Source organism: Halomonas sp. ABH4_019, from assembly GCF_056159885.1.
Genome location: NZ_JBSWWC010000001.1, coordinates 1,461,812 through 1,568,633, shown reverse-complemented (window position 1 = coordinate 1,568,633; position 106,822 = coordinate 1,461,812). Strand labels below are relative to the sequence as shown.

General features: G+C 69.1%; 101 protein-coding genes, 2 tRNA genes, 1 other RNA gene and 1 pseudogene (1 of these 105 only partly in view). 50 read left to right on the top strand and 55 right to left on the bottom strand.

Annotated elements, in window-relative coordinates; genetic code table 11:
* The 3 genes from ACXAFN_RS07175 to ACXAFN_RS07165 form a co-directional block, all read right to left on the bottom strand.
* On the bottom strand, positions 1-305 hold a 305-nt coding region (locus ACXAFN_RS07175; protein WP_474987426.1), incomplete at its 3' end, for a P-II family nitrogen regulator.
* 141 nt (positions 306-446) lie between these two features.
* Positions 447-1,769: an ammonium transporter gene (locus ACXAFN_RS07170; protein WP_474987424.1), complete on the bottom strand. Its 1,323-nt coding sequence runs from the start codon at positions 1,767-1,769 to the stop codon at positions 447-449.
* Positions 1,770-1,806: 37 nt separating this feature from the next.
* The gene (locus ACXAFN_RS07165; RefSeq protein WP_016855902.1) at positions 1,807-2,145 is read right to left on the bottom strand and encodes a P-II family nitrogen regulator; all 339 of its coding nucleotides are present in this window, start codon (positions 2,143-2,145) and stop codon (positions 1,807-1,809) included.
* Between the two features lie 311 nt (positions 2,146-2,456).
* Between ACXAFN_RS07165 and ACXAFN_RS07160 the strand changes: the two genes are divergently transcribed.
* From ACXAFN_RS07160 to ACXAFN_RS07150, 3 genes are all read left to right on the top strand, one after another.
* Positions 2,457-2,816 (top strand): accessory factor UbiK family protein, encoded by a 360-nt coding sequence (locus ACXAFN_RS07160; RefSeq protein ID WP_474987422.1) that lies wholly within the window; start codon positions 2,457-2,459, stop codon positions 2,814-2,816.
* 62 nt (positions 2,817-2,878) lie between these two features.
* Complete coding sequence (locus tag ACXAFN_RS07155) at positions 2,879-4,381, top strand: YifB family Mg chelatase-like AAA ATPase (RefSeq protein WP_474987420.1); 1,503 nt, start codon at positions 2,879-2,881, stop codon at positions 4,379-4,381.
* A gap of 277 nt (positions 4,382-4,658) precedes the next feature.
* Positions 4,659-6,035, top strand: coding sequence for an aldehyde dehydrogenase family protein (locus ACXAFN_RS07150; RefSeq protein ID WP_474987418.1), 1,377 nt, complete (start codon positions 4,659-4,661; stop codon positions 6,033-6,035).
* A 67-nt stretch (positions 6,036-6,102) separates the two neighbouring features.
* Here the strand turns inward: ACXAFN_RS07150 and ACXAFN_RS07145 are convergent, their stop codons facing one another.
* Positions 6,103-6,591: a hypothetical protein gene (locus tag ACXAFN_RS07145; RefSeq protein WP_474987416.1), complete on the bottom strand. Its 489-nt coding sequence runs from the start codon at positions 6,589-6,591 to the stop codon at positions 6,103-6,105.
* On the bottom strand, positions 6,588-7,568 hold the full coding sequence (locus ACXAFN_RS07140; RefSeq protein ID WP_474987414.1) for an alpha/beta hydrolase: 981 nt from the start codon (positions 7,566-7,568) through the stop codon (positions 6,588-6,590). Before ACXAFN_RS07140 ends, ACXAFN_RS07145 begins: the two co-directional genes overlap by 4 nt.
* A gap of 240 nt (positions 7,569-7,808) precedes the next feature.
* Here ACXAFN_RS07140 and ACXAFN_RS07135 point away from each other — a divergent pair, with 240 nt between their 5' ends.
* Both ACXAFN_RS07135 and ACXAFN_RS07130 read left to right on the top strand, forming a co-directional pair.
* Complete coding sequence (locus ACXAFN_RS07135; protein ID WP_474987412.1) at positions 7,809-9,995, top strand: malate synthase G; 2,187 nt, start codon at positions 7,809-7,811, stop codon at positions 9,993-9,995.
* A 256-nt stretch (positions 9,996-10,251) separates the two neighbouring features.
* Positions 10,252-10,665, top strand: a complete 414-nt coding sequence (locus ACXAFN_RS07130; protein ID WP_474987410.1) for a PaaI family thioesterase — start codon at positions 10,252-10,254, stop codon at positions 10,663-10,665.
* On the opposite strand, the gene ACXAFN_RS07125 is transcribed toward ACXAFN_RS07130, so the two are convergent.
* Positions 10,641-11,033 carry a DUF423 domain-containing protein gene (locus ACXAFN_RS07125; protein ID WP_474987490.1) on the bottom strand — a complete coding sequence of 131 codons (393 nt, stop codon included), beginning with the start codon at positions 11,031-11,033 and terminating at the stop codon, positions 10,641-10,643. The genes ACXAFN_RS07130 and ACXAFN_RS07125 overlap by 25 nt on opposite strands.
* A 169-nt stretch (positions 11,034-11,202) precedes the next feature.
* Between ACXAFN_RS07125 and thiS the strand changes: the two genes are divergently transcribed.
* The 3 genes from thiS to trmB all read left to right on the top strand — a co-directional run bounded on the left by thiS (position 11,203) and on the right by trmB (position 13,056).
* Complete coding sequence (gene thiS / locus ACXAFN_RS07120) at positions 11,203-11,403, top strand: sulfur carrier protein ThiS (protein WP_474987408.1); 201 nt, start codon at positions 11,203-11,205, stop codon at positions 11,401-11,403.
* Positions 11,404-11,476: 73 nt separating this feature from the next.
* Positions 11,477-12,274 carry a thiazole synthase gene (locus ACXAFN_RS07115; RefSeq protein WP_474987406.1) on the top strand — a complete coding sequence of 266 codons (798 nt, stop codon included), beginning with the start codon at positions 11,477-11,479 and terminating at the stop codon, positions 12,272-12,274.
* A 35-nt stretch (positions 12,275-12,309) separates the two neighbouring features.
* Positions 12,310-13,056, top strand: a complete 747-nt coding sequence (trmB, locus tag ACXAFN_RS07110; protein ID WP_474987404.1) for a tRNA (guanosine(46)-N7)-methyltransferase TrmB — start codon at positions 12,310-12,312, stop codon at positions 13,054-13,056.
* Positions 13,057-13,072: 16 nt separating this feature from the next.
* On the opposite strand, the gene ACXAFN_RS07105 is transcribed toward trmB, so the two are convergent.
* Positions 13,073-14,107, bottom strand: a complete 1,035-nt coding sequence (locus ACXAFN_RS07105) for a DMT family transporter (RefSeq protein WP_474987402.1) — start codon at positions 14,105-14,107, stop codon at positions 13,073-13,075.
* A gap of 91 nt (positions 14,108-14,198) precedes the next feature.
* On the opposite strand from ACXAFN_RS07105, the gene ACXAFN_RS07100 reads away from it, so the two are divergent.
* Positions 14,199-15,083, top strand: a complete 885-nt coding sequence (locus tag ACXAFN_RS07100) for a LysR substrate-binding domain-containing protein (protein ID WP_474987400.1) — start codon at positions 14,199-14,201, stop codon at positions 15,081-15,083.
* A gap of 492 nt (positions 15,084-15,575) precedes the next feature.
* Here ACXAFN_RS07100 and ACXAFN_RS07095 read toward each other — a convergent pair whose 3' ends face one another.
* The 7 genes from ACXAFN_RS07095 to ACXAFN_RS07065 form a co-directional block, all read right to left on the bottom strand.
* Positions 15,576-16,493, bottom strand: a complete 918-nt coding sequence (locus ACXAFN_RS07095; RefSeq protein WP_474987398.1) for an AEC family transporter — start codon at positions 16,491-16,493, stop codon at positions 15,576-15,578.
* 175 nt (positions 16,494-16,668) lie between these two features.
* Entirely contained in the window at positions 16,669-17,385 is a 717-nt protein-coding gene (locus ACXAFN_RS07090) for an FKBP-type peptidyl-prolyl cis-trans isomerase (RefSeq protein ID WP_474987396.1), read from the bottom strand.
* A 133-nt stretch (positions 17,386-17,518) separates the two neighbouring features.
* Positions 17,519-17,962, bottom strand: a complete 444-nt coding sequence (locus tag ACXAFN_RS07085) for a universal stress protein (protein ID WP_474987489.1) — start codon at positions 17,960-17,962, stop codon at positions 17,519-17,521.
* 27 nt (positions 17,963-17,989) lie between these two features.
* The gene (locus ACXAFN_RS07080) at positions 17,990-19,276 is read right to left on the bottom strand and encodes a TRAP transporter large permease (protein WP_474987395.1); all 1,287 of its coding nucleotides are present in this window, start codon (positions 19,274-19,276) and stop codon (positions 17,990-17,992) included.
* A 28-nt stretch (positions 19,277-19,304) separates the two neighbouring features.
* Positions 19,305-19,883: a TRAP transporter small permease gene (locus tag ACXAFN_RS07075; protein ID WP_474987393.1), complete on the bottom strand. Its 579-nt coding sequence runs from the start codon at positions 19,881-19,883 to the stop codon at positions 19,305-19,307.
* Positions 19,884-20,065: 182 nt separating this feature from the next.
* Positions 20,066-21,088: a TRAP transporter substrate-binding protein gene (locus ACXAFN_RS07070; protein WP_474987392.1), complete on the bottom strand. Its 1,023-nt coding sequence runs from the start codon at positions 21,086-21,088 to the stop codon at positions 20,066-20,068.
* A gap of 100 nt (positions 21,089-21,188) precedes the next feature.
* The gene (locus tag ACXAFN_RS07065) at positions 21,189-21,704 is read right to left on the bottom strand and encodes a TIGR02444 family protein (RefSeq protein WP_474987391.1); all 516 of its coding nucleotides are present in this window, start codon (positions 21,702-21,704) and stop codon (positions 21,189-21,191) included.
* Between the two features lie 50 nt (positions 21,705-21,754).
* Between ACXAFN_RS07065 and ACXAFN_RS07060 the strand changes: the two genes are divergently transcribed.
* Positions 21,755-23,695, top strand: coding sequence for an ABC-F family ATP-binding cassette domain-containing protein (locus ACXAFN_RS07060; RefSeq protein WP_474987390.1), 1,941 nt, complete (start codon positions 21,755-21,757; stop codon positions 23,693-23,695).
* A 6-nt stretch (positions 23,696-23,701) separates the two neighbouring features.
* Here ACXAFN_RS07060 and ACXAFN_RS07055 read toward each other — a convergent pair whose 3' ends face one another.
* The 5 genes from ACXAFN_RS07055 to thiD all read right to left on the bottom strand — a co-directional run bounded on the left by ACXAFN_RS07055 (position 23,702) and on the right by thiD (position 28,143).
* A complete protein-coding gene (locus tag ACXAFN_RS07055; protein WP_474987388.1) occupies positions 23,702-25,096 on the bottom strand; it encodes a uracil-xanthine permease family protein in 1,395 nt (464 codons plus the stop codon).
* 159 nt (positions 25,097-25,255) lie between these two features.
* Positions 25,256-25,696, bottom strand: a complete 441-nt coding sequence (gene dtd / locus ACXAFN_RS07050) for a D-aminoacyl-tRNA deacylase (RefSeq protein ID WP_474987386.1) — start codon at positions 25,694-25,696, stop codon at positions 25,256-25,258.
* A gap of 62 nt (positions 25,697-25,758) precedes the next feature.
* Complete coding sequence (locus ACXAFN_RS07045) at positions 25,759-26,325, bottom strand: chalcone isomerase family protein (RefSeq protein ID WP_474987384.1); 567 nt, start codon at positions 26,323-26,325, stop codon at positions 25,759-25,761.
* Positions 26,326-26,400: 75 nt separating this feature from the next.
* Positions 26,401-27,246, bottom strand: a complete 846-nt coding sequence (locus tag ACXAFN_RS07040) for a universal stress protein (RefSeq protein ID WP_474987382.1) — start codon at positions 27,244-27,246, stop codon at positions 26,401-26,403.
* A 75-nt stretch (positions 27,247-27,321) separates the two neighbouring features.
* On the bottom strand, positions 27,322-28,143 hold the full coding sequence (gene thiD, locus ACXAFN_RS07035; protein ID WP_474987380.1) for a bifunctional hydroxymethylpyrimidine kinase/phosphomethylpyrimidine kinase: 822 nt from the start codon (positions 28,141-28,143) through the stop codon (positions 27,322-27,324).
* Positions 28,144-28,206: 63 nt separating this feature from the next.
* Between thiD and ACXAFN_RS07030 the strand changes: the two genes are divergently transcribed.
* Positions 28,207-28,638, top strand: coding sequence for a YqaA family protein (locus tag ACXAFN_RS07030; RefSeq protein ID WP_474987378.1), 432 nt, complete (start codon positions 28,207-28,209; stop codon positions 28,636-28,638).
* Between the two features lie 71 nt (positions 28,639-28,709).
* Here ACXAFN_RS07030 and ACXAFN_RS07025 read toward each other — a convergent pair whose 3' ends face one another.
* The 6 genes from ACXAFN_RS07025 to ACXAFN_RS07000 all read right to left on the bottom strand — a co-directional run bounded on the left by ACXAFN_RS07025 (position 28,710) and on the right by ACXAFN_RS07000 (position 34,260).
* On the bottom strand, positions 28,710-29,807 hold the full coding sequence (locus ACXAFN_RS07025; RefSeq protein WP_474987376.1) for a TRAP transporter substrate-binding protein: 1,098 nt from the start codon (positions 29,805-29,807) through the stop codon (positions 28,710-28,712).
* A gap of 148 nt (positions 29,808-29,955) precedes the next feature.
* Entirely contained in the window at positions 29,956-31,359 is a 1,404-nt protein-coding gene (locus ACXAFN_RS07020; RefSeq protein WP_474987374.1) for a TRAP transporter large permease, read from the bottom strand.
* A complete protein-coding gene (locus ACXAFN_RS07015; protein WP_474987372.1) occupies positions 31,359-31,919 on the bottom strand; it encodes a TRAP transporter small permease subunit in 561 nt (186 codons plus the stop codon). Before ACXAFN_RS07015 ends, ACXAFN_RS07020 begins: the two co-directional genes overlap by 1 nt.
* A 124-nt stretch (positions 31,920-32,043) precedes the next feature.
* On the bottom strand, positions 32,044-32,862 hold the full coding sequence (locus ACXAFN_RS07010; protein ID WP_474987370.1) for an endonuclease/exonuclease/phosphatase family protein: 819 nt from the start codon (positions 32,860-32,862) through the stop codon (positions 32,044-32,046).
* 1 nt (position 32,863) lies between these two features.
* A complete protein-coding gene (locus ACXAFN_RS07005) occupies positions 32,864-33,496 on the bottom strand; it encodes a thiol:disulfide interchange protein DsbA/DsbL (RefSeq protein WP_474987368.1) in 633 nt (210 codons plus the stop codon).
* A gap of 143 nt (positions 33,497-33,639) precedes the next feature.
* Positions 33,640-34,260 (bottom strand): c-type cytochrome, encoded by a 621-nt coding sequence (locus tag ACXAFN_RS07000; RefSeq protein WP_474987366.1) that lies wholly within the window; start codon positions 34,258-34,260, stop codon positions 33,640-33,642.
* Between the two features lie 188 nt (positions 34,261-34,448).
* On the opposite strand from ACXAFN_RS07000, the gene yihA reads away from it, so the two are divergent.
* Complete coding sequence (gene yihA, locus ACXAFN_RS06995) at positions 34,449-35,063, top strand: ribosome biogenesis GTP-binding protein YihA/YsxC (protein ID WP_474987364.1); 615 nt, start codon at positions 34,449-34,451, stop codon at positions 35,061-35,063.
* A 195-nt stretch (positions 35,064-35,258) separates the two neighbouring features.
* On the opposite strand, the gene ACXAFN_RS06990 is transcribed toward yihA, so the two are convergent.
* From ACXAFN_RS06990 to argH, 7 genes and pseudogenes are all read right to left on the bottom strand, one after another.
* Positions 35,259-36,008, bottom strand: coding sequence for an HAD family hydrolase (locus ACXAFN_RS06990; RefSeq protein ID WP_474987362.1), 750 nt, complete (start codon positions 36,006-36,008; stop codon positions 35,259-35,261).
* Complete coding sequence (locus ACXAFN_RS06985) at positions 36,005-36,925, bottom strand: tyrosine recombinase XerC (protein WP_474987360.1); 921 nt, start codon at positions 36,923-36,925, stop codon at positions 36,005-36,007. Before ACXAFN_RS06985 ends, ACXAFN_RS06990 begins: the two co-directional genes overlap by 4 nt.
* The gene (locus ACXAFN_RS06980; RefSeq protein WP_474987358.1) at positions 36,918-37,637 is read right to left on the bottom strand and encodes a DUF484 family protein; all 720 of its coding nucleotides are present in this window, start codon (positions 37,635-37,637) and stop codon (positions 36,918-36,920) included. Before ACXAFN_RS06980 ends, ACXAFN_RS06985 begins: the two co-directional genes overlap by 8 nt.
* A gap of 31 nt (positions 37,638-37,668) precedes the next feature.
* Positions 37,669-38,502 (bottom strand): diaminopimelate epimerase, encoded by an 834-nt coding sequence (gene dapF, locus ACXAFN_RS06975; RefSeq protein WP_474987357.1) that lies wholly within the window; start codon positions 38,500-38,502, stop codon positions 37,669-37,671.
* A complete protein-coding gene (gene lysA, locus ACXAFN_RS06970) occupies positions 38,502-39,782 on the bottom strand; it encodes a diaminopimelate decarboxylase (RefSeq protein WP_474987356.1) in 1,281 nt (426 codons plus the stop codon). The genes dapF and lysA overlap by 1 nt, the downstream gene beginning before the upstream one ends.
* Positions 39,783-39,864: 82 nt before the next feature.
* Positions 39,865-39,975 (bottom strand): annotated as a pseudogene (gene lptM / locus ACXAFN_RS06965) (LPS translocon maturation chaperone LptM); the annotation flags it as partial.
* Complete coding sequence (gene argH / locus ACXAFN_RS06960; RefSeq protein WP_474987354.1) at positions 39,975-41,411, bottom strand: argininosuccinate lyase; 1,437 nt, start codon at positions 41,409-41,411, stop codon at positions 39,975-39,977. The pseudogene lptM and the gene argH, both read right to left, overlap by 1 nt.
* Before the next feature lie 282 nt (positions 41,412-41,693).
* Between argH and hemC the strand changes: the two genes are divergently transcribed.
* From hemC to ACXAFN_RS06940, 4 genes are read left to right on the top strand one after another with little or no spacing between them, the layout of a single operon-like run.
* Entirely contained in the window at positions 41,694-42,626 is a 933-nt protein-coding gene (gene hemC, locus ACXAFN_RS06955) for a hydroxymethylbilane synthase (RefSeq protein ID WP_474987487.1), read from the top strand.
* Entirely contained in the window at positions 42,626-43,414 is a 789-nt protein-coding gene (locus tag ACXAFN_RS06950) for a uroporphyrinogen-III synthase (protein ID WP_474987352.1), read from the top strand. The genes hemC and ACXAFN_RS06950 overlap by 1 nt, the downstream gene beginning before the upstream one ends.
* 6 nt (positions 43,415-43,420) lie before the next feature.
* A complete protein-coding gene (locus tag ACXAFN_RS06945) occupies positions 43,421-44,932 on the top strand; it encodes a uroporphyrinogen-III C-methyltransferase (RefSeq protein WP_474987351.1) in 1,512 nt (503 codons plus the stop codon).
* Entirely contained in the window at positions 44,929-46,188 is a 1,260-nt protein-coding gene (locus ACXAFN_RS06940) for a heme biosynthesis HemY N-terminal domain-containing protein (protein WP_474987349.1), read from the top strand. The genes ACXAFN_RS06945 and ACXAFN_RS06940 overlap by 4 nt, the downstream gene beginning before the upstream one ends.
* Positions 46,189-46,361: 173 nt before the next feature.
* On the opposite strand, the gene ybiO is transcribed toward ACXAFN_RS06940, so the two are convergent.
* On the bottom strand, positions 46,362-48,650 hold the full coding sequence (gene ybiO, locus ACXAFN_RS06935; protein WP_474987347.1) for a mechanosensitive channel protein: 2,289 nt from the start codon (positions 48,648-48,650) through the stop codon (positions 46,362-46,364).
* Positions 48,651-48,915: 265 nt separating this feature from the next.
* Between ybiO and crcB the strand changes: the two genes are divergently transcribed.
* Both crcB and ACXAFN_RS06925 read left to right on the top strand, forming a co-directional pair.
* Positions 48,916-49,302, top strand: a complete 387-nt coding sequence (gene crcB, locus ACXAFN_RS06930; protein WP_474987346.1) for a fluoride efflux transporter CrcB — start codon at positions 48,916-48,918, stop codon at positions 49,300-49,302.
* Positions 49,299-49,688: a fluoride efflux transporter FluC gene (locus ACXAFN_RS06925; protein ID WP_474987344.1), complete on the top strand. Its 390-nt coding sequence runs from the start codon at positions 49,299-49,301 to the stop codon at positions 49,686-49,688. Before crcB ends, ACXAFN_RS06925 begins: the two co-directional genes overlap by 4 nt.
* Before the next feature lie 77 nt (positions 49,689-49,765).
* Here ACXAFN_RS06925 and pgi read toward each other — a convergent pair whose 3' ends face one another.
* From pgi to pyk, 3 genes are read right to left on the bottom strand one after another with little or no spacing between them, the layout of a single operon-like run.
* Complete coding sequence (gene pgi / locus ACXAFN_RS06920) at positions 49,766-51,427, bottom strand: glucose-6-phosphate isomerase (protein ID WP_474987342.1); 1,662 nt, start codon at positions 51,425-51,427, stop codon at positions 49,766-49,768.
* 35 nt (positions 51,428-51,462) lie between these two features.
* Positions 51,463-51,939: a methylglyoxal synthase gene (locus ACXAFN_RS06915; RefSeq protein WP_474987341.1), complete on the bottom strand. Its 477-nt coding sequence runs from the start codon at positions 51,937-51,939 to the stop codon at positions 51,463-51,465.
* Positions 51,932-53,398: a pyruvate kinase gene (pyk, locus tag ACXAFN_RS06910; RefSeq protein WP_474987340.1), complete on the bottom strand. Its 1,467-nt coding sequence runs from the start codon at positions 53,396-53,398 to the stop codon at positions 51,932-51,934. Before pyk ends, ACXAFN_RS06915 begins: the two co-directional genes overlap by 8 nt.
* Before the next feature lie 368 nt (positions 53,399-53,766).
* Between pyk and gap the strand changes: the two genes are divergently transcribed.
* On the top strand, positions 53,767-54,768 hold the full coding sequence (gene gap, locus ACXAFN_RS06905) for a type I glyceraldehyde-3-phosphate dehydrogenase (RefSeq protein WP_474987339.1): 1,002 nt from the start codon (positions 53,767-53,769) through the stop codon (positions 54,766-54,768).
* Positions 54,769-54,849: 81 nt separating this feature from the next.
* Here the strand turns inward: gap and ACXAFN_RS06900 are convergent, their stop codons facing one another.
* The gene (locus tag ACXAFN_RS06900) at positions 54,850-55,593 is read right to left on the bottom strand and encodes a M15 family metallopeptidase (protein ID WP_474987337.1); all 744 of its coding nucleotides are present in this window, start codon (positions 55,591-55,593) and stop codon (positions 54,850-54,852) included.
* Between ACXAFN_RS06900 and ACXAFN_RS06895 the strand changes: the two genes are divergently transcribed.
* On the top strand, positions 55,582-56,412 hold the full coding sequence (locus ACXAFN_RS06895) for a hypothetical protein (RefSeq protein ID WP_474987336.1): 831 nt from the start codon (positions 55,582-55,584) through the stop codon (positions 56,410-56,412). The genes ACXAFN_RS06900 and ACXAFN_RS06895 overlap by 12 nt on opposite strands.
* Positions 56,413-56,542: 130 nt before the next feature.
* Here the strand turns inward: ACXAFN_RS06895 and ssrA are convergent.
* Together ssrA and smpB are read right to left on the bottom strand one after the other, a co-directional pair.
* Positions 56,543-56,921: a transfer-messenger RNA gene (ssrA, locus tag ACXAFN_RS06890) on the bottom strand.
* 42 nt (positions 56,922-56,963) lie between these two features.
* On the bottom strand, positions 56,964-57,455 hold the full coding sequence (gene smpB, locus ACXAFN_RS06885) for an SsrA-binding protein SmpB (RefSeq protein ID WP_474987334.1): 492 nt from the start codon (positions 57,453-57,455) through the stop codon (positions 56,964-56,966).
* A gap of 128 nt (positions 57,456-57,583) precedes the next feature.
* Here smpB and ACXAFN_RS06880 point away from each other — a divergent pair, with 128 nt between their 5' ends.
* Positions 57,584-58,027 carry a type II toxin-antitoxin system RatA family toxin gene (locus ACXAFN_RS06880; protein ID WP_474987333.1) on the top strand — a complete coding sequence of 148 codons (444 nt, stop codon included), beginning with the start codon at positions 57,584-57,586 and terminating at the stop codon, positions 58,025-58,027.
* The gene (locus ACXAFN_RS06875) at positions 58,014-58,337 is read left to right on the top strand and encodes an RnfH family protein (RefSeq protein WP_474987332.1); all 324 of its coding nucleotides are present in this window, start codon (positions 58,014-58,016) and stop codon (positions 58,335-58,337) included. Before ACXAFN_RS06880 ends, ACXAFN_RS06875 begins: the two co-directional genes overlap by 14 nt.
* Before the next feature lie 10 nt (positions 58,338-58,347).
* On the opposite strand, the gene ACXAFN_RS06870 is transcribed toward ACXAFN_RS06875, so the two are convergent.
* A complete protein-coding gene (locus ACXAFN_RS06870) occupies positions 58,348-58,770 on the bottom strand; it encodes an outer membrane protein assembly factor BamE (RefSeq protein ID WP_474987330.1) in 423 nt (140 codons plus the stop codon).
* Between the two features lie 72 nt (positions 58,771-58,842).
* Between ACXAFN_RS06870 and fur the strand changes: the two genes are divergently transcribed.
* The gene (gene fur, locus ACXAFN_RS06865; protein WP_474987328.1) at positions 58,843-59,289 is read left to right on the top strand and encodes a ferric iron uptake transcriptional regulator; all 447 of its coding nucleotides are present in this window, start codon (positions 58,843-58,845) and stop codon (positions 59,287-59,289) included.
* A 103-nt stretch (positions 59,290-59,392) separates the two neighbouring features.
* Here the strand turns inward: fur and recN are convergent, their stop codons facing one another.
* Positions 59,393-61,066, bottom strand: a complete 1,674-nt coding sequence (gene recN / locus ACXAFN_RS06860; RefSeq protein ID WP_474987327.1) for a DNA repair protein RecN — start codon at positions 61,064-61,066, stop codon at positions 59,393-59,395.
* Positions 61,067-61,300: 234 nt separating this feature from the next.
* Here recN and grpE point away from each other — a divergent pair, with 234 nt between their 5' ends.
* From grpE to dnaJ, 3 genes are all read left to right on the top strand, one after another.
* Positions 61,301-61,924: a nucleotide exchange factor GrpE gene (gene grpE, locus ACXAFN_RS06855; protein ID WP_474987325.1), complete on the top strand. Its 624-nt coding sequence runs from the start codon at positions 61,301-61,303 to the stop codon at positions 61,922-61,924.
* A 120-nt stretch (positions 61,925-62,044) separates the two neighbouring features.
* Complete coding sequence (dnaK, locus tag ACXAFN_RS06850) at positions 62,045-63,973, top strand: molecular chaperone DnaK (protein WP_474987324.1); 1,929 nt, start codon at positions 62,045-62,047, stop codon at positions 63,971-63,973.
* Between the two features lie 95 nt (positions 63,974-64,068).
* The gene (gene dnaJ / locus ACXAFN_RS06845) at positions 64,069-65,211 is read left to right on the top strand and encodes a molecular chaperone DnaJ (RefSeq protein WP_474987322.1); all 1,143 of its coding nucleotides are present in this window, start codon (positions 64,069-64,071) and stop codon (positions 65,209-65,211) included.
* 68 nt (positions 65,212-65,279) lie between these two features.
* Here dnaJ and corA read toward each other — a convergent pair whose 3' ends face one another.
* The gene (corA, locus tag ACXAFN_RS06840; protein ID WP_474987320.1) at positions 65,280-66,245 is read right to left on the bottom strand and encodes a magnesium/cobalt transporter CorA; all 966 of its coding nucleotides are present in this window, start codon (positions 66,243-66,245) and stop codon (positions 65,280-65,282) included.
* Positions 66,246-66,390: 145 nt separating this feature from the next.
* Between corA and ACXAFN_RS06835 the strand changes: the two genes are divergently transcribed.
* From ACXAFN_RS06835 to dapB, 3 genes are all read left to right on the top strand, one after another.
* On the top strand, positions 66,391-66,672 hold the full coding sequence (locus ACXAFN_RS06835; RefSeq protein WP_474987318.1) for a DUF2218 domain-containing protein: 282 nt from the start codon (positions 66,391-66,393) through the stop codon (positions 66,670-66,672).
* Positions 66,672-67,607, top strand: a complete 936-nt coding sequence (locus ACXAFN_RS06830) for a DMT family transporter (RefSeq protein ID WP_474987317.1) — start codon at positions 66,672-66,674, stop codon at positions 67,605-67,607. Before ACXAFN_RS06835 ends, ACXAFN_RS06830 begins: the two co-directional genes overlap by 1 nt.
* A 110-nt stretch (positions 67,608-67,717) precedes the next feature.
* Entirely contained in the window at positions 67,718-68,521 is an 804-nt protein-coding gene (gene dapB, locus ACXAFN_RS06825; RefSeq protein ID WP_474987315.1) for a 4-hydroxy-tetrahydrodipicolinate reductase, read from the top strand.
* A 73-nt stretch (positions 68,522-68,594) separates the two neighbouring features.
* On the opposite strand, the gene ACXAFN_RS06820 is transcribed toward dapB, so the two are convergent.
* Positions 68,595-69,266, bottom strand: coding sequence for a hypothetical protein (locus tag ACXAFN_RS06820; RefSeq protein ID WP_474987314.1), 672 nt, complete (start codon positions 69,264-69,266; stop codon positions 68,595-68,597).
* Between the two features lie 435 nt (positions 69,267-69,701).
* On the opposite strand from ACXAFN_RS06820, the gene carA reads away from it, so the two are divergent.
* Genes carA through greA form a run of 3 tightly spaced genes read left to right on the top strand, consistent with a single transcriptional unit; the run spans position 69,702 to position 74,599 of the window.
* Positions 69,702-70,847, top strand: coding sequence for a glutamine-hydrolyzing carbamoyl-phosphate synthase small subunit (gene carA / locus ACXAFN_RS06815; protein WP_474987312.1), 1,146 nt, complete (start codon positions 69,702-69,704; stop codon positions 70,845-70,847).
* A gap of 48 nt (positions 70,848-70,895) precedes the next feature.
* A complete protein-coding gene (carB, locus tag ACXAFN_RS06810) occupies positions 70,896-74,126 on the top strand; it encodes a carbamoyl-phosphate synthase large subunit (protein WP_474987311.1) in 3,231 nt (1,076 codons plus the stop codon).
* Positions 74,123-74,599 carry a transcription elongation factor GreA gene (greA, locus tag ACXAFN_RS06805; protein ID WP_474987309.1) on the top strand — a complete coding sequence of 159 codons (477 nt, stop codon included), beginning with the start codon at positions 74,123-74,125 and terminating at the stop codon, positions 74,597-74,599. Before carB ends, greA begins: the two co-directional genes overlap by 4 nt.
* Before the next feature lie 149 nt (positions 74,600-74,748).
* On the opposite strand, the gene yhbY is transcribed toward greA, so the two are convergent.
* Positions 74,749-75,075, bottom strand: coding sequence for a ribosome assembly RNA-binding protein YhbY (gene yhbY / locus ACXAFN_RS06800; protein ID WP_474987307.1), 327 nt, complete (start codon positions 75,073-75,075; stop codon positions 74,749-74,751).
* Positions 75,076-75,250: 175 nt separating this feature from the next.
* Here yhbY and rlmE point away from each other — a divergent pair, with 175 nt between their 5' ends.
* The 16 genes from rlmE (at position 75,251) to ACXAFN_RS06720 (ending at position 92,240) form a co-directional block, all read left to right on the top strand.
* Complete coding sequence (gene rlmE / locus ACXAFN_RS06795) at positions 75,251-75,916, top strand: 23S rRNA (uridine(2552)-2'-O)-methyltransferase RlmE (RefSeq protein WP_474987305.1); 666 nt, start codon at positions 75,251-75,253, stop codon at positions 75,914-75,916.
* Between the two features lie 197 nt (positions 75,917-76,113).
* Positions 76,114-78,090, top strand: coding sequence for an ATP-dependent zinc metalloprotease FtsH (gene ftsH / locus ACXAFN_RS06790; RefSeq protein ID WP_474987303.1), 1,977 nt, complete (start codon positions 76,114-76,116; stop codon positions 78,088-78,090).
* Between the two features lie 102 nt (positions 78,091-78,192).
* On the top strand, positions 78,193-79,056 hold the full coding sequence (folP, locus tag ACXAFN_RS06785; RefSeq protein ID WP_474987302.1) for a dihydropteroate synthase: 864 nt from the start codon (positions 78,193-78,195) through the stop codon (positions 79,054-79,056).
* Positions 79,049-80,398, top strand: coding sequence for a phosphoglucosamine mutase (gene glmM, locus ACXAFN_RS06780; protein WP_474987300.1), 1,350 nt, complete (start codon positions 79,049-79,051; stop codon positions 80,396-80,398). Before folP ends, glmM begins: the two co-directional genes overlap by 8 nt.
* A 69-nt stretch (positions 80,399-80,467) precedes the next feature.
* Positions 80,468-81,217, top strand: coding sequence for a triose-phosphate isomerase (tpiA, locus tag ACXAFN_RS06775; RefSeq protein WP_474987298.1), 750 nt, complete (start codon positions 80,468-80,470; stop codon positions 81,215-81,217).
* A gap of 4 nt (positions 81,218-81,221) precedes the next feature.
* Complete coding sequence (gene secG / locus ACXAFN_RS06770; protein ID WP_474987296.1) at positions 81,222-81,590, top strand: preprotein translocase subunit SecG; 369 nt, start codon at positions 81,222-81,224, stop codon at positions 81,588-81,590.
* A 26-nt stretch (positions 81,591-81,616) separates the two neighbouring features.
* Positions 81,617-81,703, top strand: a tRNA-Leu gene (locus tag ACXAFN_RS06765).
* Positions 81,704-81,826: 123 nt separating this feature from the next.
* Positions 81,827-81,903, top strand: a tRNA-Met gene (locus ACXAFN_RS06760).
* 222 nt (positions 81,904-82,125) lie between these two features.
* Positions 82,126-82,587, top strand: a complete 462-nt coding sequence (rimP, locus tag ACXAFN_RS06755; RefSeq protein WP_474987294.1) for a ribosome maturation factor RimP — start codon at positions 82,126-82,128, stop codon at positions 82,585-82,587.
* Positions 82,588-82,627: 40 nt separating this feature from the next.
* The gene (gene nusA / locus ACXAFN_RS06750) at positions 82,628-84,121 is read left to right on the top strand and encodes a transcription termination factor NusA (protein ID WP_474987293.1); all 1,494 of its coding nucleotides are present in this window, start codon (positions 82,628-82,630) and stop codon (positions 84,119-84,121) included.
* A 27-nt stretch (positions 84,122-84,148) separates the two neighbouring features.
* A complete protein-coding gene (infB, locus tag ACXAFN_RS06745) occupies positions 84,149-86,647 on the top strand; it encodes a translation initiation factor IF-2 (RefSeq protein WP_474987292.1) in 2,499 nt (832 codons plus the stop codon).
* Between the two features lie 16 nt (positions 86,648-86,663).
* Positions 86,664-87,083 (top strand): 30S ribosome-binding factor RbfA, encoded by a 420-nt coding sequence (rbfA, locus tag ACXAFN_RS06740; RefSeq protein ID WP_474987290.1) that lies wholly within the window; start codon positions 86,664-86,666, stop codon positions 87,081-87,083.
* Positions 87,083-88,009 carry a tRNA pseudouridine(55) synthase TruB gene (truB, locus tag ACXAFN_RS06735; protein ID WP_474987288.1) on the top strand — a complete coding sequence of 309 codons (927 nt, stop codon included), beginning with the start codon at positions 87,083-87,085 and terminating at the stop codon, positions 88,007-88,009. Before rbfA ends, truB begins: the two co-directional genes overlap by 1 nt.
* Positions 88,010-88,099: 90 nt before the next feature.
* Positions 88,100-88,369: a 30S ribosomal protein S15 gene (gene rpsO / locus ACXAFN_RS06730; protein ID WP_474987286.1), complete on the top strand. Its 270-nt coding sequence runs from the start codon at positions 88,100-88,102 to the stop codon at positions 88,367-88,369.
* Positions 88,370-88,800: 431 nt separating this feature from the next.
* Positions 88,801-90,933, top strand: a complete 2,133-nt coding sequence (gene pnp / locus ACXAFN_RS06725; protein ID WP_474987285.1) for a polyribonucleotide nucleotidyltransferase — start codon at positions 88,801-88,803, stop codon at positions 90,931-90,933.
* 98 nt (positions 90,934-91,031) lie between these two features.
* On the top strand, positions 91,032-92,240 hold the full coding sequence (locus tag ACXAFN_RS06720; RefSeq protein ID WP_474987283.1) for an MFS transporter: 1,209 nt from the start codon (positions 91,032-91,034) through the stop codon (positions 92,238-92,240).
* Between the two features lie 116 nt (positions 92,241-92,356).
* Here the strand turns inward: ACXAFN_RS06720 and ACXAFN_RS06715 are convergent, their stop codons facing one another.
* From ACXAFN_RS06715 to dksA, 11 genes are all read right to left on the bottom strand, one after another.
* Positions 92,357-93,532, bottom strand: a complete 1,176-nt coding sequence (locus tag ACXAFN_RS06715) for an acetyl-CoA C-acetyltransferase (protein WP_474987281.1) — start codon at positions 93,530-93,532, stop codon at positions 92,357-92,359.
* 143 nt (positions 93,533-93,675) lie between these two features.
* On the bottom strand, positions 93,676-94,056 hold the full coding sequence (gene panD, locus ACXAFN_RS06710; protein WP_474987280.1) for an aspartate 1-decarboxylase: 381 nt from the start codon (positions 94,054-94,056) through the stop codon (positions 93,676-93,678).
* Positions 94,057-94,092: 36 nt separating this feature from the next.
* Positions 94,093-94,941, bottom strand: a complete 849-nt coding sequence (gene panC / locus ACXAFN_RS06705; protein WP_474987279.1) for a pantoate--beta-alanine ligase — start codon at positions 94,939-94,941, stop codon at positions 94,093-94,095.
* Positions 94,941-95,732 carry a 3-methyl-2-oxobutanoate hydroxymethyltransferase gene (panB, locus tag ACXAFN_RS06700; RefSeq protein ID WP_474987278.1) on the bottom strand — a complete coding sequence of 264 codons (792 nt, stop codon included), beginning with the start codon at positions 95,730-95,732 and terminating at the stop codon, positions 94,941-94,943. Before panB ends, panC begins: the two co-directional genes overlap by 1 nt.
* A 108-nt stretch (positions 95,733-95,840) precedes the next feature.
* Entirely contained in the window at positions 95,841-96,344 is a 504-nt protein-coding gene (gene folK, locus ACXAFN_RS06695; protein ID WP_474987277.1) for a 2-amino-4-hydroxy-6-hydroxymethyldihydropteridine diphosphokinase, read from the bottom strand.
* Complete coding sequence (pcnB, locus tag ACXAFN_RS06690) at positions 96,341-97,738, bottom strand: polynucleotide adenylyltransferase PcnB (protein ID WP_474987276.1); 1,398 nt, start codon at positions 97,736-97,738, stop codon at positions 96,341-96,343. Before pcnB ends, folK begins: the two co-directional genes overlap by 4 nt.
* 831 nt (positions 97,739-98,569) lie before the next feature.
* Positions 98,570-99,985, bottom strand: a complete 1,416-nt coding sequence (locus tag ACXAFN_RS06685; protein WP_474987274.1) for a sigma-54-dependent transcriptional regulator — start codon at positions 99,983-99,985, stop codon at positions 98,570-98,572.
* Positions 99,963-102,917, bottom strand: a complete 2,955-nt coding sequence (locus ACXAFN_RS06680; protein WP_474987273.1) for an ATP-binding protein — start codon at positions 102,915-102,917, stop codon at positions 99,963-99,965. Before ACXAFN_RS06680 ends, ACXAFN_RS06685 begins: the two co-directional genes overlap by 23 nt.
* Before the next feature lie 12 nt (positions 102,918-102,929).
* A complete protein-coding gene (locus ACXAFN_RS06675; RefSeq protein ID WP_183388860.1) occupies positions 102,930-103,109 on the bottom strand; it encodes a hypothetical protein in 180 nt (59 codons plus the stop codon).
* A gap of 9 nt (positions 103,110-103,118) precedes the next feature.
* Complete coding sequence (gene gluQRS, locus ACXAFN_RS06670) at positions 103,119-104,015, bottom strand: tRNA glutamyl-Q(34) synthetase GluQRS (RefSeq protein WP_474987271.1); 897 nt, start codon at positions 104,013-104,015, stop codon at positions 103,119-103,121.
* Positions 104,016-104,093: 78 nt separating this feature from the next.
* The gene (gene dksA, locus ACXAFN_RS06665; protein WP_183388858.1) at positions 104,094-104,531 is read right to left on the bottom strand and encodes an RNA polymerase-binding protein DksA; all 438 of its coding nucleotides are present in this window, start codon (positions 104,529-104,531) and stop codon (positions 104,094-104,096) included.
* Between the two features lie 219 nt (positions 104,532-104,750).
* On the opposite strand from dksA, the gene ACXAFN_RS06660 reads away from it, so the two are divergent.
* Positions 104,751-105,920 carry an aminotransferase class I/II-fold pyridoxal phosphate-dependent enzyme gene (locus ACXAFN_RS06660; protein ID WP_474987269.1) on the top strand — a complete coding sequence of 390 codons (1,170 nt, stop codon included), beginning with the start codon at positions 104,751-104,753 and terminating at the stop codon, positions 105,918-105,920.
* 171 nt (positions 105,921-106,091) lie between these two features.
* On the top strand, positions 106,092-106,822 hold the 5' portion of the coding sequence (gene sfsA, locus ACXAFN_RS06655) for a DNA/RNA nuclease SfsA (protein ID WP_474987267.1). Its footprint extends 31 nt past the window's final position; the window shows 731 of its 762 coding nt (coding positions 1-731); its start codon is at positions 106,092-106,094; its stop codon lies beyond the right edge, outside the window.

The window sequence follows — 106,822 nt, the reverse complement described above, 5'->3', positions numbered from 1 at the left end:
ATGCGGATCACCTGCTCCAGGGCGGTGACGAAGATCTTGCCGTCGCCGATCTTGCCGGTGTTGGCGACCTGGGTGATAGCATCGATCACCTGCTCGGCCATGGACTCGTCCACGGCCACCTCGAGCTTCACCTTGGGCAGGAAATCGACCACGTACTCGGCGCCGCGATACAGCTCGGTGTGGCCCTTCTGGCGACCGAAGCCCTTGACCTCGGTGACGGTGATGCCCTGGACGCCGATCTCCGAGAGCGATTCGCGTACGTCGTCGAGCTTGAACGGCTTGATGATGGCGGTCACCAGTTTCATGGTCATGTCCTCGCGTTGTCCGTATCCGATGGCGACGCTCGCCATCCGTCTGGGGTCATTGTGCCAGAGCATACACCCGCTGCGGGCGGAAAAAAAAATGGCCCCGCGCGGGGGCCATCGTGCTGCGTGGTGGTGAGCGGGTCACTGGGGACGCGGTGTCATGGGCTGAGGTTGGCCCAGGCCCTCGGAGCGGCTGCGGCCGCTGCCGCCGCCGTGCACCTTGGAGACGGTGAACTCGGGGTAGGCCTCGAGCCCGCATTCGGCCAGGTCCACGCCCTCGTATTCCTCTTCCTCGCTGACGCGCACGCCCATGATCGCCTTGATGATCAGCCACACGACCAGGCTGGCGGCGAAGACCCAGGCGAAGATGCCGAGGATGCCGATGATCTGGGGGCCGAAGGAGGCGCCGTCGTTGGTCAGCGGCACCGCGAGCACGCCCCAGATGCCGGCCACGCCGTGGGCGGAGATGGCACCGACCGGGTCGTCGAGCTTGAGCTTGTCGAGGCCGACGATGGCGACCACCACCAGTAGGCCGCCCACGCCGCCGATCAGGGTGGCGCCCAGGGCGCTGGGCGACAGCGGGTCGGCGGTGATGGACACCAGGCCGGCGATGGCGCCGTTGAGGGCCATGGTCAGGTCGGCCTTGCGGAACCAGGCCTTGGCCAAAATCAGCGCCGCGATGACCCCGCCGGCGGCGGCGGCATTGGTGTTCACCAGCACCTGGGCCATGTTGTTGGCGGAGCTCACGTCGGACACCTTCAGCTCGGAGCCGCCGTTGAAGCCGAACCAGCCCATCCACAGGATGAAGGTACCCAGGGTGGCCAGCGGCAGGTTGGCCCCGGGGATGGCGAAGATGCTGCCGTCCTTGCCGTACTTGCCCTTGCGCGGGCCGAGCACCAGCACGCCGGCCAGCGCCGCGGCCGCACCGGCCAGGTGCACGATGCCGGAACCGGCGTAGTCGGAGAAGCCGAGCTCGGCCAGCCAGCCGCCGCCCCAGGTCCAGTAGCCGGAGACCGGATAGATGACGCCGGTCATCACCACGGCGAAGGCCAGGAAGGCCCACAGCTTCATGCGCTCGGCCACGGCCCCGGAGACGATGGACATGGCGGTGGCCACGAACACCACCTGGAAGAAGAAGTCGGCGCGCATGGAGTAGTAGGGGGCGTCATCGCCGCCGGCGGTCACCGCCTCCACGGTATTCTCGCCGCCGAGCAGGAAGCCCAGGTTGGGCAGGATGCCGCCGGCGGCGCTGGAGTACATCAGGTAGTAGCCCAGCAGCAGGTACATGGTGCAGGCGATGGCGAACAGGGCGATGTTCTTGGTCAGGATCTCGGCGGTGTTCTTGGAACGCACCAGCCCGGCCTCGAGCATCGAGAAGCCGGCGGCCATCCACATCACCAGGACGCCGCAGATCAGGAAGTAGAAGGTGTCGAGCGCGTAGCTCAGCTCGGTCAACTCAGTCATGACGGTCACTCCTCATGAAAGGGGAAGGGCGGTCGGCTCAGACGGCGTCGGCGCCGCGCTCGCCGGTGCGGATGCGAATGACGTCCTCGAGCGGCGTCACGAACACCTTGCCGTCGCCGATCTTGCCGCTGTTGGCGGCGCTGCAGATGGCGTCCAGCACGGTGTCGAGGCGGCCGTCGTCCACGGCGATCTCGACCTTGACCTTGGGCAGGAAGTCGACCACGTACTCGGCGCCCCGGTAGAGCTCGGTATGGCCTTTCTGGCGACCGAAGCCCTTGACCTCGGTGACGGTGATGCCCTGGACGCCGTTGTCGGCGAGTGCCTCGCGCACGTCGTCGAGCTTGAAGGGCTTGATGATGGCGGTGATCAGCTTCATCCCGGATCTCCCCTGTGTGGACTTGTTGTATGAGCGCGGGTCGCGCCGCGCGGTGGATGTGCAGCTCTAGCCGGTAACTGCTTAAACCGTGCCACTTTTCTTGATAATGCTTTTATTTCATTGCCTTGTGAGGCTGATGCGCGGCCGGGGCGCCGTGGTGGTGCAGGGCGGTCAGGGGGAGTTGCACCGTTGTGGTGCCGGCGCGCCAGGGTGTTGCGCCATCCGGGGGCGTCCGCCGCGTGCGTCGGGAATGCGTCCGCCGGACGCCTTGCGTATCCTTGTCGTCAGTCCCCACCGTTAGGAGAGAGAGCATGGTCAGCCAAGACCGCATCGGCCGCCTGGCCCAGCAGATCGGCGAGCGCCTGCAGGGCGCCTCCCAGGCGCCGGAGGAGGTGCAGAAGGGCATCCAGCAGGTCGTGCGCGGCGCCTTCGATCGCCTGGAGCTGGTATCGCGGGAAGACTTCGACATCCTGATGGACGTGCTGCAGCGCACCCGCGGCCGGGTCGAGGCCCTGGAGCAGCAGGTCGCCGCCCTGGAAGAGGCGCTGGAGGCCTCGCGCCCGGGCGCGGCGGGCACGCCGCCGGCGGTCGGCGAGGAGGCGGCCATACCCGCGGACGGTTCCTCGTCGACGCCCGAGGAAGACGCCGGCGGCGGCGAGACCGACCGCTGATCCCGCGCGGTCCCGCCGCCGCTGGACTAGCCTGAAGGCAGGCTCACAGCGAGGGACCGCCGATGACCCTGTCGATCGTGCGCACCCGGGCCGGCCTCGGCCTCGAGGCCCCCGAGGTGCTGGTGGAAGTCCACCTGGCCAACGGCCTGCCCGGCATCACCCTGGTCGGGCTGCCCGAGGCGGCGGTCAAGGAGAGCCGTGAACGGGTGCGCAGCGCCCTGGTCAATGCCGGCTTCGATTTCCCGCTGCGCCGCATCACGCTCAACCTGGCGCCCGCCGACCTGCCCAAGGACGGCGGGCGCTTCGACCTGCCCATCGCCCTGGGGCTGCTGGTGGCCTCGGGGCAGATTCCCCCCGAGGCCCTGGCCGAGACCGAGTGCGTGGGGGAGCTGGCCCTGGACGGCGCGTTGCGCCCGGTGACCGGCGTGCTGCCGCTGGCCATGGCCACCCGCCGCGCCGGACGACGGCTGATCGTGCCTCGGGCCAACGCCGAGGAGGCGGTGCTGGCCGGCGAGCTCGAGGTGCTGCCCGCCGAGCATCTGCTGGAGGTGGTGGCGCACCTGCTGGGTCAGGCGCCGATCGCGCCCCACCGGGCCTTGCGGCCGCCCGCGAGCCCGCCGGCGGCCGCCGACCTCGCCGAGGTGCGTGGCCAGCACCAGGCGCGCCGCGCCCTGGAGGTGGCCGCGGCCGGCGGCCACAACCTGCTGCTGGCCGGCCCGCCGGGAACCGGCAAGACCATGCTGGCCAGCCGCCTGCCCGGTATCCTGCCGCCGCTGACCGATGACGAGGCCCTGGAGGTGGCGGCGGTGCGCTCCGTGTGCGGCCTGCCGCTCGACGAGCACTGGGGGCAACGGCCCTTCCGGGCGCCCCATCACACCGCCAGCGCGGTGGCCCTGGTGGGCGGCGGCTCGCGGCCGCGCCCCGGCGAGATCTCGCTGGCCCACCGGGGGGTACTGTTCCTCGACGAGCTGCCCGAGTTCCCGCGCCAGGTCCTCGAGGTGATGCGCGAGCCCATGGAGTCGGGACGCATCCATATCGCCCGCGCCAACCACGAGCGTCGCTATCCGGCGCGCTTCCAGCTGGTGGCGGCCATGAATCCCTGCCCCTGCGGCCATCTCGGCGATCCGCGCCGGGCCTGCCACTGCACCGCCGCCCAGATCCAGCGCTACCAGGCACGCCTCTCCGGCCCGCTGTTGGACCGCATCGACCTGCAGGTGGAAGTGCCGGCGCTGCCGCCGGCGCAGTTGACGTCCCGGGAGGCCGGCGAGTCGTCGGCGGCGGTGCGCGAGCGGGTGCTGGTGGCGCGACGGCGCCAGTGGGCCCGCGGGGCGCTCAATGCCCATCTGGGCGGTCGCGAGCTGGAGGCCGCGTGCGCCCTGGGCGGCGACGACCGGGCCTGGCTGGCCGGGGTGCTGGAGCGGCTTCAGCTCTCGGCGCGGGCCTTTCACCGGGTGCTGCGGGTGGCGCTGACCCTGGCCGACCTGGCCGGCGAGCCAAGGCCTGGCCGCGAGCAGTTGATCGAGGCCATCGGCTATCGCCAGCTCGACCGCCTGCTCAAGGGCTGAGAGGGCCCGGACGGGCCGCGTCCTGCATCGAGCCCCGGATGATGGCGGTGTGCGGGCCGCGGCCCGCGAGACAGCCCTGTCGAATTGTTCCGGAGTGCTGGCAGGTCTTGTCAGGGCGACACCTTTATCTTTTGGGCTTGTTCCCCAAAGCTTCAGTCGAGTCAGCCTGCCGCCACCTCTCTGCTCATCACCTTTCCCGTGGGATGCCCGGTCGGTATATCGGCTGGGGTGGCGACCCAGGGGCCATGGCAGAGGGCGAAGAAATGGAGGTCCCACAATGAGCAACCCCTTCCGTGCCATCTTCGACCGCCAGAGAGACGCCTTCCTGACGGACCGTTCCAAGTCACGCGAGTGGCGACTGGATCAACTGGCCAGGATGGAGCGCATGCTGCTGGATCACCAGGAGCGCTGGTGTGAAGCTCTCTACGACGATTTCCGTAAACCGGCCTTCGAGCAGCGCTTCGAGATCACGGTGCCGATGGGCAATATTGCCTACTATCGCGACAACCTCCATCGGCTGATGGCGCCGGAAGAGGTGGAGATTCCCGAAGGCCTGGCGAAGCTGGGGCAACGCGGTGTGATTCGGCGGGAGCCCTATGGCGTCACCCTGGTGATCGGGCCCTTCAATGCCCCCATCCTGCTGCTGCTGGACCCGGCCATTGCCGCTCTGGCGGCGGGCAATCCGGTGATCCTGAAGCCCGCGAACACCACGCCGGCCACGGCGGCGCTGTTCGCCGAACTGATACCGCAATACTTCGCGCCCGAAGATGTGTCGGTGGTCACCGGCGGCCGCGAGCAGATATCGGCGCTGCTGGAATTGCCCTTCGACTTCATCTTCTTCACGGGCAGCGCGACGGTGGGCAAGATCGTCATGCGAGCCGCCGCCGAGCACCTGACCCCCGTGCTGCTGGAGCTGGGAGGGCAGAATCCGACCGTCGTGGACTCGACCGCCGATCTCGAGCGCGCCGCTGATGCCATCGCCTGGGGCCACAATGCCATCTCCGGGCAATGGTGCATTGCGCCGGGCTTCGTCTGCGTGCATGACAGTGTCGCGGAGGCCTTCGTGGAGAAGCTGAAGGCTTCGGTGACACGGATGTACGGTGAAGATCCCGCGAAAAGCCCCGATCTTGCACGAATGATCAGCGAGAAGGATGCGGCTCGGGTTCGATCCTATATCCTGCCGGAAAAGGCCGTGCTCGGCGGTCGCTCCGATGTGGCGGGACGCTATGTCGAGCCCACGCTGCTCTATCCGTCCGACTGGTCCGAGCCTGCGATGCAGCAGGAGATATTCGGCCCGGTACTACCGATCCTGCGCTTTGATGATCTGGAGGCGTTGATCGCCCGCCTGAAGACTCGGGAGAAGCCCCTGGCCGCCTATCTCTTCAGCCGCGACGAGGCGACGATCGAGCGCTTCCTCCACTCATTCTCGTTCGGTGGAGGCTGCGTGAACCTGACCAATCTGCACTGCTGGATCGGCTCGCTGCCCTTCGGTGGCGTCGGGATGTCCGGCATGGGCAAATACTACGGCAAGGCGGGGTTCGAGGCGCTGAGCAATGCCAAGTCCCTGCTGGTCTCGCCGGCTGACACCACGCTCGACGTCTACCCTCCCTACGCGGGCAAGGATATCGACGCCATGCTGGCGCCATTCTCCTGACGACCTGCAGTAGCCCTTACCCCTGGGCCGCGCTCGGGCAGCGGGCCCGATAGCAGGTGCGCGAGGCCTACAGGGCCGTGGCGTCCAGGGCACCGTCCAGCTGCGATTGCCACAGCGGCGTCTGGCTGCCGGGGCGCCGCAGGGTCAGTTGCAGGCGGTAGGGCAGCAGGGTGCGGTCGCTGAGCGTCAGTCGCGGCCCCGCGGCGACCAGCCGGCTATCCAGCCGCCACTGGTTGGCGGCGGCCCCGTTGGATAGCGCCGGCTGCCAGTCGAGCACCTGGGGGCCCTGGTCACGGCCCAGCAGGGCGCGGGTCAGGCTCTCGAGCAGGCGCGCCTCCTCCACGCCGAGTCGGGCGTCGACCTCCGGCGTCGCCAGCAGCAGCACCTGGTCGGTGACGGGGCGCGGCAGCTCGGGGGCCGCGGTCACCGCCTCAGCGGCGCGCTCGCCGAGGCCGAACAGGGCCTGGCGGATCGTCTGGGGGCGTTCCGGAGCGCCGGCGGCACAGCCGGCGAGCAGCAGGATCAGCAGCAGGGCGGCGAGCGAACGAGGGGTCATCGCGTATCGTGGCTCCGGGGTGGCGTCGTGTCGTCGGTCGTCTCGAGGCCGCTGAGGAAACGCTCGAGCTCCTCGAACAGCACCCGGCGGATCGGCTCGGCCTCGTTGACCAGGTGGTGCCTGGCCTCGGGATGGCGGTGGATCTCGGCCCGGGGGAACTTGCGTGCCAGGACCTCCAGGTTCCACTCCCAGTCCACCGTCAGGTCCTGCTCGCCCTGCAGGATCAACGTCGGCAGCTGGCTGGTCGGCATGGCCAGCAACTGCGGCATCCAGCGTCGCATGGCGTCCACCCACTCCATGGCCAGGCGGTCCGGCTGCAGCGGGTCGCCTTCGCGCAGGAAGGCGGCGAAGTCGCTGTCGGTGGAGTTCTCGCGGAAGCGGCGGGGAACCGAGCGCACGAAGGGGCCCAGCAGGCGGTGCAGCCAGCTCGACTGGGTCCAGCCCCAGGGGCGCACCAGCGGCGCCAGCAGGGCCAGGCCGTTCCAGTGGCCGTCGTCGCCGCGGCGCAGGGCATCGGTGGCCAGGATCGCCGCGCCGGTGCTCTGGCCGATGCCCAGCCAGGGGCGTGGGGCCAGGTCGCGGTCCAGGAGTTGGGACTGCAGGCTGCGCAGGCAGGCGCCGTAATCGTCGAAGTCGGCGATGGTGGCCCGGGCGCCGCTGGACAGGCCGTGGCCCGGCAGGTCCCAGAGCACTACCTGCCAGCCATGCTCGAGCAGGCATTCCAGGAGGTGACGATACAGGCCCAGATGGTCATAGTAGCCATGCACCACGAAGATCGTGCCGCGAGGCTCCTTGGGGCGCCACACCTGAGTCCACAGGCGAAACCCCTGGGCGTCGACATACCCCACGTGCAGGCCGACCCGACCGGCGAGCAGGGGCGCCAGGCCATAGTGGCCCAGGTAGCCCTGAAGCGGGCTGCCGGACGGGTCGGCCGGGGCAATGGGCCCCAGGGCCTGTAGGGGGGTGAAGTCGCTCATCGGATCCTCCGCAATGCCTGCCCATGCTAGCGTCCCGTCAGGGTGGTCGCCAGCGTGGTGGCGGGTCGGCCGTCCAACGCCGGGATCTCGTCTATTGGTCTAGTCTGCGGGGTGGTTCGCAGGCTTCGGGTTTACATGTGGAAGTATTTTCCACAAAATTGTCATGACGCAGTCACCTTTCCCTGTCCGGCCGCTCGGTGCCAGGGGAGCGCCGAAACGCCCTGCATAGGAGAACGACCCATGACCCAACGCATCACCCGCCACCGCCTGCAGGTGGCCGCCGAGCTGGACCGCTTCATCCATGACCAGGCCCTGCCGGGCTCCGGCATCGATCCCGAGGCCTTCTGGGCCGGCGTCGACGCCCTCTTCCATGATCTGACACCGAAGAACCGCGAACTGCTCGCCGAGCGCGATCGCCTGCAGGCCGAGCTCGACGGCTGGCACCGCGAGCAGCCGGGCCCGGTACGCGACATGGCCGCCTATCGCGGCTTCCTCGAGCGCATCGGCTACCTGCAGCCGGCGCCCGCCGAGGTGGCCGTGACCACCGGCAACGTCGACCGCGAGATCGCCGCTCAGGCCGGGCCGCAGCTGGTGGTGCCGGTGAACAACGCCCGCTATGCGCTCAACGCCGCCAACGCCCGCTGGGGCAGCCTCTACGACGCCCTCTACGGCACCGATGCCATCGCCGAGGAAGGCGGCGCCGAGAAGGGCGACAGCTTCAATCCCAAGCGCGCCGAGAAGGTCATCGCCTACGCCCGGGGCGTGCTCGATCGTGCCGCGCCGCTGGCCACCGGCTCCCACCGCGAGGCGGTCGGCTATGCGCTGCGCGACGGCCACCTGGTGGTGACCCTGGAAGGCGGTCGCGAGACCGGCCTCAAGGAACCGGGCAAGCTGGTCGGCTACCAGGGCGAGGCGAACGCGCCGTCCTCGGTGCTGCTGGTCAATCACGACCTGCACCTGGAGATCCAGGTCGACGCCGGCCACCCGATCGGCAAGACCGACCCGGCCGGGGTCAAGGACGTGATCGTCGAGTCCGCGCTGACCGCGATCATGGACTGCGAGGATTCGGTGGCGGCGGTGGATGCCGAGGACAAGGTCGGCGTCTACGCCAACTGGCTGGGCCTGATGAAGGGCGACCTCGAGGAGCAGATCGAGAAGGGCGGCAAGAGCTTCACCCGCCGGCTGGCGGCGGATCGCACCTGGACCACGCCGGATGGCGGCGAGGTGACCCTGCCTGGCCGCTCGCTGCTGTTCGTGCGCAACGTCGGCCACCTGATGACCACCCCGGCGGTACTGGATGCCGAGGGCAACGAGCTGCCGGAAGGCATTCTCGACGGCATCGTCACCAGCCTGATCGCCCTGCGCGACCTGCAGAAGGGCGCCGGTGAGGCACGCAACTCCCGCGAGGGCTCGGTATACATCGTCAAGCCCAAGATGCACGGCCCGGCGGAAGTGGCCTTCGCCAACGAGCTGTTCGGGCGCATCGAGGACCTGCTGGGCATGGCCCGCGATACCCTCAAGATGGGTATCATGGACGAGGAGCGCCGCACCTCCGTCAACCTCAAGGCCTGCATCAACGAGGCCACCTCGCGGGTGGTGTTCATCAACACCGGCTTCCTCGATCGCACCGGCGACGAGATGCACACCGCCATGCAGGCCGGGCCGATGGTGCGCAAGGGCGACATGAAGCACGCCGCCTGGATCGGTGCCTACGAGCGCAACAACGTCCAGACCGGCCTGGCCTGCGGGCTGCGCGGCCGCGCCCAGATCGGCAAGGGCATGTGGGCCATGCCGGACCTGATGGCCGCCATGCTCGAGCAGAAGATCGGCCACCCCAAGGCCGGGGCCAACACCGCCTGGGTGCCGTCGCCCACCGCCGCCACCCTGCATGCCCTACACTATCACCAGGTCAGCGTGACCGAGGTGCAGCGCGAGCTGGAAGCCCAGGGCGAGCCGGCCTTCATGGATAAGCTGCTGGACGACTTGCTCAGTGTGCCGGTGGCCGAGTCCCCGACCTGGAGCGACGAGGAGATCCAGCAGGAGCTGGACAACAACTGCCAGGGCATCCTCGGCTACGTGGTGCGCTGGGTCGAGCATGGCGTGGGCTGCTCCAAGGTGCCGGACATCCATGACGTGGGCCTGATGGAAGACCGCGCCACCCTGCGCATCTCCAGCCAGCACGTGGCCAACTGGCTGCATCACGGCGTGGTCGATGCCGATCGCGTGCGGGCGACCCTGGAACGCATGGCCAAGGTGGTCGACGACCAGAACGCCGGCGACCCGACCTATCGGCCGATGAGCGCCGACTTCGCGGCCTCCCATGCCTTCCAGGCCGCCGCGGACCTGGTGTTCAAGGGCCTCGAGCAGCCCGCCGGCTATACCGAGCCGCTGCTGCATCACTGGCGGGCCGTGCACAAGGCGGGATAATCGGCTGCGGGCTGCGGGCTGCGGGCTGCGGGCTGCGGGCTGCGGGCTGCGGGCTGCGGGCTGCGGGCTGCGGGCTGCGGGCTGCGGGCTGCGGGCTGCGGGCTGCGGGCTCGGGTTGTGAACCCGGGGTAGGAGCTTAGAGTGGTGCTCGTGGCTCGTGGCTCGTGGCTCGTGGCTCGTGGCTCGTGGCCACTGTGCGCGACCGTCGGGCTGGGCTATCTTGGGGCCATCTCCATTCGCCGCAGGGAGCGCGCCCATGACCGTGATGACCGCCGCCGCCATCGAGGAGTTTCTCGACGAGGTGTTTCCCCAGCGCGCCGGCACCATCGAGGGCGTCGGCGACCATCGGGCCACCATGAGCCTGGCCATCGAGGACGAGCACCTGCGCCCCGGCGCCAGCGTCTCCGGGCCGACCCTGATGGGGCTCGCGGACGTTTGCCTCTACGTGGCGATCCTCGCCCAGATCGGACCCGAGCCGATGGCGGTCACCAGCGACCTGCACTGCCGCTTCCTGCGTCGCCCCCGGGGCGATCGCGACCTCATCGCCAATGCCCGGCTGCTCAAGCTGGGGCGGCGGCTGGCGGTGGGCGAGGTGCAACTGTTCTCCGACGGCGAGGAGGAGCCGGTAGCGCTGGTCACGGCGACCTATGTATTGCCGGACGCTGATTGACTGCGCCAGGCCGCGACGGCCAGCGCCAGCCAGCCGGCGATCAGCAGCCCGCCGCCGAGCGGGGTGATCGCGCCCAGGGGGCCCAGGCCGGTGAGCGCGAGGGCATATAGCGAGCCCGAGAAGAGCCCGGTGCCGGCCAGCCACAGGCCGAGGGTCAGGCGCTGGCCGGCCAGCGGCGTGCTGGCCCGCCAGGCCAGCACGCCGAGCATCGCCAGGGTGTGCCAGGCCTGGTAGCGCACTCCGGTTTCGTAGACCGCCATCAGCCGCGCGGACAGCGTTTCGTTCAAGGCATGGGCGCCGAAGGCGCCGGCCATCACCGTCAGGGCGCCGCACAGCGCCACTACCAACCACCAGCCTCGATCCCGCATCTCGTCCTGTGCTCCCTGGGGGTCATCGTCGCAACCTTGGAGCAGGGTACCGACGCCGGGGTCGCCCCGCGGCGTGATGACCCCGCGTCCTCTCACGCGCTTACCGTACCCGGGCGGGCCTCGAGGCGCTACAATATGGGCCCGCGAAATCGCAGCCCCGGAGGATGCCATGCAGATCCAGCTCAATGGCGAGGAGCGTCGCCTGGAGGCCGAAGCCTCCGTGGCCCAACTGGTCGAGTCCCTCGGCCTGACCGGACGCCGCATCGCCGTGGAGGTCAACGAGGAGATCGTCCCCAGGAGCGCCCATGGCGAGACGCGCCTGGCCGACGGCGACCGGGTGGAGATCGTCCATGCCATCGGCGGCGGCTAAGGAAAACACTGATTGATCGCTGCGCTCGCCCTTCGAATCAGCGCTTTCCCCGAGCCATAGGAGAACTACACCCATGACCGACTTCTTCCAGGACACGCCGCTGCGCGTCGCCGGCCGCGAGTTCGCCTCGCGCCTGCTGGTGGGCACCGGCAAGTACCGCGACTTCGACGAGGCCGGTGAGGCCATCGCCGCCAGCGGTGCCGAGATGGTGACCTTCGCCGTGCGTCGCACCAACCTGGGGCAGGACGCCTCGGCGCCCAACCTGCTCGACGTGGTCTCACCGGACCGCTATACCCTGCTGCCCAACACCGCCGGCTGCTATACGGCCAAGGATGCGGTGCGCACCTGCCGGCTGGCCCGCGAGCTGCTCGATGGCCACAACCTGGTCAAGCTCGAGGTACTGGGCGACGACACCACGCTCTACCCCAACGTGGTGGAGACCCTGGCCGCCGCCGAGACGCTGGTCGAGGACGGCTTCGACGTCATGGTCTACACCAGCGACGACCCCATCGTCGCCCGGGAGCTGGAGCGCATCGGCTGTTGCGCGGTGATGCCGCTGGGCTCGCTGATCGGCTCCGGCCACGGCATCCAGAACCCGCACAACATTCGCCTGATCATCGAGCAGGCCGGGGTGCCGGTGCTGGTGGACGCCGGCATCGGCACCGCCTCCGAGGCCGCCCTGGCCATGGAACTCGGCTGCGACGGGGTGCTGATGAACTCCGCCATCGCCCATGCCCGCCAGCCGGTGCGCATGGCCGGGGCCATGAAGCAGGCCGTCCAGGCCGGCCGCGAGGCCTTCCTCGCCGGGCGCATGCCGCGCCGCCAGGGCGCCGATCCGTCCTCGCCGCTGGCCGGGCGCATCAACGCCTGATCTTTCACTTCCCATCTCGAGTTTCGACGCCGCGCATGAACGATCCGCAACGCCCCGACCAGGGCCCGACCACCGGTCCCGAGAGTCCCGACGCCCCGCTGCACCGCCGCGGCATCAAGAGCTACGTGCTGCGCGCCGGGCGCATGACCGCCGCCCAGACCCGTGGCCTCGAGGAGGTCTGGCCGCGGCTGGGGCTGACGCTGGCCGACGGCCGCCAGGACCTCGAGAGGCTGTTCGGTCGTCGGGCCCCGGTGGTGGTGGAGATCGGCTTCGGCATGGGTGCCTCGCTGATCGAGCAGGCCGAGACCCACCCCGACACCGACTTCATCGGCATCGAGGTCCACGCCCCCGGCGTCGGCAAGCTGCTCGACGAGGCCGACAAGCGGGGCCTGACCAACCTGCGGGTCTATCGCGAGGATGCCCTGGCGGTGCTCGAGCAGTGCCTGCCCGAGGCCAGCCTCTCGACCCTGCAGCTGTTCTTCCCCGATCCCTGGCCGAAGAAGAAACACCACAAGCGGCGCATCGTCCAGCCGGCCTTCGTCGCGCTGGTGCGCACCCGCCTCGCGCCCGGCGGGACCCTGCACATGGCCACCGACTGGGCGGCCTACGCCGAGTGGATGGCCGAGGTGATGGCCGAGGCGCCGGGCTACGCAAACACCGCCACCGAGGCGACGGCCCCCTATGTGCCGCGGCCCGAGTTCCGCCCGCTGACCAAGTTCGAGCGGCGCGGCGAGAAGCTCGGCCACGGCGTGTGGGACCTGATCTTCCGCCGCGCCGACTGACCCTCCCGACCGGCGTTCAGCCCCGGCGTGACGTCGGGGCACTCGGCCTGACCACGCGCCGCGGCTTGCGCCGCACCGTCGGGCTGGCGGTGGCGACATGACCGCCGGCTCCGCGGCCGCGACGTCCCCCGCTCGCCAAGGCCGCCGCGGCCCCGGCCAGGGCCAGGGCCATGCCGGCGACGCCCAACGGCCCCGGCCATTCGCCGAACAGCAGCGCCGTGGCGGCCAGGGTCGCGGCCGGGGTCAGGGCGACCAGGGCCGCGCTCTGGCTCACCCCGAAACGCTGCAGGCTGGCGTTGAAGAAGCCGTAGCCGCCGAAGGTGGCGAGCACGATCAGCCAGGCCAGGACGCTGAGCGTCTGGGCCGTCGGCGCCGGCGCGGGCAGCCCCTCGCCCCGGGCCAGGGCGGCGAGCCCGAAGACCGCCGTGGCCGCCGCCAGTTGGGCGGTCAGCCGCACCGCCATGGGCAGGGTCGCCGGCCGCCCGGCGCTCAGCACGCTGCCCAGGCTCACCGCGCCCACCGCCAGTAGCGGTAGCCCGTAGGCCCAGAGCGGCGCGCCGCCCAGCCCCTGCAGGTCGCCCAACACGCTCAACCCCGCCCCCAGGGTCGCCACCACCAGCCCCAGCCACTGCGCCAGGCGCGGCCGCTCGCCGAGCAGCCCGCCGGCCAGCAACGTGGCCGCCAGCGGCTGCAGGGCGCCGAGCAGCGCCGCCACGCCGGCACCGACGCCGTTCTCCACCGCCAACAGCATGGCCAGCAGGTAGCCGCCCACCGTCAGGCTGCCTACCAGTGCCTCGAGGCCCAAGGCGCGGAGGTCGCGAACGGCGGCGCACCACCGGGGGGTGAGCAGGACCCATAGGGCCGCCAGCAGGGTGGCCAGGGCGAAGCGCCAGGCGTACAGCGACAGCAGCGGGGTGTCGACGGCCACGGCCAGTCGGCTGCCCACGAAGCCGCTGCTCCAGCACAGCACGAAACCCAGCGCGATAAGTAGGCCCGCCAGCCGCAGCGGACGCCGGAAGCGCGGGAGTCGAATCTGTCGTATCGCCAGCATGGGTCTGCCTCCTTCCCTCGAGCTTGCGCAAGCGAGTCTGGACCGGCTAACGTCTTCAGGGAATCGAAACTTTTTTGATCGAGACTTCAATATGCCTGAAGCCTTGTCACAGACCCTGGACCTGGAGGCCCTGCGCAGCTTCGTGGCGGTGGCGCGCCTGGGCACTTTGGCGGCGGCGGCGGAGGAACGGCACCGCACCGTCAGCGCCCTCAGCATGCAGATCAAGCGTCTCGAGGCGCGCCTGGACAGCCGGCTGCTGGTGCGTGGCGCTCGCGGCATGACCCTCACGGCGAGCGGCGAGGCGCTGCTCGGCGAGGCCCGCGAGCTGCTGCGCCACCACGATGGCCTGGTGGCGCGCATCAGCGGTCGCGGGCTCACCGGGCGGGTGCGTTTCGGCATGCCGGAGGACTACGCCAGCCGCCTGGTGGGGCGGTTGCTGCCGGACTTCCTGGCCCGCCATCCCGACGTGGTGCTGGAGGCGGTGACCGCCACCAGCGGCGAGCTGGCCAGGCGCCTGGAGCGCGGCGAACTGTCGCTGATCGTGGCCCTGGACCGTCCCCACCGGCTGGTCGGCGGTGAGCCGCTGTGGCGGACCATGCCGGTCTGGGCCGGTGCCCGCGAGCTGGCGCTGACGCCGGAGGCCCCCTTGCCGCTGGCGCTGCATCCGGTGGACTGCCCCTACCGGCAGCTCGGGGTCGAGGTGCTGGAGGCCGGCGGCCGACCCTGGCACGCGGTCTTCACCAGTACCAGCATCCATGCCCTGGAGACCGCGGTGGAGGCCGGCCTGGCGGTGAGCATCCTCGAGCGTGACCGGCTGACGCCGGCCATGCGCGAGCTGGGCGAGGCCGAGGGCCTGCCGCCCTTGCCGGGGTGTCGGGCCGAGCTGCACTACGGGCGCCGGGTGTCCGCCGCTTCCTGGCCGGCCGTGGAGGCCCTGGGGGCGTTGATCCAGGCGCGGCTGGGCCAGCGCGAATAAAAAAGGCCGCCATGACGGCGGCCGAGGCACTCCCCTGAGGGTATCGCAAAAGAAAGCCGCCCTGGGCGGGGCGGCAAAGACCGTGACTAGCAATGAGGAGGAGAATCCGGAGCGGGACACTGGCTGAACCCCGTCCGGGATGGCGCCTCATCAACGCCATGCATGTAGAGTAAATCATTCTCGTTTGTGTCGTCAATGAAAACGAGAACATTTTTTATTTGCGGTGCGGAAAGTGTGTCACGAACGGATTGGCAGCGCACGGGGCCTGACGCCTACGAGCCCTGAGACGCCCGAGCCCCGGGGAAGCGCAACGCGTACCAACGAAAAAGCCGCCCCGGGTGGGGCGGCAAGAGACCGTGACTAGCAATGAGGAGGAGAAACCCCACGGCAGACTGGCAAGGCTCCCGTGGGCCATGGCGCCTCATCCGCGCCATGGCCTCAAGGTAAGACAGGTCGCGGCGAACTGTCAATGAAAACGAGAATGTTTTTTATTCACCCTGCGGCCAGGCGCAACCACAGCGGCAGGCTGAGCATGGCGAGCAGCGTCTGGCCGGTGATCAGGGCCGCCATCAGTTCGGCGTCGCCGCCCAGCTGACGGGCCAGGATATAGGCCGAGGTGGCGGTGGGCAGGGCGGCGAAGAGCAGCGCCACGTCGCGGCTGACCGGGCCCAGGCCGACCAGCAGCGCGATGCCCAGCACCAGGGCCGGCAGCACCAGCAGCTTGATCAGGTTGGCCGCCCAGACGCCTGCATCGCCACGCAGCAGCGCCCGGGGACGCAGCGCGACGCCCACCGCCACCAGGCCCAGCGGCAGGGCCGCCCGGCCGAGCAGGCCGACCGCCTCGCGGCTCCAGCCGGGCAGGCCGAGGCCCGACACGTTGAGGGCGATCCCGGCCAGGCAGGCCAGGATCAGCGGATTGCGGGCCAGTGCCGCGAGGCTGGTGCGCAGGCCCCCCGCGCCGAGGGTGCCGGCGGCGAGAAAGGTGAGCACGCACAGCACGTTGACCACCGGCACCATCAGGGCCACGGCCACCGCCGCCACGGTGGCGCCGGCGGGGCCGTGAAGGGCGGCGGCCCCGGCCACCCCGACGTAGGTGTTGAAGCGCAGGGCCCCCTGGAACACCGAGGTGAAGGCCGGGGTGTCCAGCCCGAGGCGATGGCGCAGCGCCCAGAGCCCGCTGCCCAGCAGCAGCATGGCGCCGAGCAGCGTCAGGGCCAGCCGGGCGACCGGCACGCGGCCGATATCGGCTTCGGCCAGGGTGGCCAGGAGCATGGCGGGGAACAGCAGGTAGTAGATCAGCCCCTCGAGGCGCGGCCAGAAGTCGCCGCCCGGCCAGGGTCCACGGCCCAGGGCCGCCCCCAGCAGGATCAGCAGGAACAGGGGGCCGAGGGCCCCGGCGACGCCTTCCATGACGTGTCCTCCTCACGTGTCGGTTTGTGTCACCCGAGCGAGAACGTCATGGTCGCGGATCGGCGGATGTCTCTCGCCGGCCCATTCGGACTCCGCCGGGGCCTGAAGCGCGGCGGCCGGCCCCAGGCAGAGGCCGGCCGCCAGCAGTGCGGTCCTGGGCGTCATGCGCGGCGCATCAGCCTTCGCCGTTGTCGCCCTGCGCCTCGTCGGCGGGCGTGACGTCGAGCAGCTCGACCTTGAACACCAGGGTCTCGTTGGGACCGATCGGGCCCTGGCCGCGGGTGCCGTAGGCGAGGTCGGCGGGAATCACGACTTCCCAGGTGTCGCCGACGCTCATCAGCTGCAGGGCCTCCTGCCAGCCCTCGATGACCTGGCCGACCCGGAAGCTCACCGGCTCGCCGCGCTCGTAGGAGCTGTCGAAGACGGTGCCGTCGATCAGCTTGCCCTCGTAGTTGACCTCGACGGTGTCCTCGGCACCCGGAGTGGCACCGTCGCCGGACTCGAGCTCGCGATACTGCAGGCCGGAGTCGGTGACGGTCACGCCGTCCTGCTCGGCGTTCTCGGCCTGGTAGGCCTCGCCCTCGGCCTGGTTGGCCTCGGCGCGCTTCTCGGCCTCGGCGGCTCGCTCTTCCATGGCCTGCTGCTGGAAGGCCTGCATGGTCGAGGCCATCTCCTCGTCGCTCATCTCCAGCCCCTCGCCGGCGAAGACGTCGCGGACGGCCTGGGTGAAGGCGTCGATATCGAGGTCCTCGACGTCCTGCTGGATGCTCTTGCCCAGGGTCGCGCCGAGGCTGTAGCCGAGCTTTTCCTCGTCGCTTTCCGGCGCGGCGAGGGCCAGCGGGGCGGCGGTCAGCAGGGCCGTCAGGGAAGCGGTGGTCAGCAGTCTCTTCATGAAAATGCCTTGTGTTCTGGCGCCTTGGCGCCGTGGTGGATGGAATCCTTGGGACTCTAACAGGGCCGGGCCGGTTCCGCACCCGTCGCAACGAGGCGGAGCCGGCCCGGCCAGGGCGGGGGAGAAAGGCGGCCTAGACGACCAGGGTCGGGCAGTGCGCGGAGCCGGCCACCCGCTGCGAGACGCTGCCCAGCAGCAAACCCTTGTCGCCGTTGGTGCCCTGGGCGCCGATCACGATCAGGTCGCAGTCGCGCTTGCGGGCGAAGCGCACGATGGTCCGCGATGGGCGCCCGCCCTTGACGAAGGCCCGTACCTTGTCGGCAGGCACGCCGAGCTCGGCGGCGTGGGCCTTGGCCTGCACGGCGATCTCGGTGGCGTATTCCTTGAGGGCATCGTCGGGAATGTCGAGCCTCTCGGGCCGGACCATGGACAGCGAGGCCTCGAGCAGGCTGTGATGCTTGAACACGCACAGGACGTAGAGCTCCGCGTCGGTGAGCCGCTGGAGCGCCACCGCCTTGTCCAACGCCTTGATTGCCCCCTTGGAGCCATCCACCGGCACCATGATTCGCTTGAACATCATGACCTCTCCTCTAGGTGTCCCGGATCAGCCGTTGAAGGCCAGGTCGCGCAGGAACAGGGCGATCTGCGGGAACATGATCAGCAGGGCGGCGGCGAGGATCAGCAGGCACACGAACGGCGGCGTGCCCTTGATCACGTCCAGGTAGGGGCGCTTGAAGATGGCGATGGCGGTGAAGATATCGCAGCCGAAGGGCGGCGTCGCCGAGCCGATGGCCACCTGCAGGGTGATCAGGATGCCGACCAGCACCGGGTCCAGGCCGGTGGCCTCCACGGCCGGAGCGAAGATCGGCGTCAGCACCAGGATGACCACGATGGGGTCGACGAACATGCAGGCCACGAAGAAGGCGATGCAGATCGCGATCAGCACCCCGGTGGGGCCGGCCTCGTTGATGCCCACGGCCTCGAGGATCGTCTGGGGAATCTGGGCGAAGGAGATGATCCAGGAGAAACCGTTACCCACCGCAACCAGGATGAACACCACCGCGGTGATCAGGCCGGTGGACTTGGCGATGGCGTAGATGTCGTTGATCTTCAGCGAGCGGAAGACCACGAACTCGAGCAGGACGGCGTACAGCACGCAGGCCGCGGCGGCCTCGGTGGGGCTGAAGATGCCGCCGTAGATGCCGCCGACGATGATCACCGGGAAGCCCAGCGGCCACAGCGCCATGCGCACCGCGCTGAAGCGTTCGCCCCAGTTGGTCTTGGGCTCGGTGGGCACCTTGCGGATCACGGCATAGGCCACGCAATAGAGGGAGAACATGAAGAGGATCAGCAGCCCGGGGCCGATGCCGGCGATGAACAGCTCGCCGATGGAGGTGCCGGAGATGACCCCGTAGATGATCATGCCGATGCTGGGCGGGATCAGGAAGGCGATGTCGCTGGAGTTGATGATCAGCGCCAGGGTGAAGGAGTCCGAGTAGCCGGCCTTGAGCATGCGCGGGCGCAGCGGCGAGCCCACCGCCACCACCGTGGCCTGGGTGGAGCCGGAGACGGCGCCGAAGAGGGTACAGGACGCGGCCGTGCTGACCGCCAGGCCTCCCTTCACGTGGCCGATGAAGGACATCACCATGTTGATCAGGCGCTCCGCCGACTGGCCCCGCGTCATGATGTCGGCGGCGAGGATGAACATCGGCACCGCGATCAGCGAGGCCGGCCGGATGCCCGCCATCATCTGCTGGATCAGGGTCTCCATCTGACCCAGGCCGTTGAACATCATGAAAAAGCCGATGACCGCCGCGGTGATCAGCGGGATCATCATCGGAAAGCCCAGCAAAAGCAGGGCTATCATGGTTACCACCATTACTGTCGTCATCTTGCGTTCCCCCGGGCAATGCCCTGCGTCAGACTTCCGTTTCCGTATCCTTGTAGCCGTCGAGCACCGAGGTCGACAGGTAGACGTCCCGCGACGTCATGTTCTTGATGGCGGTGAGCAGGTACTGGATGCCGGTGATCAAGAAGCCCAGCGGGACCCAGATATAGATGATGAAGATGGGAAAGCCCAGTGCCGGCAGGATGCGTCCCTTGTCGTAGAGATCGAGGATATAGAGCACGGAGTAGTAGAGCAGGAAGAACATCACCAGAGAGGTGAACAGCGAGATCGTGATCATCAGCGCGCGGCGACCGCCGACCGGCAGGGCATCGTAGATCGCCGACATGCGGATGTGGCGACCGTGACGCGCCGCATAGCCGATGCCGGCGAAGGTGATCATGATGATCAGGATGCGGTTGACCTCGCCGGTGAAGAAGATGCTCTCGCCGAGGGCAAAGCGACCGATGACGTTGGCGATGGTGTTGAACGCCATCAGCAATACGCCGACGGCCAGGATCACCGCCTCGACCTTGCTGATGAAGGTGTCGATGATGCCGAGAAAGCCCGGCAGCCCCGAGCGGTAGTGCTTTTCGGAATCTTCTTCGGTCATGGGCGTACTCCCTTGTCAGCGGAGATGGCGACGAAGCGGCGTCCCTGTCGAGCAGCGTAATGGTTCGGCGCCATGTCGAGCGCCCGACGGGTCAACGTTGGATGAACGTTGCCGCCGGGGCCGGAAACAAATCGGGGGCAGCCAGGCTGCCCCCGTCGCGACGATCTGTGGTGGGATCGCGCTTATCCTTCTTCTTGCTGCACGGCCTCGAGGTCGGCCTTGAACTGCTCGAGCAGTGCCGCGCCGTCTTCGCCGGTCATGTCGAGGAATTCTTCCTCGACCTGCGGGGCGCGCTCCTTGAAGGCAGCGATCTGCTCGTCGGTCAGGCGGGTCACGGTGACCTCGTCGGAGGCTTCCTGGATCTTGGCCAGGGAATCCTCGGCCAGGCCCTGGATGTGCTCGATGGTGTGGTCATAGGCCGCGTCGGTGGCGTCCTGCACCAGCTGCTGGTCCTCGTCGGACAGCCCTTCGTAGAAGTCCATGTTGGCCATCATGGCGGTGGTGAACCAGCCATGACCGGTGAAGGTCAGGTTCGGGGAGACCTCGTAGAGGCCGCCGGACTCGATCCAGAAGATCGGGTTTTCCTGGCCATCGATGATGCCGGTCTGAAGGCCGCCGTAGACCTCGCCCCAGGGCAGCGGGGTCGGGGTGGCGCCGAAGGCGTTGTAGGTCTCGGCGAGCAGCGGGTTGGTCATCACGCGGATCTTCTTGTTGTCGAAGTCCGCGGGTTCGGTGATCGGCTCGTCGGCGGTGACCACCATCTCGCCTTCCGGATACATCTGCAGCAGCTTCAGGCCGTGCTCGGCGTAGAGCTCGGGGAACATCTCGTTGATGGCCTTGCTCTCGTCGAAGAACTCGAGCACGGTGTCCATGTCGGTCGGCATCAGATAGGGGATGAAGAAGATCTGGGCCGCCGGAATCAGGGCGCCGGTGAAACCGGGAGACTGGTTGACGAACTGCAGGATGCCGTTCTGGGTCTGCTCCATGATGTCGTCGGACTCGCCGAGTTCACCGAAGCGGTAGACCTGAACGCTGTGGTCGGAATTCTCCTCCACATAGCGCTTGAACTCCTGGGCGAATACGTCCTGTACATCGCCCTCGTACTCCTCGTGGGCGTAACGCCAGTTGTCCGAATAGGCGGCGGTGGACATGCCGAGCATCAGGGCACCGATGCCGGCGGTGGTCAACAGCTTGTGTGCCTTCATTATGCGCTTCCTCTGCAGGTATTGTCGGCGAAAGCGGGACGATTCGCGCGACGAAACGAAGGTTTTGTTTTTACAGTGTTTATTCAGGCTAGCCGGGAGTTTAGGAGGGGTCAAGCTGGGCTTTTAACCTTCTCAACGCCGCCAGATGCGATTTTTTCTGTTGCTGTGCGCAAAAAGGCAGCACATTTTCCAGCGGCGCTCCCGCGGGCGACAGCCGGTGCACGGCACCCCCGGCGAGGCTCCAGGCTTCCAAGCGGGACAACGCCTCGCGCTCGGCCGCCAGCTCGGCGTCCTTGAGCCGCCGGCGCAATGCGGCGACGCTCTCGCGTGCGCCGGCTTCCGCCTTGAGACGGCGGCGCACTCGGCGCAAGGGGGCGGTGACCTCGTCCTGCCAGCGCCTGATCGCCTCGGGGAAGTCGCCGGCGGCCAGGCCATGACGAAACAGCCAGAGTCGCCACAGCAACTCGAGCACGTCGACGCCGGCATCGTCCTGCAGGTGCAGGCAGGCGGCCTCCACGCCGGGGCGGCCATAGAAGGCCAGGGCGAAGTCCCACAGCGGCTCGGCCGCCAGCCGTGCCCGCAGAGGCGTCGGCAATTCGGTAGAATCGGGCGTCATGATTCGGCTGTCGTCACGGCGGCGGCCCTATGCCTTCCTGTGGAGCCTTCATGATTGCACTGCGCCAAGTTTCCCTGCAACGCGGCACCCAAGCGCTGCTCGAGAACGCCGACCTGACCCTGCACGCCGGCCACAAGGCGGGCATCGTGGGGCCCAACGGGGCCGGCAAGTCGAGCCTGTTCGGCCTGTTGCGCGGCGAATTCGCCCCCGACCGCGGCGAGCTCGAGATGAGCGGCGGGCAGCGCATCGCCCACATGGCCCAGGAGGTCGAGGCGCTCGGACGCAGCATCCAGGACTACGTGCTGGACGGCGACCGGGCCCTGCGCGAGGCCGAGGCGTCCCTCGAGGCGGCCCAGGCCGCCGGCGAGGCCCATCGCGAGGCGGAACTGCACGGCACCATCGAGGCGCTCGACGGCTACAGCGCCCCGGCCCGGGCCGCCCAGCTGCTGGTCGGGCTGGGCTTCGAGCAGGCCGACCTGGCCCGCCCGCTGTCGGACTTCTCCGGCGGCTGGCGGATGCGCGTCAACCTGGCGCGCACCCTGTTCATGCCGTCGGATCTGCTGCTGCTCGACGAGCCCACCAACCACCTGGACCTCGATGCGCTGCTGTGGCTCGAACAGTGGCTGACCCGCTACCCGGGCACCCTGCTGCTGATCTCCCACGACCGCGACTTCCTGGACGCCGTCTGCGACCACATCGTGCACTTCGATCGTCGCTCCCTGGTGCTGTATCGCGGCAACTACTCGACCTTCGAGCGCACCCGCGCCGAGAAGCTGGCCCTGCAGCAGGCCGAGGCGGCCAAGCAGCAGGCGCGCAAGGAGGAGATCGAGCGCTTCGTGGCGCGCTTCCGCTACAAGGCCACCAAGGCCCGCCAGGCCCAGAGCCGGCTGAAGATGCTCGAGCGCATGGGCGAGATCGCCGTGGCCCACGTCGACTCGCCCTTCCATTTCACCCTGCCGTCCGCCGACCGCACTTCGCATCCCTTGCTGGTACTGGACGAGGCGCGGCTCGGCTATCGCGGCGAGGAGGGCGAGGCCGTCCAGCTCGAGGACGTCGACCTGACGCTGCAGCCGGGCCAGCGCATCGGCCTGCTGGGTCCCAACGGCGCCGGCAAGTCGACGCTGATCAAGTCGCTGACCGGAGAGCTGCCGCTGCTCGGCGGTCGCCGAGTGCCCGGCGAGCACCTGGCCATCGGCTACTTCGCCCAGCACCAGCTGGAGGGGCTCGACCTCTCGGCGACGCCCTTCCTGCACGTCCAGCGGCTCTCGCCGCGGGCCGCCGACCTGGATATCCGCAAGTTCCTGGGGGGCTTCGGCTTCCACGGCGACGACGTCTTCGCCGAGGTGGGACGCTTCTCCGGCGGCGAGAAGGCGCGCCTGGCGCTGTCCCTGGTGGCCTGGCAGAAGCCCAACCTGCTGCTGCTCGACGAGCCCACCAACCACCTCGACCTGGAGATGCGCGAGGCGCTCACCGAGGCGCTGGCGAGCTTCGAGGGCACGGTGATCGTGGTGTCCCACGACCGCCACCTGCTGCGGGCCACCGTGGACGAGTTCTGGCGGGTCGCCGACCACCGCGTCACCCCCTTCGACGGCGACCTGGACGACTACCGGACCTGGCTGCGCACACGACTCGAGCACGAGCGCCGCGAGGCGCGGGCCGACAAGGCCGAGCGCCAGGAGGCCGCCGAGGCGCCGAAGGAGGATCGCAAGGCGGCGCGGCGTGCCGCCGCCGAGCTGCGCGACAGGCTGCGCCCGTTGAAGCGCGAGCGCGACGTCGCCGAGCGCGAGATGGACAAGGTGCAGGCGTCGCTCGCCAAGGTGGAGGCGGTACTGGCCGATGCCGAGCTGTACACCGACGAGGCGCGCAAGGACGAGCTTACCGCCCGGCTGGCCGAGCAGGCCGACCTGGCGTCGCGGCTCGGCGAGCTGGAGCAGGAATGGCTGGCGGCGGAGGAGGCCCTGGAGCGGCTCGAGGCCGAGCTCCAGGGCTGACCGGGCTCAGGAGGAGGTGCGCGCCTCGCCCAGCGCCCCGGCGCCGTCGCTCTCCTCCTGCATGCTGGCGGCGATCGCCTCGCGCTCGCGGCGCTCGTCGTCGAGGCTCTTGCGGGGCAGGGCGAGATTCAAACCGATCGCGACCACGGCGGCGACCACGATCGGCGAGCCGCCGATCACCAGCTGGACCATTTCCGGGAATCCGTCGATGGCGCCCGGGGCGGCGAAGATCCCCATGCTCAGGGCGATCGCCAGGCTGGCGATGGTGACGTTGCGCGACGACAGCTCGTCGCGGGTCAGCAGCTGGATCCCGGTCATGGTGATCATGCCGAATACCGTGACGGTGGCGCCGCCCAGCACCGGGTAGGGAATGGTGGTCATCAGCGCGCCGACCTTGGGCATCAGCCCGGCCAGTAGCATGAAGCCCGCCGCCAGCGCCAGCACGGTGCGGCTGATGACCTTGGTCATCGCCACGATGCCCACGTTCTGGCTGTAGGTGGACGTGGGCAGGGCGCCGAACAGGGTGCCCGCCAGGGTGCACAGGCCGTTGCCCAGCAGCCCGCCGGCGAGCTCCCGGCGCTCCAGCTCGCGGTCCAGGCCGCCCACGGTGGTGGCCGAGAGGTCGCCGACCGTCTGCACCGAGTTGATCACGCAGATGATCAGGATCGAAACGATGGCGGAGGGGTGGAACTCCAGGGAGAAGGGCATCAGTTCGGGGGCACTGACCCAGGCCGCCTCGCGCACCGGCGAGAAGTCCACCATGCCCAGCGCCAGGGACAGGCCATAGCCGACCAGGATGCCGCAGATGATCGCCGCCAGTTTCAGGAAGCCCCGGGCGAACTGCGAGATCGCCAGTACCACGGCCAGGGTGACCAGGGCCACCAGCCATTGTTCGGGGTCTCCATAGCCCGGCTGGTCGACGCCGCCACCCATGTAGTTGATGGCGATGTCGTAGAGCGACAGCCCGATCACCAGCACCACGGTGCCGGCGACCACCGGCGGGAAGAAGTGGCGGATGCGCTGGATGCCAAGCCCCACCAGGATCATCGCCACACCGCCGACCAGCTGGGCGCCGAGGATGCCTTCGATGCCGTACTGGGCGCCCACGGCGGTGAGGGTCGGCACATAGGCGAAACCGACCCCGAAGATCGCCGGCAGCCGCGCGCCGAAGCGATGCACGCCATACAGCTGGAGCAGCGTGGCGAGGCCGGAGCCGAGCAGCGAGATCTGGATCAGCAGCATGGTGTCGGCGAGGCTCGCGCCGACGGCGCCCGCCACGATGATCGGCACGGTCACCGTGCCCATGATCATGGCCAGGATATGCTGCAGGGAGAGCGGCAGGGCCCGGGTCAGGGGCGGGCGCCCCTGGAACTCGAAGACCGAGGTGGTGTGGTTAGGCATAGGGGACAATCACCGCTTGTTTTTGTACACAACTTGAGGCGGGCATTGTCCACTATGCGCAAAATATTTCCAAATTCTGAGACTAAGACCAAAGGAGGGGGCGTTGGCCATGCGCCGGGTATCGCTGCGCGATGCGGCACGCCCCTCGGGCCGTCGGGGCTAGCGGCTCTCCAGCAGGAAGGTCACCGGGCCGTCGTTGACCAGGGCCACCTGCATGTCGGCGCCGAACTCGCCGGTGGCGACCCGCGGCCAGGCGGCGCTGGCGCGCTCGACCAGATAGGCGAAGAGCCGTTCGCCCTCGGCCGGCGGCGCGGCGCTGGAGAAGCTCGGGCGCAGGCCCTTGCGGGTATCGGCGGCCAGGGTGAACTGGGAGACCAGCAGCAGCCCACCCTCGGCCTGCTGCAGGTTGAGGTTCATCTTGCCTTGCGCATCGGAAAACACGCGATAGTGCAGCAGCTTGTGCAGCAGCCGCTCGGCCTGCCGTTCGTCGTCCTCCTTTTCGACGCCGACCAGCGCCAGCAGGCCGTGGTCGATGGCGCCGGTCTCGCGGTCGTCGACCGTCACGCTGGCATGGCGAACGCGCTGGATCAGGGCTTTCATGGCTCTTTCCCTCTTACCGCCCTCGGCGGCTGGCAAAAGCCGGCAGCCTAGCACGCCCGGCTTCAGCGCCCCAGCAGGGCGTCCCGGAAACCTTCGCCCAGCGGCGCCTCGCCGAGCCAGATGCCGAACAGGGCGTCGGCCAGCGCCGGTTCCGCCGCTTCGTAGAGCGGCTCGCCGTTAAGCGACAGGCGCAGTGTCTGGTCGTTCCAGGTCAGCGCATAGCGATCCCCCGGGGAAACGTCCCGATAGCGGGCGTTGAAGGCCGACAGCGCCGGCTCCAGTGCCTGGAACTCGGTCGCGCCGAGCTGTTCGCGAAGGGTGTCGCGGGTGACCTCGGCGAAGTCGCCGGCCTCGATGGCGTGGAAGTACTCGAGCTCCAGGCGCCGGGGGACCTCGGCCGACTGCGGCGCGGGCCGCGGATAGCCCCGGGCCTGGTAGTAGGCGCCGGCGTAGGCGTCCCAGATCATGTAGCGGAACAGCCCGTGACCGATCAGCTGGAAGGGGCGGCCGTTGATGTCCTGGGTCGAGGCAAAGCGAGCGTCCTTGACCGAGACCTCGGCGACGGCGGGCGTGGCGCCGAGGATCAGGGCCAGCAGCAGGGCGTCGAGGGGCCGGTGTCGAATCGGCATGGGTGGTCTCCTTGGCGGATGCGTTGTCCTGTGTCGACACCGATATTGTGTATAGGTTCTGTACAATTCATGACCCTACCAGGCCCGGCACAGCATGATGTCGCAGTGGGGCTCGGCCAGCAGGCGCTCGGTGATCTGGCTCTGGCGGCCCAGCTGGCCGCGGCTGCCCAGCGCCAGCAGGTCGGGCGGCTGGCGGCGCAGGCGCGTCATCAGCACCTCCAGGGGGTCGCCCTGCTCGAGTTCGAGTTCCAGTTCGGGAACGTCGTCGAGCTCGCTCATCAGCTGCTCGGTCTCCTGTTCCAGGTGGCGGCGCAGCTTGGCCACCTCCTGGTCTCGCCAGCGGGCATAGTCGCTGTCGGAGCCCAGCTCCCGCTCGCCGGGGATGTTCCAGGCGTGCAGCAGGGTCAGTCGGCCCTCGGGGAAGCGCTTGAGGGTCTCGCGCAGGGTGTGGCGGCAGGTCAGCGAGAAATCCACCGGCACCAGGATGTCGTGCCAGGCCTGGGTGGCGGGATGGCTCACCGAGAGCACCGGGCAGGGCGCGCTGCGCAGCACCCGCGCCAGGGTGGTGCCGCCGACCAGGTCCGGCTGGCCACGCTTGCGATGGGCGCCGAGGACGATCATGTCGGCCTCGCGCTCGTGGGCCTCGCGAATGATCTCGGCATAGGGCGAGCCGGCCACCGTCTGGATCAGGCTGGCCGGTTCCGGCAGGGCGTAGTCCTCGCGAATGTCGGTCAGGGTGGCGGCGATGTCGGCCACCACCGCCTCCTCCAGGTCGTGGAGGACCCGCCGGGGCAGGTAGGGATCGAGCACGTGGACGATGTCGAGCCGGGCGCCGGCCTCGTTCGCCAGCCGGATGGCGCGGGCGAAGGCGGCGCGGTTCTCGGCGGAGAGATCACAGGCGAACAGCAGGGTGCGGGACATGGCACAACCCTCGTACGGCCGGAAGATGACCGTTTCAGGATGGGCGGCCTCCGCCGACCCTGCAAGCCGATCTCGCTACCACCAGGCGTGGAAGTGATGCACCGGACCGCGGCCGTGGCCCACCTCCAGCCGATGGCTGGCGTCCAGGGCGGCGTGCAGCCAGCGCTTGGCCTCGCCGATGGCCTCGACGATGGCCGGCCCCGTGGCGTCGTGGGGCAGGTGAGCGAGGCGGGCGGCGATGGCCGAGGACAGCGCACAGCCGGTGCCGTGCAGGTTGTCGGTGGCGATGCGTGGCGCCGGCAGCCACTGGCTGCCCTCGGGGGTGGCCAGCAGGTCGGGGCAGGATTCGCCGCTCAGGTGGCCACCCTTGAGCAGTACATAGGGGGCCTCCAGGGCCTGGAGGCCGGGCAGCATGGCCTCCATGGCGTCCGGGCTGCGCGGTGCCTCGGCCTCGAGCAGCACCGCCGCCTCGGGCAGGTTGGGAGTAATGACATCGGCCAGCGGCACCAGGATGTCTCGCACCGCGGCGATGCCCGCGGGGTCGACCAGCACGTCGCCGCTCTTGGCCACCATCACCGGGTCGAGTACGATCCAGCGCGGCCGGCGCCGCTCGAGCGTCTCGGCCAGGGTCTCGGCGACCGCGCGGTCGGCGACCATGCCGATCTTCACCGCGTCGATGCGCACGTCGTCGAGCAGGTTCTCGAGCTGCTCGCCGATCACCGTCGCCGGCACCGGGTGCACGGCGGCCACGCCCCGGGTGTTCTGGGCGATCACCGCGGTGATCACGTTGGTGGCGTAGGTGCCCAGCGCCGAGAGGGTCTTGAGGTCGCCCTGCAGACCCGCGCCGCCCGAAGGGTCGGAGCCGGCGATGGTCAGGGTATGGGGGATGGAGGGCATGATGTTGTCGTCTTGTGGCGTGAATCCGGCGCCTAGCATACGCCAGGGCGGCGGCCGACGGCCATGCTGAGCCTCTTTATGATCGCCCTGGCCAGCGCCACCCTGTTGCCCGGCGGCTCGGAGGCCTGGCTGGCCCGGCAGTGGTGCCAGGGCGGGGCGCCCTTGGCGCTGTGGGCGGTGGCCACCGCAGGCAACGTGCTGGGCAGCCTGGTCAATGTGGGGCTGGGGCGATACGCCCTTCACTACCGGGATCGCCGCTGGTTCCCGGTCTCGCCCGCCGCGCTGGCGCGGGCGGAGCGCTGGTATCGCCGCGGCGGCGAGGCCAGCCTGCTGCTGGCCTGGACGCCGCTGATCGGTGATCCACTCACCGTGCTGGCGGGGATCTTTCGGCTGCCCTGGTGGCGGGCCGCGCTGTGGATCCTGGTCGCCAAGGGCGGGCGCTATGCCGTGGTACTGGCCATGGCCGAGGCCTGGCTGGCGTCCTACTGCGGCTAGCGCGATGTGCCCGATGCAAGAAGGCCGCCCGAAGGCGGCCTATTTTCTGTCCGGCGATCGGACTCGCCGGCTTACTCGGCGGAGGTGGTGTCGCCTTCCGGGTTGCGGGCGTTGTAGTAGGCCTGCTCGGAGATGGCGTGGTAGTTCACGACTTTCTCCTGGAAGGCGCTGTAGGACTCGTAGATCTTGCCGGCCATCTCGCTGGACTCGGCGAGCTCGGCGACCACGTCCGCGGAGTGTTCCTTGGCCTGGGCCAGGACGTCGTCGGGCAGGCGGCGCAGCTCGACGTCGTGCTCGTTGACCAGGGTCTCCAGGGCATCGTTGTTGCGCGCCGTGTACTCGTCCAGCACGTCCTGGTTCACGTCGCGGATCGCGGTGCGCAGGATCGCCTGGAGGTCGTCCGGCAGCGAGGCCATGGCCTCGTCGTTGACGATCGCCTCGAACATCACCGTCGGCTCGTGCCAGCCGGGATAGTAGTAGTAGTCGGCGGCCTGGTGCAGGCCGAAGGCCAGGTCGTTGTACGGGCCGATCCACTCGGTGGCGTCGATGGCCCCGGACTGCAGGGAGGTGAAGATCTCGCCGCCCGGCATGTTGACGATGGCCACGCCCATGCGGCTCATGACCTCGCCGCCGAGGCCCGGCATGCGCATCTTGAGGCCGTCCAGGTCGTCGACGGAGTTGATCTCCTCGTTGTACCAGCCGCCCATCTGCACGCCGGAGGCGCCGGCGGCCATGACGCCGACCCCGAAGTCGTCGTAGAGCTCGTTCCACAGCTCCAGGCCGCCACCGTAGTGCAGCCAGGCGTTCATCTCCTGGGCGTTCATGCCGAACGGCACGGCGGCGAAGAACTGGGCCGCCGGCGCCTTGCCCTTCCAGTAGTAGGAGGCGGAATGGCCCAGCTCGGCGGTGCCCTCGGATACGGCGTCGAAGACCTCGAAGCCGGGCACCAGCTGGCCGGCACCGAACACCTCGATGGTCAGACGGCCGTCGGACATCTGCTCGACCAGCTCGGACAGGCGTTCCGGGCCCTGGCCGACGCCGGGGAAGTTCTTCGGCCAGGAGGTGACCATCTTCCACTCGAAGGTGTCCTGGGCCTGGGCGGCGCCCGAGACCAGCATCAGGCCGGCGGCGGCGCCGGTGACGGCCATGGCGAGTGCTTTCGGTTGCATGCGTTTCCCTCTCTTGTGTGCCTTGTCGGGATTGGCCCCACGGGGCCGGGCGACCCGGGAGGGCGCCCTGCCCTCCCGGTGGTTGCGGGTTGCGAGTCACTATAGCCGCCCCGCCGTGAGCGGGGCGCGACCCCATTCCACGCTGTGCTCAGAACACGCTCGGCAGCCAGGTGGCGAGCTGCGGGAAGAACGACAGCGCGATCAGCATGGCCAGCTGCAGGGCGATGAACGGCATCACCCCGCGATAGATGGCGGAGGTGGGCACCGAGTCCGGGGCCACCCCGCGCAGATAGAACAGCGCGAAGCCGAACGGCGGGGTCAGGAAGGAGGTCTGCAGGTTGATGGCGATCATGATGCCCAGCCAGATCGGATCGAGGCCCATGGCCAGCAGGATCGGGCCGACGATCGGCACCACCACGAAGGTGATCTCGATGAAGTCGAGGATGAAGCCGAGCAGGAAGATCACCAGCATCACGATCAGGGTCGCGCCGACCACGCCGCCGGGCATGCTGTCGAACAGGTGCGTGACCAGCTCCTCGCCGCCGTAGGCGCGGAACACCAGCGAGAACAGCGCCGCGCCGATCAGGATCAGGAACACCATGGTGGTGACGTCGACCGTGGAGCGCAGCACCTCCTTGAGGGTGGCGAGGTCCAGGCGGCGATAGCCCAGGGCCAGCATCAGGGCGCCGAAGGCCCCCACCGCCGAGGCCTCGGTGGGGGTGGCGAAGCCGCCGAGGATCGAGCCCAGCACCACCACGATCAGCACGATCGGCGGCAGCAACCCCTTGAGCAGCAGCAGGCCCAGGCCGCCCTCGTGGCCGAGCTCCTCCATCAGCTCGCGGCGGTCCACGGCCGGGGCGGCGGACGGCTTGAGCCAGGCGGTCACGGCGACATAGACGATGTAGAACACCACCAGGATCAGCCCAGGCACCAGGGCGCCCATGAACAGGTCGCCCACCGAGACGGTCTTGGGGCTGAAGATGCCCATCGACAGCTGCGCCTGCTGGTAGGCCGAGGACAGCACGTCGCCGAGCAGCACCAGGGCGATGGAGGGCGGGATGATCTGGCCCAGGGTGCCGGTGGCGCAGATGGTGCCGGTGGCCAGCGGTACGCTGTAGCCGCGCTTGAGCATGGTGGGCAGCGACATCAGGCCCATGGTCACCACGGTGGCGCCGACGATGCCGGTGGAGGCGGCCAGCAGCATGCCCACCAGGGTCACCGAGATGCCGAGCCCCCCGCGCAGCGAGCCGAACAGCAGCGCCATGGCCTCGAGCAGGGTCTCGGCGACCCGGGACTTCTCCAGCAGCACGCCCATCAGCACGAACAACGGCACCGCCAGCAGCGTCTGGTTGGTCATGATGCCGTAGAGGCGGTTGGGGAAGGCGGCCAGGTAGCCGCCGTCGAAGTGGGCGTCGATGCCCAGCGACTCCAGGCCGAAGCCGAGGCCGGCGAAGGCCAGGGCGGTGCCCGCCAGCGACAGGGCGACCGGGTAGCCGAACATCAGTACGGTACAGATCACGGCGAACAGCACCAGTGGCATGAACTCCAGCATCACAGGTGCTCCTCGTGGTGGTCGGGGGTGTCGGCGTCGGGGTCGAGGCGGCCGGTGAGGATCAGCAGCTTGCGCCAGGCCTCCACCAGGCCCTGCAGGATCATCAGGCCGGCGAACATCGGGATCAGCGTCTTGAGCAGGAAGACCGCGGGAATGCCGCCGGTATCCGGCGAGCCCTCGAGGATCCCCCAGGACTTGCCCACGTAGCCCAGGCTGACCAGGACCACGAAGACCATGAAGGGCAGCAGCAGGCAGAGGGTGCCCAGCAGGTCGACCAGGGCCTGGCGCTTGGCCGTCATGCCTCGGTAGAAGATGTCGACCCGCACGTGGCCGTCATGGCGCAGGGTGTAGCCGGCGGCCAGCATGAACACCATGGCGTGGAGGTACATCACCGATTCCTGCATGGGGATGCTGTTGATGCTGAAGGCGTAGCGCAGCACCACGATCGAGAACTGGATCAGCATCATCACCAGGACCAGCCAGGAGAGGCCGCGTCCTAGCCATTCGGAGAAGCGGTCGAGCCGGGCGAGCAGGCTCGGTAGCTCGTGGGAGTGGGGCATGGGCGAACGCTCGGGGTTGCAGTGACGTCATGATATTAGTGCCGTGCGTTGAAACGGCCCAGCCGACTATACGGGAATTCGTCAACGCCTGTCAGAGTGGCGGGTGGGACATTGGTCTTACCCCTTACCTCTTGTCCGATGGATGGGCCAGGCTGGCGAGGCAGGCCTCGGGGAGGCGGACGTCGATGGCCACCGGCAGGTGGTCGGAGAACAGGTGGTCCAGCACCTCGACCCGGTCGGCCTCCAGGGCCTCGGAGAGCAGGATATGGTCCAGGGCGCGGCGCGGCTGCCAGGAGGGGTAGCTGAGCGGCGGCCGCACCGGATGCAGCGGCAGGGCGTCGCGGAACCGCGAGTGGGCATGGATCTGCTCGGGGGTGCAGTTGAGGTCGCCCATCACCACCACATGGCGGAGGGGCCGGATCAGTTCGCTGAGGTAGTCGAACTGGCGGGCGCGCCCGCGATGGCTCAGCGCCAGGTGGGCGACGAAGACGTGCAGGGCGTCGGGGCCGTCGCCGAAGCGGGCATGGATGGCGCCGCGGCCGGGCAGGGTGCCCGGCAGGCGATGTTCCTCGACGCGTGCCGGGGCCAGCCGCGACAGCAGGCCGTTGCTGTGCTGGGCGACGCGGCCCAGGTTGCGGTTGAGCTGCTGGTAGTGGTGGGGAAAGCCGGCCCGGCCGGCCAGGTACTCCACCTGGTTGACGTGGCCGGAGCGGAAGCTGCCGCCGTCGACCTCCTGCAGGCCCACCACATCGAAGCCGCGGAGCACCTCGCCCATGACGTCGAGGCGCTCGCGCCGACGCGGGTGGGGCAGCAGGTGCTGCCAGCCCCGCGTCAGGTAGTGGTGGTAGGCCGAGGTCTGGATGCCCACCTGGAGGTTGAAGGTCAACAGCTTCAGGTGCCCCGCCTCCCGAGGGCGCCTGGCCTCCTCGACCCGAGCGCTCATGTCACTCCGCTCGCTCCTCGCGAACCTGCTCCACCAGGGCGCCGGCGATTTGCGGCATGTTGTCGAGGCTCCCGGCGCTGCTCGGGGTCACTACGTAGCGGCCGTCGACGATCAGCGCCGGCACGCCCATCAGCTGCATGTTGCGCATGCGGGCATGGGCTTGATTGACCTGGGATTTGACGCCGAAGGAGCCGAGGGCGTCGAGGGCTTCCTCCTCGCTGACCCCGTACTCGGTGAAGAAGGCCGCGATGTCCTCGTCCTCGGTCAGCTGGGCGCCCTGCTCGTGGATGGCGTCGAAGAAGTCAGCGTGGAGGTCCTGCTGGATGCCCAGCTCGCGGGCGGCGTAGAAGGCCGTGGCGTGGCGGTTCCAGGCGCCGCCCATGGTCGCGGGCATGCGCTGGAAGGCGACGTCCTCGGGAAGCTCGGCGACCCAGGCGTTGAGGGTGTCTTCCAGGGCATAGCAGTGCGGGCAGCCGTACCAGAAGGCCTCGGTGACCTCGATCCGGTCGTCGGCGACCTGGGTCTTCACCGGCTCGTCGAGCACGCTGTAGTGCTGGCCGGCGACCGGGTCGGCGGCGGAGGCGAGGGTGGACAGGCCGAGGCCGGCCACGGCGACCATCAGTGACTTGAACATGCGGGAGTTTCTCCTTGAAGGGGACATGATCCGGACGCCGCCATCCGGGAAGCGGCGTCCGCGGCCTTGGAGTGGCCGGAGGGCCGGAGGGTTCCCGGAGACGACGAGGGCGGCCTGGGGCCGCCCCGCTGCGAGGGGTAGGCTCAGTGCAGGCCGTGCACGTAGTTGGCCACGGCCTCCATGTCGCGGTCGCTCATCTGGGCGGCGATGTCGCGCATGATGGCGTTGGGATCGTTGTCCCGCTCGCCCTCGGCGAAGGCCTTGAGGGTCGAGACCACATAGTCGCGCTGCAGGCCCGAGAGGGCGGGATAGGTGGCGCTGCCGATGCCGCCGCCGGTCGGCGAATGGCAGGCGGTGCAGGCGGGCAGCCCGCGCTCCAGGTCGCCGGCGCGATACAGTTCCCGGCCGTGCTCGACGAGCTCGGGGGCGGGGTCCGCCTGGCCCAGGGCCGGCTCCATGTCCGCATAGTAGGCGGCCACGTCCCAGGCGTCCTGATCGGAGAAGCCGTCCACCTGGCCGGCCATCTGCGGCACGCTGCGGTGGCCATCGCGGATGTCCATGATCTGCTTGGCCAGGTAGGAGGCCTGCTGGCCGGCCAGGTTGGGGAAGGCGGGGGAGATGCCGATGCCGTCCTGGCCGTGGCAGGCGGCGCAGACCCTGGCCTTGTCGCGCCCGGCGGCGGGGTCCGCGTCTGCCAGGGAGGCGGCGTGGGCGGCGCCGGTAGCGCCCAGGAGGATGACCAGGCTTGCCAGTAGCTGTCTCATTGCGAATCCACAGTGCCGTTTATTATTGAGCGGTCGGGTTCGCCGGCCGACGCCGGTCGCTGGCGGCGCACGCACGGTGGTATACTGCCGGCCCGGCCGCAGACCGAATCGACTGCAGTATATAAAGGAACACCGGTGCCGCGTAAATGCAACCCGCGGCAACCTTGATCGACGTCAGGAACCCCGCCATGTCGCGCCTCAACTACCGGGCTGCCCGCTTCCTCACCAGCGCCCCCACCCTGGCGAAGTGCCCGGCCGACGAGGGGGCCGAGGTCGCCTTCGCCGGCCGCTCCAACGCCGGCAAGTCCAGCGCCATCAACGCTCTGACTCAGCAGAAGGCGCTGGCCCGTACCTCCAAGACTCCGGGGCGGACCCAGCTGATCAACTTCCTCGCCCTGGACGAGGCCGCCGGGCAGCGGCTGGTCGACCTGCCGGGCTACGGCTATGCCAAGGTGCCGGAGCAGGTCAAGCGCGAGTGGCAGCACCACCTGGCCGACTATCTGCGCCGGCGCGACTCGCTGCGCGGCCTGGTGCTTTTGATGGACGTGCGCCACCCGCTCACCGAGTTCGACCAGACCCTGCTCGGCTGGGCCGACGAGGCGGACATGCCGGTGCACATCCTGCTGACCAAGGCCGACAAGCTGAAGCGCGGCGCGGCCAAGGCCGCCCAGCAGCAGGTGCGCTCGCGGCTGCGCGAGTGGGAGGACCTGGTGAGCATCCAGCTGTTCTCGTCGCTCAAGAAGGACGGCATCGAGGAGGTGCATGCCCGCCTCGACGACTGGCTCTTGGCCGCACCCCGGTAAAAACAGACTGCGCTCGGCCAGGCGGCGTTAAGCGCCGCCTTAGAATGCTCATTTACTGCTCGTAAACTCCGCTTCTGCGGCGTCGGTTGCCTTGACCCACAGGGAGGTGGGAAATGCGTATGTCCGCCGGGAGCGGACATAGCCCTGACCTTCGCTCGCCGCGTTTTTCCTCGGGGTGCCCGATTCCCACGCGGATCACTCCCGCCCCAGTTTCTCCAGCAGCGCCGGCAGCTCGCGGATATGCGAGAGCCGGTGCACGCCCGCCGGCATCGCCTCGCCGTGGGGCGTGTCGCCGGCGATCCAGGCCGCGCGCATGCCCAGCCGCACCGCCGGCAGGATGTCCTCCTGCCAGGAATCGCCGATATGCATCGCCCGCTCGGGCGGTGTCCCGAGCTTGGCCAGCGCCATCAGGAAGCTGCGCGGGTCCGGCTTGGGCGCGTGCATCTCGCCGGCGGCGATCGAGACCTCGAAATGCCGCGACAGCGCCAGCCGATGGAAGGCCAGGTTGCCGTTGGTGATCGAGGCCAGTCGGTAGCGCCGGCCCAGCGCCTCGAGCATCGGCTCCACCTCCGGGTAGGGCGAGACGCGAAGGCGCAGGGCATGGAAACGTTCCATGGCCGCCAGCGCCCACAGCCAGGCGGCCGCCCGGGGCAGTCCGAACTCCTCCAGCAGCGCGCACAGGGCCCGCTCGCGAATCCAGGTGAAGTCGCCGCGGCGCAGCGGGTGGCGCTCGGCCAGCTCGCGCCGGCGGCGCTGGTAGGCCTCGAGCGGCACGCGCTCGGCGAAGCGCCCCAGGGCGGTCTCGCCGCGAACGGCCAGCCATTCGGCCAGTCCCTCGTCGAGCCAGGCGTAGTGGCCCTCCTCGGTGAGGGCCATCACCCCATGGTTGTCCCACAGGGTATCGTCGAGATCGAAGGACAGGGCCTGGAGGGCGGGTCGCGTCATGAGGAAGTGTCGCTGTCGTCGGGGCGGCGTTTCGCCCGGGGGTGGGCGGCATCGTAGCCGGCGGCCAGGTGTTGCCAGTCCAGCCGGGTGTACACCTGGGTGGTGGCGAGGTGCGCATGACCGAGCAGCTCCTGCACCGCACGCAGGTCCTGGCTGGACTCGAGCAGGTGGCTGGCGAAGGAATGGCGCAGCCGGTGCGGATGCAGGTGCTCGTCCAGGCCTCGGGTCCGGGCCTGCTTGACCAGGCGCTGCTGAATGGCCCGATGGCCGAGACGGCCGCCCCGGGCGCCGACGAACAGCGCCGTCTCGCCGTCCCCGGCCAGGGCGCCCCGTACGGCGAGCCAGGCGTCGAGGGCCTGGCGGGCCCGCGCGCCCACCGGCACCTGGCGGGGCTTGTTGCCCTTGCCCAGCACCCGCACCCGCTGCGGCTGGAGGTCGGTCAGGTCCAGGGCGGCGAGCTCGGCGAGGCGCAGGCCGCTGGAATAGAACAGCTCCAGCATGGCCTGGTCGCGGACCGACAGCGGCGAGCCGTCATGTGGCGTGTCGAGGAAGCGCGCCAGGGCGTCCACGTCCACCGGTCGCGGCAGGTCCTTGGGAGGCTTGGGCGTACGCACCAGGTCCGCCGGATTGTGGGCCAGCCGGCCGTCGCGGCGCAGCCGCTCGGCGAAGCGGGCGATCGCCGCCCGCCGGCGGGCCAGGCTGCGCGGCGCCAGGCCGCGGGCCCGCTCGCCGCCGAGGAAACGCCGCAGCAGGGGGACGTCCAGCGCGCCGCCGTCGTCGATGCCCTGGGCGTCGAGAAACTCGCTCAGCGCCGACAGGTCACGCCGGTAGGCGGCCACCGTGGCCGGGCTCGCGGTGCGCGCCAGCTCGGCGAGGAAGGCCTCGACCTGGTGGCTCAGGGGCGTGGCGTCAGCCATGGCTCGGCGCAGCGAGCCGCACCAGCAGCCGGGCCACCACGTCGCCGACGTATTCGGTGAACAGGGTGTCCATGCTGGCGCGGAAGTGGTCCGGGTCGGGGCTGGCCAGCACCAGATAGCCCAGCGGCTCGCCCAGGGTCAGCCGGGCCAGGGCACAGGAGCCGGCCTTGTCGGGGGGCGGCGCATGGGGCAGCAGGCGTTTCCAGTCGGTGGGCGTGAGCCGCGCGCAGCGGCTGACCCGGCCGTCGAGCAACGCGCCGAGGCGCTGGGCGGTGTGGTCGTCGAGCACCTGGCGCGGCGCCTGGGGCGGCCGTGGCTCGTTGTCGGTGAGCGAGGCGGGGCACCATAGCGCCAGCGCCGGTGTCTGGAAGCGCTCGCTGAACTGGGTCGCCAGGGCCTGGCCCAGGGCGTCGCCGTCCTCGGCCTCGAGCAGCGCTAGCACCAGTTCGCGGGTGCGGCGGTACTGGGCCTCGTTGTGGCGGGCCGACTCGAGCAGCTGCTCGAGCCGCCACTCCGCCTGCTCGGCACGCCCGCGCAGGTCGGCGACCAGGCGTTCCAGCAGGGAGGTGGCGCCCCTGGCCTCGGGGTGCGGCACCCTGAGCTGCTGCAGCAGGCCCTCGCGGCCGACGAAGAAGTCCGGGTGGCGGGCCAGCCACTGGGCGACGACGTCGGGGTCCAGGGTCTTGCGCGGCTCGGGGGCGGCATGGCTCATGGGCGTATTCTCCTCTGCGTTGGGCGCGCGCTCATTTCAGCGGCACGCGTCCCTCGAAGACCCGGGTGGCGGGTCCGGTCATGGTCAGGTGGGCCTCGCCGCCGGCCCAGGCGATCTCCAGGTCGCCGCCGGGCAGGTGCACGGTGACCGGGCTCTCGAGCCAGCCCAGGCGGATGCCGGTGGCCACGGCGGCGCAGGCGCCGGTGCCGCAGGCCAGGGTCTCGCCACTGCCCCGCTCATAGACGCGCAGGCGAATTTCATGGGCGGAGAGGATCTGCATGAAGCCGGCATTGACTCGCCGGGGGAAGCGCGAGTGGTGCTCGATGGCCGGCCCCAGGGTGGCCACCGGGGCACTGTCGACGTCGGCGACCCGCAGTACCGCGTGGGGGTTGCCCATCGACACCACCCCGACCTCCAGCGACTCGCCCTCGACCTCGAGGGGGTGCAGCAGGCGGTCCTCATCGGCCGCGAAGGGTAGGGCGTCGGGGGCGAAGCGCGGCCGGCCCATGTCGACGCGGACCCGTTCGTCGTCCTCGACCACCAGGGTCAGGGGGCCGCCGGCGGTCTCGACGCGGATCTCGTGCTTGTGGGTGAGGCGCTGGTCGCGCACGAAGCGTGCGAAGCAGCGGGCGCCGTTGCCGCAGTTCTCCACCTCGCTGCCGTCGGCGTTGTAGATCCGGTAGCGGAAGTCCATGTCCGGGTCGCGGGGCGGTTCCACCACCAGCAGCTGATCGAAGCCGATGCCGAAGCGCCGGTCGGCCAGCTCGCGGACCTGCTCGTCGCCGAGCCGGGCCCGCTGGGTGATCAGGTCGACCACCATGAAGTCGTTGCCCAGGCCGTGCATCTTGGTGAAGTGCAGCAGCATCAGGGCGTCTCCGCGCTGTCGTCGGGCAGCGTCGCCTCGCCGGCCCACAGGTCCTCGAGACGCTCGCGGCGGCGCACCAGGTGGGCGCGCTCGCCGTCCACCATCACCTCGGCGGGGCGCGGGCGGCTGTTGTAGTTGGAGGCCATGACGAAGCCGTAGGCGCCGGCGGAGCGCACCGCCAGCAGGTCGCCGGCGGCGATGGCGAGATCGCGATCCTTGCCCAGGAAGTCGCCGGTCTCGCAGACCGGCCCGACCACGTCATAGGTGCCGGCCTCGCGGGCGGCCCTGGTGTCGACCGGCAGGATCGCCTGCCAGGCCTGGTACAGCGAGGGCCGGATCAGGTCGTTCATGGCCGCGTCGACGATGGCGAAGTTCTTGGTCTCGCCGGGCTTGAGGAACTCGACGCGGGTCAGCAGCACCCCGGCGTTGGCGGCGATCGAGCGGCCGGGCTCGAACAGCAGGGTCAGGCGCTCGCTGCCCGGCCAGCGCGACAGCCGTTCGAGCAGCGCCGTGGCGTAGTCGAAGGGCTGGGGCGGGCGCTCGTCGCGGTAGGTCACGCCGAGGCCGCCGCCGAGGTCGAGGTGCTCGATCTCGATGCCGTCCTCGCGCAGCGTCTCGAGCAGCACCAGCAGGCGGTCCAGGGCGTCGAGGAAGGGCGCGGTGTCGGTGAGCTGGGAGCCGATATGGCAGTCCAGCCCGGCCACGCGCACGTGCTCCAGGGCCGCAGCCCGCCGGTAGACCTCATGGGCCTCGTCCACCGGGATGCCGAACTTGTTGTCCTTCAGCCCGGTGGAGATGTAGGGGTGGGTGCCGGCGTCGACGTCGGGATTGACCCGCAGCGAGACCGGGGCGACCTTGTCCATGCCCCTCGCCACGGCCTCGAGGCGCTCGAGCTCGTCCCGCGACTCGACGTTGAAGCACTTGATGCCCACCGACAGCGCGCGCTCGATCTCGTTCTCTTCCTTGGCCACGCCGGAGAACACCACCCTGGCCGGATCGCCGCCGGCCACCAGTACCCGCTCCAGCTCGCCCACCGAGACGATGTCGAAGCCGGCGCCGAGGCGCGCCAGCAGGTTGAGCACCGCCAGGTTGGAGTTGGCCTTCACCGCATAGCAGATCAGGTGCGGGTGGCTGCCCAGGGCCTCGGTGTAGGCGCGAAAGTGGCGGGCCAGGGTGGCCTTGGAATAGACGTAGCAGGGCGTGCCGAACTCCTCGGCCAGGCGCGGCAGCGGCACGTCTTCCGCGTGGAGCACGCCGTCGCGGTAGTCGAAATGGTCCATCTCAGTCGTCCTCGTCGGCGCTGCGGGTGTCGTCGGCGGTGGCGTCGTTGCCCTGGCTGTTGTCCTGCTGGGCGTCGCGGGGGCCGTAGCGCTCCGCCGCGGCCTCGTCGCCGGGCAGGTAGAGCGGGCCCTTCTGGCCGCAGCCGGCCAGCAGGGCCAGCGTCAGCAGGGCGAGGGGCGCGAGGCGGCGCATCATCCCTCGCCTCCCTGGGCGCGCTCGGCGCTCAGCGCGGCCAGGGCGTCGCGGGCGCGCTGGGCGGCGGCGCGTACCTGGTCCGGGGCGGTGCCGCCGATGTGGTTGCGGGCGGCCACCGAGCCCTCCAGGGTCAGCACCTCGAAGACATCCTGCTCGATCGCGTCGGAGAACTGACGCAGCTCCTCGAGGCTCATGTCGGAGAGGTCCTTGCCCTGCTCGATGCCGTAGGCCACCGACTGGCCGACGATCTCGTGGGCGTCGCGGAAGGCCACGCCACGGCACACCAGGTAGTCCGCCAGGTCGGTGGCGGTGGAGAAGCCCTTGCGCGCGGCCTCGCGCATGTTGTCGGCCTTGGCCTCGATGGCCGGCACCATGTCGGCGAACGCCTTGAGGCAGTCCTGCACGGTGGTCAGGGCGTCGAACAGCGGCTCCTTGTCCTCCTGGTTGTCCTTGTTGTAGGCCAGCGGCTGGGACTTCATCAGCGTCAGCATGCCCATCAGGTGGCCGTAGACCCGGCCGGTCTTGCCGCGCACCAGCTCCGGCACGTCCGGGTTCTTCTTCTGCGGCATGATCGAGGAGCCGGTGCAGAAGCGGTCGGGCAGGTCGATGAAGTCGAACTGGGCGCTGGTCCACAGCACCAGCTCCTCGCTCATCCGCGACAGGTGCATCAGCAGGGTGCTGGCGAAGGCGGTGAACTCGATGGCGAAGTCGCGATCGCTGACCGCGTCGAGGCTGTTCTCGGCGGGGCGGTCGAAGCCCAGCAGCTCGGCGGTGACGTGGCGGTCGATCGGGTAGGTGGTGCCGGCCAGGGCGGCGGCGCCCAGCGGCAGCACGTTGACCCGCTTGCGGCAGTCGAGCAGGCGCTCGTGGTCGCGGGACAGCATTTCCTGCCAGGCCAGCAGGTGGTGGCCGAAGGTCACCGGCTGGGCGGTCTGCAGGTGGGTGAAGCCGGGCATGATGGTGTCGGCCTCGCGATCGGCCAGCGCGATCAGTCCCTGGCGCAGCCGCGTCAGCTCGGCGGCCACGGTGTCGATCTCGTCGCGCAGGAACAGGCGGATGTCGGTGGCCACCTGGTCGTTGCGCGAGCGGCCGGTGTGCAGCTTCTTGCCGGTGATGCCGATCTTGGCGGTGAGGCGCGCCTCGATGTTCATGTGCACGTCCTCGAGGTCCACCGACCATTCGAAGGTGCCGGCCTCGATCTCTGCCTGGACCTCGTCGAGGCCGCTCAGGATGGCGTCGCGCTCGTCCTCGGTGAGTACCCCGACCCGGGCCAGCATGGTGGCGTGGGCCCGCGAGCCCTGGATGTCGTGGTGGGCCAGGCGTCGGTCGAAGTCGACCGAGGCGGTGAAGCGGGCGACGAAGGCGTCGGTGGGCTCGCTGAAGCGGCCGCCCCAGGACTGGTTGGTGCTATCGTTCGTCGGGCTTTGGCTCATCGGGCTGACATCCTGCATGACGGTAAGGTGGGCTGAGGCGGCGGGCGACGCCGGCTTGACATGGCGGAAAGTGTACCAGAGTCCGGGGGCCTGGCGAGGGGGCGGCGTCGCCTGCGACCCGCTTCCGGGCATCGCCCTCGCCGTGGAGGGCGGGCAGCGTGGGAGGCGGCGATTTTTCCTGGCCTGCCGGGTCCTTTATGATGACGGTACATCAGAGATCACCGGGCGCCCGCGCGAAGGCGCCGGCGCAACGAACCGGTACGGGAGAACCACGTGCAAGCCATGACAACGCTGCGTATCGCCACCCGCAAGAGCCAGCTGGCCATGTGGCAGGCCGAACACGTCCGCGACCGCCTGCTGGCGACGCATCCCGGCCTCGAGGTGGAGCTGGTCGCCATGTCGACCCGAGGCGACAAGATCCTCGACACCCCGCTGGCCAAAGTCGGCGGCAAGGGGCTGTTCGTCAAGGAGCTCGAGGAGGCGATGCTCGACGGCCGCGCCGACATCGCCGTGCACTCCATGAAGGACGTGCCCATGCATTTCCCCGAGAGCCTGGGGCTGTCGGTGATCCTCGAGGGCGCCGAGCCCACCGACGCCTTCGTCTCCAATCACTATGCCTCCCTGGACGCCCTGCCCGAGGGCTCGCGCATCGGCACCTCCAGCCTGCGCCGTGGCCTGCAGATGCGCGAGGCGCGGCCCGACCTGCAGGTGCTGAACCTGCGCGGCAACGTCCAGACCCGCCTCGGCAAGCTCGACGACGGCGAGTTCGAGGCCATCCTGCTGGCCACCTCGGGCCTCAAGCGCCTGGGGCTCGGCGAGCGCATCACCATGGAGCTGCCGCCGGAGGTCTGCCTGCCGGCCTGCGGCCAGGGGGCGCTGGGCATCGAGTGTCGCATGCACGATGCCGAGCTGATCTCGCTGCTGGCGCCGCTGGACGATCCGGGCACCGCCACCCGGGTGCGCGCCGAGCGGGCCATGAACACCCGCCTGGAAGGCGGCTGCCAGGTGCCGATCGCCGGCCATGCGGTGTTCGAGGACGACGGTCAGACGCTGTGGCTGCGCGCCCTGGTCGGCAACCCCGAGGGCACCCGGGTGCTGCGCGCCGAGGGCCGCGGCTCGATCCATGAGCCCGAGGCGCTGGGCATCCGGGTGGCCGAGGAGCTGCTGGAGATGGGCGCCGGCGAGATCCTCGCCGAGGTCTACGGCGCCGGCTGATGTCCACGGCGCCGGTACTGATCTGCCGTCCCGGCCCCCGCGCCGCGGCGCTGGCCGAGGCCATCGCCGCGCGCGGCTTCGTCGTCGAGCACGGCGAGGCCATGGCGCTCGAGCCGCTGCCGGAAGACGTGGCCCGGCGCGCCGCCTGGCTGGACTTCGACCAGTTCCGGCGGGTGGTGGTGGTCAGCCCCTTCGCCGCCGAGTGCCTGGCCGAGGCGCTGGATCGCTACTGGCCCCAGTTGCCGGTCGGCATCGACTATTACGCCGTGGGCGCGGCCACGGCCGCCACTCTGCACCGTGAGCTCGGCGTGCGCGTGCATCTGCCGGCGGCCGAAGGCGGCGACACCAGCGAGGCGCTGCTGGCGCTGGGCTCGCTCCAGCGCCTCGACGAACAGCGGGTACTGCTGGCGGCCGGCGAGGGCGGTCGACCGCTGCTCGCCGAGACGCTCGCCGCGCGGGGCGCCCGCCTGACCCGGCTGGCGCTCTACCGGCGCTGCCTGCTCGACCCCGACGCCGCGCTGCGCCGGCGCCTGACCGCGGGCGACTACCGTGCCCTGGTGGTCACCAGCGGAGAAATCCTCGAACATCTGGCAAGATGGTGCTCGCACACCGCCTTGCACCAACCGCTAATCGTGTCCAGTACCCGGTTGGCTACACTGGCCGGCACGATGGGGTTTCGTCGCCCCATCGTGGCGTCTGGGGCCACGCCCGCCGCGCTGGCGGATGCCGTGGCCGAGGGAGACCCGGAGAAGGCCGATGTCGATCATGACGATCTCGAAAAGGGCTAGCGACAGATGAGCAAGCAATACAACGATCAGGACGAACAACAGACGCCCTCCGGCGCCCAGCCAGACGCCGAGGCGGCGCGCCAGGGAAGCCAGGCCGGGGCCAAGGAAGGTGGCTCGTCGTCGCGGCGCTCCCGGCGACGCGGCAAGGGCGGCGGTGCGACCCAGGCCAAGGGGAGCGACACCGCCGGCCAGGCCGCCTCGTCACCCGCCGGCGCCCCCGTGGACGAGGCGCAGGGCAGCGCGGCGTCGGGCCCCGCTGCCGCGAAGGACGATGGCGAGGCCAAGGCCCCCGCCTCGGCGGCCGTCACCCCCAAGGGCGATGGCCAGGCGTCGACCGCCTCCAAGGGCACTGCCGGTTCGCGGGCCTCCGCCGCCAAGGCATCGGGCAACAAGGCGGCGGGTGACAAGGCCACGGCCGCCAAGACGCCCCGGGACGCGTCCGGCGCCGGCCAGGGCGGCGGGGCCGCCGCCGGCGGCGAGGGCGGATCCCGCAAGGGCGGCGGCAAGGCCGGCGCCGTGGCGCTGGGCCTGGTGATCCTGCTGGGCGCCGGCGGCGCCTACTTCGGCTGGCAGATCTGGCAGCGGCTCGATGCCCAGCAGCAGCGTCTGGCCGCGCTGCCCGAACAGCCCGCCACCCAGGGCGCGCTGGACGACCTGGCGAGCCGGCTCGAGAGCGGCCGGAGCGAGCGCGAATCCGCCATCGGCGAGCTGCGCGGCGAGTTCGCCGACTATCGCGACAGCGTCGACGAGACCCTCGACCGGGTCCTGGCGGACCTGTCCAGCCAGCAGCAGACCGACGAGCGCGATTGGCTCCACGCCGAGGCGGCCTATCTGCTGCGCCTGGCCAACCAGCGCCTGCAGCTCGAGCGTGACGTCGAGGGAGCATCGGCTCTGCTGAGCACCGCCGATGCCCGGCTCGAAGAGGCGGACAACCCGGCGCTGCTGCCGGTACGTCGCGAGATCGCCTCGGAGCTGGCCGACCTGTCCTCGGTGCCGCGGGTCGACCGCTCGGGCCTCTACCTGGCGCTCAACGCCCAGCAGGAGCAGATCGCCAGCCTGCCGTTGGCCCAGGACATCGAAGAGGTCGCCGCCAATTCGACCATCGAGGAAGCGCCCAGCGGGGCCTGGCAGCAGCAGCTGGCGCGTGTCGGCGAGGAGCTCAAGGACCTGGTCACGGTGCGCAGGCACGACGAGGCCCTGGAGGCACTGATCTCGCCCGAGCAGGAATCCTACCTGCGCCAGAGCGTGCGGCTGATCCTCGAGCAGGCACAACTGGCGCTGCTCAAGGAAGAACAGGAGCTCTACGCCGCCAGCCTCGACAAGGCGCTGACCCTGATCCGCGGCTACTACGATACCGACAACGGCGGCGTCCAGGCGGTGCTGTCGCGCTTGGGTGAGCTCCAGGAGCGCACCATCCGGCCCGAGCTGCCGGACATCAGCGGCTCCCAGCAGGCGCTGGCGAGCTTCATTCGGCACCGCTTCGAGGCCGGCGCCAACGGCCAGGGAGATGAAGCATGAGAAAGCTGATCCTGCTCGTGGTCCTGGGCCTGGCGGTCGGGGCCCTGTTCGGCCAGCTGATGATGTCGGTGCCCGGCTACTGGCTGGTGCGCGTGGGCGACACCTCCTTCCAGACCTCCTTCTGGTTCGGCCTGGTGGTGCTGCTGGCCGCCTTCATCGTGCTGCACTTCGCGCTGCGCCTGCTGATGCGCCTGACCCGGCCGGTGTCGCGCTTCAAGGTATGGAGCAGCCGATCGCGCAACCGCTCGGCCATGAAGCGCACCGTGCGCGGGCTGGTGGCGCTGGCCGAGGGCCGCTGGAAGCGCGCCGAGAAGTCGCTGGTCAAGGCCGCCGACGACTCCAGCACGCCGCTGGTCAACTATCTCTCCGCCGCCCTGGCGGCCCACTACCAGGGCCGCTACGAGCAGGCGGACACCCTGCTCAAGCGGGCTCACCTGAGCACCGAGGGGGCCGATACCGCGGTGGGCATGATGCAGGCCCAGCTGATGCTGGATCGCCAGCAGTACGAGGAGGCCCTGGCCATTCTCACCCGCCTGGATCGCCACCTGCCCAACCACCCCCAGGTGCTCAAGCAGCTCAAGCAGGCGTATATCAGCCTCAGCGACTGGGACGGCCTGCGCCGGCTGATGCCGCGGCTGGGGGCCCAGCAGCTGATCTCCCGGGAGGAGCGCGAGCAGCTCGAACAGCAGGCCTATCGCGAGCTGATCTCCCGTGAGGCCCGCCAGCCCGGCGACATCGAACGGGTCAGGAACCTGTGGGCCGACATGCCCGACCACCTGCGGACCAACGTCGAGCTCATCGTGCTCTACGCCGAGGCCCTTGTACGCGGCAACGAGCAGGGCATCGCCGAGCGCCTGCTGCGCCATTCCCTGAAGGAGCAGTGGGACAGCCGCCTGGTGCTGCGCTACGGCCTGCTCGAGGTGGATGCCGCGCGCCAGCTGGTGGTCGCCGAGAAGTGGCTTCAGGAGCGGCCCAACGACCCGGACCTGCTGCTCACCCTGGGCCGGCTGTCGCTGCGCAACGCCTACTGGGGCAAGGCTCAGGAGTACTTCGAGACCAGCCAGCGCCAGCGCCCCAGCGGGGTAGTGTGCGCCGAGCTGGCCCGGCTCTATGCCAACCTGGGCGAGCACAACAAGAGCCAGCTCTACTATCGCCAGAGCGTCGAGCTGCTCGACAAGTCGCTGCCCTCGCTGCCCCAGCCCACCGAGCCGGAAGACACCCTGGCACGCAACAACGGCACTCGCCGGGCGTCCTGAGCGAGGCGCCGCCGCCGAGGGTCACCGTCCCGAGCTCCGCGGCGACACGACACCGCGAACGGATGATGTCACCCAAGAGAAGGGGCTGCCGATCGGCAGCCCCTTCTCGCGTTTGTCGGTCCCGGTAGCGGGTACCGGGGCGACCGTGGCCTCCGGCGAGGCCACTGACGGTGTCAGCCGTCTTCCTGGTTGTGGACCTCGCTGGGGGCGGAGGTGTCGGCCGGGCCGAAGTGCGCGTCCTCCGTCGGCTCGTCCGTGTCGCCCCGGCGTGCGGCCTTGCGCTCGAGCACGCGTACCCGGGCCGGCGGTGCGCCGCCGCCCTTGTCCTCGCCGAAGTACAGCGTGGTGTGAGGGAAGGGGATCTCGATGCCGGCGGCGTCGAAGTGCAGCTTGACCAGGCGGTTGAAGGCGCGACCGGTGGCCCACTGGGTGCCCGGCGTGGTCTTGATGCGCACGCGGATGTTCACCGAACTGTCGGCCAGCGCGATCACCCCGGCGACCTCCAGCGGCTCCAGCAGGTTCACGCGGTGTTCCTCGTCGGCCTTGAGGTCCTCGAAGGCGTTGCGCAGCACCTGGATCGCCTCGTCGATGTCCTCGCGATAGGCAATGCCGTACTCGCCGACGTGATAGGCGAAGTCGCGCATGTAGTTGGAGACGGTATCGACGCTGGAGAAGGGCACGATATGGTAGGTGCCGCTCAGGTCGCGGATGCCCACCGAGCGGATGCTCAGCTTCTCGGCTACCCCGGTGATGCCGCCGACGGTGATCACGTCGCCGGTGTTCATGGCGTTCTCCACCTGGATGAACACCCCGGTGATGATGTCCTGGACCAGCTTCTGGGCGCCGAAGCCGATGGCCAGGCCCAGCACACCGGCGCCGGCGATCAACGGACCGATGTTGATGCCGATCTCGGCGAGCACGATCATCGCCGTCATGGTGATCAGCACGATGGCCAGGGCGTTGCGAAACAGCGCCAGCAGCGTCTGGGCACGGGCCGAAGGTTCGCCGGCGCCGGTCTCGGGATTGAGCTTGTGCTCGATCAGGCTGGCCAGGCCCAGCCAGGCGGCGGCGGCCAGTACCAGGATCACGAACACGCTGAGCAGCTTGCCGACCAGGCCGCGGCCCATCTCCGAGGCGTACCAGGCAGCGAGGTCGAAGGCGCCCCAGGCGCTCAACACCACCATCGCCACGGCGATCAGGATCACCGCGCGAATCACCCGCAGGGCACTGGGCACGTAGCGGTTGAGGCGCGGCTCGAGCAGTGGCAGCTTGCGGCGCAGGTCGTCGTTAAGACGGATGCGCCGACCGATGGTCTGGGTCAGGAAGGAGGACACCAGCATGCCTACCAGCACCGCCACCAGCGTCTGCAGAGTGGCCACCAGCACGAAGGGCAGGGCATCCTCGGGGCGGGTCAGGGTCAGCACCAGCACCATCGTGAAGTAGGCCAGGGCAAACAGGTGCCAGATGCGCGCGAACAGCTGAAGCGAGACCCGGCTGGCGGCCATGGTGGTCTGGCCGGCCTTGCGGTTCAGGGCGTCGCGCAGGCGCTGGCGGTTGCGCAGCACCACGGCCACCGCATAGACGTAGGCGCCGAGCATGATCAGGGTGCCCACCGCGCCGCCGAGGGTCGGCGACAGGTAGGCGTTGACCAGCGGGACCACCACCATCAGGCCGTAGCCGGCCAGGCCGATCAGCCTGGCGATCCAGCGGTTCCAGTAGGAGGCGTCGGCGGCGTCCACCGGCAGCAGGCGCAGCCCCTCGTAGCGGGAGGCGAACAGCATGCGCACCGCGGCCTTGAGCAGCTCGATCACCAGGAAAGCGTTGAGGAACAGCGAGGCACGGGTGGAAAGGTCGCCGCTCTCGCCCACCGCGAAGGTGGCCACCAGGTTGCCGCCCACGTAGGCCAGGGCGACGACCAGCACGTCGATCAGCGCGGCCACGGCCACGCAGATGACCAGCCGCAGCAGCGGTTGCAGCCCGTTACCGTGCAGTGACCATTGGCTGAGCCGGGTGAACAGCGGCCGGGCCAGGCGGCGAATGGCCAGGAACAGCGCCACGGTGGCCAGGATCACCAGGCCCAGGTTGATGGTGGCGCTGGTGAAGGCCGCCATGTCGAAGGTCCCGTCGCCGAGCCCGCCGCCGAACAGGCGGCTCAGGGTGTCGACCAGCAGGCCGAACTGGTGGCCCAGGTCGCCGACGACATGGCTGGTGGTCTCGGCCAGGCGTCGTGGCAGCGAGGCCCCGCTCGCGGCCTCGGCGGCCTGGGGCGCGGCGGCCTCGGCCTGGGTGCGCAGCTGGTCGATGAGCTGCTGCCGGGTGTCGGGGTCCTCGAGCAGATCGGCCAGGGTGGCGTTGGCGGTCTGCTGGGCCTCGGGGGTCTGCGCCTGCAGCGGCCCCGAAGCCAGCAGCAGGCAGGCCAGCAGCCAGCCGCCGACCAGGGTGAAGAGTCGTCTGTGGTGCACGCGAATGGCCTCCGTGTTGGGTGCATGAATCGTCGGACGTCGATCTTCCCAGTCTGTGCCGGAAGCGTCGAGCCCCGGCTGTCGTTGTAATGGTGTACGAAAATTGTACATATGTCGAAATTTGTGCCACTTTATGATCGGGCACCGCGTCCGTTGCCCTCCCTGCTAGGCAAGCATTCCAGTCGCCACCCTCCGCGGGTGGCGTTTTTTTGTGGCCCGTGGCGGGCTCGGCTAGCATGGTCGCGAATTCGCAGGGAGGCGCGACATGGGGGGCGGCATCATCGACCTGGGGTGGGTGGCCATCGGAGGGGCGCTTGGCGGCATGGCGCGCCTGGGCATGAGCGAACTTTCCGGCCGCTGGCTTGGGCGGGCCTTTCCCTGGGGCACCCTGGCGGTGAACGTGCTGGGCTGCCTGGCGATCGGCGCCCTGGCCCCCGCGCTGGCCTGGCCGTTGGCGGCGTCGCCCGCCTGGTCGCTGCTGGCGGTCGGTGGGCTGGGCGGCGTCACCACGGTGTCGTCCTTCAGCCTCCAGACGTTGAGCCTGTGGCAGTCGGGGCGCCGGGGGGCGGCTACGGCCAATGTCCTGGCCACGCTGACGGCGGGGCTGTCTGCCGCGGCCCTGGGCTGGTGGCTGGCCGGAGGCGGCACATGACGGCCTGGCGGCGCTACCTGGCGGTGGGCCTGGGCAGCGGCCTCGGTGCGGTGGTGCGCCAGCTGGTGGGGCTGGCGCTGATCGAGGCGCTGGGCAGCGCCTTCCTGTGGGGCACTCTGGTGGTCAATCTGGCCGGCTCCTGGCTGATCGGTGCCTTCGCCGCCCGGGCGGCGCATCGCCTCAGTGGTCGCGTCGCCCGCTGGCAGCCCTTCCTGGTGGCCGGCTTCTGCGGCGGCTTCACCACCTTCTCGCTGTTCGGCCTGGAGACGCTCTACCTGTTCGAGACCTCGCGCCCCGGCCTGGCGCTAGCCTATGGCCTGGGCAGCGTGCCGTTGTGGCTGGGCGCCGCCTGGTGGGGGCAGAGGGTCGGACGTGGCTCTTTATAGGCGCCCGACCCCGCGCCCAAGGGATGGGCGCCAGGCGTCCGGTCCCACGCCGAAGGGCATAGGCGCCCCTTCTAGCATCAGCTCGAAGCTTTGCTGCGCTTGGCCTTGGTCTTGGCCTTGGGCGCCTCGCCGGCGTCGGCCTGGCGCTTCTGGCTCGGGAAGTGTTCGCGCACCAGGTTGAGCAGCCCCTGGGTGGAGCCGTCGAAGTCCTGGCTGTGCTCGTCGATGCGCTCGCTGATCTCGCCGGCGATGCGCTTGCCGAGCTGCACGCCCCACTGGTCGAAGGAGTTGATGTTCCAGATCACTCCCTGGACGAACACCTTGTGCTCGTAGAGCGCGATCAGCGCGCCGAGGTTGCGCGGCGTCAGCTCGTCGAGCAGCAGGGTGCTGGACGGCCGGTTGCCGGGGCAGCTGTAGGGGTCCAGATCGCTGCCCTTCTGACTGCCTTCCATGAAGGCGTTGGCCTGGGCCAGCATGTTGGTCAGCAGCGCGAAGTGGTGATCCTCCACGCCCGGTTCCGGCTTCAGGGAGGCGATGAAGTCGATCGGCACGTAGCGGGTGCCCTGGTGGAGCAGCTGGAAGAAGGCGTGCTGGCCGTTGGAGCCGGTCTGGCCCCAGACGATCGGGCCGGTCTTGTAGTCCACCGGGTGGCCGAAGATGTCCACCGACTTGCCGTTGGATTCCATGTCGAGCTGCTGGAGGAAGGCCGGCAGCTGATGCAGCGCCTGGTCGTAGGGCACGATGGCCTGGGTCTCGGCGCCGGTGAAGTTGATGTACCAGATGCCGATCAGCGCCATCAGCACCGGCATGTTGGCGGCGTTGGGCGCGGTCAGGAAGTGCTGGTCCATCTCGTAGGCGCCCTCGAGCATCTCCATGAAGCCCTCGAAGCCCACGGCCAGGGCGATCGGCAGGCCGATCGACGACCACATGGAGTAGCGCCCGCCGACCCAGGCCCAGAACTCGAAGACGTTCTCCTCGCGGATGCCGAAGGCCATGGCCGCGCGGCGGTTGGTGGAGGCGGCGACGAAGTGGGCGCCCACGTCGGCGTCCTCGCCGGCCTGTTCCAGGAACCAGCGCCGCGCGGTCTTGGCGTTGAGCAGCGTCTCCTGGGTGGAGAAGGTCTTGGTGGAGACGATGAACAGCGTGGTGGCGGGGTCGAGGCCGCGCAGCACCTTCTGGATATGGGCGCCGTCGACGTTGGAGACGAAGTGGAAGTTGAGCTCCGGATGGCGGTACTTGAGCAGCGCCCGGCAGGCCATGTTGGGGCCCAGGTCCGAGCCGCCGATGCCGATATTGACCACGTCCTTGATGCGCTCGCCGCTGTAGCCCTTCCATTCGCCGCTGCGCACCGCCTCGGAGAAGCGCTGGATCTGCTCGCGGGTACGCTGGATCTCCGGCATCACGTCCTCGCCGTCGACCATCAGCGGGCCCTCGCCGACGTTGCGCAGGGCGGTGTGCAGCACCGGCCGGTCCTCGGTGACGTTGATGATGTCGCCGGAGAACATCTGGGCGCGACGCTGCACCAGGGCCGAGTGGTCGGCGAGCTCGAGCAGCTTGTCGAGCACGGCGTCGGAGATGTGGTGCTTGGAATAGTCGAGGAACAGCCCGCCGACGCGCAGGCTCATCTTGTCGAAGCGCCGGGGATCGGCGGTGAAGTAGTCGGCGATGCGATCGGTGGCGGTGTCGGCGTGCAGGCGCCGCAGGGCCTGCCAGGTGACGCTGCGGGTGAGCTGGAACATGCGGGAATACCTCGTTGTGGTCTTGTTCGCGGCGATCAGCCGGTGCGCGACGAGATCCAGTTCCCGGCATCGGGAATGGACATCTCGAAGTCGCGGTCGAGCCAGGGGGAGCTGAGCAGGAAATCGGCGCTGGCCGGGTTGCAGGCCACCGGGACGTTCCACAGCGCGGCCAGGCGCAGCAGCGCCTTGACGTCGGGGTCGTGGGGCTGGGGGGCGAAGGGGTCCCAGAAGAACACCAGCAGGTCGAGCGCCTGCTCGGCGATTCGCGCGCCGATCTGCTGGTCGCCGCCCAGCGGGCCGCTCATCAGCGCTTCCACCTCGAGCCCCAGCTGGCCGGCGATGCGACGCGCAGTGGTGCCGGTGCCGATCAGTTCGTGGCGCGCCAGGGTGTCCTGCCAGCGCTCGGCCCACTCCAGCATTTCTTCCTTCTTGCCGTCATGGGCGATCAGGGCGATGCGCTTGCGGGCCGGCAGGGTGCGGCGGACGTCGCGCCGCGGGCGTGTGTCACTCATGCTGGGCCTCCACCTCGAGGATCCGCAGGGTATTGGTGCCGCCGTGGGCGTTCATGTGATCGCCGCGGGTGAGGATGACGTGATCGCCCGGCTCGGCGATGGCCCGCTCCACCAGCAGCGCCATGGCCCGATCGTTGAGCTCGGAGGCGTCCATCTCGCTGGTGTCGAAGGGCAGCGAGATCACCCCACGATACAGCGCCATGCGCCGCTGGGCGACGGGGTTGTGGGCCAGCCCGACGATCGGCAGCCCCGAGCGGATCCGGGAGGCGATCAGCGGCGTGTAGCCGGTGGCGGTCATGCAGGCGATGGCGGCCACCCCGGTCAGGTGGTTGGCGGCGTACATGGCCGAGAGCGCGATGGTCTCGTCGATCCTGGAAAAGCCCTCGTGGATGCGGTGCCCGGAGGACTGGGCGATGCGCTCGCGCTCGGCGCCCAGGCACACCCGCGCCATGGCCTCCACGGTCTCCATCGGGAAGTCGCCGGCGGCGGTCTCGGCGGACAGCATCACCGCGTCGGTAGCGTCGAGCACCGCGTTGGCCACGTCGAACACCTCGGCGCGGGTCGGCAGCGGCGCCTCGATCATCGACTCCATCATCTGGGTAGCGGTGATCACCGCGCGGTTGAGGCTGCGGGCGTGCTTGATGATGCGCTTCTGGGTGCCGATCAGCGCCTCGTCGCCGATCTCCACGCCGAGATCGCCGCGGGCCACCATCACCGCCTGGCTGGCCTCGATGATGCCGTCCAGGGTGGCGTCGTCGGCCACCGCCTCGGCGCGCTCGAGCTTGGCCACCAGGCCGATGTCGGCCCCGGCCTCGCCGAGCAGCTCGCGGGCCTCGACCATGTCGGCGGCGCTGCGCGGGAAGGACACCGCCAGGTAGTCGACGCCGATGCTCACCGCGGTCTCCAGATCGGCCTTGTCCTTGTCGGTCAGCGCCGGGGCGGACAGCCCGCCGCCCTGCTTGTTGATGCCCTTGTTGTTGGACAGCTCGCCGCCCACCACCACGCGGGTGTGGATGGCGCTGCCGTCGACCTTCGCCACGTCGAGCACCAGCCGGCCGTCGTCGAGCAGCAGGCGGTCGCCGGCGGCCACGTCATCGGCCAGGGCCTGGTAGTCGCAGCCGACCCGCTCGGCGTCGCCGGCCTCGCGGTCGAGGGCCACGTCGATGACGAAGGGCGCGCCCTCGGTGAGGCTGACCTTGCCGTCACGGAAGCGGGCGATGCGGATCTTGGGCCCCTGGAGGTCGCCCAGGGCGGCGACGCTTCGGCCCTGGCGGGCGGCGATCTCGCGCACCGCGGCCAGGCGGCGGCGGTGGTCGTCCGGGGCGCCGTGGGAGAAGTTGAGGCGCACCACGTCGACGCCGGCGGCGATCATCGCCTCCAGCACGCCGTCGCGGTCGCTGGCGGGACCCAGGGTGGCGACGATCTTGGTGCGACGGACGGGGGCGGGGCGATCTGACATGCCGGTTCTCCTGTTAGCGCGGACGGGACGTCGAAGCAAAGGGTCAAGATAGCGCAACGGTGGTGATATTACGAAACTTGTCGGCTTCGACCAAAGTCTATCCCGCGGTTCCTCCTGAAGGATTTTTCTCACTAACCACCTTGCAGCAGTCGATTTTATCCGGGCGTCGATGGAGTGGTGATGTCGTTTTTGTTGTAAAATTACTAAAAAAATCTTGTCTCGCGGGACATCCTGAGCCACATTGAGGGAAAGACGAGCCGTCGGCCCGCCCGGCCGGTCGATGCGCGGCGCCTCCGCAAGCGGGGCGCCCTTCGGCTCGACCCCTTCCCAATCCGACAAGACGGCAACTGGTTCGAGAGGAAGACGCCATGACACTCAAGATCGCCATCAACGGTTTCGGTCGCATCGGTCGCAATGTGTTTCGGGCCCTCTACGAGGGCGGGTATCGCGACCGGGTGCAGGTCGTCGCCATCAACGACCTGGGCGATCCGGCCCTCAATGCCCACCTGCTGCGCCACGACACCGTGCACGGCCACTTCCCGTTCGCGGTTTCCCACGACGAGAGCAGCTTGACGGTCGACGGCGACCGCATCGAGATCAGCTCCGAGCGCGATCCGGCCCGACTGCCCTGGGAGCGCCTGGGGGTGGACCTGGTGATGGAGTGCACCGGCCTGTTCACCAAGCGTGCGGACGCGGGCAAGCATCTCGAGGCCGGCGCCGGCCGGGTGCTGGTCTCGGCACCGAGCCCGGATGCCGACGCCACCGTGGTCTTCGGGGTCAATGAGGACGTGCTGACCGCCGAGCACAGGGTGGTGTCGAACGCCTCTTGCACCACCAACTGCCTGGCGCCGGTAGCCAAGGTGCTGAACGAGACGGTGGGCATCGAGAACGGCCTGATGACCACGGTGCATGCCTACACCAACGACCAGAACCTCTCCGACGTCTACCACAAGGATCCCTACCGGGCGCGCAGTGCCACCCATTCGATGATCCCGACCAAGACCGGGGCGGCGGCGGCGGTGGGGCTGGTGCTGCCGGAACTCGACGGCAAGTTCGACGGCCTGGCGGTGCGCGTGCCGCTGATCAACGTCTCGCTGGTGGACCTGACCTTCACCGCGAGCCGCGACACCACCAAGGAAGAGATCAATGCCATCGTCGCCGAGGCCGCCCAGGCGTCGCCGGTGCTGGCGGTCAATGCCCAGCCGCTGGTGTCCGTCGACTTCAACCATGACGCCAACTCCTCCACCTTCGACAGCAATCACACCCGGGTGAACGGTCGGCTGGTCAAGGTCATGGCCTGGTACGACAACGAGTGGGGTTTCTCCAACCGCATGCTGGATACCGCCCTGGCGATGCACGCCACGGGCTGATTCCCCGCCGGATGCCGCACCGAACGACGCCGGGCCATGCGAGTGGCCCGGCGTCGTCGTGTCTGGTGGCGGTCAGGTGGGTCAAAGACCGCGTCGCCAGCGACTCTCCAGCGTCACCGGTTGGGTGGCGCCGTAGTGCGCCGCCGCCTGGTCGTCATAGTGGGCCCACAGCGGGTCGCCGAGGTCGAAGTGCCACCACTCGCTCGGCAGGTTGGTGAAGCCTTCGGCGCCCATGGCGTGGTAGAGCAGGCGGCGATGGTCGCGGGCCCGACGCGTGGATTCGCTGGGCGCGTCCAGGTGCTCCAGGGCGGCGCTGTGGGAGGCCGGCAGGGCTTCGTCGAACAGGGTGCCCATGTCCAGCGGCAGGCCGTCGGCGCCGCACAGAGTTACGTCCACCGCGCCGCCGGTCAGGTGCGGGCTCGGCGAGGCCGGGTCGCGACTCGGCGGGGCGACGAATTCTCGGGTACGTGCCGTCAGGGTGGCGGCATCGAGCTCGGGGTGGCGATCGCGGATCGCCTCCTGCAGCGTCTCGTAGAGGTACTGCTGTACCCGCCAGGGGCGCCAGCCATCCAGTACCAGCAGGCTCAGGCCATCCGGGAGGGCGCGGGCCACCGCCAGCAGGCGTCGATAGACCCCTTCGCGCACCAGGCACTCGTCGACGGCGCCGGGAACCCCGAGCCGGGCATAGGCGGGATAGGCCCGCAGCGGCGCGGGGGCCAGGCTCACCGGTACCAGCGGCTCGCCGCACTCGGCGATTGGAAGGCGACCGAGCGCGGTCCAGTCGGGAGCCGGGTGGTCGAGGATGGGGGGCAGATGGTCGAACATGCGTGGCTCGCGTCCGGTGACAAGTCGCCATCATATCGCAGAGGCGTGGAGTGTGAATGCGAGCCACCTGGTGCGAAGGCTGACGCGTCGTCGGCGACCCTCTTGGCCGACACGAGAAACGTCACCCGGGTGGGTGGCGTTTCTCTGGTGTTGGCGGATACGGGGGGCGAACCCCCTGCTGTCCGGGAGAGGGCCGACACGCGGTCGGCGATCCTTGTGCTTGAAACGAAAAACGCCACCCGGGTGGGTAGCATTTCTCTGGTGTTGGTGGAGGCGGCGGGGGTCGAGCCCCTGTTGTCCGAGAGAGGGCCGACACGCGGTCGGCGATCCTTGTGCTTGAAACGAAAAACGCCACCCGGGTGGGTAGCGTTTCTCTGGTATTGGTGGAAGCGGCGGGGATCTGTTCGAGAGAGGGCCGACACGCGGTCGGCGATCCTTGTGCTCGAAACGAAAAACGCCACCCGGGTGGGTGGCGTTTCTCTGGTGTTGGCGGAGACGGGGGGCGAACCCCCTGCTGTCCGGGAGAGGGCCGACACGCGGTCGGCGATCCTTGTGCCCGAAACGAAAAACGCCACCCGGGTGGGTAGCGTTTCTCTGGTGTTGGCGGAGGCTGCGGGGATCGAGCCCCTGTTGTCCGAGAGAGGGCCGACACGCGGTCGGCGATCCTCGTGCCCGAAACGAAAAACGCCACCCGGGTGGGTAGCGTTTCTCTGGTATTGGTGGAGGCGGCGGGGATCGAGCCCCTGTTGTCCGAGAGAGGGCCGACACGTGGTCGGCGATCCTTGTGCCAGAAACGAAAAACGCCACCCGGGTGGGTAGCGTTTCTCTGGTATTGGTGGAGGCGGCGGGGATCGAGCCCCTGTTGTCCGAGAGAGGGCCGACACGTGGTCGGCGATCCTTGTGCCAGAAACGAAAAACGCCACCCGGGTGGGTGGCGTTTCTCTGGTATTGGTGGAGGCGGCGGGGATCGAACCCGCGTCCGCCGACACTCGCCCATCGGCTCTACATGCTTAGTTCCGTCATTTGCTTTAACGTCGCTGGCTCCGACGGGCAGGATCCAGAAACGCGATTCCTCTAAGATTTAACGGTTGACGCGAGGACGAAGCCAACCGCGATCCCATCAGTCTGAGCTCGTGCCCTTTGGCGATGAATGGGCACATCGCCTCCGGGTAGGACTAGAAGCTAGCGGCGTTTAAGCTGCCAGCGCGCCCTGAGCGTAGTTGTCGTCGTTTGCGACTATTTAATCGTGATGTTGGATTTACGAGATACATCACGCTCTCGGCATGCACCTCAGGGGTTGTCATCGGCGTCGAAGCCATGTCGCCCCCATAACGCGACCATCTTATCAGGATGGTCGGATCTATGACACCTCAGGCGCGGTTTTGTTCGCGCATGATGCGCCCCTTCTGGCGCTTCCAGTCGCGGTCCTTCTCGGTGGCGCGCTTGTCGTGCAGTTTCTTGCCGGTCACCAGTGCCAGCTCGCACTTCACCTTGTTGCCCTTCCAGTAGAGCTTGAGCGGCACGCAAGTGTGCCCCTTGTCCTGGGTGCGCGAGAAGATCCTGGCGATTTCCTTCTTGTGCAGCAGCAGCTTGCGCGTGCGAGTCGGGTCCGCCACCTCGTGGGTGCTGACGGTGTTGAGCGGCGTCACATGGCTGCCCAGCAGCCAGGCCTCGCCGTTCTTGACCAGGATATAGGTGTCGGTGAGCTGCGCCTTGCCGGCGCGCAGGCTCTTCACCTCCCAGCCGGCCAGTGACAGCCCGGCCTCGAAGGTCTCGTTGATGTGGTACTCGAAGCGCGCCTTCTTGTTCAGGGCGATGACGTTGCTGCCGGGACCCTTGCCCTTTCCTTTCTTGCTGGCCATGGAACCTCGTGTCTGTGCTTGCCGGTGGCGGCCTGCCCCTTCGATATGGGGGGAAGCGTGATACCATTCAAGGCCGAAATAACCGCTCATGATACGCCCTGGGCCCCTTGAAGTCAGCGGAGAGGTCAATGCCAACGGTCAATCGGTCCGCCCTGGTGCGGCACACCCCCCAGGAAATGTTCGATCTGGTCAATGATTTCGAACGCTACCCGGAGTTCCTGCCCGGCTGTCGTAGGGCGCGGCTGATCGAGCGGGACGCCGAGCACCTGGTCGGCGAGATGACCCTGGGGCGTGCCGGGATCGAACAGAGTTTCACCACCCGCAACGACCTGCACGAGCCCGAGCGCATCGAGCTGTCGCTGGTCAAGGGGCCCTTCAAGCGGCTGCGCGGACGCTGGCTGTTCCTGCCCATGGGCGATGGCGCCTGCAAGGTGAGCCTGGAGATGGAGTTCGAATTCGCCAGCCGGCTGCTGGGCATGGCCTTCGGCAAGCTGTTCCAGCAGGTCGCCGGCCAGCTGGTGGACTCCTTCACCCGCCGCGCCGACGAGCTCTACGGTCATGGCCGCTACTGAGGTGCCGACCCTGAGGGTCGAGGTGGCCTTCGCCCTGCCGCAGCGCCAGCGCATCATCGAGCTGGCGGTGCCCGAGGGCACCACGGCGCGCCGGGCGGTGAGCCTGGCGCGGCTGGAGGCGCATTTCCCGGAGCTGCCGGCCGCGTTCTTCGCCGAGGCGGACCTGGGCATCTTCGGCAGGGCGCTGCGCGACCCCGAGGGGCAGCCGTTGCGGGAAGGGGATCGAGTGGAGGTCTATCGGCCGCTCGAGATCGATCCCAAGGCGGCGCGGGCGGCCAGGGCCGCCCGCGCCGCGAAACGCTCGTCCTGAAGCGTCGGGGCTATTCGTCCTCCGGCGACACGTTCAGCAGGTTGCCGCGGCTCTCGTCGGCGGTATCGGAGGGGCCGATGCCGCGTTCGGAGATGAGCGCCGGCGGGCGCGAGAAATCGCCGTGGGGCTCGACGGAAGCCAGGCGGTTGCCGTCGAAGGTCAGGGTCAGGCGGCGCTGCTCGACGCCGTCGTAGGCCTCGTCCAGGCGATAGACATAGTCCCACTGGTTGGCGTCGAAGGGCGCCTCGAGCAGCGGGCTGCCCATCAGGTCGATGACCTGCTGGCGCGTCATGCCGGGGCGCAGTTGGTCAGCCATGGCCGGGGTCACCAGGTTGCCCTGGGCCAGGTCGCGCTTGTAGACCCCGAAGTAGCTGCAGCCGCTGATCAGCGTCAGGGCGAGGGAAAGGGTGACAAATCTGCTCAGCTTTTGCATTTGCGGCCATTCTTCACTATCGTGGTTTCGGTCGATCATAACCGACCCTACCCGATACTGCGAAGAGCAACCATGGCCGACCAAAACCATGAACTGCGCAAGGCCGGTCTTAAAGTGACCCTGCCGCGCGTCAAGATCCTGCATATCCTCGAGAACGCCACCGGCCAGCATCACCTGAGCGCCGAGGACGTCTACAAGACCCTGCTCGACGCGGGCGAGGACGTGGGGCTGGCCACCGTCTATCGCGTGTTGACCCAGTTCGAGTCCGCCGGCCTGGTGACGCGTCACAACTTCGATGGCGGCCACGCGGTCTTCGAGCTGACCCAGGAAGAGCACCACGATCATATGGTATGCCTGGACAGCGGCGAGATCGTCGAATTCTTCGACGACACCATCGAGCGCCGCCAGCAGGAGATCGCCGAGGAGCACGGCTACGAGCTCGTCGATCATGCCCTGGTGCTCTATGTGCGCCCCAAGGGCTCCAAGGCGACCCGCCAGGAGCTGTCGCACAAGAAGTGATGCCATCGCCGGCGCGAGATTGCACGGCCCCGATCCAAGCGGATCGGGGCCGTCGTCGTTTCAGGGGGCGGGTTTGCCGGGGCGAGCGGGATGGCGAGGGGGCTCAGTGGCGGGCGCGCTGGCTGGCGTCGAGCATCTCCCGGGCGTGGGCCAGGGTCTGGTCGGAGAGCGTCACGCCGCCCAGCATGCGGGCCAGTTCGCCGACCCGGCCGGCCTCGTCGAGCAGTGCCATGCGGGTCAGGGTGGTGTCGTCCTCGGCCTGCTTGGCGATGTGCAGGTGCCGATGGGCCTGGGCCGCCACCTGGGGCAGGTGGGTCACGGTCATCACCTGGCCGCCCGCGCCCAGCCGGCGCAGCAACTGGCCGACGATCTCGGCGGTGGCCCCGGAGACGCCCACGTCGACTTCGTCGAACACCAGGCTGGGGATGGTGGAATGCTGGGCGGCCACCACCTGGATGGCCAGGCTGATGCGTGACAGCTCGCCGCCGGACGCGACCTTGGCCAGCGGGCGCGCCGGCTGGCCGGGGTTGGCGCTGATCGAGAAGCGTACCCGGTCGAGCCCTTCGGGCGCCGGGGCGTCGCGTTCGGTGACTTCTGCGGTGAAGGTCGCCTTGCCCATCGCCAGGAAGGCCAGCTGATCCTGCACCGCGGCACCGAAGCGCTCGGCGGCCTCGCGCCGGGCGGCGCTCACCGCCAGGGCGCGCTCGCGCCAGCGGGCCTGCAGGGCGTCCACCTCGGCGGACAGCGCCTCCAGGTCGTCGTCGCCGCCGTCCAGCTCGGCGAGCTCCTCGCCCAGGCGGCGGTGCAGGGCGGTCAGCTCCTCGGGCGGCACATGATGCTTGCGGGCGATGCGGTGCACCTCGCCGAGGCGCTCCTCGACCCAGGCCAGGCGCGCGGGGTCCAGCTCGACGCCGGCGGCGAAGTGATGGAGCTCGCGGCCCGCCTCCTCGACCTGGATGCAGGCGTCGCCGAGCATCGACAGGGCCTCGGCCAGGGCGCCGCGGTCGCTGCCGGGCAGGGCCGACAGCCGGCTCACGGCCTGGTTGAGCAGCGGCAGGGCGCCGCCGTTCTCGCCGTCGCAGCACTCGACGGCGAACTGGGCCTCGCGCAGTCGTTCCTCGGCGTGGGCGAGGTCCTCCTGCTCGGCTTCCAGGCCGGCCAGCTCGTCGTCGGCCAGCGCCAGCTGGTCGAGCTCCTCGACCTGGTAGCGCAGCAGCTGGCGTCGGGCGCGCTGTTCGTCGCCGTCCTCGGACAGGCGCTTGAGGCGTCGGCGCGCCTCGCGCCAGTCGCGGAAGGTCTCGGCCAGCTCGCCGATCGCCGCGTCGTGGCCGGCGAAGTCGTCGAGCAGCCGCAGGTGGGTATCCTCGCTGAGCAACGCCTGGTGGGCGTGCTGGCCGTGGATCTCGATGAGATGGCCGCCCAGCGCCTTGAGGTCGGCCACCGTGGCGGGCTGGCCGTTGATCCAGGCCTTGGAGCGCCCGGCGCGGGTCACCACCCGGCGCAGCAGGCAGTCGTCGCCGGGCAGTTCGCGCTCGGCCAGCCAGGCCCGGGCGGCGGGCAGGGCCTTGATGTCGAAGCGGGCGCTGAGGTCGGCGCGTTCGGCGCCGTGGCGCACGCTGCCGGCGTCGGCGCGCTCGCCCAGGCACAGCCCCAGGGCGCCGAGCAGGATGGACTTGCCGGCCCCGGTCTCGCCGGTGATGGCGGTCATGCCGTCGCCGAGCTCCAGCTCCAGATGGTCGACGATGGCGAAGTCACGAATGGCGAGCTCTGTCAGCATGGTGCCTCCCGGTGGCCGGTGCGGAGCGAGGTCGAAACTACTGGTTATTCATCCATTGTCTTGTGCGTTTATACAGTAGTTCAGGAGGCGGAACAACGCACGGCCCGATTCCCGTGGCCCGCCTCCCTTGAGATCGCCGCGACCAGCCCCATATACCTCGCAACACAGCTTTTACATCGACATTCAGTCCTGCAGGCGGCCCCGGGGCCGCCGGTTGGCATTCAGGAGAGAGGCATGGCCAAAGACCCGCAGACCCCGTTGGACGACGAGCTGGCACGCCAGCAAGACGAGGCCGACACCCAGGTCGAGCCGGAGCCCGTCGAGGGCGAGCTGGAGGATGCCGTCGAGCAGGCCGAACAGGGCGCCGAGCCGGCGTCGGACAACCCCGAGGCCGAGATGCTGGCGGCCAAGGTCGAGGAGCTCGAACAAGCGCTGGAAGAGGCCAAGGAGCAGTCGCTGCGTGCCGCCGCTGAGGCGCAGAACGTGCGTCGTCGCGCCGAGCAGGAGACCGACAAGGCGCGCAAGTTCGCGCTGGAGAAGTTCGTCAAGGAGCTGCTGCCGGTGGTCGACAGCCTGGAGAAGGCGCTCGAGGCCATGGGCGAGGACGCCACCGAGGCCCACCGTGAGGGCGTGTCGATGACCCTCAAGATGCAGCTCGACGTGCTCGGCAAGTTCGGCGTCGAGGTGCTCGAGCCCGCGGGAGAGCCCTTCGACCCGCAGTATCACGAGGCCATGGCGATGGTGCCGAACCCCGAGCTCGAGCCCAATAGCGTGATGGAAGTGATCCAGAAGGGCTACCTGCTCAATGGCCGCCTGGTGCGCCCGGCGATGGTGGTGGTCAGCCAGGCCGCCGAGTAAGGCGAGGCGAAAAGCGGCCCCGCCCCCTTGAAAAGGCGTCGAGGGCCCCCAGATAGACGGCAACCCCGCGGCGAAGGCCGCACACGAACGAATTCGGTAACAGCATTTCGAGGATTTCCTATGGGACGCATCATCGGTATTGACCTGGGGACCACCAACTCCTGCGTGGCCGTGCTCGACGGCGACAGCGCCAAGGTGATCGAGAACGCCGAGGGCGCACGCACGACCCCGTCCATCATCGCCTACACCGAGGACGGTGAGACCCTGGTGGGTCAGGCGGCCAAGCGCCAGGCGGTCACCAACCCCCAGAACACCCTGTACGCCATCAAGCGCCTGATCGGCCGTCGCTTCAAGGACGACGTCGTCCAGAAGGACATCAAGATGGTGCCCTACACCATCGCCGAGGCCGACAATGGCGACGCCTGGGTCGAGGTCAAGGGCAACAAGCTGGCACCGCCCCAGGTCAGCGCCGAAGTCCTGAAGAAGATGAAGAAGACCGCCGAAGACTACCTCGGCGAGACGGTCACCGAGGCGGTCATCACCGTGCCGGCCTACTTCAACGACAGCCAGCGTCAGGCCACCAAGGACGCCGGCCGCATCGCCGGCCTCGAGGTCAAGCGCATCATCAACGAGCCCACCGCGGCGGCGCTGGCCTACGGCATGGACAAGGCCCGCGGCGACAAGACCATCGCGGTCTATGACCTGGGCGGCGGCACCTTCGACATCTCCATCATCGAGGTGGCCGACGTCGACGGCGAGACCCAGTTCGAGGTGCTGGCCACCAACGGCGACACCTTCCTGGGCGGCGAGGACTTCGACCTCAAGCTGATCAACTACCTGGTCGACCAGTTCAAGGCCGACAGCGGCATCGACCTGTCCGGCGACAACCTGGCCATGCAGCGCCTCAAGGAAGCCGCCGAGAAGGCCAAGATCGAGCTGTCCAGCGCCCAGCAGACCGAAGTCAACCTGCCCTACATCACCGCCGACAACACCGGTCCCAAGCACCTCAACGTCAAGGTGACCCGGGCCAAGCTGGAGTCGCTGGTGGAAGAGCTGGTGACCCGTTCGCTGTCGCCCTGCAAGACCGCGCTGGCCGATGCCGGCCTGTCCGCCTCCGAGATCGACGACGTCATCCTGGTCGGCGGCCAGACCCGCATGCCGATGGTCCAGTCCAAGGTCGCCGAGTTCTTCGGCAAGGACGCCCGCAAGGACGTCAACCCGGACGAGGCCGTGGCCGTGGGCGCGGCGATCCAGGGCGGCGTGCTGGGCGGCGACGTCAAGGACGTGCTGCTGCTCGACGTCACCCCGCTGACGCTCGGCATCGAGACCCTGGGCGGCGTGATGACCCCGCTGATCGAGAAGAACACCACCATCCCGACCAAGAAGACCCAGACCTTCTCGACCGCGGATGACAACCAGACCGCCGTGACCATCCACGTGCTGCAGGGCGAGCGCAAGCAGTCCAGCGGCAACAAGTCGCTCGGTCGCTTCGACCTGGCCGACATTCCGCCGGCGCCGCGCGGCGTGCCGCAGATCGAGGTCGCCTTCGACCTGGACGCCAACGGCATCCTGCACGTGTCTGCCAAGGACAAGGCCACCGGCAAGGAGCAGTCGATCGTCATCAAGGCCTCCAGCGGCCTGTCCGACGACGAGATCGAGCAGATGGTCCAGGACGCCGAGGCCCACGCCGACGAGGACAAGAAGTTCGAGGAACTGGTGGCGCTGCGCAACCAGGCCGACGGCATGGTCCACGCCGCCCGCAAGACCCTCGAGGAAGCCGGCGACAAGGCCACCGAGGACGAGAAGCAGGCCATCGAGAGCGCCGCCTCCGAGCTCGAGGAAGCGGCCAAGGGCGACGATCAGGACGACATCCAGGCCAAGCTCGACAAGCTGACCGAGGCCTCCGGTAACCTGGCGCAGAAGATGTATGCCGAGCAGGGCGAGGCCGCCGAAGGCGCCGAGGCCGCCGGCGAGTCCGGCGCCAAGCAGGAGGAAGACGTGGTCGACGCCGAGTACGAGGAAGTCAACGACGACCAGAAGAAGCAGTAAACCACGACGCCTGAATCAGGGATGACGCCAGCGCGGGGGGATGACTCCCGCGTTGGTGTTTCCGCAGCAGCGTCGCTATGGAGGCGGACAGACCCATGTCCAAGCGTGATTACTACGAGGTGCTGGGCGTCGAGCGAGGGGCCGATCAGAAGGATATCAAGAAGGCCTATCGGCGCCTGGCCCAGAAGTTCCACCCGGACCGCAATCCGGATGACGACACCGCAGCGGAGAAGTTCCGCGAGGTCTCCGAGGCCTACGAGGTCCTGACCGACAGCGAGAAGCGCGCGGCCTACGACCAGTTCGGCCATGCCGGCGTCGACGGCCAGGCCGGCGGTGCCGGTGGCTTCGGCGGTGCCGGGGCCGGCGGCTTCAGCGATATCTTCGGCGATGTCTTTGGTGACATCTTCGGCGGGGGCGGCGCGCGTCGTCACCCCAATGCCCCGCAGCGCGGCAGCGACCTGCGCTATAACCTCGAGCTCGATCTCGAGGACGCGGTGTCCGGCACCAGCGTCGACATTCGCGTGCCGCGCCACGTGGAATGCGAGCGCTGCGACGGCGATGGCGCCGAGCCCGGCTCCAGCAAGGAGACTTGCCCGACCTGCGCCGGCCACGGCCAGGTGCGCATGCAGCAGGGCTTCTTCGCCGTGCAGCAGACCTGCCCGACCTGTCACGGCAGCGGCCAGCACATCAAGGTGCCGTGCCACGGCTGTCACGGCGAGGGTCGCGTGCGCGAGACCCGCACCCTGTCGGTGAAGATTCCGGCCGGCGTCGACACCGGCGACCGCATTCGCTTGAACGGCGAAGGCGAAGCCGGGATCAACGGCGGGCCGCCCGGCGATCTCTACGTCCAGGTGGCCATCAAGCCGCACCCGATCTTCGAGCGCGACGGTCGTCACCTGCAGTGCGAGGTGCCGATCAACTTCGTCGACGCGGCCCTGGGCGGCGAGCTCGAGGTGCCGACCCTGGACGGCCGGGTCAAGCTCAAGATCCCGCCCGAGACCCAGACCGGCAAACTGTTTCGGCTCAAGGGCAAGGGCGTCAAGCCGGTGCGCGGCGGTCCCGCCGGCGACCTGCTGTGCAAGGTGGTGGTCGAGACCCCGGTCAAGCTGGGCGAGGAGCAGAAGGAGCTGCTGCGCCGCTTCCAGGACAGCCTGGAGGGCAGCAACAGCCACCACTCGCCGAAGAAGAGCAATTTCTTCGACGGCGTGAAGAAGTTCTTCGAGGACATGAAGCCCTAGGGTTCACCCCTCGCCTGAACGCTCGAGGCCCCGCGCTCCGCATGGAGGCGGGGCCTTCTCATGGCCGGCTACAGCCAGCCGGTGCGCCGGAAGCGCCGGTACAGTCCGCCGCAGGCCAGCCCCATCATCAGCAGCGCCAGGGGATAGCCGAAGCGCCAGTCGAGCTCCGGCATGTGGGCGAAGTTCATGCCCCAGACCCCGGCCAGGATAGTGGCCACGGCGAAGATCGCCGCCCAGGCCGCCAGGCGCTTGTGCACTTCGCCTTCGTCGATGGCCACCATCGACAGGTTGACCTGGATCGCGGTGATGATCATCTCGCGCATGGTGTCCACTGCGGCCTCGAGGCGGTGCAGGTGGTCGTACACGTCGCGAAAGTACTCGCGGGTCTTGCGGCACAGTGCCGGCACCCGGCCGCCGAACAGGTGGCTGACGGCATCGCCCAGCGGCATGGCGGCATGCTTGAGCTGCATGGTCTGGCGCTTGAGCTGGTAGAGGCGCTCGAGGCTGGTGCGGGCGGTGCCGCGCACGAAGATCTGGTCCTCGATGCTCTCCAGCTCCGCCTGCAGCGCCTCGACCACCGGGAAGTAGCGGTCGACGACGGCGTCGAGCAGGGCATAGAGCACGAAGGCCGGGCCCTGCTTGAGCAGCTTCGGCTCGCGCTCGCAGCGGCGGCGCACCGCGGCGAAGCCCTGGCACGAGTGCAGGCGCACCGAGAGCACGTAGCCGGGGCCCGCGAACACCGCCACCTGGCCGGATTCCAGTCGCTCGTCGCCCATGGTGATCATGTGCATGATGACGAACAGCGTCTCGCCGTACTCCTCGACCTTGGGGCGCTGCTCGCCGCGCAGGGCATCCTCGATGGCCAGCTCGTGGAGATCGAAGATTTCCTGGAAGGGCGCCAGTTCCACGGGATCGGGATCGTGCAGGGCCACCCACACGAAGCAGTTCGGTCGGCCCATGTGCTCGGCGACCTCCTCGGGCCGGATGTCGCGCAGTCGGCGGCCCTGCTCGTAGGCCACGCAGTTGACGATCATGACGCTTCCTCCCTGTCGCGAACGGAGCCTCTAAGAGCATAGCCGTCCCGCCGCGGCGAACGCGCGGTTGCCGGCGCGGGGCTGGCGCTGGGAGGGGGCGCCGTCATAGGCTGGTGGTCCATGAGCAAGGAACACGGAGTCCGTTATGCCGATTTCACGTGCCGAGATCGCCACCGAGTCCGGCGACAAGCTGATCAACCGCCTCTGCAAGCACTGGGCCCACAAGCTCGAGGTCGAGCAGCGCGAGGGTGAGGGCCGGGTGGCCTTCGACGCGGGCAGCTGCCTGATGACCGCCGAGCCGGGCAAGCTGCGCGTGGCCGTGGAGGCCCTGGACGAGGAAGGGCTGGATCGGCTCGAGGGCGTGGTGGCCAGCCACCTCGAGCGCATGGCCGGCAAGGAGTCGCTGGAGATCGTCTGGGAGAACTGATGGTCGAGCCCGCCCCGGCCCGCGGCGCCCATCTCGGCATGCTGGCGTGGGCGGCCCTGGTGGGGCTGTCGTTCCCGGCCGTGGGGCTGCTCAGCGAGCTGCCGCCGCTGTCGCTCACCGCCCTGCGCTTCGCCATCGCCTGCCTGGGCCTGTGGGGGCTGGTGCGCCGGGCGCCGGGTGCCTGGCCCGGCTGGCGTGCCTTGCCCTGGTTCGCCGCCATGGGAGCGTGCCTGGCGGGCTTCTTCGGCGCCATGTTCTGGGCCGCCCACCACGCCACGGCGCTGTCCATGGCCACCCTCTACGTCAGCGTGCCGCTGCTGGCCTATGGCATGGGGCTGGGGTTCGGCGTGGAACGGCCGTCCTGGCGGTTGCCGGCGATCCTCGCCCTGGGGGCGCTCGGGGCCCTAGGGCTGGCCGCGGCGGAGGCCTGGCAGCGCGGCGGGGCGTGGCGCTTCGGGGCCGGCGAGGCGGTGTTCTTCCTCGGCTGCCTGTGTTCGGCGCTCTATCCGGTGCTGTCGCGGCGCGGCCTGGTCTCCGGCCGGCTGCCCGAATCGGCGGCGGTGCGCACCTTCTGGAGCCTGTGCCTCGGTGGCGTGCTGATCGGGGCGCTGGGCCTGGCGGTGGAGCCGGTGAGCCGGCTCGCCGGCATGACCTGGCGCGACGGCCTGTTGATCGTCTACCTGGGGCTGTGCTCGAGTGCCCTGACCTTCTGGCTGATGCAGCGCGCCACCGCGGTGCTCGGGCCGGCGACCATCACCGCCTACGGTTATCTGGTGCCCTTCGTCTCCATGCTGCTGCTGTTTCTCGAGACCCCGTCGCGTATCGACTGGGTCTGGCTACCGGGCTGCGCCATGGTGCTGCTGGCCATCGTCCTGCTGCTGGTGCCGTCCGTCGCGTCGGCCGCGCCCGCCGCCGAGGCGGGGCCCGACGACTGACCGGCGGTGGCGACCGCCCGCGGGCCCGGCTCGCCTCGCCGCCCCAGCGCCCGGCGGGGCTCTGGTATACTCCGGGCATCTTCAGGCCAGTCACTTTCAGGAGTTTCCGCATGACCCGTATCGCCATCGTCGGTGTCGCCGGCCGCATGGGCCGCACCCTGGTCAACGCCGTGCAGCAGGATGCCGAGGCCAGCCTGGCCGGCGGCGTCGTCGAGCCGGGCAGCTCCCTGGCCGGCGCCGATCTCGGCGAGCTGGCGGGCCTGGGCAGGCTGGGCGTCGCCGCCGCGGACTCCCTGGCCGCCATCGTCGACGACTTCGACGTGCTGATCGACTTCACCGCCCCGGCCGTGACGCTGGCCAACCTGGCGTTCTGCGCCGAGCACGGCAAGCGCATGGTGATCGGCACCACCGGCCTCTCCGACGAGGAGCTGGCCGAGCTTGACGGCTACCGCGACCGGGTGCCGATGGTCTTCGCCCCCAACATGAGCGTCGGGGTCAACCTGACGCTGAAGCTGCTGGAGACCGCCGCCAGGGCGCTGGGCGATGAGGGCTATGACATCGAGGTGATCGAGTCCCACCATCGCCACAAGGTCGACGCGCCCTCCGGCACCGCGCTGAAGATGGGCGAGGTCATGGCCGACGCCCTGGATCGCCCGCTCAAGGAGTACGGCGTGTTCGAGCGCGTCGGCCAGTGCGGGCCGCGCAGCGACCAGGAGATCGGCTTCGCCACCGTGCGTGCCGGCGACATCGTCGGCGAGCATACCGTGATGTTCGCCACCGAGGGCGAGCGCATCGAGATCACCCACAAGGCCAGTAGCCGCATGACCTTCGCCAAGGGCGCGGTGCGCGCCGCGCGCTGGGTCGCCGGCCGCGAGGCCGGTCGCTACGACATGCAGGACGTGATCGGGCTATAGAGCCTCGGCTCGGAGGTGCTCACCGATGGTATGGCGGCCCGCTTTGGGCGAGCCGCCACACCATCGGGCGGGTTCAGAAGGTGTATGACACCCCGAGGACCGCGACCGGGTATATCGACAGCTCCTCGGCATCGTCCTGCAGCTGCCGCTCTTCTTCACGCAGGTCGCTCTGAAGCCGATCGTTGCCCGCGGCGGCGCCGTTGGCGCTCAGCGAGACCTCGACGTCGGTGGCCATCACCCCCAGCTCCGAAAAGAACCCGAAGCCGCTGCGGTGCGACGAACGCCAGCCCAGCCCCAGGTAGGGTTGCACGCCGTCGGCGATGGTCAGCGTGCCGTCCAGGGTGCCGACCTCGGCGGCGGTGTATGTCCGGTCGTTGAGCTCGAAGCTCGCGCCCTCGCGGGCCTGGCCGCGCACATCGGCTTCCATGTCCGGCAGCATGATTCCAGCGGAGAGATAGAAGCGGCCCGCGAAGGGGTAGTAGTCGAGCTTGAGGGCGCCGGCGGCAATGTCCAGGTCGCCGGCGTAGTTCACGTCATCGCTCTCGTAGTCGCCATCCCAGCTCAGCCCGCCGGCATACTGGGCGGTCACGCCCAGGCGCTCGTGGAAGCGCCAGGACAGGTCGGCACCGAAGCCGGTGGTGCCGGCCAGGGCGCTGGCGGTGACGCGGCCGTCGTCGGCCTGGGCGGTGCCGATGCCGGCGCTTAGGAAGGCGGTAGCGAGGCCTGCGGCCATCCATTGTTTCATTGCGGTGTTCCCTTGTGTCGGTATCGTTCTGCTCCTCCGGCGGACGTGTGCCGGTCCACCGGGAGGCAGGGGAATCGGCCGGGTGCAAGAAAGCTTTAATCTTGAAAGAGGCCGGGCCCCGTAGCGGTTGGCAGTTGTGGAGGGATCGTCGATCGGGTCGGCTCGAGGGGTAGCCGAGCGGCGCCCGATGCTTTAAAATCCCACAAATTTTGGCCGGGCGACGGCCCTTAGCCGCGCAAGCGCTTGTTGCGTCGGCCCTGTGTTCCGAGCGAATGACAACAAGCGGGATGAAACCGGTCTTCACTGTCGGGTTTCGTCCCGCTTTTTTACGGGCTGGCGGGCGGCGGTTCGGGCGGCTTGGCCGGCGCCAGGCGAGAAGCATTCCTTGACGAGCTGTCTGTGACGCCGTCTTTGACAATATGGGAGGACGTTGCATTGAACAAACCCGCGATACTGGCCCTGGAAGACGGCAGTGTGTTTCATGGCACCGCTATCGGTGCCGATGGGCAAACCAGCGGTGAGGTGGTGTTCAATACGGCCATGACGGGCTATCAGGAAATCCTCACCGACCCCTCCTATACCCGTCAGATCGTCACCCTCACCTATCCGCACATCGGCAACACCGGCATCAATGCCGAGGACGTGGAATCCGGCGCCATCGCCGCCGCCGGCCTGGTGATTCGCGACCTGCCGCTGGTGGCCAGCAGCTTCCGCTCCGAACAGACGCTCTCCGACTACCTGGCCAGCCAGAACGTGCTGGGCATCGCCGACATCGACACCCGCCGCCTGACCCGCATCCTGCGCGACAGGGGCGCCCAGAACGGCGCCATCCTGGCCGGCCCGGACGCCGAGGGCGAGGACGCCGAGGCGCGTGCCCTGGAGGCGGCCAAGGCCTTCCCCGGGCTCAAGGGCATGGACCTGGCCAAGGTGGTGTCCTGCCAGTCGCCCTACGAGTGGAGCGAAGGCGAGTGGACCCTGGGCGCCGGCTACGCCGATGCCAGCGAGAGTGAGCGTCCCTTTCATGTCGTGGCCTATGACTATGGGGTCAAGCGCAATATCCTGCGCATGCTGGCCTCCCGCGGCTGCCGCCTGACCGTGGTGCCGGCCCAGACCCCGGCCAGCGAGGTCATGGCGCTGAATCCGGACGGCATCTTCCTGTCCAACGGCCCCGGCGATCCCGAGCCCTGCGAGTACGCCATCGCCGCCATCCGCGAGCTGCTCGAGACCGGCGTGCCGATCTTCGGCATCTGCCTCGGCCACCAGCTGCTGGCGCTGGCCAGCGGCGCCAAGTCCGAGAAGATGAAGTTCGGCCACCACGGTGCCAACCATCCGGTCCAGGACCTCGACAGCGGCCGCGTGATGATCACCAGCCAGAACCACGGCTTCGCCGCGGACGAGGCGTCGCTGCCCGAGACCCTGCGCGCGACCCATCGCTCGCTGTTTGACGGCACCCTGCAGGGCATCGAGCGCACCGACCGTCCGGCCTTCAGCTTCCAGGGCCACCCGGAGGCGAGCCCGGGGCCGCGCGACGTCGCGCCACTGTTCGACCGCTTTATCGAGATGATGAAGGCCAAGCGCTAACCGTCCGATCGTCGCCCCTCGTCCGTCACCTTCTTTGCGGGAAGCACCATGCCAAAACGTACCGACATCCAGAGCATCCTGATCATCGGCGCCGGCCCCATCGTCATCGGCCAGGCCTGCGAGTTCGACTATTCCGGCGCCCAGGCCTGCAAGGCCCTGCGCGAGGAGGGCTACCGGGTCATCCTGGTCAACTCCAACCCGGCCACCATCATGACCGACCCGGTGATGGCCGACGCCACCTACATCGAGCCGATCACCTGGCAGGCGGTGGAGAAGATCATCGAGGCCGAGCGGCCCGATGCCGTGTTGCCGACCATGGGCGGCCAGACCGCGCTGAACTGTGCCCTCGACCTGGACAAGCACGGCGTGCTCGCCAAGCACGGCGTGGAGATGATCGGCGCCAACGCCGACGCCATCAACATGGCCGAGGACCGCGACCTCTTCGACCAGGCCATGAAGCGCATCGGCCTGGAGTGCCCCAAGGCCAAGGTCGCCCACACCATGAGCGAGGCCTGGGAGATCCAGGGCGAGCTCGGCTTCCCGGTGATCATCCGCCCCTCCTACACCATGGGCGGCTCCGGCGGCGGCGTGGCCTACAACAAGGAGGAGTTTGAGGAGATCTGCACCCGCGGCTTCGAACTCTCCAACAACCACGAGCTGCTGATCGACGAGTCGCTGCTGGGGTGGAAGGAATACGAGATGGAGGTCGTTCGCGACAAGAACGACAACTGCATCATCGTCTGCGCGATCGAGAACTTCGACCCCATGGGCGTGCACACCGGTGACTCCATCACCGTGGCGCCGGCCCAGACGCTGACCGACAAGGAATACCAGAACATGCGCGACGCCTCCCTGGCGGTGTTGCGCGAGATCGGCGTCGAGACCGGCGGCTCCAACGTCCAGTTCGGCGTCGACCCGCAGACCGGTCGCGTGGTGGTCATCGAGATGAACCCGCGGGTGTCGCGTTCCTCGGCGCTGGCCTCCAAGGCCACCGGCTTCCCGATCGCCAAGATCGCCGCCAAGCTGGCCGTCGGCTATACCCTGGACGAGCTCTCCAACGACATCACCGGCGGTCGTACCCCGGCGTCCTTCGAGCCCTCCATCGACTACGTCGTCACCAAGATTCCGCGCTTCACCTTCGAGAAGTTCCCCCAGGCCAACGACCGCCTGACCACCCAGATGAAGTCGGTGGGCGAGGTGATGGCGATCGGCCGGACCTTCCAGGAGTCGCTGCAGAAGGCGCTGCGCGGCATGGAGACCGGCAACGACGGCCTTGATCCCAAGGTCACCCGCTTCACCGGCGAGGCCATGGCCCACATCAAGGGCGAGCTGCAGGCCGCCGGTGCCGACCGCATCTTCTACGTCGCCGATGCCATGCGCAGCGGCATGAGCGTCGAGGACGTGTTTGCCCTGACCAACATCGATCGCTGGTTCCTGGTGCAACTCGAGGACCTGGTGCTGACCGAGCAGGCGCTGGCCAAGCGCTCGCTCTCCGAGCTTGGCGCCCGTGACCTGTGGCATCTCAAGCGCAAGGGGTTCAGCGATGCCCGCCTGGCGGCGCTGCTCGGCGTGGCCGAGAAGGAATTCCGCAAGACGCGCCAGAAGGCGGGTATCCGCCCGGTCTACAAGCGGGTCGACACCTGCGCGGCCGAGTTCGCCTCCGACACCGCCTACATGTACTCCACCTACGAGGAGGAGTGCGAGGCCGAGGTCAGCGACAAGCAGAAGATCATGGTGCTCGGCGGCGGCCCCAACCGCATCGGCCAGGGCATCGAGTTCGACTACTGCTGCGTCCACGCCGCTCTGGCCATGCGCGACGACGGCTATGAGACCATCATGGTCAACTGCAACCCGGAGACCGTCTCCACCGACTACGACACCTCCGACCGTCTCTACTTCGAGCCGGTGACCCTGGAGGACGTGCTGGAGATCGCCGACAAGGAGCAGCCGGCCGGCGTGATCGTGCAGTTCGGCGGCCAGACGCCGCTCAAGCTGGCCCGCGAGCTGGAGGCCGCCGGCGTGCCGATCATCGGCACCACCCCGGACGCCATCGACCGCGCCGAGGACCGCGAGCGCTTCCAGCAGATGATCGACAAGCTGGGCCTCAAGCAGCCGCCCAACGCCACCGCGCGCAGCTTCGACGAGGCCTTCGCCAAGGCCGAGACCATCGGCTACCCGCTGGTGGTGCGCCCCAGCTACGTGCTCGGCGGCCGGGCCATGGAAATCGTCTACGACGCCTCCGAGCTGGAGAACTACATGACCCACGCGGTCAAGGTCTCCAACGACTCGCCGGTGCTGCTGGACCACTTCCTCAACGCCGCCGTCGAGGTCGACATCGATGCCGTCTCCGACGGGGCGCAGGTGGTGATCGGCGGCATCATGCAGCACATCGAGCAGGCCGGCGTGCACTCCGGCGACTCCGCCTGTGCGCTGCCGCCGTACTCGCTGCCCGCCGACGTGCAGGACGAGATGCGCGACCAGGTCAAGCGCATGGCGGTGGAGCTCGGCGTCAACGGCCTGATGAACGTGCAGCTGGCCTGGCAGGATGGCGAGATCTACGTCATCGAGGTCAACCCGCGCGCCTCGCGTACCGTGCCCTTCGTCTCCAAGTGCATCGGCACCTCGCTGGCCCAGGTGGCGGCGCGCTGCATGGCTGGCACCTCCCTGGCCGACCAGGGCTTCGTGGCCGAGATCGTGCCGACGACCTACAGCGTCAAGGAGGCGGTGTTCCCGTTCAACAAGTTCCCGGGCGTCGACCCGATCCTGTCGCCGGAGATGAAGTCCACCGGCGAGGTGATGGGCTCCGGCGAGACCTTCGCCGAGGCCTTCTACAAGGCCCAGTTGGGTGCCGGCGAGGCGATTCCGGCGCTGTCCGGCGAGCGCAAGGCGTTCCTGTCCGTGCGCGAGCCGGACAAGGCGGGTGTTATCGAGGTGGCCCGTTCTCTGTTAACATTGGGCTTCACCCTTTGCGCGACCCGTGGCACGGCGTCGGCCCTTCAGGCGGCCGATCTGCCCGTGGAGATCGTCAACAAGGTTTATGAGGGTCGTCCGCACATCGTCGATCTGCTCAAGAACGACGAGGTCGCCTACATCGTCAATACCACCGAGGGCCGTCAGGCCATCAATGATTCCTCGGTGATCCGCCGCACCGCACTCGCCCGCAAGGTTCCCTATGCCACCACCCTGGCAGGGGCCAAGGCCGTTTGTCTGGCGCTCGAGTACGGTAATGCCATCACCGTGCGGCGGCTACAGGAACAGCATGCAGGAGTCAGTCAATGAACAAGGTTCCGATGACCGTCGTCGGTGAGCAGCGCCTTCGCGACGAGCTCGAGCACCTCAAGAGCGAGGCCCGCCCGAACGTGATCGCCGCCATCGCCGAGGCCCGCGAGCACGGCGACCTCAAGGAGAACGCCGAATACCATGCCGCGCGTGAGCAGCAGGGTTTCATCGAGGGGCGGATCCAGGAGATCGAGGGCAAGCTGTCCAACGCACAGGTCATCGACGTCACCAAGCTGCCGCAGACCGGCAAGGTGATCTTCGGTGTGACCGTGGGCCTGATGAACCTCGAGACCGACGAGGAGGTGAGCTACCGCATCGTCGGCGAGGACGAGGCCGACATCAAGGCGGGGCAGATCTCCGTCACCTCGCCCATTGCCCGTGCCCTGATCGGCAAGGAAGAGGGTGAGGTGGTGCTGGTGCGCACCCCCGGCGGCGAGGTAGAGTACGAGATCGGCAGCGTCGAGCACCTGTAAATCAAGCTTGAAGCCTTAAGCTGGAAGCTTGAAGAAAAACACCCCCGCAGCGCCGCTGCGGGGGTGTTTCCATTTCTGAAGCCGTTGATTCTGCTGTTCTTCCAGCTTCCAGCTTCCAGCTTCCAGCTTCCAGCTTCCAGCTTCCAGCTTTAGCGCCGGCCGTGGTGCTCCTCGAAGCGCTTGATGTTGGAGAGCTTCGGGTTGGCCCTGGGGTTGTGGCGGTAGAACAGGGCGACCTTGCCGATCTTCTGCACCAGCTCGGCATCGCTCTCGGCGACCAGGGCCTCGAGCATGGCGGCGCGGTCCTCGCGATCGGCGAGGGCCAGCTTGACCTTGACCAGTTCGTGGTCGGCCAGGGCGCGGTCGAGCTCGGCGAGCACGCCCTCGGAGAGGCCGCTCTCGGAGACCGTGACCACGGGGTCGAGATGGTGGCCGATGCTGCGAAATGCTTTCTTTTGTGCCTGTGACAAGCTCATGGTATCGTGCTTCTTCCCGGTTGGCGCGCAGCGCACATGGTACGGTGAATCGCCTCGCGGCGAAAGCGCGGCCGCCTTCATCGCCTCCCCGACCGGGCCGCAGGTCAGCACCCCGTCCCCCGATGTCCGGAATCCGCTCGACCGCCTGTCATCCAGACCATTCACAGGTGATGCCGTGGCCTCTTCCCCAGATTCCCGCGCCAAGGGCGGCGCCAAGCGGCGCGGCGCCAGCAAGAGCAGCGCCGGCTGGCTCAAGGAACACTTCGACGACCGCTACGTCCAGCAGAGCTGGCAGGACGGCTATCGTTCGCGGGCCAGCTACAAGCTGCTGGCCCTGGACGACAAGGACCGCCTGCTGCGCCCCGGCATGACGATCATCGACCTCGGCGCCGCCCCGGGCGGCTGGAGCCAGGTCGCCGCCGAGAAGGTCGGTGATCGTGGCGTGGTCATCGCCTCCGATATCCTCGAGATGGACGCCCTGGCCGGCGTCGACTTCGTGCAGGGCGACTTCACCGAGGAGGCGGTGCTGGACGAGATCCTCGCCCGCCTCGCCGATCGCCCCGTGGACCTTGTGATGTCGGACATGGCCCCCAATATGAGTGGTATGGCCGCCATCGACCAGCCCCAGGCCATGTACCTGGTGGAGCTGGCGCTGGACCTGGCGCGCCAGACCCTGTCGCCCGGCGGCACCTTCCTGGCCAAGGTGTTCCAGGGCGAAGGTTTCGACGCCTACCTCAAGGAGCTGCGCGGCAGCTTCAAGCGGGTGGTGACCCGCAAGCCGGAGGCCTCACGGGCGCGTTCCCGCGAGGTCTATCTGCTGGCGGAGGGATTTCGCGGCTGAGCCGGCCGGCGCCGGTAGCGATCATGGCGATCCGATAGCCTCAGTCTAATGATGCGATGGCCGGACACGGCGGCGTGTCTGTGTCACAGTGGGGCAGACGCGGGCGTCTCGCCCGCTGGCCGAACATGTGCTGCTAGGGTAGTGTCGAAGGGCCAGGCCTGTGCGGCCGACAGATTCTTGCAATTGAGGGTAGTCCCTTGAACGACATGGCGAAGAACCTGATTCTGTGGTTGGTCATCGCGGCGGTGCTGCTGACGGTGTTCAACAACTTCAGCGTCGAGAACACACCGCAGACGATGAACTATTCGCAGTTCGTCCAGCAGGTGCAGAACGAGCAGGTCAAGAGCGTGACCATCGATGGCTACACCATCAATGGCGAGCGCACCGACGGCTCCCAGTTCCAGACCATCCGGCCGGCGGCGGAAGATCCCAAGCTGATGGACGATCTGCTCGCCCACGACGTCACCGTGGTGGGCAAGGAGCCGGAGCAGCAGAGCCTGTGGACGCGGCTGCTGATCGCCAGCTTCCCGATCCTGCTGATCCTGGCCATCTTCATGTTCTTCATGCGCCAGATGCAGGGCGGCGGCAGCGGCAAGGGCGGGCCGATGAGCTTCGGCAAGTCCAAGGCCAAGCTGCTCTCCCAGGACCAGATCAAGACCACCTTCGCCGACGTGGCCGGCTGCGACGAGGCCAAGGAGGAGGTCGAGGAGCTGGTCGACTTCCTGCGCGACCCGACCAAGTTTCAGCGCCTGGGCGGTACCATTCCGCGCGGCGTGCTGATGGTCGGCCCGCCCGGGACCGGCAAGACCCTGCTCGCCAAGTCGATCGCCGGCGAGGCCAAGGTGCCGTTCTTCTCGATCTCCGGCTCCGACTTCGTCGAGATGTTCGTCGGCGTGGGCGCCTCGAGGGTGCGCGACATGTTCGAGCAGGCCAAGAAGCAGGCGCCCTGCATCATCTTCATCGACGAGATCGATGCCGTGGGCCGCTCGCGCGGCGCCGGCATGGGCGGTGGCAACGACGAGCGCGAGCAGACGCTGAACCAGCTGCTGGTGGAGATGGACGGCTTCGAGGCCAACGAGGGCATCATCGTCATCGCCGCCACCAACCGCCCCGACGTGCTCGACCCGGCGCTGCTGCGCCCGGGCCGCTTCGACCGCCAGGTCACCGTGCCGCTGCCCGACATCCGTGGCCGCGAGCATATCCTCAACGTGCACCTGCGCAAGGTGCCGCTGGCCGACGACGTCAAGCCGTCCTACATCGCCCGCGGCACCCCGGGCTTCTCCGGCGCCGACCTGGCCAACCTGGTCAACGAGGCGGCGCTGTTCGCCGCGCGCGGCAACAAGCGCCTGGTGGGCATGGACGAGCTGGAGATGGCCAAGGACAAGATCATGATGGGCGCCGAGCGCCGCTCCATGGTCATGACCGAGAAGGACAAGCTCAACACCGCCTACCACGAGTCGGGTCACGCCATCATCGGCCTGGTGATGCCGGAGCATGATCCGGTCTACAAGGTCACCATCATTCCGCGGGGCCGGGCGCTGGGCGTGACCATGTTCCTGCCCGAGGAAGATCGCTACAGCCTGTCGCGCCAGCAGATCATCAGCCAGATCTGCTCGCTGTTCGGCGGCCGCATCGCCGAAGAGATGACGCTCGGCCCCAATGGCGTGACCACCGGCGCCTCCAACGACATCAAGCGCGCCACCGAGCTGGCCCACAACATGGTCGCCAAGTGGGGCCTGTCCGAGGAGATGGGGCCGATCATGTACGACGAGGACGAGTCCCACCAGTTCCTCGGCGGCCCGGGCCAGAGCGGCGGCAAGCTCAAGTCCGGCGAGACGGTCACCCGGCTCGACAAGGAAGTGCGTCGGGTCATCGACGAGTGCTACGCCCAGGCCAAGCAGATCCTCGAGGACAACCGCGACAAGCTGGATGCCATGGCCGAGGCGCTGGTGCAGTACGAGACCATCGACGCCGACCAGCTCAAGGACATCATGGACGGCCGCACGCCGCGTCCGCCCAAGGACTGGGACGAGGGCGGTCCGGGGCCCGGCGCGCCGATCGGCGAGGCCCCGAAGGAGGACGCCAAGCCGGCCGACGATGCCGACGACGGCGACGAGGAGGCGTCCCCCGGTCGCCGTCCCTCCGACCCCCTCGGCGGGCCGGCCGGCAGCTGACGGCCATCCTCCCGCGATGACCACCGGGCGCCCCGCGGGGCGCCCTTGCCGTGGCGGGGCGCCTTAGGCCCCCGGCGATCCCAGCACGCTTCCAGGACGACGATGCACAACAGCGCCCCGACTCCCCTTCAGTGCGGCCGACACCGGCTCGACCTGTCCTTCCCCCGCGTCATGGGGATCCTCAACGTCACCCCCGATTCCTTCTCCGACGGCGGCCAGCACGTGGCGCTCGACGACGCCCTGCGCCGCGCCGAGCAGATGCTGGCCGAGGGCGCGGCGATCATCGATATCGGCGGCGAGTCCACGCGCCCCGGCGCCGACCCCGTCACGGTGCAGCAGGAGCTCGACCGGGTGGTGCCGGTGGTCGAGGCGCTGGTGCGCGAGCTCGACGCCCTGGTCTCGGTGGATACCAGCACGCCCGAGGTGATGCGCGAATCGGCACAGGCCGGGGCGGGCATGCTCAACGACGTGCGCAACCTGCGCCGCGAGGGTGCCCTGCGCGCCGCCGCCGCCAGCGGCCTGCCGGTGTGCGTGATGCACATGCTCGGCGAGCCGGGCGACATGCAGCAATCGCCGCACTTCGAGGTGCCGGTGGAAGAGGCGGTCGCCGACTTCCTCGAGCGGCGTATCGCCGCCTGCGAGGCCGCGGGGCTGCGCCGCGAGAGGCTGATCCTCGACCCCGGCTTCGGCTTCGCCAAGACCGTCGAGCACAACCTGCGGCTGCTCAACCGCATGGAGCGCCTGACCGGGTTCGGCCTGCCGCTGCTGGTGGGCATGTCGCGCAAGAGCATGATCGGCAAGGTGCTCGAGCGCCCGGTGGAGGAGCGCCTGTCCGGCGGCCTGGCGCTCTCGGCGCTGGCCGTCGAGCGCGGCGCACGCATACTGCGCGTCCATGATGTGGGGCCCCATGTGGACGCGGTGAACATGACCTGGGCCGTGCTCGAGGAAGGATGCGAGAATGACTAAGCGTTACTTCGGTACTGACGGTATCCGCGGCACCGTGGGCGAGGCGCCCATCACCCCCGACTTCATGCTCAAGCTGGGCTGGGCCACCGGCCGGGTGCTGGTGCGCGAGAGCGGCCGGGCCCGGGTGCTGATCGGCAAGGACACCCGGATCTCCGGCTACATGTTCGAGTCGGCCCTCGAGGCCGGCCTGTCCGCGGCCGGGGTCGACGTCATCCTGCTCGGCCCCATGCCGACGCCGGGTATCGCCTACCTGACGCGGACCTTCCGCGCCGACGCCGGCATCGTCATCTCGGCGTCGCACAATCCCTTTGCCGACAACGGCATCAAGTTCTTCTCCGCCGCGGGCACCAAGCTCGACGATGGCCTCGAGGAGCGCATCGAGGCCATGCTCGAGGAGCCGCTGACCACGGTGGCACCGGACGCCCTGGGCAAGGCGCGGCGGGTGGACGACGCCGCCGGGCGCTATATCGAGTTCTGCAAGTCGACGATCCCCGATCGCGTCGACCTGCACGGCCTGAAGATGGTGGTCGACTGCGCCCACGGCGCCACCTACCACATCGCCCCCAACGTGTTCCGCGAGCTGGGCGCCCGGGTGGACGTGATCGGCGCCGAGCCCGACGGCCTCAACATCAACCACGAGGTCGGCTCTACCCATCCCGCCGCCCTGCGCGCGGCGGTGATCCAGCGCGGCGCCGACCTGGGCGTGGCCTTCGACGGCGACGGCGACCGGGTGTTGATGGTGGATGCCGACGGCCGCGAGATCGACGGCGATGACATCCTCTACCTGATCGCCCGCGACCGTCACGGCCGGGGCGACCTGGGCGGCGGCGTGGTCGGCACCCTGATGAGCAACTTCGGCCTGGCCGCGGCTCTCGAGACCCTGGGCATCCCCTTCGAGCGGGCCAAGGTCGGCGACCGCTACGTGGTGGAGCGCCTGTCCGCCAACGGCTGGCAGCTGGGCGGCGAATCCTCCGGCCACATCGTCTGCGGGCACGTGCAGACCACCGGCGACGGCGTCGTCTCCGCCCTGCAGGTGCTGTCGATCATGGTGCGCGAGGGCAAGCCGCTGGGCCAGTTGCTCGATGGCCTGGAGAAGGCGCCCCAGTCGCTGGTCAACGTGCGCCTGACGGCGGGCGCCGACGCCCGGGCCCTGATGGAAGCGCCGGCCCTCAAGGCCGCGGTCGCCGCGGTCGAGGCCGAGCTCGGCGACCAGGGGCGGGTGTTGCTGCGCCCCTCGGGCACCGAGCCGCTGATCCGGGTGATGGTCGAGGGTCGACCGCACCTCGACGTGGACGGCCTGGCCCGGCGCCTGGCCGATGGCGTCGAGGGGCTGCTGTCCTGATCCCCGCGTGGTTGTCTTGACAGGGCCGCTCCTATACCATTTCGCTCCACCTTGAAAGAGGGAAGATGCATGCCTACGCCGCTGATCGCCGGCAACTGGAAGATGAACGGATCCCGGGCACTGGTCGAGGAGTTCGGCCGGGCCTTCCGCGATGCCGACCTGCCGGACGGGGTGGCGGTGGCCCTGATGGTGCCGTTTCCCTATCTGGGCGCCGCCGAGCGTGCCTTCGAAGGCTCGCGCCTGGCCCTTGGTGCCCAGACCCTGAGCGATCGGCCCGAGGGAGCCTTCACCGGCGAGGTCAGCGGCGACATGCTCGCCGACTGCGGCGCACGCCTGGTGCTGGTGGGCCACTCCGAGCGGCGCACCCTGTTCGGTGAAGACGATGCCGCCGTGCTGGCCCGGGTGCGGGCCGCCCTGGCGGTCGGTCTCACGCCGGTGCTGTGCCTGGGCGAGACCCTCGAGGAGCGCGATGCCGGGCGTACCGAGGCCGTGGTGCTCGGTCAGCTCGAGGCGGTGTTCGATGCGCTCGAGCCCGGCGAGCGCGCCCGGCTGGTGATCGCCTACGAGCCGGTTTGGGCCATCGGCACGGGCCGCACCGCGTCCCCGGCGCAGGCCCAGGCCGTGCATGGCGCCCTCCGCGCACGCCTGACGCATTACGACGCCGAACTCGCCGCCGCGATGCAGCTGCTCTACGGCGGCAGCATGAAGGCCGCCAACGCCGCCGAGCTGCTCGCCCAGCCGGACATCGACGGCGGCCTGGTGGGCGGCGCTTCCCTGAAGGTCGACGATTTCCTAGCCATTTGCCAGTCAGCAGGTTGATTCCATGCAAGTTGCCATTCTCATGATCCATGTGGCGATCGCCATCGCCCTGGTCGCCCTGATCCTGCTGCAGCAGGGCAAGGGCGCCGATGCCGGTGCCTCCTTCGGTGGCGGCGCCTCCCAGACCGTGTTCGGCTCCCAGGGCAGCGGCAATTTCCTGTCCCGGGCCACCGGCGTGCTGGCCGCGGCCTTCTTCGCCACCTCCCTGGCGCTGGCGTATTTCGCCTCCCAGGCCGGCGAGGCGCCGGAAGACGTCGGCATTCCCGATGCCGAACTGATCGAGCAGCAGCAGAATGCCGTGCCGACCCTTGACGATGAGGGTCAGAGTGTGGATAATGCTGCGCCAGTGCTGGAGGAGAGCGGCGGCAGCTGAGTCGCGTTTTTCCGGCCTCCCCTGATGCCGAAGTGGTGGAATTGGTAGACACGCTATCTTGAGGGGGTAGTGGCCTTACGGCCGTGCGGGTTCAAGTCCCGCCTTCGGCACCATCTTGAAGCCGGTCCGGCGAACGTCTTCGCCGCGCATCGGACCTTCATAGCAGGATTGGCGAAGCGGTGTGATGTGGCTTGACGCAATGGCCGAGCCGACATAGAATCACCGACCTAGATTGATGCGGGGTGGAGCAGTCTGGTAGCTCGTCGGGCTCATAACCCGAAGGTCATCGGTTCAAATCCGGTCCCCGCTACCATCTTCCTGGCAGGCATGCAGGTACGCATAGGGGCATGCCAGACCTTGGACGTGGTATACAGGTTTCTTGTAAAAGCCCCTTCCTGTGAAGGGGCTTTTTGTTAGCGGCCAGCTCGTCGGCGATGACCGGCGGCGCTGATCCGGGCAACGCCAATCAGCCACCTGACTCTCCTGTTCACTCCCGGCCAGGTGCCTGATGCAACGGCTGTAGGAGCTTTCTTCCGTGGCAACCAAGGATGCTGCGCTGCACGCGCTGATCGAACCGGTGGTGTCGGCCATGGGCTTCGAACTATGGGGCCTCGACTACCTGTCCCAGGGCAAGCACTCTCGCCTGGTGGTCTACATCGATCATCCGGACGGGGTGAGCGTGGACGACTGCGCCGACGTCAGCCGACAGGTCAGCGCGGTGTTCGACGTCGAGGATCCCATCCGTGGCGAGTATCGGCTCGAAGTCTCCTCCCCGGGAATGGATCGTCCCCTGTATACCCTCGAGCAGTTCGCGCGTTACGCCGGCCATCAGGTGGCCGTGAAGCTGCGCGTGCCCTTCGACGGGCGGCGCAAGTTCCAGGGGTTGCTGGCCGGGGTCGAGAGCGACGAGGTGCTGGTGCGGCTCGACGGCGAGGAATATTGCTTTCCCATCGAGAGCATCGATCAGGCGCGGGTCGTGCCGCAGTTCGAAGACTGAGGTCGATGCACAAGGACGGGTTTTCTGGCGAGGCTAAGGCATGAGTAAAGAGATTCTGGCGGTCGTCGACGCGATCTCCAACGAGAAGGGGGTCCCCCGCGAGGTGATCTTCGAAGCCGTCGAGGCGGCGCTGGCCAGCGCGTCACGCAAGCGCTTCGAGGACGAGGAAGCCAGCGTGCGGGTGCGTATCGACCGCCGTACCGGTGACTACGAGACCTTCCGTCGCTGGGAGGTCGTCGAGGACGATGACTTCGACGGGCCCGACGCCCAGATCAAGTTGACCTTCGCCGAGCGTCGCGATCCGCCGCTGGGCCTGGGCGACGTGGTCGAGGAGCAGATCGAGAATGCCGCCTTCGGGCGCATCGCGGCCCAGACCGCCAAGCAGGTCATCGTGCAGAAGGTGCGCGAGGCCGAGCGCGCCGAGGTGGTGCGTCTCTACGCCGATCGCGAAGGCGAACTGGTCGCCGGCATCGTCAAGAAGACGACACGCGACGGCCTGATCATCGACCTCGGCGACAACGCCGAGGCTTTCCTGCCGCGCAGCGAGATGATTCCCGGCGAGCGCTACCGCATGAACGAGCGGGTGCGCGCGCTGCTGACCAAGGTCGACCCGGAAGCCCGCGGGGCGCAGCTGATCCTGTCGCGGACCTGTCCGGAGCTGATCATCGAGCTGTTCCAGATCGAGGTCCCGGAGATCGCCGAGCAGCTCATCGAGATCAAGGGCGCGGCCCGGGATCCGGGCTCGCGGGCCAAGATCGCGGTCAAGACCAACGACCGTCGCATCGACCCGGTCGGCGCCTGCGTGGGCATGCGCGGTTCTCGGGTCCAGGCGGTTTCCACCGAGCTGCAGAACGAGCGGGTGGATATCGTGCTGTGGGACGACAACCCTGCCCAGCTGGTGATCAATGCCATGGCGCCGGCGGATGTCGCCTCGATCCTCGTCGACGAAGACGCCCATGCCATGGACGTGGCGGTCGCCGAGGACAACCTGGCCCAGGCCATCGGCCGCAGCGGCCAGAACGTGCGCCTGGCTTCCGAGCTCACCGGCTGGCGTCTCAACGTCATGACCGAGGACGAGGCCGAGGCCAAGCGCGACCAGGAGATCGACAGCCTGGTCGAACACTTCATCCAGCATCTGGACATCGACGACGATGTGGCGCGTCTGCTCGTCGAGGAAGGCTTCACCTCCCTGGAGGAGGTCGCCTATGTCCCGGTGGAGGAAATGCTGGAGATCGAGGAATTCGACGAGGATCTCGTCGAGGAGCTGCGCGCTCGCGCCAAGGACGAATTGTTGAACCTGGCCATCGCCTCCGAGGAGGAACTCGATGGGGCCCAGCCGGCCGACGACCTGCTCGAGATGGAGGGCATGGAACGTCATCTGGCCTTCATTCTGGCCAGCCGGGGCATCAAGACCATGGAGGACCTCGCCGAGCAGTCCGTCGACGATCTGACGGACATCGAGGAACTGGACGAGGAGCGCGCCGCGGCACTGATCATGACTGCCCGTGCGCCATGGTTCGAGAGCGAACAGTAAACGGGTCACGGGCTGAGGAGGGTCGTAATGTCAGAAATGACCGTTAAGGATTTTGCAGTGAAGGTGGGGCGCGATGTCCCCCGCCTGCTGGAACAGATGAAAGATGCCGGGCTCGAGCACAAGTCCGAGGGCGACGCCGTGTCCGAGGAGGACAAGCGTCAGCTGCTGGACTATCTCACCAAGAGTCACGGCGGGAGCGCCGAGCAGGCCGCGCCCAAGAACCGCATCACCCTGACCCGCAAGACGCGCAGTCGCATCAAGACCGGCGAGCGGGGCAAGAGCATCGAGGTTCAGGTCCGCAAGAAGCGTACCTACGTCAAGCGCGAGGAAGAGAAGCCGGCCGAGGAGCCCAAGGCCGAGGATCACGGTCCTCGCCAGCTGGTCGGCGACATGGCCGAGGCCCAGGCCAAGCGTGAGGCCCAGGAAGCCGAGGAGGCCAAGCAGCGCGCCGCCGAGCAGGCCGCGCGCGAGGCCGAGGAGAAGGCCCAGGCGGCCGTGCCGACCGAGCCGGAGATCCCGGTGCCGGAGCTCGAGGCCACGCCGTCGCCGGCGGATGCCCCGGCGCCGCCCAAGGAGGGCCGTCCCGATCGTCGCAGCGCGGCTCCCAAGAAGAGCGGCAAGAAGGGGCGCCACGACCGCGACGACGATCGCGGTGACCGCGAGGAGCGTCGTCGCGGCGGCAAGAAGGCCAAGCGTGCCGAGCGTCGCGGCGGCCGTCGCGGTGGCGGCCAGGGCGGCGGCAAGCACGGCTTCCAGAAGCCGACCCAGCCGATCGTCCGCGAGGTCTCGATCCCCGAGTCGATCAGCGTCGCCGACCTGGCCGACAAGATGTCGATCAAGGCCAACGAGGTCATCAAGACCATGTTCACCATGGGCGCGGCGGTGACCATCAACCAGACCATCGATCAGGACACCGCGGCCATCGTGGTCGAGGAGATGGGCCACAAGCCCAAGCTGGTCAAGGACGATGCGCTGGAGACCGAGGTCCTCGAGAACATCTCCTACGAGGGCGAGGAGATCACCCGTTCGCCGGTCGTGACCGTCATGGGTCACGTCGACCACGGCAAGACCTCGCTGCTCGACTACATTCGCCGCGCCAAGGTGGCCACCGGCGAGGCCGGCGGCATCACCCAGCACATCGGCGCCTACCACGTCGAGGACGATCACGGCGGCGTGACCTTCCTCGATACCCCGGGCCACGCGGCGTTCACCGCCATGCGTGCCCGCGGCGCCAAGGCCACCGACGTGGTGGTGCTGGTGGTGGCCGCCGACGACGGCGTGATGCCCCAGACCATCGAGGCCGTGGAGCACTCCAAGGCCGCGGAAGTGCCGATGGTGGTGGCGGTCAACAAGATCGACAAGCAGGGCGCCGACCCGGACCGGGTCAAGAACGAGCTGTCCCAGCACGGCGTGATCTCCGAGGAGTGGGGTGGCGATACCCAGTTCGTGCACGTCTCCGCCAAGTCCGGCGAAGGCATCGAGGGCCTGCTCGAGTCGATCCAGCTGGTCTCCGAAGTGCTCGAGCTCAAGGCCGTCCCCGAGGCGCCCGGCAAGGGCGTGGTGGTCGAGTCCCGCCTGGACAAGGGCCGTGGCCCGGTGGCCACCGTGCTGGTCCAGAACGGCACCCTGAAGAAGGGCGACATCGTGCTCGCCGGCCTGCACTACGGCCGCGTGCGTGCCCTGACCAACGAGCTCGGCAAGCAGGTCGACGAGGCGGGTCCCGCCATGCCGGTGGAGATCCAGGGCCTGGACGGCACCCCCGAGGCGGGTGACGACTTCATGGTCCTCGACGACGAGAAGAAGGCCCGCGAGGTCGCCAACTTCCGTCAGGGCAAGTACCGCGAGGTGCGCCTGGCTCGCCAGCAGAAGGCCAAGCTGGAGAACATGTTCTCCCAGATGGGCCAGGAAGAGGTCGCCAAGGTCAACATCGTGCTCAAGGCCGACGTCCAGGGTTCCCTGGAGGCCATCAAGGGCGCGCTGGAAGAGCTGTCCACCGACGAGGTGCAGGTCGCCGTGGTGTCGTCCGGCGTGGGCGGGATCACCGGGACCGACGCCAACCTGGCGCTGGCCAGTGACGCCATCGTGGTCGGCTTCAACGTGCGTGCCGATGCCGCCGCTCGCGAGATCATCGAGCGCGAAGGCCTCGACCTGCGCTACTACAGCGTCATCTACCAGCTGATCGACGAGGTCAAGCAGGCGATGAGCGGCATGCTCGCGCCGGAGTGGAAGGAAGAGATCGTCGGCGTGGCCGAGGTCCGCGACGTCTTCCGGGCACCGAAGATCGGCGCCGTGGCCGGCTGCATGGTGGTCGAGGGCACCGTCTATCGCCACAAGAAGATCCGCGTGCTGCGCGAGAACGTGGTGATCTACGAGGGTGAGCTCGAGTCCCTGCGCCGCTACAAGGACGACGTCAACGAGGTTCGCAACGGTATCGAATGCGGTATCGGCGTGAAGAACTACAACGACGTCCAGGTCGGCGACAAGATCGAGGTCTTCGATCAGGTCAAGGTCGAGCGGACGCTCTGACCGCGAGGAGCCGATCATGCGCGAGTTCAAGCGTACCGACCGGGTGGCCGACCAGCTCCAGAAGGAGCTGGCGGTGCTCATCCAGCGCGAGATCAAGGATCCGCGCCTGGGCATGGTCACCGTCAGCGGGGTCACGGTCAGCCGCGACCTCGGCTACGCCGACGTCCACGTGACCCTGCTCGGCGAGCAGGACGCCGAGCGCATCAAGGAAAACCTGGGGGTGCTGAAGCGCGCCGCCGGTTTCCTGCGCGGCCAGATCGCCCGTCGCATCAAGCTGCGCCACGTGCCCGAGCTGCGCTTCCACTACGACGAGAGCGTGGTGCGTGGCCAGCGTCTGTCCTCGCTGATCGACGAGGCGGTGGCGAGCGATCGCGACCGTCACGACGATGAGGTCGAAGGTGACGACGGCGAGCGCGGCGAGGGAGAGCGCGACTGATGGCGCGTCGCCGTCGCGGACTGCCGGTGAACGGGGTGCTGCTGCTGGACAAGCCCCAGGGCGCGTCCAGCAACCACGCCCTGCAGCGGACCCGGCGCCTGTTTCAGGCGCAGAAGGCCGGCCACACCGGCACCCTCGACCCCATGGCCACCGGCCTGCTGCCGGTGTGCTTCGGCGAAGCCACCAAGTTCTCGGCCTTCCTGCTGGATGCCGACAAGGCGTATCGCACCCGGGTCGAGCTCGGCACGATCACCGACTCCGGCGACGCCGAGGGCGAGGTCGTCGAGCGCCGCGAGGTGCCGCCCCTCGAGGAGGCCGACCTGCGCGGCGTGCTCGAGCGTTTCGTCGGCGAGATCGACCAGGTGCCGCCGATGTATTCGGCGCTCAAGCACCAGGGCCGCAAGCTCTACGAGCTGGCCCGCGAGGGCAAGAGCGTGGAGCGTGCAGTGCGCCGCGTGACGGTGTATGATGCGCGCCTTCTCGCGTTCGAGGGCAGCGCCTTCGAGCTCGAGGTGCGGGTCAGCAAGGGCACCTACATCCGGACCCTGGCCGAGGACATCGGCGAGGCGCTCGGCTGCGGCGCCCATATCAGCGTCCTGCGACGGCTGGCCACCGGCCCCTTCGGCGCCGACGGCATGCTGACGCCGGAGGCCCTCGAGGCGTTGCCGGACCAGGCGGCCCGCGAAGGCGTGCTGCTGCCGGTGGACGTGCTGGTGGCCGACCTGCCCAGGCTGGCCCTGGACGAGGCGGCGGCGAGCCGCCTGCTGCATGGCCAGAGCGCCAGGTGTGACACCGGTGAGTTGCCGGTCGACGGCCTGGCCAGACTCTATCGCGACGAGACCTTCCTGGGGCTCGGCGTGGTGAGAGCGGCGGGGGAGATCGCCCCGCGCCGCCTGCTGAGCACCGCCGAGGCGGACTCGGCATGATCCGTCCCTTCGGGGGCGGCGTGGAGACTGCAAATATGCGTGGTCTCCGACATTCACATCATTCAGGCATATTGCTGACTGGAGAGACAGATGGCACTGACCGCTGAGCAGAAGGCCGACATCGTCAACGAATACGGCCGTGGCGAGAACGACACCGGTTCCCCCGAGGTGCAGGTGGCCCTGCTGACCGCCAACATCGACGGCCTGCAGGATCACTTCAAGACCAACAAGCAGGATCACCACTCCCGCCGTGGCCTGATCCGCATGGTCAACCAGCGCCGCAAGCTGCTGGACTACCTGAAGCGCAAGGACTTCGAGCGCTATCAGTCCCTGATCCAGCGTCTGGGTCTCCGTCGTTAAACGACGGCGTCCAGAACGACGCGAAACGGGCAGCCCTCCGGGGCTGCCCGTTTTGCGTTTATGAGGCTATCTAATCTCACTCGTAGTCCTGAGACTCTCGGGGCTGGTCCAGCGACAGCTCCCGGAGTGCCGGACCACCGAGCAGGCGCTGTGAACCCATCCCTGGGCGCTACCGACGCCCTGCGGCGCTCTCGCCTCCCACTCCGCTTGCAGGACCGGTGCTGGCCATCCATGGCCAGCCCGTTCGGAGCAGTGCTCCTCACCCCTGGCGTAGGACCTCCTCTTCGAGCTGTCCCTGACGCCCCTCGTGATTCCTCCCCGACTTGTTGGCGGAAATCTCACCCTCTGGTGGCCCCAACGAGCGTCAACCCCTAAAATGGTCGCCGAGTCTAACGACCCGAACATGAATCGAAAAGTTGAAGGAAGTCGCCGTGAACCCGGTCAAGAAAACGTTTGAGTACGGTCGCAGCACCGTCACCCTGGAAACCGGGCGCATCGCCCGCCAGGCCTCCGGTGCCGTGATGGTCACCATGGACGACACCGTGGTGCTGTGCACCGTGGTGGCGAAGAAGGACGTCAATCCCGCCCAGCCGTTCTTCCCGCTGTCTGTCCACTACCAGGAGAAGACCTACGCGGTCGGCAAGATTCCCGGCGGCTTCTTCAAGCGCGAGGGGCGTCCCACCGAGAAGGAGACCCTCACCTCGCGGCTGATCGATCGCCCGATCCGTCCGCTGTTCCCCAAGGGCTTCATGAACGAGGTCCAGGTCATCTGCACGGTGCTGTCCACCGACCGTAACCAGGACCCGGACATCGCCGCCATGCTCGGCACCTCCGCGGCCCTGGCCGTGTCCGGCGTGCCGTTCAACGGCCCGATCGGCGCCGCCCGCGTCGGCTTCACCGAGGACAAGGGCTACTTCCTCAACCCCACCGTCGAGGAGCTCACCGGTTCCGAGCTCAACATGGTCGTCGCCGGCACCGAGAAGGCCGTGCTGATGGTCGAGTCCGAGGCCAACGAGCTGCTCGAGGACGAGATGCTGGGCGCCGTGCTCTACGGCCACCAGGAGATGCAGGTCGCCGTCTCCGCCATCAACGAGCTGGCCGCCGAGGCTGGCAAGCCGCGCTGGGACTGGCAGCCGGCCGCCGAGAACACCGCCCTCAAGGACGCGGTGGCCCAGGGCTTCGAGGCCAAGGTCGGCGAGGCCTATCGGATCACCGACAAGATGGCCCGCCAGGACGCCCTGTCCGCGCTGAAGGACGAGGCCGTGGCCCAGTTGGCCGGCGAGGACGATGGCCAGTTCGCCGCCGACGAGGTCAAGGGCGCCTTCGCCGGGCTCGAGAAGCACGTGGTGCGCTCCCGCGTGGTGAGAGGCGAGCCGCGCATCGACGGCCGCGATCACAAGACCGTGCGTCCGTTGAACATCGAGGTCGGGGGCCTGCCCAAGACCCACGGCTCGGCGATCTTCACCCGCGGCGAGACCCAGGCGATCGTGGTGGCCACCCTCGGCACCCTGCGCGACTCCCAGCTGATCGAGTCGCTGGAAGGCGAGCGCAAGGACCGCTTCCTGCTGCACTACAACTTCCCGCCCTACAGCGTGGGCGAGGCCGGCTTCATGGGCGGCCCCAAGCGTCGCGAGATCGGCCACGGCCGCCTGGCGCGTCGCGGCGTCCAGGCCATGCTGCCCGCCGAGGACGACTTCCCCTACACCATCCGCGTGGTGTCCGAGATCACCGAGTCCAACGGCTCGAGCTCCATGGCCTCGGTGTGCGGCTCCTCGCTGGCGCTGATGGACGCCGGCGTGCCGATGAAGGCCCCGGTGGCCGGCATCGCCATGGGCCTGGTCAAGGACGATGACGGCTTCGCCGTGCTGACCGATATCCTGGGCGACGAGGACCACCTTGGCGACATGGACTTCAAGGTGGCCGGTTCCTCAGAGGGCGTCACCGCCCTGCAGATGGACATCAAGATCGAGGGCATCAACGAGGAGATCATGGAGCAGGCCCTGCAGCAGGCCAACGAGGCCCGCCTGCACATCCTCGAGCAGATGAACGCGGTGATCGCCCAGAGCCGTGCCGAGGTCTCGGAGAACGCCCCCTCCATGGCCACCATCAAGATCGACCCGGAGAAGATCCGCGACGTCATCGGCAAGGGCGGCGCCACCATCCGCAAGATCTGCGAAGACACCGGCGCCTCCATCGACCTGGACGACGACGGCACCGTGCGCATCTATGCCGAGGAGAAGTCGGCGGCCAAGGCGGCCATCGACACCGTGCTGGCGATCACCGCCGAGCCGGAGATCGGCAAGCTGTATCGCGGCAAGGTGGTGCGCATCGCCGACTTCGGCGCCTTCGTCAACATCATGCCGGGCACCGACGGCCTGGTGCACATCTCCCAGATCGTGCCCGAGCGCGTCAACGACGTGCGCGACTTCCTCAACGAGGGAGACGAGCCGGTGGTCAAGGTGCTCGACATCGACAACCGCAACCGGGTGAAGCTGACCATCAAGGAGATCACCCCGGAAGAGAAGAGCGCCTTCGAGGCCGAGGAAGCCGAGACCGAGCTCTGATTCCGCGGTAAATGAGCCGAACGCCCCCGTGGCTCACGCCGCGGGGGCGTTCTCGTTTCGGGGCCCCGCCCCGCCCCGCCATCGATCAAGGACGACCCATGACGCGCCACGCTTCCGACCCGTCTCCCCCCGCCGCCAAGACCATGACCCAGCGTCGCGATTGGCTGGGGGTGCTGGCGGTGATGGTCGGCATCTTCCTGCTGGTCACCGCCGAGCAGTTGCCCATCGGCCTGCTGTCCCAGGTAGCCGACTCGCTCGGGGTCACGCCGGGCACCGCCGGGCTATTGATCACCGTGCCGGGCGTGGTGGCGGCCTTCGCCGCGCCGCTGCTGCCGGTGGCGGTGGGGCGGCTCGACCGCCGCTGGCTGCTCACCGGGCTGATGGCGCTGATGACCCTGGCCAGCCTGCTCGGCGCCGTGGCCGACGGCTTCGCCATGCTGCTGGCGACAAGGGTGCTGGTGGGGGTGTGCATCGGCGGCTTCTGGGCCATCGCCGGCGGGCTGGCGGCGCGGCTGGTGGCCCTGGAGCAGGTGCCCCGGGCCATGGCGCTGATCTTCAGCGGCGTGGCCGGCGCCTCGGTGCTCGGGGTGCCGGCGGGCACCTGGCTCGGGGAACATACCGACTGGCGCATCGCCTTCGGCTCCCTGGCGGGCCTCAGCCTGGCGGTGACGCTGGCCCTCTGGGGGCTGCTGCCGCGACTGCCGGCCCAGCAGCCGGTGCGGCTGGCCAGCCTGGCCGGGCAGTTCGCCAGTCGCGGCGTGCGGGTGGGGGTGGCCGTGACCGCGCTGATCGTGGTGGGCCATTTCGCCGCCTACACCTTCGTCAGCCCAATTCTGCAGCAGATCGCCGGCATCCCCCTGGCCAGCGTCAGCGGCCTGCTGCTGTGCTATGGCGCGGCGGGCCTGGCGGGCAATTTCCTCGCCGGCAGCGCCGCCGGGCGGCACCCCTATGTCACGGTGCTGGTGATTCCGCTGCTGCTCGCCGTGGCGACCCTGGCGTTCCCCTGGCTGGGGCGAGAGCCGGTCGCCGCGATCGCGCTGATGATGCTGTGGGGGGCGGTGTTCGGCAGCATCTCGGTCAGCCTGCAGACCTGGATCCTCAAGAGCGCTCGCAATGCCGAGGCCGCCACCGCCTTGATGGCCTTCGTCTTCAACCTGTCGATCGGCATCGGCGCCATGGCCGGCGGCCGGGTGGTGGACGCCATCGGCCTGAGCGGCGTGCTGCTCGGCGCCGGGGCGCTGTTCGCCCTGGCCGCGGCGCTGGTGGCGTGCACGCCCTCGCGGGTGGTGGGGCCGCCGCAGGACTGAGGCCGAGACGCATCGGACAGAACGCAAAAGCCCCCGCTCCTCTGAGCGGGGGCTTTTGCATGCAGCGGTTGGCACCCTTCATGCGAAGTCGCCGAGCGCAGGCAGTTCCGTGAAGATTAGCGCTCGATGGCCAGAGCCACGCCCTGCCCGCCGCCGATGCACAGCGTCGCCAGGCCCTTCTTGGCGTCGCGGGCGATCATCTCGTGCACCAGGGTCACCAGGATCCGGCAGCCGGAGGCGCCGATCGGGTGGCCCAGCGCGATGGCGCCGCCATTGACGTTGATCTTCGAGGCGTCCCAGCCGAGCTCCTTGTTGACCGACAGCGCCTGGGCGGCGAAGGCCTCGTTGGCCTCGATCAGATCCAGGTCGTCGAGGCTCCAGCCGGCCTTGTCGAGGCAGCGGCGGGTGGCCGGGGCCGGGCCGATGCCCATGATCGCCGGGTCGACGCCGGCATTGGAGTAGGCCTTGATGCGCGCCAGCGGCGTGAGGCCCAGGGCCTTGGCCTTCTCGGCGGAGCACAGCATCACCACGGCGGCGCCGTCGTTGATCGAGGAGGCGTTGCCGGCCGTCACGGTGCCGTCCTTCTTGAACGCCGGGCGCATGCCGCCGAGCTTGTCGGCAGTCGTCTCGCGGGGATTCTCGTCGGTGTCGAAGACCACCGGGTCACCCTTGCGCTGGGGGATCTCCACCGGGACGATCTGGCCCTTGAACTTGCCTTCGCGGATGGCGGCGGCGGCCTTCTGCTGGGACGCGGCGGCGAACTCGTCCATGGCCTCGCGGGTGATGCCGTACTTCTCGGCCAGGTTCTCGGCGGTGATGCCCATGTGGAAGTCGTTGAAGGCGTCCCACAGGCCGTCATGGACCATGGAGTCGATGGCCTTCCAGTCGCCCATGCGCTGGCCATTGCGCGAGTTGGGCAGCACGTGGGGGGACAGCGACATGTTCTCCTGGCCGCCGGCCAGGATGACCTCGGCGTCGCCGAGCATGATCGCCTGGGCGCCCAGGTGCAGCGCCTTGAGGCCGGAGCCGCAGACCTTGTTGATGGTCATCGCCGGCACGGCATCGGGCAGCCCGCCCTTGATGGCGGCCTGGCGAGCCGGGTTCTGGCCGGCGCCGGCGGTCAGCACCTGGCCCAGCAGCACCTCGTCGACCTGGTCGGCGGCGACGCCGGTGCCGGCGAGGATGTCCTTGATGACATGTGCCCCCAGGTCGCTGGCGGGAATGCCGGCCAGGGAGCCGCCGAAGGCACCCACGGCGGTACGACGGGCGGCAACGATCACCACTTCTTGCATGAGGCTTACTCCTGAAGTTCGCGGACGAGCGTCCGCTCAGCATAGGGGACTTTTGTGCGCTGCGGCAATCCCCGCTGACGGAAATGGAACGGAACTTCAGTATAGGCGAGCGGGCGGCGGCCGGGGCGAGGCCCCGGCGCGGGTCAGGCGAGCTGGACGGGAATGGCGTTGCTGGTATGGCTGACGACGTTGCCTTCCTGCAGGTAGACCAGCGAGGGCTCGTGGTCGTCGAGCTCGGCCTCGGTGTACTGGGCGTAGCTGCAGATGATCACCCGCTGGCCCTCGGTGGCCAGATGGGCGGCGGCGCCGTTGACCGAGATCACCCTCGAGCCTTCCTCGGCGCGGATGGCGTAGGTGGTGAAGCGCTGGCCGTTCTCGACGTTGTAGATCTGGATCTGCTCGTTGTCGCGGATGCCGGACATGTCCAGCAGCTCGCCGTCGATGGCGCAGGACCCCTCGTAGTTCAGCACGGCGTGGGTGACGCGGGCCATGTGCAGCTTGGCCTTGAGCATGGTGGTCAGCATGGCGGGAAAACTCCTCTCGTGGCGGTGGCCGGGCCCTCAGCGGGGGAGGGTCAGCGACAGGTTGTCGATCAGTCGGGTCGGGCCCAGACGCGCCGCGGCGAGCAGCACGGCGTCGCGCGTGTCCTCGCCGACCGGGCCCAGGTCGGCGGCGCGCAGCTCCAGATAGTCGGGCATGAAGCCCGCCTCGCGCAGGCGCGCCAGGCCGCGCGCCAGGCAGTCGTCGACCGGCTCGCCGGCCGCCAGGGCCTCGCGCAGCTCGGTCAGGGTGCGGTGCAGGCGAGGGGCCAGGGCGCGCTGTTCTTCGCTCAGGTAGCCGTTGCGTGACGACAGCGCCAGGCCGTCCTCGGCACGCTCGATCGGCACGCCGACGATCTCGATCGGCAGGTGCAGGTCGGCCACCAGGCGGCGGATCACCGCCAGCTGCTGGTAGTCCTTCTCGCCGAAGCAGGCGAGGTCCGGCTGCACCAGGTGGAACAGCATGGTGACCACGGTCGCCACGCCGTCGAAGTGGCCGGGGCGGTCGCCGCCGCACAGGCCTTCCGAGACCTCGGGCACGCTGACCCGGGTCTGGGCGTCGAGGCCGCGGGGGTAGACGGTGGCCTCGTCGGGGGCGAACAGCAGGTCGCAGTCGGCCGCCTCGAGCCGGGCCTGGTCGTCGGCCAGGGTACGCGGATAGGCGTCGAGGTCCTCGTTCGGCCCGAACTGCATCGGATTGACGAAGATGCTCGCCACCACCACGTCGGCGCGCCGGCGGGCCTCGGCGACCAGCGCCAGGTGGCCGGCATGCAGGTTGCCCATGGTCGGCACCAGGCCGATGCTGCGCCCGGCCCGGCGATGCGTCGCCAGCGCCTCGCGCAGCGCGGCGATATCGTGCAGGGTGCGCATCAGAAACAGTGCTCCTCGGCGGGGAAGCGCCGCGCCTTGACGTCCTCGTGGTAGCGGCGGAAGGCGCCCTGGATGTCGTCGGCCTCCGCCATGAAGTTCTTCACGAAGCGCGGAGTGCGACCGGCGGTGACGCCCAGCACGTCGTGCATCACGAGTATCTGGCCGTCGGTATCGGGGCCGGCGCCGATGCCGATCACCGGCACCTCCAGGGCCTCGGCCACGGCACGACCGAGGCTCGCCGGCACGCACTCGAGCAGGATCACCGAGGCGCCGGCCTCGACCAGGGTGCGGGCATCCTCGAGGATGCGGCTGGCCTGATCGGCGTCGCGGCCCTGCACCTTGTAGCCGCCCATCTGGTAGACGGTCTGGGGCGTCAGTCCCAGGTGGGCGCAGACCGGCACGCCACGGCGCGTCAGCTCGCGAACGCCGTCGGCCATCCAGGCCTCGCCCTCCACCTTGACCAGCTCGGCCCCGGCGCGCATCAGCGCCCCGGCGTCTTCCAGCAGGCGTTCGGTGCTGGCGTTGCTCATGAAGGGCAGGTCGACCATCAGCAGGCTCGCGCCCTTGCCGCGGGCCACGCAGCGAGTGTGGTAGCAGATCTCGTCCAGGGTCACCGGCAGGGTGCTGGCGTGGCCCTGCAGGACCATGCCCAGGGAATCGCCCACCAGCAGCACCTCGACGCCGGCCTCGCTGGCGGCGCGAGCGAAGGTGGCATCGTAGGCGGTCAGGCAGCTGAAGGTCTCACCGGCGCGCTTGACGGCCTTCAGCGTGCTCAGGGTGACGGTTTTCATGGCGTGCTCTCGTGTCGTTAGCGGGTCGGTATCGTCGGGCCGACCTCTCGTATAACCCGCAATTGTTACCCGAACCCGGCGAGGGTGTCGATAGGTAACACTGTGGTGTCACCCTCGGGGCGCGGGTAACACCCGCCGCAGGCCGGCTGGATCCTGGGCCGCGGCCAGGGAGGCGACGCTCCGGCCGTCGGGGAGCTCGAGCCCGGGGGCGAGCTCGGCCAGTGGCACCAGCACGAAGGCGCGTCGGACCATCTCCGGATGGGGCAGCGTCAGGCGCGGGGTCGCCAGGCGGCGATCGTCGAACAGCAGCAGGTCGAGATCCAGGGTGCGCGGCCCCCAATGGCGAGCGCGCACCCGGCCGTGGTGCTGCTCCAGGGCCTGCAGCTGGTCGAGCAGGGCCAGGGGTGACAGCCGGGTCGCCAGCTCGGCCACGGCGTTGACGAAATCGGGCTGGTCGGCCGGCCCCACCGGACGGCTGGCGTAGCATGACGAGGCCCGATGGCGGCGGGTCAGCGGCAGCGCATCGAGTTCCTCGAGGGCGCGTGCCACATGCTCGTGGGGCCCATCGAGGTTGCTGCCCAGCCCGATCCAGGCGCGGTGCGGCCGGCTCATGAATCGTCGGAGGGCTTGCGGCGACGCCGGCGGCGCCGGCGCTTGTTGCGGGGCGCGGCGGTGCCGGCCGGGTCGGCGCCCACCTTGCCCAGCAGGCGGCGCTGCTCGTGCTCGTCGGCGTCCTGGAAGGCGGTCCACCAGTCGCCGAGGCCGGGGGCCAGCTCACCGGCGGCCTCGCGAACCAGCAGGAAGTCGTAGGCGGCGCGGAAGCGCGGATGTTCCCGGGTCTGGAAGACCCGCTTGCCGCGGCGCAGCGGCAGGCGCTGCTGCAGGTCCCAGATGTCGCGCATCGGCAGGCTGAAGCGCTTGGGAATGGCCACGTGCTGCAGCTGGCGCGCGATGACCTGTTGGGAGGCGGCCTGCAGCGCCGGGATGGGCGGCATGCCGTCGGCCTCTAGCCGTTGCTGGCGCTGCTGGACCGGCCCCCACAGCAGGGCGGCGAACAGGAAGGCCGGCGTCACCGGGCGTTCCTCGTGGATGCGCCGGTCGGTGCTGGCCAGGGCGCGCTCGATGACCGCCTCCGCCCAGGGCAGTTCCTCCATGGCCTCGTCGGCCTCGGGGAACAGCATGGCGAACAGGCCGTAGTCGCGCAGCAGGCGGAAGGTCTCGACGCCATGGCCGCTCATGAACAGCTTGAGCACCTCGTCGAACAGCCGTGCCGGTGGCACCTGTAGCAGCAGCGGGGCCAGCTCGGCGATCGGCGCCTCGGTGGCCGGGGCGATGTCGAAGTCGAGCTTGGCGGCGAAGCGCACCGCGCGCAGCATGCGCACCGGATCCTCGCGGTAGCGGGTCGCCGGGTCGCCGATCAGGCGCAGGGTGCGCGCCTCGATATCGCGGACGCCGTCGGCGAAGTCATGGATCGAGAAGTCGGCGATGCTGTAGTAGAGGGCATTGATCGTGAAGTCGCGGCGGATGGCGTCCTCCTCGATGTTGCCCCAGACGTTGTCGCGCAGCAGCATGCCGTCGTCGGACTGCTGGGCGATATGGTCGGCGTGGTCGTCGCCCGGCTTGCCGCGGAAGGTGGTGACCTCGATCACCTCGCGGCCGAAGCGCACGTGGACGATGCGGAAGCGCCGCCCGACGATGCGCGAGTTGCGGAACAGCTCGCGGACCCGCTCCGGGGTGGCATCGGTGGCCACGTCGAAGTCCTTGGGCATGCGGCCGAGCAGGGAGTCACGAATGCAGCCCCCGACCAGAAAGGCCTCGTGGCCGGCGTTGTGCAGCCGGTAGAGCACCTTGAGGGCGGCATCGCTGAAGTGCTGGCGCGAGACCGGGTGCTCCTGGCGGGGGATGACGCGCGGCTCGGGGCGGGCGGCCGACGCGTCCTGGGGACCGAACAGCGACCGGAGGTGCTCGCCCGGGCTCTGCAGAAAGCGGGTAAAACCTTTGATCATGCGGCGTTGTCGACTCGCGGGGGTTCGAAAGGCGTTGAGTGTAGCGAACACCCGACACCTTGCAAAGCTTGGGGCCTTCTGGCAAGCCGGCCCGAAAGTAGAAGGGGGAGGCCAGTGGCCTCCCCCGTCAAGCAGGATGCAGCATCCCTGCTGCTGATTCTTCTTCGTGATGGCGCATCGCCTTGAATACGCACCACAGTCACCAAGGAATTCAGGCAAGCAATGTTGTTGTCTTTGTCGATGTTTCCTGAAGGCGACCGCCTCGTATTCAAAACAATAATCCAACCACGACGGCAAGTGATTGCCTCCCCCCGACGTGTTGTCGTTGTTGACGGGGGTGCACCTCTGACGGCCCTTGTTGTTGTTGGCGGCCGGTGTGGTGCGTCGCGTCCTGATTCCGGACTTCGAGCGTCTTGTTGTTGTTGCCTCGAAGCACTCGCGCCCGTTGCCGCTGTTGGACTTGTTGTCGGCATGGCGCTCAGTGTCTGTGGCCCGGCGTCTTGTTGTTGTTGTCGGGTCGGGCCTGTCACCGCTCGCGAGCCTTGTTGTTGTTGTTGGCCGCGGGTGGCATCCGGCGTTGTTTTTCTTGGCCTGAATGTAGCAGAGGCTGTGCCATTTTCATGAAAAATCTTTTTAAACAGTGTGTTGTGGCTAACATCTGGCCGGGCGTCGCAGGAGGATGGAGGGAGTGTTACCCCACATGCCCTCCCTTGGGGCAGTGGTTGTGTGGGAAGGTAACAAATGGTGCGTGAGTGCCTTCCGGAGCCTCGAAAAAAGCGCCCGTGGCGTCGGCCGCGGGCGCTAGTGCTTTGGTCGTAGAGAGGGTGTCGCTCAGCCGGCGCTGCGCCGTGGCCCCTTCTTGCGCGGGATGCCCAGTCGCTGCCGACGCTCCCACAGGCACTTGCGACTGATACCGAGCTTCTGGGCCAGTTCGGTCTCGCTCATCTGGTCCTGGTGCTCCAGCACGAAGTGCTGGAAATAGTCCTCCAGCGACAGGTCTTCTTCCTCCTCGTCCGTTCCCGCCTCGGCGAGCTCTCCGCGAGGGGGCTCCACGGCTTCAGGCTTGGGGGGGGCCACCGGCTGGGCCGGGGCGCTGGGTCGAGGAGCCGGTCCCAGGCCCAGGTCGTCGGGGTGGATGAGGTGGCCCTCGGCGAGGATCACGCCGCGCTCCAGGGCGTTTTCCAGCTCGCGCACGTTGCCGGGCCAGGGGAAGTCGCGAATTACCCGTCGTGCGGCCCGTGACAGCTTGAGGCCTTCGCGCTCGTGGCGACGGCAGGCCTTGTCGAGCAGGACGTCGGCGATCTCCAGGATGTCGTCCTCGCGATCGCGCAGCGGCGGCAGGTCGATCTGCATGACGTTGAGGCGATAGTAGAGGTCGAGGCGGAACTCGCCGGTCCTGGACAGGGCGCGCAGGTCGCGATGGGTGGCGGCGATCAATCGCACGTCCACGTGGCGGGTCTCCACCGAGCCGATCTTGCGGATCTCGCCCTCCTGCAGCACCCGCAGCAGGCGGGCCTGGGCGTCCAGGGGCAGCTCGCCGATCTCGTCGAGGAACAGGGTGCCGCCGTCGGCGGCCTCGACCAGCCCGGTGCGGGCGGCGCTGGCGCCGGTGAAGGCGCCCTTCTCGTGGCCGAACAGCTCCGACTCGATCAGCGTCTCGGGGATGGCCGCGCAGTTCACGCACACCAGCGGCGCGGCGGCACGCCGGCTCTGCTGGTGCAGGGCGCGGGCCACCAGCTCCTTGCCGGTGCCGGACTCGCCCTGGATCAGCACGGTGACGTCGGCCGGCGCGGTCTTGCGGATGCGGGTGTAGACCGCCTGCATGGCCGGACAGTTGCCGATCATGGTCTGGCGCTCGCCGCCCGGGGCGGTGATGTCGGGCGGCTCGCCCTGCTGCAGGGCGCGCTGGTGGAGTACCCGGGCCACGGTCTCGAGCAGCTCGTCGTGATCGAAGGGCTTGGCCACGTAGTCCACGGCGCCGAGCTTCAGCGCCTCGACCGCCGAGCGCATGCTGGCGTAGCTGGTCATGATCAGCACCGGCACCGGGGCGGCACGGGCGATCAGCTCGGTGCCCGGCGTGCCGGGCAGGCGCAGGTCGCTGATCACCAGGTCGAAGGCCTGGGGATCGCGGGCCAGTGCCTCGTCCACCGAGCCGGCCTCGCTGACCCGGTGGTCGTGGCGTTCCAGCAGGCGCTTCAGGGCGCTGCGGATGATGGCTTCGTCTTCAACGATCAGGATCCGGCTCATCGGTACTCTCAGCATCCTCTCGGTTGAGGGGCAGCCATAGCTTGATGCACGTGCCCTTGGCCCGTCCTTCGGGAGGGGACTCGATGTCGATCTGGCCGCCGTGCTCGGCGACGATGCTGTAGACCAGCGGCAGCCCCAGCCCCGTGCCTTCACCGGCCGGCTTGGTGGTGGTGAAGGGCTCGAAGAGGTGATCGCGGACCCGCTCGTCGATGCCGTGTCCCTCGTCGGTGACGGTGACCAGCAGGGCGTCGCCCCGAGGTTCGGCGTCGACGATCACGCGTCCCCCCGGCTCGCTGGCATCCCGGGCGTTGCCGAGCAGATTGATCATCACCTGCTGCAGGCGCTGGGCGTCGCCGGCCACCCGGGGCGTGGGCGGGCAGCGGTTCTCGTATTGGACATCCTCCCCCGAGCGGGCGAGGTGGATCAAGTGCAGGGCCTCGTCGGTGACCTCGGTCATCGACACCGCCTCGAAGGCCGCGCCGGTGACGTGGCGGCCGCCGTGGGCGAAGCCCACCAGCGAACCGACGATCCGCGATACCCGGTCGGTGAGTTGCTGGACCTGGTCGGCGGTCTCCAGCAGGGCCGGGTCATCGGTGTCGTAGCGCAGGTTCTGGGCCAGCGACGAGATGCCGGTGATGGGATTGCCGATCTCATGGGCCACGCCGGCCGCCAGCTGGCCGATCGAGGCCAGGCGGGCGGCATGCACCAGCTCGTCTTCCAGCCATTTCATCTCGCTGTGGTCCTCGACCAGGATGACGTTGCCGCCGGGCTCGTCCTGGTCGCCGTGCAGGGCGGCCTTGTGCAGGCTCAGGAAACGCTGGCCCCGGGACAGGTCGACCGGCTGCTTGTAGAGCTGGCTGGCCGGCTCGGCGAGGATCCGGCCCAGCAGCTCGTTCCAGGGCGGCGGCAGGGTGTCGCGGTGGGCGCCGACCACCGACTCGCCGGGGATGCCGGAGAGCTCGGCCAGGGCGTCGTTCCACATCAGCAGCTCGCCGTCCTCGCCGAAGGCGCACAGGCCGACCGGCAGCCGGGTCAGGGTACGGCGGTGATAGCGGCGCAGGCCGTCGAGCTCGCGGGCCAGGCCGGTGAAGCGCGCGCGATGGGCCTCCAGGCGGCTCTCGACGAAGTGGATGTCCTCGGTGGCGCCGGGGCCGTCCTGGCGATAGGGCAGGAAGCGATCGACGATGTCCTGGGCCACCGAGGGGCCCATCAGCCCCGAGAGGTTGGCCTGGATGCGATCGCGCAGCCGGCGCAGGGCGTAGGGGCGGCCGTCCAGCGGCGACATCTTCAGCGCCGCCAGGGCGCGCTCCACCTCGCGCTCGGCGACGTCCTCGCCCAGCGCGCGGGTCAGGTGGTGCTTGATCTCCATGCCGTTGCCGGCCACCAGCGGCAGGCGCATGGGGCGCACCACGGCATCCACCGAGCAGGCCTCGGCGGCGGCACGCTCGCCGGCCGAGGTGCGGGTGGCCAGCGAGACCAGGATGAAGCTCAGCACGTTGGCGGCCAGCGAGACCAGGGTGGTCAGGTACCAGTCCGGCTCGTCGGCCAGCACCTCCAGGCCCGGCGGCAGCAGCACCAGCCCCGGGAGGCCGCCGAGCAGCGGCGGCCACAGGCCGGCCAGCCAGATCGTCACCCCCACCGCGAGTCCGGTGACCATGCCCTTGCGGTTGGCGCCGGGCCAGTAGAGCAGGGCCAGCATGCCCGGCAGGCACTGGGCCATGCCGACGAAGGACGCCATCGCTAGGGTCGAGAGGTCGTGGTGCACGCCCACCGTGCGGTAGAACAGCCAGCCGCCGACGATCACCGCGGCGATCAGGCCGCGTCGCAGCCAGCGCAGCCAGCGATAGAGGTCGGGCTGGGCGATCGGCGGATGGGCCACCAGCACCAGGTGATTGAGGATCATCCCCGACAGCGCCAGGGAGATGATGATCATGGTGCCGCTGGCCGCGGCCAGGCCGGCGATGAAGGCCAGGGCGCCGACCCACCAGGACGACGACAGGCCGAAGGCCAGGTAGGCGGTGCCGGTGGCGGCCGGGTCGAGTCCCAGGCGCTGGGCGCCCCACAGGATCAGCGGCACCGGCAACGCCATCAGCAGCAGGAACAGCGGCAGCACCCAGCCGGCCCGCAGCAGGGTGCTGCGATTCAGCGGCTCGGCGAAGGTGATGTGGAACATGTGCGGCATCAGGAAGGCCGCGGCGAAGAACAGCATCAGCAGAGTGCGCCAGTGGGCCGGGGCCAGCGGATGCGTCTCGGCCTGGGCGAGATGGCCGGGGCCGTCGAGCCAGGCCTGCAGGTCGCCGGGGCCGTCGAAGATGCCGAACAGGGCGAAGGCGCCGAGCGCCAGCATGGCGCCGAGCTTGACCACCGACTCGAAGGCGATCGCCGCCAGCAGGCTGTCGTGCCGGGCGTTGAGGTGCGTATGGCGGGCGCCGAAGAGGATCGCGAACAGCGCGATCAGGCAGCTGAAGCCCAGTGCCAGCCACTCCCGGGAGCCGCCGCCGGTCATCAGCTGGATGGCGTTGCCCATGGTCTGCACCTGCAGCGCCAGCAGCGGCAGTACCGCCAGCAGGCTGACCAGGGTGACCAGGGTGCCGACCCAGCGCGAGCGGAAGCGGAAGGCGAACAGGTCGGCCAGCGAGGCCAGCTGATAGGTGCGCGCCATGCGCTGGATCGGCACCAGCAGCACCGGGGCCAGCAGGAAGGCCCCGGCGGCGCCCAGGTAGTAGGCCAGGTAGCCGTAGCCGCTGCGCCCGGCCTGCTCGAGGCTGCCGTGGATCGCCCAGGCGCTGGCATAGACGCCCAGCGCCAGGGTGTAGATCGCCGGATGGCGGGTCAGGCGCGTCGGCAGCCAGCCGCGCTCCACGGCCAGGGCGCACAGGAACAGCACCAGCATGTAGCCGATGCCCAGGACCAGCAGGCCGGTCAGGCTCATCGAGACAACTCCCTAACGGCGCTCATCGAGCTTGCGCTTGCGTTCCAGCCACAGGGTCAGGGCGATCAGCACGCCCCAGATCAGGAAGGGCCGGTACCAGGCGGCCCCGGGGCTGCCCCAGCCGCTCATCAGCAGCGGCGAGAGCAGGTAGCCGCCGAACACCAGGAACAGCACGATGCGATAGACGTACACGGCGGCTCCTCAGTCGGCGGTGTCGCGGGGCAGGCGGCGTTCGGCGTCGGCCACCAGCCGCTGCGGCGCCCAGTGGTCGATGGCCCAGGCGAGCTGCTCGGCCACCGGCGCCGCGGCCAGCCCGGCGGGGGGCGCCTGGTCGAGCAGGACCAGGGCGCGGTGCAGCAGCGGCCGGGCCTCGGCCTCGGTCTCCGGCAGCGCCGGGGCGAGGTTCTGCTTGGACAGCTTCTGGCCGTCGTCGCCGAGGATCAGCGGCAGGTGCAGGTAGCAGGGTTCGGGCAGCCCCAGGGCGTGCTGCAGCTGGCGCTGCCAGGGGGTGTTGTCGAGCAGGTCGGCGCCGCGCACCACCTCGTTGATGCCCTGGTCGGCGTCATCCATCACCACGGCGAGCTGATAGGCCCAGAGGCCGTCCTTGCGCCGGAGCACCACGTCGCCGAGCGCGGCCGGGTCGAACGCCTGGGGGCCGAACAGCCGATCCTCCCAGCGTATCGGGCGTAGGCCCAGGTCGCTGCGCAGCCGCCAGGCCACCGGCCTGTGCGGTTCGCGCACGCCCTCGCGGCACCAGCCGGGGTAGACGGCGTGCTCGCGCCACTGCTTGCGCGAGCAGCTGCAGGGATAGGTCAGGCCCAGGGCCTCGAGGCGTGCCAGGGCGGCGGCGTAGGCGTCGTGGCGCTCGCTCTGCCAGGCGACCGGGCCGTCCCAATGCAGCCCGAAGGCCTCCAGCTGGCGCAGGATGGTGTCGGCGGCGCCGGTCGGGCAGCGCGGCGGGTCGACGTCCTCGATGCGCAGCCCCCAGTGTCCCCGGGCGCGGCGGGCGTCCAGGTAACTGGCCAAGGCGGCGATCAGCGAACCGAAATGCAGGGGGCCCGAGGGGGTCGGGGCGAAGCGGCCACGGTAGGGACGCATGGGCGGCTCCGGGGCGAGAGGCGAACGGGCGGACGGGCACCCTCGGGCGCCCGTCGCGGAAGCGGTGCGGGTCGGGCCTCAGCCGCCCAGCTGCTTCTCCTTGAGCTCGGCGAGGGTCTTGCAGTCGACGCACAGGGTGGCGGTGGGGCGCGCCTCGAGGCGGCGGATGCCGATCTCCACGCCGCAGGCCTCGCAGAAGCCGTAGTCGTCCTCGTCGATCTTCTCGATGGTCTCGTTGATCTTCTTGAGCAGCTTGCGCTCGCGGTCGCGGGTGCGCAGCTCGAGGCTGAAGCCCTCCTCCTGGGTGGCGCGATCCGCCGGATCGGCGTAGTTGTTCGCCTCCTCCTGAAGATGTCGCACCGTGCGATCCACTTCCTCCATCAGCTCCTGCTTCCAGCCGAGCAGGATCTGGCGGAAGTGCTCGAGCTGCTTGTCGTTCATGTACTCTTCACCCGGCGCCGGTTCGTACGGGGTGAATTTCTTGGGCGCTTCCATCTTCTTTTCTGCTACTGGCATGGGACTGCCTCGTTACTTGTGTGACTGCTGATCAATACCCGATGCGCTGCTTAAGGTATCTCACGCCAAAGGGATGCTTGTTTAGCGAAAAAACGCCGCCTTTGCAACACCCCCGCCAGACCGGACTGCGCCGGCACGCCAAAAGTCGTAACATGCGACCTTTGACTATGGCAGGCCGAAAAGATGCCTGCCATGCAGTGCCGTGCAGAGGAGACGCCCATGTCCTGGAGTTCGCGACTCGACGCCGTCGCCCCCTTCCGCGTGATGGGCCTGCTGGAGGCCGCCCAGGCCCGGGAGGCCGCCGGCCACGACGTCATCCACCTGGAGGTGGGCGAGCCCGACTTCCCCACGCCCGAGCCGGTGCGGGCCGCCGGCCAGCGGGCGCTGGCCGAGGGGCGCACCCGCTACACGCCGGCCGCTGGCCTGCCGGCGCTGCGCGAGGCGATCGCCGGCCACTATGCACGCCATTTCGGCGCCGAGGTCGACCCGGCGCGGATCATCGTCACCCCCGGGGCCTCCGGCGCGCTGCTGCTGGCCAGCCAGCTGCTGGTCGAGGGTGGCGACCGGGTGTTGATGGCCGATCCTACCTACCCCTGCAACCGCCACTTCATGGCGCTGGCCGGGGCCGAGGTCGAGGCGGTGCCGGTGGGCCCGGACAGCGGCTGGCAGCTCGATGCCGAGGGCATCGCCCGCCACTGGCGCGACGACACCCGGCTGGCGATGCTCGCGACCCCCTCCAATCCCACCGGGCACATGCTCGATGCCGCCGGGCTCTCGGCGGTGGCCGACACGGTCGCCGCACGCGGCGGCCAGCTGCTGGTCGACGAGATCTACCAGGGCCTGTGCTATGACCTGGCGCCGCTGTCGGCGGCGGCGTTGGCGCCGGAGGCCTTCGTGGTCAACAGCTTCTCGAAGTACTTCGGCATGACCGGCTGGCGCCTGGGCTGGCTGCTGGCCCCGGAGGCGGCGGTGGAGCCGCTGACCCGGCTGGCCCAGAACGTCTTCCTGGCCGCCCCGACGCCGGCCCAGCATGCCGCCCTGGCGGCCTTCTCGCCCGAGTGCCGCGAGATCCTCGAGGGCCGTCGCCGGGAGCTGGCCCAGCGGCGCGACGCCCTGCTGGCGGGGCTGGCGCGGCTGGGCCTGGCCCCCGACCTGCCGCCCCAGGGGGCCTTCTACCTGTGGCTGGACGTGTCCCGCTATACCCGCGACAGCGAGGCCTTCTGCCGGGACCTGCTCGAGGAGGAGAACGTCGCCATCACCCCGGGCACCGACTTCGCCCTGGCGGGCGGCGAGCACCACGTGCGCATCGCCTTCACCACCGGCGTCGAGCGGCTGGAGGAGGCCGTGGCGCGGCTCGGGCGGTTCCTGGCGCGTCGGGAGGGCACCTGATGGCCTATCCCGAGCGGGAGCGTTGTTTGAGCAAGCCGCCGCGGCTCGGGCGATGTCTCGTTCCGGCGCGTCGGGAGGGCACCTGATGGCCTATCCCGAGCGGAAGCGTTGTTTGAGAAAGCCGCCGCGGCTCGGGCGCTGTCGCGTTCCGGCCCGCCGGGAGGGCACCTGATGGACTATCCGACACCGCTGGTGCCGGGCGTGCTGCTGCGCCGCTACAAGCGCTTCCTGGCCGACGTGCGCCTCGACGACGGCCGCGAGGTGGTCGCCCATTGCCCCAACACCGGTTCGATGCGGGCGGTCAACGTGCCGGGCTGCCGGGTGTGGCTGTCGGAGAGCGACGATCCGCGCCGCAAGCTGGCCTGGACCTGGGAGCTGATCGAGCTGCCCCAGCCGGATGGCACCACGGCGCTGGCCTCGGTGCATACCGGGCGGGCCAACCGCATCGTCGAGGAGGCGCTGGCGGCGGACAGGGTCGAGGCGCTGGCCGGCGCCGGCGCGCTGAAGCGCGAGGCCCGGGTGGAGGGCGCCCGTCGCAGTCGCGCACGACTCGACTTCCGGCTGGATGGAGACGCCGGCGCGACGACCTTTGTCGAGGTCAAGCAGGTGACCCTGCGCGAGGACGACGGCCACGGCTACTTCCCCGATGCGGTCAGCGAGCGGGGCCGCAAGCACCTGGAGACCCTGGCCGGGCTCGCCGCCGAGGGCCACCGCGCCGTGCTGCTGTTCTGCGTGGCCCATGAGGGCATCCGCGCCGTGGCCCCGGCCGCCCATCGGGATCCCGCCTATGCCGAGATGCTGCGCCGGGTCGCCGGCGAGGGCGTGGAGGTGCTGGCGCGGGCCTGCCGGTTCGAGCGCGCCGCGGGTCGGCCGGTGGGAGTCGCCCTCGGCGAGGCGCTGCC

Coding starts and splice junctions, on each gene's coding strand:
- ACXAFN_RS07170 (WP_474987424.1), bottom strand. CDS start 1,769: ATGACTGAGTTGACCGAGCTGAGCTACGCGCTCGACACCTTCTACTTC.
- ACXAFN_RS07165 (WP_016855902.1), bottom strand. CDS start 2,145: ATGAAGCTGATCACCGCCATCATCAAGCCCTTCAAGCTCGACGACGTG.
- ACXAFN_RS07160 (WP_474987422.1), top strand. CDS start 2,457: ATGGTCAGCCAAGACCGCATCGGCCGCCTGGCCCAGCAGATCGGCGAG.
- ACXAFN_RS07155 (WP_474987420.1), top strand. CDS start 2,879: ATGACCCTGTCGATCGTGCGCACCCGGGCCGGCCTCGGCCTCGAGGCC.
- ACXAFN_RS07150 (WP_474987418.1), top strand. CDS start 4,659: ATGAGCAACCCCTTCCGTGCCATCTTCGACCGCCAGAGAGACGCCTTC.
- ACXAFN_RS07145 (WP_474987416.1), bottom strand. CDS start 6,591: ATGACCCCTCGTTCGCTCGCCGCCCTGCTGCTGATCCTGCTGCTCGCC.
- ACXAFN_RS07140 (WP_474987414.1), bottom strand. CDS start 7,568: ATGAGCGACTTCACCCCCCTACAGGCCCTGGGGCCCATTGCCCCGGCC.
- ACXAFN_RS07135 (WP_474987412.1), top strand. CDS start 7,809: ATGACCCAACGCATCACCCGCCACCGCCTGCAGGTGGCCGCCGAGCTG.
- ACXAFN_RS07130 (WP_474987410.1), top strand. CDS start 10,252: ATGACCGTGATGACCGCCGCCGCCATCGAGGAGTTTCTCGACGAGGTG.
- ACXAFN_RS07125 (WP_474987490.1), bottom strand. CDS start 11,033: ATGCGGGATCGAGGCTGGTGGTTGGTAGTGGCGCTGTGCGGCGCCCTG.
- thiS (WP_474987408.1), top strand. CDS start 11,203: ATGCAGATCCAGCTCAATGGCGAGGAGCGTCGCCTGGAGGCCGAAGCC.
- ACXAFN_RS07115 (WP_474987406.1), top strand. CDS start 11,477: ATGACCGACTTCTTCCAGGACACGCCGCTGCGCGTCGCCGGCCGCGAG.
- trmB (WP_474987404.1), top strand. CDS start 12,310: ATGAACGATCCGCAACGCCCCGACCAGGGCCCGACCACCGGTCCCGAG.
- ACXAFN_RS07105 (WP_474987402.1), bottom strand. CDS start 14,107: ATGCTGGCGATACGACAGATTCGACTCCCGCGCTTCCGGCGTCCGCTG.
- ACXAFN_RS07100 (WP_474987400.1), top strand. CDS start 14,199: ATGCCTGAAGCCTTGTCACAGACCCTGGACCTGGAGGCCCTGCGCAGC.
- ACXAFN_RS07095 (WP_474987398.1), bottom strand. CDS start 16,493: ATGGAAGGCGTCGCCGGGGCCCTCGGCCCCCTGTTCCTGCTGATCCTG.
- ACXAFN_RS07090 (WP_474987396.1), bottom strand. CDS start 17,385: ATGAAGAGACTGCTGACCACCGCTTCCCTGACGGCCCTGCTGACCGCC.
- ACXAFN_RS07085 (WP_474987489.1), bottom strand. CDS start 17,962: ATGTTCAAGCGAATCATGGTGCCGGTGGATGGCTCCAAGGGGGCAATC.
- ACXAFN_RS07080 (WP_474987395.1), bottom strand. CDS start 19,276: ATGACGACAGTAATGGTGGTAACCATGATAGCCCTGCTTTTGCTGGGC.
- ACXAFN_RS07075 (WP_474987393.1), bottom strand. CDS start 19,883: ATGACCGAAGAAGATTCCGAAAAGCACTACCGCTCGGGGCTGCCGGGC.
- ACXAFN_RS07070 (WP_474987392.1), bottom strand. CDS start 21,088: ATGAAGGCACACAAGCTGTTGACCACCGCCGGCATCGGTGCCCTGATG.
- ACXAFN_RS07065 (WP_474987391.1), bottom strand. CDS start 21,704: ATGACGCCCGATTCTACCGAATTGCCGACGCCTCTGCGGGCACGGCTG.
- ACXAFN_RS07060 (WP_474987390.1), top strand. CDS start 21,755: ATGATTGCACTGCGCCAAGTTTCCCTGCAACGCGGCACCCAAGCGCTG.
- ACXAFN_RS07055 (WP_474987388.1), bottom strand. CDS start 25,096: ATGCCTAACCACACCACCTCGGTCTTCGAGTTCCAGGGGCGCCCGCCC.
- dtd (WP_474987386.1), bottom strand. CDS start 25,696: ATGAAAGCCCTGATCCAGCGCGTTCGCCATGCCAGCGTGACGGTCGAC.
- ACXAFN_RS07045 (WP_474987384.1), bottom strand. CDS start 26,325: ATGCCGATTCGACACCGGCCCCTCGACGCCCTGCTGCTGGCCCTGATC.
- ACXAFN_RS07040 (WP_474987382.1), bottom strand. CDS start 27,246: ATGTCCCGCACCCTGCTGTTCGCCTGTGATCTCTCCGCCGAGAACCGC.
- thiD (WP_474987380.1), bottom strand. CDS start 28,143: ATGCCCTCCATCCCCCATACCCTGACCATCGCCGGCTCCGACCCTTCG.
- ACXAFN_RS07030 (WP_474987378.1), top strand. CDS start 28,207: ATGCTGAGCCTCTTTATGATCGCCCTGGCCAGCGCCACCCTGTTGCCC.
- ACXAFN_RS07025 (WP_474987376.1), bottom strand. CDS start 29,807: ATGCAACCGAAAGCACTCGCCATGGCCGTCACCGGCGCCGCCGCCGGC.
- ACXAFN_RS07020 (WP_474987374.1), bottom strand. CDS start 31,359: ATGCTGGAGTTCATGCCACTGGTGCTGTTCGCCGTGATCTGTACCGTA.
- ACXAFN_RS07015 (WP_474987372.1), bottom strand. CDS start 31,919: ATGCCCCACTCCCACGAGCTACCGAGCCTGCTCGCCCGGCTCGACCGC.
- ACXAFN_RS07010 (WP_474987370.1), bottom strand. CDS start 32,862: ATGAGCGCTCGGGTCGAGGAGGCCAGGCGCCCTCGGGAGGCGGGGCAC.
- ACXAFN_RS07005 (WP_474987368.1), bottom strand. CDS start 33,496: ATGTTCAAGTCACTGATGGTCGCCGTGGCCGGCCTCGGCCTGTCCACC.
- ACXAFN_RS07000 (WP_474987366.1), bottom strand. CDS start 34,260: ATGAGACAGCTACTGGCAAGCCTGGTCATCCTCCTGGGCGCTACCGGC.
- yihA (WP_474987364.1), top strand. CDS start 34,449: ATGTCGCGCCTCAACTACCGGGCTGCCCGCTTCCTCACCAGCGCCCCC.
- ACXAFN_RS06990 (WP_474987362.1), bottom strand. CDS start 36,008: ATGACGCGACCCGCCCTCCAGGCCCTGTCCTTCGATCTCGACGATACC.
- ACXAFN_RS06985 (WP_474987360.1), bottom strand. CDS start 36,925: ATGGCTGACGCCACGCCCCTGAGCCACCAGGTCGAGGCCTTCCTCGCC.
- ACXAFN_RS06980 (WP_474987358.1), bottom strand. CDS start 37,637: ATGAGCCATGCCGCCCCCGAGCCGCGCAAGACCCTGGACCCCGACGTC.
- dapF (WP_474987357.1), bottom strand. CDS start 38,502: ATGCTGCTGCACTTCACCAAGATGCACGGCCTGGGCAACGACTTCATG.
- lysA (WP_474987356.1), bottom strand. CDS start 39,782: ATGGACCATTTCGACTACCGCGACGGCGTGCTCCACGCGGAAGACGTG.
- argH (WP_474987354.1), bottom strand. CDS start 41,411: ATGAGCCAAAGCCCGACGAACGATAGCACCAACCAGTCCTGGGGCGGC.
- hemC (WP_474987487.1), top strand. CDS start 41,694: ATGACAACGCTGCGTATCGCCACCCGCAAGAGCCAGCTGGCCATGTGG.
- ACXAFN_RS06950 (WP_474987352.1), top strand. CDS start 42,626: ATGTCCACGGCGCCGGTACTGATCTGCCGTCCCGGCCCCCGCGCCGCG.
- ACXAFN_RS06945 (WP_474987351.1), top strand. CDS start 43,421: ATGAGCAAGCAATACAACGATCAGGACGAACAACAGACGCCCTCCGGC.
- ACXAFN_RS06940 (WP_474987349.1), top strand. CDS start 44,929: ATGAGAAAGCTGATCCTGCTCGTGGTCCTGGGCCTGGCGGTCGGGGCC.
- crcB (WP_474987346.1), top strand. CDS start 48,916: ATGGGGGGCGGCATCATCGACCTGGGGTGGGTGGCCATCGGAGGGGCG.
- ACXAFN_RS06925 (WP_474987344.1), top strand. CDS start 49,299: ATGACGGCCTGGCGGCGCTACCTGGCGGTGGGCCTGGGCAGCGGCCTC.
- pgi (WP_474987342.1), bottom strand. CDS start 51,427: ATGTTCCAGCTCACCCGCAGCGTCACCTGGCAGGCCCTGCGGCGCCTG.
- ACXAFN_RS06915 (WP_474987341.1), bottom strand. CDS start 51,939: ATGAGTGACACACGCCCGCGGCGCGACGTCCGCCGCACCCTGCCGGCC.
- pyk (WP_474987340.1), bottom strand. CDS start 53,398: ATGTCAGATCGCCCCGCCCCCGTCCGTCGCACCAAGATCGTCGCCACC.
- gap (WP_474987339.1), top strand. CDS start 53,767: ATGACACTCAAGATCGCCATCAACGGTTTCGGTCGCATCGGTCGCAAT.
- ACXAFN_RS06895 (WP_474987336.1), top strand. CDS start 55,582: ATGGTCGAACATGCGTGGCTCGCGTCCGGTGACAAGTCGCCATCATAT.
- ACXAFN_RS06900 (WP_474987337.1), bottom strand. CDS start 55,593: ATGTTCGACCATCTGCCCCCCATCCTCGACCACCCGGCTCCCGACTGG.
- smpB (WP_474987334.1), bottom strand. CDS start 57,455: ATGGCCAGCAAGAAAGGAAAGGGCAAGGGTCCCGGCAGCAACGTCATC.
- ACXAFN_RS06880 (WP_474987333.1), top strand. CDS start 57,584: ATGCCAACGGTCAATCGGTCCGCCCTGGTGCGGCACACCCCCCAGGAA.
- ACXAFN_RS06875 (WP_474987332.1), top strand. CDS start 58,014: ATGGCCGCTACTGAGGTGCCGACCCTGAGGGTCGAGGTGGCCTTCGCC.
- ACXAFN_RS06870 (WP_474987330.1), bottom strand. CDS start 58,770: ATGCAAAAGCTGAGCAGATTTGTCACCCTTTCCCTCGCCCTGACGCTG.
- fur (WP_474987328.1), top strand. CDS start 58,843: ATGGCCGACCAAAACCATGAACTGCGCAAGGCCGGTCTTAAAGTGACC.
- recN (WP_474987327.1), bottom strand. CDS start 61,066: ATGCTGACAGAGCTCGCCATTCGTGACTTCGCCATCGTCGACCATCTG.
- grpE (WP_474987325.1), top strand. CDS start 61,301: ATGGCCAAAGACCCGCAGACCCCGTTGGACGACGAGCTGGCACGCCAG.
- dnaK (WP_474987324.1), top strand. CDS start 62,045: ATGGGACGCATCATCGGTATTGACCTGGGGACCACCAACTCCTGCGTG.
- dnaJ (WP_474987322.1), top strand. CDS start 64,069: ATGTCCAAGCGTGATTACTACGAGGTGCTGGGCGTCGAGCGAGGGGCC.
- corA (WP_474987320.1), bottom strand. CDS start 66,245: ATGATCGTCAACTGCGTGGCCTACGAGCAGGGCCGCCGACTGCGCGAC.
- ACXAFN_RS06835 (WP_474987318.1), top strand. CDS start 66,391: ATGCCGATTTCACGTGCCGAGATCGCCACCGAGTCCGGCGACAAGCTG.
- ACXAFN_RS06830 (WP_474987317.1), top strand. CDS start 66,672: ATGGTCGAGCCCGCCCCGGCCCGCGGCGCCCATCTCGGCATGCTGGCG.
- dapB (WP_474987315.1), top strand. CDS start 67,718: ATGACCCGTATCGCCATCGTCGGTGTCGCCGGCCGCATGGGCCGCACC.
- ACXAFN_RS06820 (WP_474987314.1), bottom strand. CDS start 69,266: ATGAAACAATGGATGGCCGCAGGCCTCGCTACCGCCTTCCTAAGCGCC.
- carB (WP_474987311.1), top strand. CDS start 70,896: ATGCCAAAACGTACCGACATCCAGAGCATCCTGATCATCGGCGCCGGC.
- greA (WP_474987309.1), top strand. CDS start 74,123: ATGAACAAGGTTCCGATGACCGTCGTCGGTGAGCAGCGCCTTCGCGAC.
- yhbY (WP_474987307.1), bottom strand. CDS start 75,075: ATGAGCTTGTCACAGGCACAAAAGAAAGCATTTCGCAGCATCGGCCAC.
- folP (WP_474987302.1), top strand. CDS start 78,193: ATGCACAACAGCGCCCCGACTCCCCTTCAGTGCGGCCGACACCGGCTC.
- glmM (WP_474987300.1), top strand. CDS start 79,049: ATGACTAAGCGTTACTTCGGTACTGACGGTATCCGCGGCACCGTGGGC.
- tpiA (WP_474987298.1), top strand. CDS start 80,468: ATGCCTACGCCGCTGATCGCCGGCAACTGGAAGATGAACGGATCCCGG.
- secG (WP_474987296.1), top strand. CDS start 81,222: ATGCAAGTTGCCATTCTCATGATCCATGTGGCGATCGCCATCGCCCTG.
- nusA (WP_474987293.1), top strand. CDS start 82,628: ATGAGTAAAGAGATTCTGGCGGTCGTCGACGCGATCTCCAACGAGAAG.
- infB (WP_474987292.1), top strand. CDS start 84,149: ATGTCAGAAATGACCGTTAAGGATTTTGCAGTGAAGGTGGGGCGCGAT.
- rbfA (WP_474987290.1), top strand. CDS start 86,664: ATGCGCGAGTTCAAGCGTACCGACCGGGTGGCCGACCAGCTCCAGAAG.
- truB (WP_474987288.1), top strand. CDS start 87,083: ATGGCGCGTCGCCGTCGCGGACTGCCGGTGAACGGGGTGCTGCTGCTG.
- rpsO (WP_474987286.1), top strand. CDS start 88,100: ATGGCACTGACCGCTGAGCAGAAGGCCGACATCGTCAACGAATACGGC.
- ACXAFN_RS06720 (WP_474987283.1), top strand. CDS start 91,032: ATGACGCGCCACGCTTCCGACCCGTCTCCCCCCGCCGCCAAGACCATG.
- ACXAFN_RS06715 (WP_474987281.1), bottom strand. CDS start 93,532: ATGCAAGAAGTGGTGATCGTTGCCGCCCGTCGTACCGCCGTGGGTGCC.
- panD (WP_474987280.1), bottom strand. CDS start 94,056: ATGCTGACCACCATGCTCAAGGCCAAGCTGCACATGGCCCGCGTCACC.
- panC (WP_474987279.1), bottom strand. CDS start 94,941: ATGCGCACCCTGCACGATATCGCCGCGCTGCGCGAGGCGCTGGCGACG.
- panB (WP_474987278.1), bottom strand. CDS start 95,732: ATGAAAACCGTCACCCTGAGCACGCTGAAGGCCGTCAAGCGCGCCGGT.
- folK (WP_474987277.1), bottom strand. CDS start 96,344: ATGAGCCGGCCGCACCGCGCCTGGATCGGGCTGGGCAGCAACCTCGAT.
- pcnB (WP_474987276.1), bottom strand. CDS start 97,738: ATGATCAAAGGTTTTACCCGCTTTCTGCAGAGCCCGGGCGAGCACCTC.
- ACXAFN_RS06685 (WP_474987274.1), bottom strand. CDS start 99,985: ATGAGCCGGATCCTGATCGTTGAAGACGAAGCCATCATCCGCAGCGCC.
- ACXAFN_RS06680 (WP_474987273.1), bottom strand. CDS start 102,917: ATGAGCCTGACCGGCCTGCTGGTCCTGGGCATCGGCTACATGCTGGTG.
- gluQRS (WP_474987271.1), bottom strand. CDS start 104,015: ATGCGTCCCTACCGTGGCCGCTTCGCCCCGACCCCCTCGGGCCCCCTG.
- dksA (WP_183388858.1), bottom strand. CDS start 104,531: ATGCCAGTAGCAGAAAAGAAGATGGAAGCGCCCAAGAAATTCACCCCG.
- ACXAFN_RS06660 (WP_474987269.1), top strand. CDS start 104,751: ATGTCCTGGAGTTCGCGACTCGACGCCGTCGCCCCCTTCCGCGTGATG.